Genomic DNA, 113893 nt, shown 5'->3' with positions numbered 1-113893 from the left:
ACCGCTTCGGCGAGTGCGGTCAGATCGTCGTCATCCGGTGTGCTGGACGAGAATCCGCCTTCGTGGCGGACCATTTCCCAGCCTTTCGGTGCGGTGATCCGGGAGCCGTGTGTTTCGCAGAGGTCCCAGGAGTGTGGTTCGGCGACGGTCGCGAGTGGTCCGACGACGGCGGTCGAGTCCGAGTACACATAGGTGAGCGTCGCGACGGCCGGATTCTTGCAACCTGGACGGCAGCAACGACGCATGGGGATCACGACGATGAGAGTAACCCCCCTGGCGGCCCGATGTGGATAGACACGCTCAGGAATCGGGCAATTACTCCCACCGTTGCGGGGTGCCGCACGTGGGTGGGAGGGTGCCGGGTGCCTCGTGCGGACCTGGTGCCCGCGGTACCGGGTCCGACCCGGTTGTGCTCCTCGGTTATCGCTGCTCGCAACAACATTCGTTACCGGCACCCGCGCGGCTTGGTGTGATTTCTACTCCGGTTCCGGATCGATGAGGTCCGGGTCGACGCCGAGGTAGGTGGCGATCTGCTGGACCAGGACCTCGCGCAGCAGCTCGACCAGATCGTCGGGATCGCTCGCGCGCAGCTCGAGTGGTTTGCGGAACAGCACCACCCTGGCTCGGGTGGCCGCGCCGTGCCGGTCGACGCCTGCCGGGATGAGCCGGGACAGCGGCACCGGACCGTCGGCGACGACCTCGTCCGGCCAGGTGACCGAATCAGGGTGCAGTGGACGGATTTTCGGCACATCGTCGACCGCGATGTCGAGTTTGGTCAGCCGGTCGTGCCAGCGGGTGTCCAGCGGTGCGAACGCCTCGAGCACCAGCCGATCGAATTTCTGCCCCCTGGTCCGCCAGGCGGGCACCGTCGGCGGCAACATCGGGCCTCGCACGCCGCGACCACGGCGGATCACCGACCGCGCGGTCGGTGGACGACGATTCCGGGAACGCACCATGGTTAAAACCTAGTCACGCCGTCTCGCGGACGCGCATCCAGTGGGTGCCACCTCGGTCACTATGCGGACCAGGTTCGGCGGGACGGCCCCGCGGCCGGGCAGGAGGGCCGGGACGCGGGCGGGGTGCTACCGGGGCGTTGAGGGCGAAGACGCCGACCCGGTCGCACCCCCCAAGTTATCCGGGTGTGCACGAGACTTGTTGTCGCCGTGGCGACTTGTCGCGTGTGCGGATAACTCGGGGGCCAACCCCAAGTTTCTAGCCGATACCGCGCTTCAGGCGGCGACGCTCCCGTTCGGAGAGGCCACCCCAGATACCGAAGCGTTCATCGTGTGCGAGTGCGTACTCCAGGCACTCGTCGCGTACCTCGCAGCCCATGCAGATCCGTTTCGCCTCGCGGGTCGAGCCGCCCTTCTCTGGGAAGAACGCCTCCGGATCGGTCTGCGCGCACAGGGCACGCTCTTGCCACTGCTCTTCGATGGATTCGAACATCTCGTCGAAGCCCGTGACGACCAGGCTGAGTCGGGGTGCCGAGATCCCGTCACCCGTGCTGTGCCCAGGCGTCAGGACTTCCTCACCCCCCTCGCGATCGATCCAGCCGTTGTCTGTGCAGACGCCACGTGCTGCGCCTGCTGTGGAATCGGTCGGCGAGACCATCTCGTTGGCCACCGCTCCGCCTCCTCACTGTGTGTTAGCGCAGAATGATTCGTTCCGTCGGACCAACACGCCTACCGACGGCCATACCCCGCGACGTTGTCCCGCGGACGTCCCCGAGCTCGTCATCCCGATGCGAACATCTGTTCGAAAAGCCGTTCGCGCCTTGCACTCTCGCGCGAACCCGAAATGACATGACTGTGATTAGACACGCCGGACGTGTCGATGGTCAAGCCGCCGTCGCTATTCCGTTACTATCCGCGAACGGCTTCCAAGATGATCTTGAGGCCGAGTAGGGCAAATGACCAGCAACTACATGCTGACGATCGCCTGCTCGAGCAACGCATAGGCTGTGCGGATGTGAGTGTTCATGAAGCGGATACCGAACCGACCACCGGGCCTCGGATCGCCGTTCTGGTCGGGGGTGTCGGCGGAGCGCGGTTCCTCCAGGGCGTAAGGGAACTGCTGCCCGATGCCGACGTCTCGGCGATCGTCAACGTCGGTGACGACGTCTGGATGCACGGCCTCCGGATCTGTCCTGACCTCGATACCTGCATGTACACCCTGGGTGGCGGCATCGACACCGACCGGGGCTGGGGCAGGCTCGGGGAAACCTGGCACGCGAAAGAAGAGCTGGCGAAGTATCACGCGCAGCCGGATTGGTTCGGCCTCGGCGATCGCGATATCGCCACACATTTGGTTCGCAGTGAGATGTTGCGCGCGGGGTACCCGCTTTCCGCGGTCACCGAAGCGCTCTGCAACCGGTGGCAACCGGGCGTGAAACTGATCCCGGCAACCGACGATCGGTGTGAAACGCATGTGGTTGTGAGCGACGCCGACAACCCTGGCGAACGCCGCGCGATCCATTTTCAGGAGTGGTGGGTTCGCTATCGCGCGAACATCGAGACCTACGGATTCGCCACAATTGGGGCAGAAGATGCCAAACCAGCGCCAAATGTGACAGAGATCATAGAGTCCGCCGATGTGGTCTTGCTCGCTCCGTCGAACCCGGTGGTCAGCATCGGCGCCATCCTCGCGGTGCCCGGCATCCGCGGCGCACTGCGCACCACGGCGGCCAAAGTGATCGGCATTTCGGGCGTGATCGACGGAAAACCGCTGCGCGGCATGGCCGATGAGTGCCTGTCGGTGATCGGTGTCGAGACGACCGCGGAGGCGATCGGTCGCTACTATGGCGCCCGCTCGGCCACCGGCATCCTCGATGGCTGGCTGATCCACACCACCGACACCGCCGATGTGCCCGGCGTCGAGGTACGCAGCGTGCCGCTGCTGATGACCGATCCGCCGACGACCGCCGAGATGGTGCGAGAGGCGCTCGACCTTGCCGGCGTGAAGGAGCGAAGCGAGTGAACGACGAACACATCACCGCCGATCACCTTGCCGCCGAGGCAATTGTCGATCACGGGGCGAGTGAGCTGCGCATCCTGCCGATCACCGGGCTGCCCGAGTTCCGTCCCGGCGACGATCTCGCCGAGCACATCGCCGCGGCCGCGCCCTGGCTGGCCGACGGGGACATCCTCGTGGTCACCAGCAAGATCGTCGCCAAGGTCGAGGGGCGCATCGTCGAGGCGCCGCTGGATCCGGAGGAGCGCGACGCCGCGCGTCGGGCGCTGGTCGAGCAGGAGGCGGTGCGTGTGCTCGCGCGCAAGGGCCGCACCTTGATCACCGAGAACAAGCTCGGCATCGTGCAGGCCGCATCCGGCATCGACGGCTCGAATGTCGAACAGGGCGAATTGGTGCTGCTGCCTGCCGATCCCGACGCCAGCGCCACGGCCTTGCGCACCGCGCTCGGCACGCGGCTCGGCGTGCGGGTCGCGGTGGTCGTCACCGACACCATGGGCCGGGCGTGGCGCAACGGCCAGACCGACGCCGCGATCGGCGCCTCGGGTCTGCGGGTGCTGCACGACTACGCGGGCGCGGTGGACGGGCAGGGCAACGAGCTGCATGTCACCCAGGTGGCGATCGCCGACGAGCTGGCCGCCGCGGCGGATCTGGTGAAGGGCAAGCTCGGCGGCGTTCCGGTGGCCGTCGTGCGCGGACTGCCGGTGGTCGACGACGGATCGAGCGCCGCCGATCTGCTGCGCGGCGGCACCGACGACCTGTTCTGGCTCGGCACCGCCGAGGCGATCGAACAGGGGCGCCGCGAGGCGGTGCTGCTGCGCCGGTCGATCCGCCAATTCGCGGACGCCCCTGTCGATCCCGAGCGGATCCGGGCCGCCGTCGCGGTGGCGTTGACGGCTCCAGCGCCGCACCACACCCGCCCGGTGCGGTTCGTCTGGCTGCGCAAGGCGGGACTGCGCACGCAGCTGCTGACCGCGATGGCCGAGAAGTGGCGCGCCGATCTGACCGCGGACGGCCTGCCGCCGGAACGGGTGGAACGCCGAATCGCCCGCGGCCGTATCCTTTTCGATGCTCCCGAGGTGATCATTCCGTTCTGTGTGCCGGACGGCGCGCACGACTATCCGGACGAGCGCAGGCGCACCGACGAACGCACCATGTTCACCGTCGCGGTCGGCGCCGCGGTGCAGGGCCTGCTCGTCGCGCTGGCCACCGAGGGTCTCGGCAGCTGCTGGATCGGCTCGACCATCTTCGCGCCGGAGATCACCCGGGATGTTCTCGGCCTCGACGATGACTGGAATCCGTTGGGCGCCATCGCCATCGGTCACCCGATCGAGGAGCTCACGCCCCGACCGGTGCGCACCACCGGCCTCGGGCTGGTGGAACTGTGAGTGCGGAATCGCTGCGCGCCTCGGCCACTGAATTGCTCGAATCCTGGTCGCCGCCCGCGGGTTCGGATCAATCACTGCGGCAGGCGATGCTCGCGTTTCTCGGCGCGGCGCCGCGGGGGTGTCTGCGGGAACACGCGCCGGGACACATCACCGCCTCGGCGGTGGTCTTCTCGCACGACGAGCGCGAGGTGCTGCTGACCCTGCACCCGCGGGTCGGCAGCTGGATCCAGCTCGGCGGCCACTGCGAGGAGAGCGACGACACGGTGGCGGGCGCCGCGCTGCGCGAGGCCGTCGAGGAGTCCGGCATCGACGGGCTGCGCATGGAGCCGGAACTGTATGGCGCCCAGGCGCATCCGATCACCTGCTCGCTCGGCGTGCCGACCAGGCATCTCGATCTGCTGTTCCGGATCACCGCGCCCGCGGGCGCGGTGCCGGTGCGCAGCGCCGAGTCGACCGACCTGCGCTGGTGGCCGGTCGACGCGCTGCCCGAGAACGCCGACGTGCTGCTGCGCTAACCCCGCTGGACAACCAACCCACCTGAACGCCCTGGTCGGATACCCCTCCGACCGGGGTGTTTGCGTCTGCACCGATCCAGTTGCTTTACAAATCAGCAGATTTGTCTAGACAGGAGACAAATCGATCTCTATCGTCCAAATCAGAGGTAATGCACATCACACGTGATGTGCCGCTTTTGGATTGGAGACAACGATGTCGACTGAAGCCGACACGTCCGCGCAGCAGGCAGCCACGCCGGCCTGGCGCGATCGCAAGCGTTATATGTGGCTCTGGGGCCTGTTCGCCCCGACCGGTCTGTTCACCATCGGGATCCCGGTGATCTGGGCACTCAACGAGCTCGGCTGGCATCGGCTGGCGCAGGTGCCGTTCTGGCTCGGGCCGATCCTGGTGTACATCCTGATTCCGTTGGCGGACATCTTCTTCGGGCCCGACGGCGACAACCCGCCGGACGAGGTGATGGAGTACCTGGAGCACGACAGGTACTACCGCTACCTGACCTACCTGTACCTGCCCTTCCAGTACGCGACGCTGATCATGGCCTGCTACCTGATCACCGCGGACAACGTCAGCTGGCTCGGCATCGACGGCGGCCTGCACCTGGTCGACAAGATCGGGCTGGCGATCACCGTCGGCATGATCGGCGGCATCGGCATCAACACCGCGCACGAACTCGGCCACAAGAAGGTGCAGTTGGAGCGCTGGCTGTCCAGGATCGCGCTGGCTCAGTCGTTCTATGGGCACTTCTACATCGAGCACAACCGCGGCCACCACGTCCGCGTCGCGACGCCGGAGGATCCGGCGAGTTCGCGTGTCGGCGAGAGCTTCTGGGCCTTCTGGCCGCGCACCGTCTGGGGCAGCCTGATCTCGTCGCTGCGGTTGGAGAAGGCCCGGCTCGAGCGCCTCGGCAAGAAGCCGTGGAGCTTGCAGAACGAGGTGCTGAGCGCCTGGCTGATGTCGGCAGGGCTGTATGCCGTGCTGCTCGCGGTGTTCGGCATCGGCCTGCTGCCGTATCTGATCCTGCAGGCGGTGGTCGGCTTCAGCCTGCTGGAGGCGGTCAATTATCTGGAGCACTACGGCCTGGTCCGTCAGCGCACTGCGTCCGGTCGCTACGAGCGGCCCGCGCCGGTGCACAGCTGGAACAGCGACCACATCGTCACCAACATCTTCCTGTACCACCTGCAGCGGCACAGCGATCACCACGCGTATCCAACCCGGCGCTATCAGACTCTGCGTAGTTGGGACGGCGCGCCGAATCTGCCTGCGGGATACGCGAGCATGATCCTGCTCGCCTACTTCCCGCCGGTGTGGCGTCGGGTGATGGACAAGCGGGTGCTGGCCCACTACGACGGCGACATCGCGCGGGCGAACATTCAACCCGGCAAAAGGGACAAAGTGATTGCGCGCTATCAGGGCGGTGCGACCGGGGAGGTGCGGGCATGAGTCGGTATCGCTGCCCCGTCTGCGACTACGTGTTCGACGAGGCGAAAGGCGAGCCGCACGAGGGGTTTCCCCCGGGCACCCGGTGGGAGAAAGTCCCGGACGACTGGTGTTGTCCGGACTGTGGGGTCAGGGAAAAGATCGACTTCGAACCGATGGGAGTTCCGAAATGACCGAATTCAAGCTTTTTCAGTGCATTCAATGTGGCTTCGAATATGACGAGGCCGAGGGCTGGCCGGAGGACGGGATCGCGCCGGGCACCCGCTGGGACGACATTCCCGACGACTGGAGCTGCCCGGACTGTGGCGCGGCGAAGGCCGACTTCTTCATGGTCGAAATCGAACGGTCGTGAGGCTTTGACTGCGGGAACCGCCCGTGACAGTGTCGCGGGTATGCCACGCAACGGAACTCGTGTCCCCTATCCGGAGGCGGCGCGGGAGCTGTTGCGCACCTCGGTCCTCGACGCGATGCGCGAGCTGCTCACCGAGCGTGACTGGTCCAAGATCACGCTCGGTGACGTGGCGGCCAGTGCCGGGGTCAGCAGGCAGACGCTCTACAACGAGTTCGGTTCCCGCAGTGGGCTTGCCCAGTCCTATGCGCTACGCCTGGCCGACGATCTGGTCGATCATGTGGACGCGGCCATCGCGGGCAATGTCGGCGATGTCCGCGCCGCGTTCCGCGAGGGCATGACGAATTTCTTCACCGACGCCGCCGGAGATCCGCTGGTGCAGTCGCTGCTCGCAGGCGAGGTGAAATTGGATCTGTTGCGGCTCATCACCCTTGACGCCGGACCGTTGCTCGACCGCGCCACTGCGCGGCTTTCGCTGGCTTTCCAGCACAGCTGGGTCGCGGCGACGGCCGCCGAGTCCGACGTCATCGCGCACTCGCTCGTCCGGATCGCGTTGAGCTACATCCCGACGCCGCCGCGCGCGGGACGGGACGCGCCCGCGGAGTTGAGCGCGTTGCTGAGCCCCTATGTCGAAGCGATTTTGGCCGCTCGGATCGATCACTGATCTCTATACCAAAAACAGCAGTCGGTTTGCGCTGAGTAAGCCCCAGCTTCACTCACATGTGCGTCCGCTTAAAAACCAACCGGCAAGATTGTAATCCTGATCACGTTTCAACTGTCAAAGTCTGCAAAATGGTCGTACAGTCTGGAACTATTCTCGTACGTCGGAGACAGGGATTCTATTTAGCGGGAGAAACGTGCAAACGGCTGGCAAACTGCGGGTAGCAACCGATCCCAAACGGCACCTGTGGGTTTTCGGGCTGATCGCTCCACTGAGCGCGCTGTTGCCCTCGCAGCTCGTGTTGCGCACGGGCGCAACGGTGTTCTGGTGGATCGGTCCCATCATCGTGTTGATCATCATCCCGGTCCTCGACTGGGTTGTCGGCGAGGACGGCACCAATCCGCGCGATGAAGATTACGAGTTGCTGTCCAATGACCGGTATTACCGGTGGTGCACTTATTTGTTCCTTCCTGTTCAACTAATTGGTCTGCTCATTGCCTGCGCAATGTGGTCGGGTGCCGAGTTGAGTCTGGTCGACAAACTCGGTCTCGCCACGACCTTGGGATTTGTCAGCGGCATCGGCATCAATGCAGCGCACGAGCTCGGACATCGGGTCGAACACATGGAGCGCTGGCTGGCCAAGATCGCGCTGGCGCAGTCCTGCTACGGCCACTTCTTCGTCGAGCACAACCGCGGCCACCACGTCCGGGTGGCGACGCCGGAGGACCCGGCCAGCGGCCGGCTCGGCGAGACGCTGTGGGAGTTCCTGCCGCGCAGCGTGTTCGGCAGCTTCCGCTCGGCCATCGAGCTGGAACGGGTCCGCCTGGAGCGCAAGAACATGCGCTGGTTCAGCGTGCACAACCACATCCTGCAGGCGTGGTCGATGAGCGTGGTGCTGTTCGGCACGCTGATCGCGATCTTCGGCATCGGTCTGCTGCCGTGGCTGCTCCTGCAGGCCGTGATCGGTGCCGGGCTGCTGGAGACGGTGAACTTCGTCGAGCATTACGGACTGCTGCGGGCCAAGCGCGCCAACGGGAAATACGCGCGCTGCTCGCCGCGCGACAGCTGGAACAGCGACCGGCTCGTCACCAACATCTTCCTGTTCCACCTGCAGCGGCACAGTGATCACCACGCGAATCCGGGCCGTCGGTACCAGACCCTGCGCAGTTCGATGCAGGCGCCGCAGCTGCCCGCAGGCTACGCGACGATGATCCTGTTCGCGTTCCTCCCGCCGCTGTGGCGCGCGGTGATGGACCACCGGGTGCTCGAGCACTACAACGGCGACGTCACCCGCGCCAACATTCACCCGCGCATGCGCAAGAAGCTGCTGGCGAAGTACGGGCAGCCGGTCGGTGCGCCGAGCGTGGTGGAGCCTGTCGTGCGTGAGCCGAGCGTGCCGGTGGCGGAAGTGGAGATGCGGGAGTCCGGCGCGGCCTAGTCGTGGCGCCGGCCCCCGGTTCAGCGGTGGTAGGCAGGAGGTACGGGGAAACCCTTCTCCTGCAACACCTCTCGCATCCGGTCGGGGTAGTCGGTGATTACCCCGTCCACACCGGTGTCGATCTGCGCGGCGATCGTCGCCTTGTCGTTCACCGTCCACGGGATCACCCGCAGGCCGAACCCGTGCGCGCGATCGACGTAGGTCTTGTCGGCCACCAGCGCGAAGCCGGGCTGGCCTGCCTTCTTGCCGTAGGGAGTCGAGTAGCCCGGCGATACGGCGTTGGCGCCGAGCGCTTTCACCGCGGTCAGCGGATCGCCCGCGTGATCTTCGAAGCGAATGGGCCCGAGCCACTTCGATCCCGCGACGAAGGTGGTGTCGTCGTAGAGCGCCACCAACGGGATCGTCGGATCCGCCTTGCGCACCAGCGGCAGCGAACGCCAATCGAAGCTCTGAATGTCGACATTGCCCGTTTCGCCCGCCGCGGTGACCGCGGCAAGAATGACATCCACGAATTCCTGCGGCGTCGCCGACTGCTCGGGATGCTCCGCCTCCACTTTGGTTTCGATGTTGTAGCGCAGCCGAGCGCCTGGGTAGGACTTCACCAGATCGAACAGCGCGGGCAGGGTCGCGATGCGGTTGCCCGGCAGGCCCTGCTGCCCGGGGTAATCGGCGAGAGTTCGGCCACAGTCCAGCGTCTGGATCTGCCGGTAATTCAGCTCGTGCACCAGCTTGCCCACGTAGGGGAACTGCGGATCGTCCGCGGTCGCCGGTGCGGTGTCCGCGCACTTGGTCGCGAGGATGGTGGGGTCGTGCCAGATCAGCGGCACCTTGTCGGCGGTGAGCACGATGTCGAGTTCCAGTGTGCTGACACCGAGTTCGATCGCCTTGGCGAAGCCGGGCAGCGATTCCTCGACGGTCAGGCCGCGGCCGCCGCGATGTGCCTGCAGCTCCACGGTTCGCGGTGGGGTAGCGGGTGCGGAGTTCGACGAGTCGTCGCAGGCGGTGCTCACGCCGACGGCTAGCAGGCCGACGACGGTGGTCGTGACAATGGCGCGGAGGTTCGGCATCGCGCCAAGCTAGCAAGGGTGAGTACGGTGTACCCACCCGCCGCGCCAGCGACTAGCCTTGCGTGTTGGTACCGACTTCCAGGAGAGGCAGATAGAGGCTATGACGACCTCAGAACTTCCCGCGCGAACTTCGCTCACCGCCGATGTCCGCAATGGCATCGACTACAAAGTGGCGGATCTGGCGCTGGCCGAGTTCGGCCGTAAAGAGATCCGGCTGGCCGAGCACGAGATGCCCGGTCTGATGGCGCTGCGTCGCGAATACGCGGATGTGCTTCCGCTGAAGGGCGCGCGGATCTCCGGCTCGCTGCACATGACCGTGCAGACCGCCGTGCTGATCGAGACCCTGGTCGCGCTCGGCGCACAGGTGCGCTGGGCCTCGTGCAACATCTTCTCCACCCAGGACCACGCCGCCGCCGCGGTCGTCATCGGCCCGCACGGCACGATCGACGAGCCCAAGGGCACCCCGGTCTTCGCCTGGAAGGGCGAGACTTTGGAGGAGTACTGGTGGGCGGCCGAGCAGATGCTCACCTGGCCGAACGAGCCTGCCAACATGATCCTCGACGACGGCGGCGACGCCACCATGCTCGTGCTGCGCGGCGCGCAGTTCGAGAAGGCGGGCGTGGTGCCGCCGGAGGACGACACCCACTCGGCCGAGTACAAGGTGTTCCTGAACCTGCTGCGCGAACGCTTCGAGTCCGACAAGGGCAAGTGGAGCGCGATTGCGGATTCGGTGCAGGGCGTCACCGAGGAGACCACCACCGGCGTGCTGCGGCTCTACCAGTTCGCCGCGGCGGGCGAGCTGGTGTTCCCGGCGATCAACGTCAACGACTCGGTCACCAAGAGCAAGTTCGACAACAAGTACGGCACCCGCCACTCGTTGATCGACGGCATCAACCGCGGCACCGATGTGCTCATCGGCGGCAAGAAGGTGCTGATCTGCGGCTACGGTGACGTCGGCAAGGGCTGTGCGGAATCGCTTGCGGGACAGGGCGCTCGGGTGCAGGTCACCGAGATCGACCCGATCAACGCGCTGCAGGCGCTGATGGACGGCTACGACGTCGTCACCGTCGAGCAGGCCATCGGCAACGCCGACATCGTGATCACCTCGACCGGCAACAAGGACATCATCACCCTCGACCACATGAAGGCGATGAAGGACCAGGCCATCCTCGGCAACATCGGTCACTTCGACAACGAGATCGACATGGCGGCGCTGGAGCGCTCCGGCGCGGACCGGCTGAACATCAAGCCGCAGGTCGACCTGTGGACGTTCAAGGAGTCGGGCAAGGCGATCATCGTGCTGTCCGAGGGCCGCCTGCTGAACCTGGGCAACGCCACCGGCCACCCGTCGTTCGTGATGTCCAACAGCTTCTCCAACCAGGTGATCGCGCAGATCGAACTGTGGACCAAGCCGGACGAATACGACAACGAGGTCTACCGCCTGCCCAAGCACCTCGACGAGAAGGTCGCGAAGATCCACGTCGAGGCGCTCGGCGGCACGCTGACCAAGCTGACCAAGGATCAGGCCGAGTACATCGGCGTCGATGTCGACGGTCCGTTCAAGCCGGAGCACTACCGCTACTGAGATCCACGCGGCGCGGGTCTCCACAGTGAGATCCACGCACTGAGATTTCACCAGCACACTCGGCCGCCGGGAACCGAAAGGTCCCGGCGGCCTTGGTGTCTCGGCACCCCGACTGCCAACCCGACTGCCACTGCCAACCCGGCTGCCATGGTGGCGTTTCCGGCGGCGATTCCATTGATCGGTCCGCGTGTCATTCGTACTGTTGCGCTACCGATGCGGTCCGGCGAAGGGCTCGCCGGCGACTTTGGGGGTGTGCCGCAATGAATGACAACCGATGGATTCTGGCGTTCGATTCTTCCTGCGCCAAGTGCAGGCGAATTTCCGACATCGTCACGGAGGTCGCGGGTGACCGGCTGGACACCCGCCCGCTGACGGATCCGGAGGTGGTGCGGTGGCGGCACGACAGTCTCGGCCCGACCGCCGCGTGGCAGCCGACGCTGCTCCGGGTGACCGATACCGGCGTGCGCGGGTGGACGGGCGCCGCGCTCACCGTCCCGCTGGTGCGTCGGCTCGGGCTGCGTGCCGGAGTCAGGGTGCTCCGCGGGCTCGGTGAGTTCGCGCGCAGCGAGGCCGCAGCCGAGCGACCCGTCGCCGTCGGTCACTCGCGGCGCGGCGCGTTGCTCGCGGGGACCGGCGCCGTCTTCTTCGGTGCGATGATGCTCAGCCGTGGTTCGGGGTCGGCCGAGGCGGCCACGATCGACCGCTGGCTGCAGGCCAACCTGGCTTCGCTGCCGCGCGACCTCGACGAAATCTCCAGGTACCCAGTGGAATACCGCAGGGCGATGGTGCTGCAGCTGCCCGCCGAGGTGCAGAGCAGGTTGTGGACACAACATCTGGCCATGGCGCGTGCGGCACACGATCGGCTCTCACCCGCGCAGGACGCCGCGCTGCGCGCGGTCGAGAATCTGGCCGCCGACCCGAACTCGTTCCGCCGCGATCAATCCGTGGAACTGTCCGTGCAACTCGACACCGCGAGCGACCGCATGCGTGCCGAATTCGGCGACTCGGCGGCACGAAGGATCGTCGGCGTGCTCGGCCCCGACACCGCGGCCAGTGGTCTCGCCGTGGTGGCCAAGGAGCCCAACTGCGATTGCAGCGTGTCCAGCAACTGGTGCAGCAACAACCGCGGCTGCATCGGCACGGTGCCGCGTTGCAACCTGGGCAATGGCTGCGGAATCATCTGGTCGCGCTCCTGCAACGGACGGTGCGCGTAGGGATTCTCGACCCGTCGGCCTGGATCAGGCCGACGGGCAGTGACCGCTAGTCTGCTCGCTATGGGCGTGTTGATTGCGGTGGAAGGCCTCGACGGTGCGGGGAAACGCACCTTGATCGATGGCGTCGGCGCACAACTACAGGCGCGCGGAATCCGGCTGGCGACGCTGGCCTTTCCGCGCTACGGCCGATCGGTGCACGCCGATCTGGCCGCCGAGGCGCTGCGCGGTGGCCACGGCGACCTCGCAGGCTCGGTCAACGGCATGGCGTTGATGTTCGCGCTGGACCGATCGGGCGCCCGCGACGAGCTGTCGAAGCTGTTGGCGGATAACGACATCGTGGTGCTCGATCGGTACGTCGCCTCCAATGCCGCGTATTCGGCGGCCCGCCTCAGCGAGTCGGCGGACGGCGAAATCGTGCGCTGGGTGGGGGAATTGGAGTTCGGGCGATTCGAGCTGCCGGTGCCCGCCCTGCAGATGTTGCTGGACGTGCCGACCGAGATCGCCGCCGAGCGGGCGCGCCGCCGCGGCGAACTCGACGACAGCCGCGCGCTCGACGCCTACGAACGCGACGGCGGGCTGCAGCACCGCACCGGCGAGGTGTACCGTGAGCTGGCTGATCGTGACTGGTACGGCCCCTGGTGGAGATACCGATCCGGTGACGATCCAGCTACGGTGACCGCGCGATTCGCTGAACTTATTGCTCGATAGGGTTGGATGTGCCGCAGGTTCGCACCAGTGTTGGCGTGGCGGCCCGATCCTGGCCTGGGAGATGACAACATAGTAATTATGAAGCCGAAGATTCTGGTCGTCGACGACGATATGGCGCTCGCTGAGATGCTCACGATCGTCTTGCGCGGGGAAGGGTTCGACCCGCATGTGGTCGGCGATGGCACACAGGCCCTAGCGGCGGTTCGCGAGATCCGCCCTGATCTGGTGTTGCTGGACCTGATGCTGCCCGGCATGAACGGCATCGATGTATGTCGTGTGCTGCGGGCCGATTCCGGCGTCCCGATTGTCATGCTGACGGCGAAGACCGACACAGTCGACGTCGTGCTCGGGTTGGAGTCCGGTGCCGACGATTACATCGTCAAGCCGTTCAAGCCGAAGGAACTCGTCGCCAGGGTGCGTGCGCGGTTGCGCCGCACCGAGGACGAGCCCGCCGAGCTGCTGTCCATCGCGGACATCGTGATCGATGTGCCCGCGCACAAGGTCACCCGTGGCGGCGCGCAGATCTCGCTGACCCCGCTCGAGTTCGATCTGCTTGTCGCACTGGCGCGTAAGCCGCGTCAGGTGTTCACCCGTGAGGTGCTGCTCGAACAGGTGTGGGGCTACCGGCATGCCGCCGATACCCGACTGGTGAACGTGCACGTGCAGCGACTGCGCGCGAAGGTCGAGAAGGATCCCGAGAACCCGGAGATCGTGTTGACCGTTCGTGGCGTCGGTTACAAGGCCGGACCGCCGTGAGCCAGCGCAGCGAGCGGACCGAGGACACAGCGTGCCGAACGGCGGCGAGCGCCAGTGAGTCGCGGCTGTGACCGCTGGCTCCAGAAGCCGCCTCGAACAATGGCTTGCGGCGGCGAGGGCCTGGTTCACCGAGGTGGGTGTTGCCCTCGGGCATCTGTGGCAGCGCTCGCTGCAGCTTCGGGTCGCGGTGTCCACCATCACGTTGTCCTTGATCGTGCTCACGATCCTGGGTCTGGTGCTGACCGACCAGATCACCAACCGGATGTTGGACACCAAGATCAACGCGGCCGTGGAGGAGATGGCGCGCGCCCGCAACGCGGTGCACAGTCAGCTGGTCGGCGTCGGCAACCACGACACGAGTAGTTCGCTGACCCAGGCGCGCAACGAACTCACCAGCGGTGGCAGTCCGCAGACCGGGGTCGCAGGCAGCTACGACGTCGCGTTGGCGATGGTGGACAGCGGACAGCGCGAGGTCTCCGCGGGCCCGATTCAGGACGTGCCGGACGAGCTGCGCAAGTTCGTGCGCCGCGGCCAGGTCAGCCGCCAGTTCGCCACGATCTCGGACTCGAACGGATATCACGGGCCCGCGCTGATCATCGGCAGCCCGAGCATCGAAATACCCACGCTGGAGACCTATCTCATCTTCCCGCTGGCCAGCGAGCAGCGCACGCTGTCGTTGATGCGCGGCACCATGCTGATCGGTGGCATCGTGCTGCTTGTGTTGCTCGCGGCGATCACCGCGCTGGTGACCAGGCAGGTGGTGTTGCCGATTCGGTCGGCCGCGCGGATCGCGGGCCGCTTCGCCGACGGCAGGCTCAAGGAACGCATGCTGGTCCGCGGCGAAGACGATATGGCGCGGCTGGCGCAGGCGTTCAACGAGATGGCCGAGAGCCTGTCCAACCAGATCACCCAGCTCGAGGAATTCGGAAACCTGCAGCGCCGCTTCACCTCCGACGTCAGCCACGAGCTACGCACCCCGTTGACCACCGTGCGCATGGCCGCCGACCTGATCCACGGCAGCAGCGACGATCTGGATCCCGCATTGGCGCGCAGCGCGGAACTGCTTGTCAACGAGCTGGATCGGTTCGAGGGACTGCTCAACGACCTGCTCGAGATCAGCCGCCACGACGCTGGCGTCGCCGAGCTGCAGGTCGAATCGCTGGATGTGCGGATGTGTGCGCGGGCGGCGATCTCGACGGTGCGGCACCTGGCGAAGGACGCGGGCGTCGAGGTCGTCATCGATCTGCCGGAGGATCCGCTGGTCGCCGAGGTGGACCCGCGCCGGGTCGAGCGGGTGCTGCGCAACCTGCTCGCCAACGCGATCGACCACAGCGAGGGCAAGCCGGTGCTGATCAGGATGCGCGGCGATCTCGACGCCAACGCCGTCTCGGTGGTGGTGCGCGACCAGGGCATCGGCCTGCGGCCCGGCGAGGAGAAGCTGGTCTTCAATCGGTTCTGGCGTTCGGATCCGTCGCGGATGCGCCGCTCCGGCGGTACCGGCCTGGGCCTGTCGATCAGCGTCGAGGACGCGAACCTGCACGAGGGCAGGCTGGAGGCGTGGGGCGAGGCCGGTGTCGGCGCGAGCTTCCGGCTGACGCTGCCGCTGGTGCGCGGCAAGAAGCTCGGCGCGAGCCCGCTGCCGCTGGAGCCCATGCGCAGGCAGGTGGTGCGCCAGGTCGAGCTCGAGGTCGTGCCGAATTCGACTGAGCCGGAGCCGGATAGCGCGCCGGGTACGGTCGCCACCGCGGCGGGGAACGGATCGTCGGGTGCCACCGCAGCGGCACCGACCGGCGCCGCGGCACAGGTCAACAATGCGACAACGCAAGCGGGTACCTCGGTGTCGAAGGCGGCCGCGTCGCCTGCCGGTGCCGAAGCCACATCGGCGGGTGCCGATGCGGCGAGTGAATCGGGGGACGTACCGTCATGAGAATGCGTGTCGGTTCTGCGAAGGTGCAGCTGCTGCTCGCGTTCCTCGCGACGCTGGCGCTGGTGCCCGGGTGTGCGAGCCTGCCCGAATCCTCGGCGCCCCAGGCGATCGGCACGATCAACCGGGAACCGACCTCGGAGGGCCCGCCCGCGCCGACCCAGGGCCGCGAGCCCGACCTGCTGCTGCGTGATTTCATGCAGGCCACCGCTGATCCCACCAACCGGCATCTCGCGGCGCGCCAGTACATGACCCCGGCGGCCGCGGCGCAATGGGACGACACCACGGGCACCACGATCGTGGAGAAGCCGGATACGTTGCGCGAGTCGCGAACCGGCGACAAGGCGACCTACCGGATCCGGGCGCGCCGGGTCGGCGAGCTGTCCCCGGACGGCGCCTACCAGGCCACCGTCGAGCCGCTCGAGAACAAGATCGAGATGACCAAGGTCAACGGCGAGTGGCGCATCGATGAGCTGCCCGACGGGGTGGTGATCGACAACACCGCGTTCGGCAAGTCCTACCGGCGCTACGTCCTGTACTTCGCCGATCCGACCGGCAGCACCGTGGTGCCCGACCTGCGCTGGATCTCGGTGCCCAAGGTGCAGCTGACCCAACGGCTGCTCAGCATGCTCGGCGCAGGCACCCAGCCCGCGCTCGCCCCGGTGCTGCGCAATGAGCTCGCCGCGCCGATCAGCTTGCGCAGCCCCGTCACCAAAGCCAACGGCGAAACGGACGAAGTCGGTGTCGGGCTCGGTGGGGTGAAGATCGACTTCGCAGGTGCGTCGGCGCTCACCCCGCACGAGCGCGAATTGCTTGCGGCGCAGGTTGTGCTCACGCTCGCAGGCGCCGATGTGCTCGGCCCCTACGTGCTGCTCGCCGATGGCAAACCGCTCGACGACCGGTTCGCCAACGGCTGGTCGGTTGCCGACGTGCAGCAGTACAGCCCGGCGACCTCCGGGCGCAACCAAGTCGGGCTGCACGCGCTGCGCGGCGGTGCGTTGGTGCGGGTGCCGGAGAACAACGGCGTGATCACGCCGGTTCCCGGCTACTTCGGCGCGGTGAACAACCTGTTGTCGGCCGCGATGTCGCCGGATGGTCAGCTGGTCGCCGGCGTCGCGGACGCCGGGCGGCCCGCGCCGGATCCGCCGCGGACGCTGATGATCGGCACCTACGGCGGCAACGCTTTTCCGGTCGCGGCAGGCGGGACCATCACCCGTCCGTCCTGGAATGTCGACGGCACCGCCGCCTGGGCGGTCATCGACGGCGACCGGGTGATCCGTGCCGTCAACGACCGCGCCACCGGCACCGTCTCGGTGCAGGACGTCGACATCTCGGCGCTCACCAGTTCGTCCTCGGCTCTTCGCACGCCCATCACCGAGTTGCGGGTCTCCCGATCCGGGGTGCGGGCCGCGCTGATCGCCGACGGCAAGGTCTACGTCGTCGTGGTCGCCCCGACGCCGGACGGCCGGTTCGCGCTGTCGTCGCCACTGCCGGTCGGGCTCGGCGCGACCTCGGCAGCGGTCTCGGTCTCCTGGTTCGGCAGCGACACCTTGCTCATCGCCCGCGAAGGCAACGTCGATCCGGTGAGCACCGTGTCGCTGGACGGCTCCGGATCGACCACCCAGACGAGCCGGAACCTGACCGTCCCGGTCCGCCAGGTGAGCGCCTCCCCGGAACACCAGTACGTCGCCGACTCCCGCGCGGTGCTCGAACTGACCAGCAATCCCGATGGCGGCGAGCCCTATTGGCGCGAGGTGCCCGGTCTCGGCGCGAATGCCGTTCCGGTGCTACCCGGCTGACGACAGCGCCGGCGTAATCGTCTGCGCCACATTGTGATCGGTGCGCGGCTTGCGCACTGCCAGGTGATGTGCGGATGCGATCGTTCGCGCTGTCGTGTTCGTGTTCGGTGGGTGGATGCCCTTCGCTTGTGCGCGCTGTGCGATCGGTGTGCGGTGCGTCGCCTTTGCATTTCGTGTCGGTGGGCAGGTGCACACTCTGGCGATGCGGACCCTGCTGGATCTGATGTTGCCCTTGTCGTGTGCGGGTTGTGGTGTGGCGGGTGCGGGATGGTGCGCGCGGTGTGCCGCGGTGCTCGCGTGCCCGCCGGTGCGGGTGCGGCCGCGCACCGATCCCGGGGTGCCGTGCTGGGCGCTCGGACCGTACACGGGGCCGGGGCGGCGGGCGGTGTTGGCGGCCAAGGAGAGTGGGCGCCGGGATCTGGCGGAGCCGCTCGGGCTGGCATTGGCGGGTGGGCTGTCCCGGTTGCGCTCGGCGGATCGGCCGCTGGTGCTCGTGCCCGCGCCGAGCCGGACGGCGGCCGCACGGCGTCGCGGCGGAGATCCCGTGTTGCGCATGGCGCAAGTAGCCGCGAGTTGGCTGACTGATAGCCGGATGGTATCCGTGTTGCGGGTGTGGTGGGGTGTGCGTGATTCGGTGGGCTTGACACCGGGTGAGCGGGCTCACAATCTGCGTGGTCGAGTGACGACGATACCCGGTTCCGTCGCACCGTGCACGACCCAGGAAAACGCCGAGGTAGTGCTGGTCGACGACGTCTTGACGACCGGTGCGACGGCCAGCGAGTCGGTGCGCGCGCTCGCCGAATCCGGCATACGGACACATGCAGTATTGGTTACCTGTGCTGCTTGACTCCGGGAAATTTGCGTGAACACTGGCGCACTCCCGAATGTCGTACTAGCGTCGCGATCACACACCCGAACCGGGAGTTTGGAGGTGGCGCCTCGGACATCATGTGCCGAGAGATTTCGTCGCTCGGCACGGCTCATCCCGCCGCACGCACTTGGTCTGTGCGGCCATATTCGGGAGGTACGCGTGACGACTTCTTCACGACCTTCAGTGCACGATGCTGATCCTTCGGTGCTGGCAGATCGCACCATGGACGTGACCGAGCAAGACATTGCGACCCCATCAAGGACGCCCCGCGCGGACGTCGTGGTGAAGGGGCGAAATGTCGAAGTGCCGGATCACTTCCGAATCTATGTCGCAGATAAACTCTCCCGGCTGGAACGCTTCGATCCGTCGATCTTCATCTTCGATGTGGAGCTGTTCCACGAGCGAAATCGTCGGCAGCGCAAGAGCTGCCAGCGCGTCGAGATCACCGCACGCGGCAAGGGCCCGATCGTCAGGGCCGAGGCGTGCGCCGACAGTTTCTACGCGGCCCTCGAGTCGGTGACCGCCAAGCTGGAGAGCAGGCTGCGCCGCACCAAGGATCGGCGCAAGGTGCACTACGGGGACAAGACTCCGGTGTCGGTCGCCCAGGCTACGGCAGACCTGGTTGACGATCAGCTGTTCGCACTGTCGAACGGGCACACCACCGCGCACGACCACCCCGACGGTGGCGGCCGAGGCCGCGCCGACGAGCTCGTGGAGACCCCGGATTATGCGGCCGGGCCAGGACATATCGTCCGCACCAAGGTGCACACCGCTACCCCGATGTCCGTCGACGACGCCCTCTATCAGATGGAACTCGTCGGCCATGACTTCTTCCTCTTCCAAGACCGAGAGACCGACCGACCGTCGGTTGTCTATCGTCGGCACGCCTTCGACTACGGCCTCATCCGGCTCGCATAGTTGGCTCCAGTTCGCCCGCCGCTCCGGGTATTCAGCGCGCTCGTTGAATGCCCGGAGGATGGCCAGGAAGCGAAATCACGTGCCGCGTACCGCATCCCATCTGCGGCCTCCCGCCTCGGCGCCGCGCGAGCGAGACAGCGGCCGATCGCGATTCCAGACGTGCGCGAGTTCGAGTAGCTGACGAACGTCGGAGTCGATGTCACCGGTATCCACCGTGCGGTGCCCCGGCTGCCGCGGACTCGGTTCGGATCCGTGGTCTTTCGCCTCGATGGCGCGTGCGATCAGTCGCGCGTAGCGCTCGGGGCGCCGCCGGGTGTCCTCGTCCGCGGGCAGGTAGCGGTGCAGGTGCATCAGGGCATCGCGGATTTCGACGGTCATCCGCAACAGTCGCGCGTCGGTGCCTGCTCGTACGTGTGGTGCGAGCACGATCTCCGGCACCGCGGCCGTCAGGTCGCGCCACAGCGGTTCGAGCTTGCGGCACGCGCGGCCCGAGCGATCCCAGCCTGCGCGGCTGCGCAGTGCTGCGACCAGCGGTACCGCCAAGATGGCGGCGGCGAGGAATATCGCGCTGTAGTTCGATGCCGCCCAACGCACGCCCATGGGATCGTCGACCGTCCGCCCACCCGCGAATTCCACCACGGTGATCAGCAGGCCGCCGCAGCCGACAAGCATTGCCGCGAGCAGTATCCCGTACACAACTCGCTCGTGCGTGGCGAGGCCGTCGGAGCGCAGCTCCCTGGTCGCCACCCGCCAGGCCAGCCGCCCGCACGCGATCAGCGGGACCCACATGAGCACAATGACGACGCCGGTTTCCCAGTTCGCGAGCGCGCCGATCAGCCTGCCGTCGTTGCGCGCCGCGGTCCCGGCGAGCAGGATGCCGACGACAGTGGCCGCCCCGACCAGGTCGTAGCGCCATTGCCTGGTGCGGGCGGTGTCCGGCTCGGCGCCTGCCCACAGTTTTGCGGTGCCATACAGATTCGCGTTCATCATCATGATCGCGCCCATGGAGAGCTGGTGCATCAGGCTGAAGTGCTGCGGCGCGATGCTGCGTTGCCACAGCACAAGGCAGAGCAGCGCCCACACCATCGCCCTGTTGAGCAGGCGATCGATCAGAGTGTCGTGCAGGACGATTCGACGGGCCAGCGTGACAAGTCCGACGAACGCGATCACCGGGACCGCAAGAGACAGCGGGATCGGCGAGGTCACCGTCGACGGTCGCGGAAGAATGTCCGGTGCAGCAACGAGTCTCGGCGCGGTGGCCGCATGGCGTGCAGCATGACCATGTCGGCGAAGGTTTCGGCGTCGCGTTCGCGGCTGGTGCCGTAGTCGGTGCGGCCGAGCACGTGCGCGATGGATTCCGGCGAGATCGAGGGCAGCAGCTCGGCGACCGCGGCCACGGTGGGTGTGGTGGTGGCCTGCTCGTCGGCGGGCTGCTCAGGGCCGTGGCCGAGCAGCATGTGCCCGAGCTCGTGCACGATGATGTGTTCGGCGTGCCACTCGGTGGTGTCCGCGCCGTAGACGATGACGTCGCTGTCCTGCTTGGCGATCCACAGGCCGCTGCCTGTGCCGCAGCCGCTGCCCGCGAGCAGCGCGGTATCGATCGGGAGCAGGCTGATGCTGCGGCCTCGATACTCCGCGACATCGTCCAGATAACTCGACAGATCCCACGGCTGCGGGATCGGAAGGTCGCGGGTCAGGTTCCGGAACCGGGCCTGCATGGCCATTCGTTGTATCTCCTACACCAAGCTCAGTTCCCCCGTGTAGGTGTCGATCTTACCGACTCGGCGGTTCGGATCGTTCAGTGCTCTCGATGATTTTCGCGAGGATTGATTGGTCGATGTTCGAACCACGCAGTGCGATGCTTGCGACGTTGGCGTCGCGCATGGTCGCGAGCAGCTCGAGTTCGCGGTCGATCGCGGCGGCGGCGGGGCCGGTGGTCGTGAGATAGTCCGCGGCGACGCCGAAGCTCTGCGCGATCGCCGCCAGGATGTCGAGTTCGACTGTCGCCGAGGCCTTTTCGCTGTCGAACTCGCCTCTGCGTAGTCGCTCCAGATAGCTGGACGGCAGCGGCCGGTGCAGGTATTCCGCGGCCTGTTCGGCCACCGTCGCGGTGCTGCGCTCCGGTGCGGAGCGCGGGTGCACGACCGCGAAGAGTCGATTGATCTTGTGGCTCAGCATGAGCGTTGCTTCCGCCGGGGCGCCGTTGGTCATCTCCGTCATCTCAGTACCCGCCGTTTCGACTCGCGGACGTGGCCATGTTGGCAGCCACCCACCGTGCCCGGAAGTGGGCTTCTGTCGCAGCATCTACGTCCTCCGATCGTCCGGCCAGCCAGCGCCGGTATCGCCGTTCCTGCAGTTCGGTGCTGTCGCTGGCTTCGGCGGGCACCTCGAGCAGGTGCGCGAACGCCATTTCGACGAGTGGGTGTAGCTGTCGGCCCGGACCGCCGTTGCGTTCCAGCATCGTGGTGGCATAGCGCGCGGACAGTTTGGAGACCACCCGGTTGAGTTCGGCGATCGCCGAGACGACCTGCGCGTCGGTGGTTCTGCCCTGTTCGACCGCGTCGTTGAGCCTGCCCGCGGTGGCGAGCAGTCCGGTGAGGTCGGCGATTTCGAAGCGGATCGAGTCGGGCCCGGCCACCACGGATTCGCCGGGCAGGCGGGGGTCCGCCATGGGCTCGTCGGCGGCCGGGGTGCCGCCCGCGTAGGTGCGCGCCGCACTGCCGGGCAGCCAACGCAGCGGCGCGTCGAGTTTGTTCAGCGTGTGCGTGCTGATCGCCGCGTCGCCGTCCTCGATCTTGCGAATCGTCGGTGCCGAAGGTCCCCCGAGGTCGCCGATCTGTAACTGCGTGAGTCCGAGCTCGTCCCGGCGTTCCTTGATGATTCGGCCGAATCGCTTCTGGCGTCGCGACAGCTCCGAAGGGCTATGCATAGTGCGTTTCAGGGTATGCGTGGCCAGGGCCGAAAGCAAATCAATAGAAAAAGTTTGAAAAATCAGTGGAAATATTGTTACGCTGCTGAGGCGCCGAGTTACACCGAGGTCGACCTTGCGGAGTGTTCCGGAACGAGCAGGGGCGTTCGCCGGAACGGGCGCCTCCGGTCTGTTGCGCAATGGCGCGTGGCAGGCCGGGTTAACAGCGGCGAGGGAGGGGATTGCCGCTGGCACGGGATCACCGTCGGCGAAGGGGGTCGACGGTGAACTTACTTTGGAGTAAGTTTGGTGGTCAGAGATCTTTCGAAAGGAAATCGCATGGCCACCAAGGCTGCTCGCCGTGCCGTGATTGTGTCCGGTGCGCGCACGCCGTTCGTGCGTGCGTTCACCGGATACACCCGCATGGATTCCATCGCCCTTGCCGACGCCGCGGTGCGCGGTCTGCTGGAGCGGACCGGGCTGCCCGGCGCGCAGGTACAGGCCATCGTGTGGGGCGGCGTCATTCTGCCGAGCGCGGCGCCGAACATCGCCAGAGAGATCGCACTGGATCTGCGGCTCGACCCCGGTTGTGAGGGGTACACCGTGACCAGGGCGTGCGCCTCCGGCCTGCAGGCGGTCACCGCCGCCGCGGCCGCGATCGAGCGCGGCGAATACGACATCATGATCGCCGGCGGCAGCGATTCCACCTCGAATGCCGAGGTCAAGCTGCCGCAGAAGGTCGTGCACGCCGCGGCGCCGCTGGCGCTCGGCAAGCCGAAGCCCAAGGACTACCTGTCCGCGGTGGCGCAGCTGGCGCCGTTCACCGACCTGCTGCCGAGCAGGCCGAAGATCGCCGAGCGCACCACCGGCGAGGTGATGGGGGAGTCGGCCGAGAAGATGGCCCGCATCCACGGCGTGAGCCGGGCCGACCAAGACGAGTTCGCCGCCCGCTCGCATCATCGCGCCGCGGCCGCCATCGATTCGGGCCGCTTCGACGACGAGGTGCTGCGGGTGCGTACCCCGGAGGACACCGAGATCGCCCGCGACGGACTGGTGCGCGGGGACACCAGCGTCGCGAAGCTGGCCAAGCTGAAGCCGGTGTTCGCCGAGAACGGCACCGTGACCGCGGGCAACGCCAGCCCGCTCACCGACGGCGCCTCGGCAGTGCTGCTGATGAGCGAGGAGAAGGCGCTGGCGCTCGGCTACCGGCCGCTCGCCGCGTTCCGCTCGTGGAGCTACGTCAGCGTCGATCCGACCGACCAGGTGCTGATCGGTCCCGCGATCTCGATGCCGCGCGCGCTGGACAAGGCCGGAATGTCGTTGCGCGACATCGACCTCGTCGACATCCACGAGGCGTTCGCCGCGCAGACCCTGTCCGTGCTCACCGCCCTGGCCAGCGACGAGTGGGCCAAGACGCGGCTGGATCGCGACACCGCCGTCGGCGAGGTCGACATCGACACCCTCAACGTGCACGGCGGCTCGGTCTCGCTCGGTCATCCGTTCGGCGCCACCGGTGCGCGCATGGTGACCACCATGGCCAACGAGCTGGCGCGGACCGGCAAGAACGCTGCCCTGCTCGGCATTTGCGCGGCGGGCGGCATCGGCGCCTCCGCGGTGCTCGAACGCGTCTGAGCTAGGACTGGACGGGCTTCCCACCGTGCGAGCGGTGGGAGGCCCGCCGAAAATCGGTTGAGCCGTCAAGCGGTGCGCAGTACGAATTGCGCATGATCGATTCGACCGTTTCCACCGCTCGCCGCGTCGAGCTCCGCCGGATCACCGGCGACACCGTCTATGAGGTGTGCAAGCTCAGCGACACGCTGTCGGCGGAGCAGCACGGTTTTGTGGCCGACAACGGTATTTCCATCGCCGAGGCGCACTTCTCGGACGTCGCGTGGTTCCGCGCCGTCTACGCCGATGACAAGCCGGTCGGCTTCCTGATGCTGCACCTCGGATTGGACGAGGACGAACCCGATTCCCAGGGTGTCTTCTTGTGGCGCTTCATGATCGCGGGTCCCGAGCAGGGGCGCGGGATCGGGCGCGAGGCAATTGCGGTGCTGGTGGCCTGGCTGAAAGCGCGTGGCACGAGCGAACTGTTCGTCAGCTACGGCAAGGGGCCCGGTAGCCCGGAGGGGTTCTATCGATCCCTCGGCTTCGTCCCGACCGGGCGGATGCACTCGGACTCGGAAGACGAGTACGAGGCCGTGCTGCGCTGGTAGCTAGCGAGTGCGGCGGGGGCGGTGCGGGGGGAAGGCCGGGAAGGTGCCGTCGGCGGTGGGTCGGGCACGCTGGGTGTCCGGCTCCCGCTTCGGGCGCGCCTCGTCGGCGATGATCCGCAGGCAGGTGTCGTGATTGGATTCGCCGGGGCGGCCCTCCCGGCGCAGGCGCAGCATCGCATGTGCCAGATCGATGCCAAGCTCGTTCGACAGCCGCACGGCGTCGACGTTGGCCATGGCAAACCTCCTGAGCCGATGAAACGCTGCCTTCGCGATGGATCCGTCCTTGACGTACCCAGTTGGTGGGCAGTCGAATCCCGGCGGCCCCGACCAATTTTCGGCCCGGTTGGTCTGATGTGGTCGGGATCCTGTGTCTACCACGCCGACCAGCGGCTACGGCAGCCGATATGGGCGAATCGGCGCCGCTGTGATCATTTCGGTACTCGCTCGGTATCGGGCCGAAGTGTTGCGGCCCGACGTGCGGCGCATCCGCGTGCGTGTCAGGCGCGGAAGGTCTCCTGGTGCACCGCATCGGTCAGCGGGCGACCGGTGCGCCAGCCGAACCGTTCCAGGTCGGGTATCTGCTGGAATTCGTGCACCGGCCCGACGCACAGCCACGCGACCGGCCGGATGCCATCGGGCAGGCCGACGAGCTCGGTGAGGAACTCGGGGTCGTAGAAGGAGACCCAGCCGACGCCGATGCCTTCGGAGGTCGCGGCAAGCCACAGATTCTGAATCGCGAGCACCGCGGAGTAGACGCCGGTTTCGGGGACGGTGGCCCGGCCGAGCACCTGTGGCCCGCCGCGTCCGTGGTCGTAGCTGACCACGATGCCGGTGCCGCTTTCGACAATGCCCTCGATCTTGATCGGCGCGAAGGTCGCGGCCCGCTCCCTCGGCAGCGCGTCGCGGAACTCGATCCGCTTGTCCGCCACATGCTCGGCGAACTTTCGTAGCGTGCTCGGAGCGCGCACCACCACGAAATCCCACGGCTGCGAGTTGCCGACGCTCGGCGCTCGATGCGCGGCCGCCAGGATCCGCCACAGTGTCGCATCGTCGACCACGTCGCCGGTGAACTCCGCCCGCACGTCGCGCCGCAGCCGAATCGCGTCGTACACACTCAGCCCGTCAGCATCCACCCGCCCAGTCAACCAGCCTGCGTGCCACGGACTCTGCATACCCTCCGCCACAGGTGGGCCGCTGTGCGATGTCTGTGGGCCCGGCTGGCGGGCGCGCGCTCTTCCGTGGTCACCGAGTACGCAAAACGCCGCGCAGCACGTGCTCGTGCTGCGCGGCGTACGGCGGATCTCCGGGTGACTACCTGGCGAATTCGGGTGTGCGCTCGACGGTTTCGGTGCGGCGGGCGAGGCGGCGCTTGCCCGCGGCGAGTGCGGTGCGCAGGCCGTGGCGCTTGCCGGTCACCGGGTCGATGACGGGGCTGGTGTTGCCGCCGAACTTGCGCTCCGAGGCGGTCTCCGGGGCGTCATCGGTCGTGTCGCGCAGGTACTTGTTCGGCAGCGACAGTTTTACGATGGTCCGCCATGCCTTGAAGTACTGCACCGGCAGTGAACCGGTGGTGTAGGGCAGGTCGTACTTCTCGGCCAGCGCCCTGACCTTGACCGCGATATCGGCGTACCGGTTGCTCGGCAGGTCGGGGAACAGGTGGTGCTCGATCTGGTGGCTGAGGTTGCCGGTCATGAAGTGGGTGAGCGGCCCGCCGGAGATGTTGGCGCTGCCCAGCATCTGGCGCAGGTACCACTGGCCCTTGGTCTCGCCATCGATGTCGGCCTTGGTGAACTTCTCGGCGCCATCGGGGAAGTGGCCGCAGAAGATCACCGCGTTGGACCAGACGTTGCGGATCGCGTTCGCGGCGAGGTTCGCGGTGAGCGTGCTGAGGAAGGCGGGCCCGGTGAGCGCAGGGAAGATCACGTAATCCTTGAGGATCTGCTTGCCCATCTTGGTCAGCGCCTCGTTGCGCTTGCGCTCGAACTCGGCGCGCTCCGTGCTGCCCGGCTTGAACCGGCCAGCGGCCAGCTTGCCGAGTTCCATGTGCTGAATGGAGACGCCGTACTCGAACAGCAACTGCAGCACCAGGTTGTAGACCGGGTTGCCCAGGTTGAACGGCTTCCAGCGCTGGTCGCGGGTCACCCGCAGCAGGCCGTAGCCGATGTCGTCGTCCATGCCGAGCACGTTCGTGTACTTGTGGTGCAGGTAGTTGTGCGTGTGCTTCCAGTGCTTGGCCGCGCCCGCGTTGTCCCATTCCCACGAGCTGGAGTGGATTTCCGGATCGTTCATCCAGTCCCACTGCCCGTGCATGGTGTTGTGCCCGATCTCCATGTTCTCGATGATCTTGGCGGTGCTGAGCAGGGCAACGCCCGCGAGCCAGGCCGGCGGCAGGAAGCTTGCGAAAAGGACACCGCGCCCGCTGATTTCGAGCGCGCGTTGTAACCGGATGACGTTGCGGATATACCTGGCATCGCGCTCACCGCGCGACGCCTCGATATCCCGCCGGATCGCATCGAATTCCGCGCCGAGTGCTTCCACGTCGGCCTCGGTGAGATGTGCGTATTCCTTGACATCCGAGATCGCCATGGCGGCTACAGTACCGTAACTTACGACACCGTAGGTTACGAGGACCTGAACGGCGATGTGGCAAATCCCCCATTGCCAAGGCGTCCCGGCGATGGTAAGTCGGCAAGTAACCAGCGCGTAGCCCGAACGTTCGTTCGTCGAATTTTTGCCTGAAGGACACGCGAAGTTTCGAATCTTCGCCTACCTTTCGCCTTCCCAACGAACGGAGTTTTGGATCATGCGATTATGCAAGACGATGCTCACCGCGCTGCTACTGGCGAGCATCGTCACTGTGGGGGGTGCGCCGGCGGCCCATGCCGACGACGACAAGCGCGTGCGCGTGCTGACCTGGAACATATTTCACGGCGGTCGCGAACCAACCCCTGCCAACCTCAACGACCTGATCGATCAGGTCATCGACATCAAACCGGATGTGTTCTTCGCCGTAGAGACCTACGGCTCCGGCGAAACGATCACCGACGCGTTGACCACACGCGCGCACAACGGCCGCTACACCGGCGTGAAAATCACCGACCGCCCCGCAGGCAGCGACAACCTCTGGATCTTCACCAAATACGACGTCGTCGCGACCTACCCGAAGCCGCAAGGCGGCCCGGCGAGCGACTTCAACCTCGGCGGCGTACGGGTGAAGGTGCCGCAGCGGGGTGAGCTGAATCTGTTTGCCACCTGGCTGACCTACACCGACCCGTGGGACGGCTACCTCATCGACGAGAACGCGATCGACCTGCGCGACGGGCGCACGCCACGCCACTCCGTCGACGATGTGGTGCGCGCCGAGCGGGCACAAACCCAGTACATCACCGACATCATCAACACCCAGCTGCCGAAGATGCTGGCAGGCAACACCGCGCCGGTCCTGCTCGGCGGCGACTTCAACACGCTGCCCGCCGCGGACTGGACACCGGATCAGGGCAAGTGCCCCAACCACTTCGGCGCGAGCTACCCGTTGCGCGCGACGAAGGTTGTCACCGACGCAGGCTTCGTGGACACTTTCCGCGCGGCGAATCCGGATGTCTGCTCGGCGCCGGGCCGCACCTGGAGCCCGCTACCCACCGAGAAGCTGATCACCCAGCAGCGGATCGACTTCGTCTTCGCGCGTGGCCCGGTCGAGGTGCGTGCGTCGCGCATCGTCGACAAGCGGATGCCCAAGCACGGTGCAGGTGAGTTCTACTCCGACCACGCCGCCGTCGTCAGCGACCTGAACGTGCGCTGGCAGTAGACCGTCATCGATGCACAAAGCCGGGAGCGGCAGGCTCCCGGCTTTGTGCTCGATTACTCAGCGGCGCTTGCGATTACGCCACATCGCCCGCTCGCGTACGGCCTTGCGGCGCAGCGAAGCCTGCTCCTGGCGGGCCCGATCCTGCAGCGCGAGGGTGGCCTCGCGCAGCACGACCTTCTCGTGCTCGGCCTTCTCGCGCAGCGCGCGTTTGGCCTCGCGGAGCATCTCCTTCTCCTGGCGTGCCTTCTCCTTGAGCACCACCTTGGCCTCGCGCATGGCCGAGCGCAGCCCGCGCCGCTGCCCGGTCTCCGGGTCGACGCCGAGCCAGTGCGCGGTGTCCGAACTCGGCAGCGACGGCAGCGTGATGCCTGCGAACTTGCGCTCCGAGGAGGTCTCCGGCGCGTTGTCGGAGGTGGCCTTGAGGAACCGATCCGGAAGGGCGAGCTTGTGGATGGTCCGGAAGGCGAGCAGGTACTGCTTGCCGAGCGAGCCGGTGGTGTAGGGCAGGTCGTACTTGTCGCAGAGTTCGCGCACCCGCACCGCGACCTCCGAGTACCGGTTGCTCGGCAGGTCGGGGAACAGGTGGTGCTCGATCTGGTAGCAGAGGTTGCCGCTCATGAAGGCCATCACCGGCCCCGCCTTGAAGTTGGCACTGCCGAGCATCTGCCGCAGGTACCACTCGCCGCTGGTCTCACCCTCGAGCTGTTCGATGGTGAATTTCTCTGCGCCGTCAGGGAAGTGGCCGCAGAAGATCACCGCGTACGCCCAGAGGTTGCGCACCAGGTTGGCGGTCGCGTTGGCTTTGAGCGTCTGCTTGAACGCCGGGCCGGTGAGGGCCGGGTAGAGCAGGTAGTCCTTGGTCACCTGGCGGGCGATCTTGCGGCCGAAGTCCACGTTCGGCTTCGACATGACCTCCCAGCGCGGGGTTTTGGACAGCTCCTTCTCGATGCTCCAGTCGTGCAGCGCGATGCCCCACTCGAAGGTGGCCGCGAGCACCAGGTTCGCCAGCGGCTGCACCAGGTGGATCGGCCTCCACGGCTCGTCGCGGGTCATCCGCAGGATGCCGAAGCCGAGGTCCTCGTCCTTGCCGAGCACATTGGTGTAGGTGTGATGGGAGTAGTTGTGCGCCCGCCGCCACTGCGACGAGGGGCCCGTCATATCCCATTCCCACGAGCTGGAGTGGATCTCCGGATCGTTCATCCAGTCCCACTGCCCGTGGCCGACATTGTGCCCGAGCTCCATGTTCTCGATGATCTTGGCGACGGACAGCAGCGCGGTACCGGTGAGCCAGGCCCAGCGGTTGCGGCTGCCGAACAGCACCGCGCGCCCGGCCACCTCGAGGCCACGCTGCGCGGCGATGGTGCGCCGGATGTACTTCGCGTCACGTTCGCCGCGAGATTGTTCCACCGAGCGCCGGATCGAATCGAGCTCCTGACCCAGTGTCTCGATGTCGGCCGCCGTGAGGTGGGCGAACGCCTGAATATCGGTGATGGCCACCGGGGTCCTTTCCCTCTCGATTTGATTCGAGGGTACCTAAGGCATGCCTGCCTCAGTGTTACCCAGGTCTCACACGTCGAGCGTGCAGTTGCCCGCCGCGGCCGAAATGCAGGTCTGCACCTTGTCGCCCTCGCGGTGCTCGTCGCCGTTGCGCAGATCACGCACATGCCCGGAACTCAGTGTGACGACACAGGTTTGGCAGATGCCCATGCGGCAGCCGAACGGCATCTGCACGCCTGCGGCCTCGCCCGCCTCGAGCAGGCTGGTCGCGCCGTCCACCTCGGCGGTCCGGCCGGTCTTGCCGAAGGTAACGGTGCCGCCCTCGCCGACCGCGCCTCGCTCGATCTCGAACCGCTCCACGTGCAGCTTGTCCGCGATACCCGCGTCGCGCCAATGATGTTCGATCTCGTCGAGCATCGCGGCAGGGCCACAGGCCCAGGTGTCGCGCTCACGCCAGTCCGGGAACTTCGTGTCGAGCTCGGCCAGCGCGAACTTGCCGTGGTCGCCGGTGAGATGCAAGTGCGAGGTGAATGTCGGGTGCCGGTCGTGCAGGTCGCGCAGCTCGGCGCCGAACATGACGTCCTCGGCGGTGCGCGCGGAGTGCTGGTGCACCACGTCGGTGACCATGCCGCGGCGGTCCATCGCGCGCAGCATCGACATCACCGGGGTGATGCCGCTGCCCGCGGTCAGGAACAGCACCTTCGGCGGCGGCGGGTAGGGCAGCACGAAGCCGCCCTGCGGCGCGGCGAGCCTGACCACGGCGCCCACCGGAACGCCGCTGACCAGATGGCTGGACAGGAAGCCCTCCGGCATCGCCTTGACGGCGATCGAGATGACTCGCTTGCCACCCGCGCCGGGATCCGACCAGTTCGGCGGACAGGTCAGCGAGTAGGAGCGCCAATGCCAGCGTCCGTCGATCAGCACGCCGATGCCGATGTACTGGCCCGGTTGGTATTTGAAGTCGAAGCCCCACCCCGGCTTGATCACCAGGGTCGCCGAATCGGCGGTCTCCTTGCGCACGTCGACGACGCGCCCGCGCAGCTCGCGTGCCGACCACAACGGGTTGGCCAGGTGCAGATAATCATCAGGCAGCAGCGGGGTGGTGACCCTCGCGACCGCGCCCCGCAGCACGTTCAATCTGCCGCCACGCTCGGCGACGCTCGCCGCGGGCGCCTCCAGCCATTCCCGGACGCCCCGCACGGAAAATCCCCCTCGTTTCGAGCTCATCGCTGCCGTTCGTCTTCCTGTCGTCGGATGCGCTGCCGCGCCGCCACCCAGCCAGGTTACGGCATCGTAGGTTAGCCGGGGCGGCGCGTGGCGGGTGCCACAGGTCTCAGCGCGGTGGTGTACTCAGAGCAGCTCGAGCAGGAACGGCAGCTCCTGCGCGGCGTACCAGGCGAGCTGGTGGTCCTCGGCATCGCCGAGCACGAACTCGGCGTCGGTGTCGCCGAGGTCGGCGGCGTCGACCACGTCGACCGCCTTGGCCACCTCGGGTTCGGCCTCGACCAGGTCGACGTGCACCGAGCCGATCTGGTCATAGGTCACCGGCCCGGTCAACCGCACGACGGCGTCGTCGAGGTCGGGGCGCAGCGTCACGCCGGTGACGTCGGCGGCGACCACCGCGCGCCGGTACACCGGCCTGCCGCTCGCCACCGGTTCGGCGTCGTCGGCCGGTTCGGCGTCGTCGATCTCGTCCCGCTCCGCGGCGAGCAGCCGCAGCGAGGCGCGGGCGGCCTCGCCCATTGCCACCTCGGCCAGCTCCTCGTCGTCGCCGGACGCGTACGCCTCGCGCAGCGCCGGTGTCACCGCGAAGGCGGTGCCGCCGACCGGGCGCAATTCCCGGTTCGCGACGAGCTCGCGCAGCATCGGCACCGTCGCGGGAATGTAGACCCGCACTTTCCCCTGATCAGACGCAGGCACCGAGCATCTCCTCCATGGAATCGCGCACCGACGCGGCCAGCACGCCGATGTCGGCCATCGCGTCGCGGTCGGCGTTGAGTCCATAGAACACGTGCCCGTCATAGGACGTGATCCCGATACTCGAGGCCTGGTTGCGCAGCAGTGGCGACACCGGATACATCTCCAGCATCCGCGCGCCGCCGATGAACATCGGCGTCTGCGGACCCGGCGCGTTGGTGATCACCAGATTGAATGTGTGTTCTGCGAACGTACTCGCCGCACGCACGCTCATCGCATGCAGGCTCGCCGGAGCGAACCCGGCAAGGTGCACCAGCGTGCGGGCCTTGACCCCGCGGTGCTGCCTGCCGTTGGCCTCGGTGGCGTGCGCGATGTGCGAGAGACGCATCACCGGGTTGGGTTCGCCGACCGGCAGGTCGATCAGGAACGAGGACACCTCGCTCGTCGGCTCCAGCCGATCACTCGCTGTCCCTTCGACATACACCGACATCGGCACCACGGCCCGCAGCGTTGTCGATTCGGTCAGCGCCTCGCCCCGCGACAGCAGCCAGTTGCGCAGCGCGCCGGTGACCACCGCGAGGATGACGTCGTTGATCGAGCAGTCGAAGCGCTTGCGAATCTTGCGGTAGTCCTCCAGATCGGTGCGCATCACATCGAAGCGCCGGTTGCGCGAGGTGCGCGCGTTCAGGGGGCTGTCCGGCGCGCCGGTCGTCGCGGCGCGCACCGCGCCGACGACCGAGTCCATCGCGCGGCCCGCCGCGCCGATCACGCCGAACGCACGCCCGCTGGCATTGCGGAACACATCGAGCGCTTCGCGCGGCTGCGCCGCCAGGTGGGTCAGCGCGCCGACCAGCAACTCCACCTCGTTGGGTTCGCGCGGCGCATGCCAGGCGTCATCGGCCAGCTCCCGCGGTGACGGGCCGGTGTCGAGGATGACGTGGCCGATCTCCAGCGCGGTGTTCCCGTCGACCAGTGCCGAATGCGTCTTGGTGAAGATCGCGCAGCGGCCCTCGGACAGGCCCTCGATCAGGTACATCTCCCACAGCGGCCTGCTCTGATCCAGCGGCCGCGAGGACAGCCTGGCCACCAGCTCGTGCAGCTGCTCGTCGGTGCCAGGGGTCGGCAGGGCGGAGCGCCGGATGTGATAGGTGATGTCGAACTGGCTGTCCTCCACCCACACCGGGCGGCCGAGAGCGAACGGAATCTCGCGCACTTTGCGGCGATAGCGGGGGACCAGCGAGAGCCTGGCCTCCACGAGATCGAGCAGCCGGTCGTAGTCGAGGACCGGTTCGGCCTCGGCGCCGGGCTCGGTGGTTCGGACGATCGCGAGGGAGCCGATATGGATCGGATTGCTGCTCGACTCGAGCCGATAGAACGACGCGTCCTGCGGCGTCAGTCTCGTGATCACGCTGCCAGGTGCTCCTTCTCCGCTGCCGTCCACGCCTATTGTGCTGGCGCCACAAGGATTCAGACCGTCCGTTGTGGCGTATTCGGTGAAATCGGCGTTCCCCTTGTCCCGGTGTCTGCTTGCGTGGCAAGCTGTCTGACTCGAGCTCGGGGCACTCGATTCGATCACAGGGGGACTACGGATGCACAGTCGACGGCCGTCGCTTTCACCTGCTCCGCACATCGAGCCGCCCCTGGACTGTGACCGAGGAACCCGGGGTCGGGATCAGCCGACCGGGCCGGGTGCTCAGGGAAACAGTGGGCGGCCGGAGATGCTGTCGCCGCGGGCGGCGTTGCCCTGCCGTCGTCGTCTACCGTCGCACAGCGGATCAGCTACCGGGGGCGCGGCCCGACGCGCCCGACACGACGGACGGTCTTCATCGTACGGGACCGACGGTGAGACCGGCTCGGCAGCAAGACGATTCGCGGAGAGTTCGCTGCGGCTGGTGCTCGAGGTGCTTGACGGCAAGCGCGGCGCGACGCAGCTGCGGCCGCTCGCCGCGCCGTCGGTGCTCGCCGCCATCGAAACACTCGCGCGGACCGGCCAGCACAGCCGCGCACTCGGTCCTGCCCTCTTGACCACCCTCGGGGTCGAACTGATCGCGCCGAACACCGCGGAGGTGTACGGCAGATACCAACGCGGACCTCGGTCGTTCGCGGTTGCTGCCCGCGTTGTTCTGCACCGGGCAGGCTGGCAGCTGACCGCGTTCCGCGTACTGTGAATACCAAGGCGGACGACACGGCATGGGCCGGTGCGGTGCGAACGTTGCTGCTCGGCGGCACCTACGATCGGCACCGCATTACCATGAAGCGTGCAGCGGATCCGCGCTCCCGCGCGAGCCCGCACGCCGAGGCCGTGTATCGCCAAGCGGCCCGGCGCCGACGACACGAATGACACACCGACCAGAGGACTGACGAGACCCGTGCCTGCGCTGACACTGACGAGGTTGCTACGGATTGGTGAGGGTCGCATGGTCAAGCGGCTCGCCAACTTCGCCGATCAGGTTCTCGACCTCGAGTCGGACTACGAGCAGCTGACCGATGCCGAGCTGCGCGGTAAGACCGACGAGTTCCGTGAGCGCTACTCGGAGCTGTACGAGGCGGGCGACGCCGATCCGCTCGGCCGCTTGATGGCCGAGGCGTTCGCGGTCGCGCGCGAAGCCTCGTGGCGCGTGCTGAACCAGAAGCACTACAAGGTGCAGATCATGGGCGGCGCCGCACTGCACACCGGCAACATCGCCGAGATGAAGACCGGTGAAGGTAAGACGCTCACCTCGGTGCTGCCCGCCTACCTCAACGCGCTCAGCGGCGACGGCGTGCACATCGTCACCACCAACGACTACCTCGCCAAGCGCGACTCCGAGTGGATGGGCCGCGTGCACCGCTACCTCGGCCTCGACGTCGGCGTGATCCTGTCCGGCATGACGCCTGCGCAGCGACGCGACTCGTACAACGCCGACATCACCTACGGCACCAACAACGAGTTCGGCTTCGACTACCTGCGCGACAACATGACGCACTCGCTGGACGATCTGGTGCAGCGCGGGCACAACTTCGCCGTGGTCGACGAGGTCGACTCCATCCTGATCGACGAGGCGCGCACGCCGCTGATCATCTCCGGCCCCGCCGACGCCTCCAGCAAGTGGTACGCCGAATTCGCGCGCATCGCACCGCTGTTGAAGAAGGACCTGCACTACGAGGTCGACATCAAGAAGCGCACCATCGGCGTGCACGAGGCGGGCGTCGAGTTCATCGAGGACCAGCTCGGCATCGACAACCTGTACGAGGCCGCGAACTCGCCGCTGGTCAGCTACGTGAACAACGCGATCAAGGCCAAGGAGCTCTACACCCGCGACAAGGACTACATCGTCCGCGACGGCGAGGTGATCATCGTCGACGAGTTCACCGGTCGCATCCTGGTCGGTCGCCGCTACAACGAGGGCATGCACCAGGCGATCGAGGCCAAAGAGGGCGTGGAGATCCAGCCCGAGAACCAGACGCTGGCCACCATCACCCTGCAGAACTACTTCCGCCTCTACGACAAGCTGTCCGGCATGACCGGTACCGCCGAGACCGAAGCGGCCGAGCTGCACCAGATCTACAGCCTCGGCGTCGTCCCGATCCCGACCAACCGGCCGATGGTCCGCCAGGACCAGTCCGACCTGATCTACAAGACCGAAGAGGCCAAGTTCGCGGCCGTCGTCGACGACGTCACCGAGCGGCATCAGCGGGACCAGCCGGTGCTGATCGGCACCACCAGCGTCGAGCGCTCGGAGTACCTGTCCAAGCAGTTCACCAAGCGCGGCATCGCGCACACCGTGCTCAACGCGAAGTTCCACGAGAACGAGGCCGCGATCATCGCCGAGGCCGGCCGGCCCGGCGCGGTCACCGTCGCGACCAACATGGCCGGTCGTGGTACCGACGTCGTGCTCGGCGGTAACCCCGACATCATCACCGACCTCATCCTGCGCAAGGAAGGCCTCGACCCGGTCGAGACGCCGGACGCCTACCAGCAGGCCTGGCTGCCGACACTGGAGCAGGTCAAGTCGCAGACCAAGGCGGACGCCGACATCGTGCGCGAGGCGGGCGGGCTCTACGTGCTCGGCACCGAGCGCCACGAATCGCGCCGTATCGACAACCAGCTGCGTGGTCGTGCCGGCCGTCAGGGTGACCCCGGCGAATCCCGGTTCTACCTGTCGCTGGGTGACGAGCTGATGCGCCGCTTCAACGGCGCCGCGCTCGAGGCGATCATGACCAGGCTCAACCTGCCCGACGATGTGCCGATCGAGGCCAAGATGGTCTCCAAGGCGATCAAGAGCGCGCAGACCCAGGTCGAGCAGCAGAACTTCGAGATCCGCAAGAACGTGCTCAAGTACGACGAGGTGATGAACCAGCAGCGCACCATCATCTACACCGAGCGCAACCGGATCCTGCGTGGCGAGGACATGGAGGGCCAGGTCCAGGAGATGATCACCGACGTGGTCACCGCCTATGTCAACGGCGCCACCGCGGAGGGCTACGTCGAGGACTGGGATCTGGACAAGCTGTGGACGGCGCTCAAGACGCTGTACCCGGTCCAACTCAGTTACCGGGACCTGACCGGCGATACCGCGGTCGGCGAGGCGGGCGACCTCACCCGCGAGGAGTTACTCGAGGCGCTGCTCGACGACGCGCACGACGCCTACGAACGGCGCGAGGCCGAGATCGACGGGCTGGCAGGCCAGGGCAGCATGCGCAATCTCGAACGCCAGGTGCTGCTTTCGGTGCTCGACCGCAAGTGGCGTGAGCACCTCTACGAGATGGACTACCTCAAGGAAGGCATCGGTCTGCGCGCCATGGCGCAGCGCGACCCGTTGGTCGAGTACCAGCGGGAGGGCTTCGACATGTTCTCGGCGATGCTCGAGGGCCTGAAGGAGGAGTCGGTCGGCTTCCTGTTCAACCTGCAGGTCGAGGTGCAGCAGCCGCAGCCGGAGGGTGTGTCGGTCGACGCGGGCCTGCGCTCGCCGGTCGGTGCGATGGCCGCGCCGCGTCCGCTGCCCACCGACGAGCAGCCGGTCGGCAACGGCAGTGCCGCCCCGGCGGCGTTGCGTGCCAAGGGCATCGACGAGCGCAGCCAGCGTGGCTTCAGCTACTCCGGTCCGGACGAGGGTGGCCACACCGCGGTGCACAGCGACCGGGAGGAATACGGCGACGCAGGCGAACCGAGCACCCGTCGCGAGCGCCGCGAGGCCGCCCGCGCGGAGGCGAAGGGCAAGCGGGCGCCGAAGCCGCGTCGTCGGCACTGAGAGCTGTTCGAAGGCGCCCACGGACTCGAAGTCCGTGGGCGCCTTCGTCGTTGGTCGGCGGGGTGCGTGACGTACTGAAATTCCTGGTCAGGCGACCTGGGCAGCGAAGATCTTATTTGCACTGAACAGGCACGGCGCTCAGCGAAGTGGCGTAGGTTCTTGCGGCGTGGACCGCAGCACAGTAGAGGCATGGGTCGGCGCTTACGAACGAGCTTGGCGATCGCCGGGCACGGACACTCTCGGCGACCTGTTCGCTCCCGACATCGGATACCTGGTCTCCCCGTGGGCGGAGCCGCTCACCGGCCTACCTGCTTTGGCCACGTTCTGGGAATCCGGCCGCGACGGCCCGGACGAAACCTTCACCATGGACCCCGAAGTGGTTGCGGTAGACGGCCTCACCGCTGTCGTCCGCGCGGAAGTCGACTACCCCGACCAGCCTGCCCGCTGGCGCGACCTCTGGATCCTGCGCTTCGCCCCGGACGGCCGCTGCACCTGGTTCGAAGAATGGCCCTTCGCCCCCAACCAACCCGACGGCCAGGACCACACCACCGCAGTGCGCGACTGACCCGCTACCAGTTTTCGTTGGTGTTGAGGGCGGTGAGCAGCAGGCGGATGGCGGCTACTCGGCGCTCTTTGCCCGGCAGCTGGTCCAGGGCGCACTCGGGGTCGGCGGGTGGGCCGAGGTGGGTGCAGCCGCGGGGACAGTCCTCGATGGCGACGGCGAGGTCGCTGAAGGCGGCGACCACGTCGTCGGGGGTGATGTGGGCCAGGCCGAAGGAGCGGACGCCGGGGGTGTCGATGACCCAGCCGCCGTCGGGGAGCGGCAGGGCCACCGACTGGGTGGAGGTGTGCTTGCCCTTGCCGACGCCGGAAACCTCGCCGACGGCTCGATAGGCGTCCGGCACAAGGCGATTCACCAGGGTCGACTTGCCGACGCCGGAATGGCCGATGAAGGCGGTGAGGCGGTCGTTCAGAAGTTCGAGGATCGGCTCCAGTGGATCCTCGATGCCGCCGTAGACGATGGTGAGGTCGAGATCGGCGAAGGCGGCGGCGAATTCGGATTCAGCGGCCAGGTCGCGCTTGGTCAGGCACAGCACCGGGCGCAGGCCGCCCGCGTAGGCGGCGACCATGCACCGCTCGACGAAACCGGTACGCGGCGGCGGGTCGGCGAGGGCGACGACGATGAACAGTTGCTCGGCATTGCCGACGACGATCCGTTCGAACGGATCGGTGTCATCTGCGGTGCGCCGCAACACCGTTCGGCGGTCGGTGACGCGGACGATGCGGGCGAGCGAGTCGGGTTTGCCGGACAGGTCGCCGACCACATCCACCTGATCGCCGACCACGATCGGGGTACGGCCGAGCTCCCTGGCGCGCATGGCGACGAGATGCCGGTTCGGGTCGCCGCCGAGCACGCAGCCCCAACGGCCGCGATCGACCGACACCACCATCGCGGATTCCGCATCACTGTGCTGCGGACGGGTTTTCGTGCGCGGACGCGAACTCTTGCCCGGGCGCACCCGGACGTCGGATTCGTCGTACTCGCGCTTCCTCAGCGCGCAGTCCCTTGTACGGCGCCGCTCGGATCGAGCATCTGCTCCCACAGCGCAACGAAATTCGGCAGGGTCTTGGCGGTGGTGCCGATGTCCTCGATCTCGATCCCAGGCACCCGCAGTCCGAGAATCGCTCCGGCCGTTGCCATTCGGTGGTCGGCATAGGAATGCCAACGGCCACCGTGCAATTCGGCGGGCACGATCTCCAGCCCGTCCTCGGTCTCGGTGACCTTGCCGCCGAGCCGGTTGATCTCGGTGGACAGTGCGGCGAGCCGATCGGTCTCGTGCCCGCGCAGATGCGCGATGCCGCGCAGCCAAGAGGGGGAGTCCGCCAGCGCGGCCAGCGCCGCGACCGTCGGGGTCAGCTCGCCGACATCGTGCAGGTCGATGTCGATGCCCGCCAAGCGATCCGGACCGCGCACCGTCAGCACGCCGTCGAAGATGCGCGCCTCGGCGCCCATCCGGACCAGGATCTCGCGAATCACGTCACCGGGCTGAGTGGTGAGCCGCGGCCAATGCGGGATCTTCACCTCGCCGCCGGTGACGGCAGCGGCCGCCAGGAACGGCGTCGCGTTGGACAGATCCGGCTCCACATCCCAGTCGACCGCGCGAATGGGACCGGGCGACACCGTCCAGGTCTGAGCTTTGCGGCTGTTCGCGGGCGCCTGCACCTGCACGTCGGCACGCCGCAGCATCTCGACCGTCATCTCGATGTGCGGCATCGACGGCAACGCCTTGCCGTCGTGATGCACGGTCAAACCCTCGTCGAAGCGGGCCGCCGACAGCAGCAGGCCCGACACGAACTGCGAGGAACCCGAGGCGTCGATGGTCACCGTTCCGCCGCGCAGCGCGCCCTTACCGTGCACCGTGAACGGCAGCGCGGCGCCGTCGATATCGGCGCCGAGACTGCGTAGCGCGTCCAGGATCGTGCTGAGCGGACGGACCCTGGCCTGCGCGTCGCCGTCGAACGCCACGTCACCCGCGGCCAGCGCCGCAACCGACGGCAGGAACCGCATCACCGTGCCTGCGAGCCCACAGTCGACCGCGCCGCCGGTCAGCGCGGCGGCCGGGGTGACGGTCACCGTGTCGGCATCACCCTCGATGGTGGTGCCGAGCGCCCGCAACGCGGCGATCATCAAATTGGTGTCTCGGCTGCGCAGCGCGCCGGTGAGGGTCGAAGGCCCATCGGCTAAGGCAGCCAGGATCAAGGCCCGGTTCGTGATCGACTTCGATCCAGGCAGGGTCACGGTCGCGTGCACAGGGACATCGACATAGGGCGCTGGCCAGAAACTCACCTGTCCATCTTCTCAGTTCCACGTAGCGGACACGCGGGCGGCGTCTGATTTGCAGCGCCTGCGGCGCTGCGTGTTCGCGGCCTCCTCGGTCCCGCGTCCGAGTGGTCGAGACTTGCGCCTGCGGCGCGTGCGCTTCGACCGCTCGAACGCGGGACGGGCCGCGAACGACGCTCGGAAGACTCGCGCTGTGGTGGTTGGTTGTGTTGTGGCCGTGCTGATCTCAGGTGGACGGTATCGTCGGTGCGCTTGGCGTCGGCGTGATGTCGTGGTGCTGCCGTGCGCAAATGTGGTTGGGCTGGGGTGATTTCGGTTCTGTGCTGGGATCCCATTGCGCGCAAGAGGTTTCGCGAACGCGGACGACCCCGCGCACGCGGGCGCGGGGTCGTCCGGGTGGAACCTCGTTTACTTGTGCCTGCCGTGCAGGAACGGCACCAGGCGGCGGAGCAGTTTCATCGTCGAGTCGGTGCGCGAGTAGCTGAGCAGCGCCATGCCGGGAATTGCGAAGCGCTGCACCGCGATCGAGTGCGGCCGGGTGAATTCGCGCAGGCCGGGCTCGCCGTGGATGCGGCCGATGCCGGAGTCACCGACGCCGCCGAACGGCAGGCCGGGGATGGCGGCGAAGGCGAGCACCGAGTTGACCGAGGTGGCGCCGACGCGCAGCCTGCGTGCGATGTCGAGGCCGTTCTTCTTCGAGAACACCGCCGAGGACAGCCCGTACTTGGAGTCGTTGGCCAGTTCGACCGCCTCGTCGACGCCGTTCACGGTGCGAATGGTGAGGGTCGGACCGAAGGTCTCCTCCTGTACCGCCTCGGAGCTCTCGTCGACGTCGACGAGCACGACCGGCTCGATGAACGGCGCCTTGACGGAGTCGACGCCGCCGAGCACGGCGGTGCCGCCCTTCTTCAGCGCGTCTTCGATGTGGCGGCGCACGATGTCGATCTGGCTCGGCATGGTCATCGGGCCGTAGGCGGCGTCGTCGCCGGAGCCGGGGCCGACCTTCTCCAGGATCTTCTTCACCTCGGCGACGAATTCGTCGCGCACCGACCGGTCGACGTACACCCGCTCGACGCCTGCGCAGGTCTGGCCGCTGTTGGCGGTGGCGCCCCAGGCGACCGCGTCGGCGGCGGCCTTCACGTCCGCGTCGCCAGCGACGATCACCGCGTCCTTGCCGCCGCATTCCAGCAGCACCGGGGTGAGGGTGTCGGCCGCGGCGGCCATGATCCGTTTGCCGGTCGCGGTGGAGCCGGTGAATGCGATCTTGTCGACACCGGCCTTGACGAGCGCAGCGCCGGTGGCGCCGTACCCGTTGATGGTGCTGAAGACGCCCTCGGGCAGTTCGGGGTTGGCCTTGGCGAACGCGGCGGCCAGGAAGTTGCCGATGCTGGTCGAGTACTCACTCGGCTTGAACACCACGGCGTTGCCCGCGGCCAGCGCGTAGGCGATGGACCCGTTGGGGGTGTAGACCGGGTAGTTCCACGGACCGATCACGCCGACGACGCCGAGCGGGCGCTGTTCGATCCGTGCCGCGAAGTTCGACATGAACGCGCCGGGCGAGACCTTCTTGGGCGAGAGGATCTTCTTGGCGTTCTTGGCCGCCCAGGCGATGTGCTCGAGCGCGAGCATGAGTTCGAGGAAGGAGTCGTCGAGCGGCTTGCCGTTCTCGGCGTGGATCAGCCTGCAGAACTCGTCGGAGTCCGCGACCAACCGGCTCGACCAGCGCAGCAGGTGCGTGCGCCGCTCGTCGTAGCTCAGCGCGCCCCAGGTGGCCGCGGCGGCGCGCGCCTTGGCGACGGCCGCGCGCACCGCGTCCTCGTCTGCGATCGGGTGGGTCCCGATGACCTCGCCCGTCGCGGGATTGACCGATGTGAGCGCCGTGTCGTGGTCGGCCGGTTTGATGTCGGTGGATGTCACGATGAGTCTCTCCTCTTGCCGGTGGGGTGCTCGGGATACCCGTCGATCCCTGGGCTCCTCGTGGTGGCCGGTCGGTGCGCAGCGTCGTCAGACGGGCACGATGATGACCCATCCTTGAGAGGATGTTAGGTCAAAACTCTCACACAGTCACCAGCTATGTATCAATTGTCCCCGAGACTGTCGGTGTCCGGTGGGAGTATCGAGATATGTGCGGACGATATGCGACCACGACAGACCCCGGCCGGCTCGCGGTCGAGCTGGATGCGATCGATGAGACCGAAAGCGCTGCGGGCAATTTCACCAACTACAACGTCGCGCCGACGACCCAGATTCTCACGGTCGTCGAACGGCACGAACACGGGCACAAGGACGACGAGCCCAAGTTGCGGCTGCGCCGGATGCGCTGGGGCTTGATTCCGGTGTGGACCAAAGCGGCCGAACCGGGTGTTCCGGTCAAGGGCAAGCCGCTGTTCAACGCCCGCGCGGACAAGGCGGCGACCACCAATTCGTTCCGTGACGCCGTGAAATACCGGCGCTGCCTGATCCCGATGGACGGCTGGTACGAATGGGTCGTCGAGCCGGACGCCGGGGCGAAGGGCAAGGTGGCCAAGCACCCGTTCTTCATGTCGCAGGCCGACGGTTCCCGGCTGTATATGGCCGGTTTGTGGTCGGTGTGGCGGGACCGCTCGCTTGCCGAGAGCGAGCCGCTGCTGTCCTGCACCATCCTGACCACCGACGCGATCGGCGACCTCACCCGCATTCACGACCGGATGCCGCTGCCGATGCCGAGGGAGCACTGGGACGCGTGGCTCGATCCGGATCATCCCGCGCCTGCCGGCCTGCTGGAGACGCCGAGCGAAGAGGTGATCGCCGGGATCACCGCGCGGCCGGTGCCGTCGCTGGTGAACAGCGTGAAGAACAACGGGCCGGAACTGCTGGCCGAGGTGTCCGAAGACGAGAAAGCCGGGCAGATCAGCTTGCTCTGATCGCCCGGCCTGGTCTCGCGGTCACTGCCTCAGATCGAACACTTCACTGCGTCGGTCGCGATGTTCAGCGCGCACTTGAAGGTATTGGTGACCAGATCGATGACATCGTTGGCAATGCCGCCGCCGAGCTTCTCGGCCTTCTCGGCTGACTTGTCCGGCTTGTTGGCGCCGCCCGGTGCGCCGGGCGCGCTCGGGGTGTCATCCTTGCTCAGCCCGTCGAAGGGGAGCGCGATCTGGGTCGCGGACGGTGGTGCGGCCGTCGCCGTCGGAGCTGTCAGCGCGAGCACACCCAGCGCTAGGCAGAGAGTTCCGAGCAGGGCGACGACCATGGTGCGCACACGCGGTGGCGTGGACATTTCGCATCACATCCTCGAGTCGGACGAATCTGGCCCCACCATTGACGCACAGGTTGTGCCGAATCAGCCGGATTGACCGGTTCTCACCGTGGCGGTCACCGCCGAGGTCAGCCGGATCAGGTCGGCCGGCGCCACCTCGATCTCCAAGCCGCGCCTCCCCGCACTGCACAGCACCCGATCCCAGGTCAGCGCCGAATCGTCGACGACGGTCGGCAACAGCTTGCGCTGACCGAGCGGCGAGATGCCGCCGAGCACGTATCCGGTCGTCCGCTCGGCCTTCGTCTTGTCGGCCATGCTCGCCTTCGCGACACCGAGTGCGGCCGCTGCGGCCTTGAGCGACAACGTGTTCGGCACCGGAAGCACTGCGACGGCGAGCGAGCCGTTCGCCAGTTCGAGCACCAGCGTCTTGAAGATCTGCGCCGCATCGAGCCCGAGTTCCGCCGCGAGTGCGTCGACCGCCTCGGTGCCGTAGGAATCCGCGCGCGGGTCGTGTTTATAGGCGTGCACCCGATGGGCCACTTTCGCCTGGGTCAGGGTCCGGATCGCCGGAGTCGAGGCAGCTGCCATGGCGGACACCTTAACGACGCGGTGCGCGGCGATGAACGGGCGCGGCCGGGGAATCGCCGCGGGAACAGAGGGCGTGGCACGCATGTTGCAAGCAAATACATAGCGCTCGAAGGGGCCTGATCGTCCCTTCACCGCCCGCGAATCGCCACCGTGAACGACGCAAAGGAGATGTCGGTGTCTGTCTTGCTCGACGAACGTCCGGTATGGACGCAAACGCCACCGACGGAAGCCGGGTTCCCTGTCGCATTGCCACTGCCGGTAGATTTGGCAGGTACGGCGATCGAAGGGACAGGTGTGACGAGCGACCATGCGGCGCGAGCGACGGGCCCGGAGGCGGCAGCGGAGCAGGACCACGGACAGGCCGGCGAGTTGGACAGTGATGTGGTGACCGGCGGCGCCGGCGCCGCGGTCGACGACACGGAGTTGGCTCAGCGGTTCGAGCGTGACGCGCTTCCCTTGCTCGACCAGCTCTACGGTGCCGCGTTGCGGATGACCAGGAACCCGGCCGACGCCGAGGACCTGGTGCAGGAGACCTACGTCAAGGCGTTCCAGGGCTTCAAGTCCTTCAAGGAGGGCACCAACCTCCGTGCCTGGCTGTATCGGATCCTGACCAACACCTACATCAACTCCTACCGCAAGAAGCAGCGTCAGCCCGCGCAGTATCCGACCGACGAGATCACCGACTGGCAGCTGGCGGCCACCGCCGAGCACACCTCGCAGGGTCTGCGCTCGGCCGAGGTCGAGGCGCTGGACGCGCTCCCCGACGACGACATCAAGGCCGCGTTGCAGGAGCTGCCGGAGGAATTCCGGATGGCCGTGTACTACGCCGATGTCGAAGGCTTTCCATATAAGGAAATCGCCGACATCATGGGCACCCCCATCGGTACGGTGATGTCCCGGCTGCACCGAGGCCGCAAGCAGCTCAAGGGTTTGCTCGCCGATGTGGCGCGCGAACGCGGATTCAACCGTTCGGGGGAACGCCAGGAGGTTAAGCAGTGAGCGAGCGTCAGCGAGCGAACCGACGCTACAGCGCGCCCGTGGGCGCGACGGAGCCGAGCGTCAGCGAGGCGGAGTCGTGAGCACGGAGCGGGACCCCGATATGGACCTCGACTGCACCGCCGTCCTCACGGATATCTGGCTGATGCTCGATGGTGAGTGCAACGACGAGACGCGCGCTCGGTTGCAGCATCACATGGATCACTGCTCGCCGTGCATCGAGGCGTACGGCGTCGAGGAGAAGATCAAGCGGATGCTGAGCCGCAAGTGCGGCGGCGACCGGGCTCCCGACGCGCTGCGCGAGCGGTTGACCATCGAGATCCGTCGCACGGTCACGGTCACCGAGATCGAGACATCCGAGTCCTGAGTAACGCCCGCGCGGCCACCTCGCCGACTCACGCACCCACGACGGAGCGAGTCTTACGAGCGACCGGTTCGCGGCCGTCTTGCGTCTCAGCTGTCGAAGCGCATGCGCCGCAGGCGCGAGTCTCGACAGCTGAGACGCAAGACTAAGGGGCCGCGAACAACGCCGCGGCCCCGCGGCCAAAAGCACAGCCGCTCTGCGTTTTTCGTCCGAGCCGTGGCTCAGGCGTTTGGCCGCTTGCCGTGGTTGGCCGCGCTGCCCTTACGACTACGCTTCTTACGTCCGCGCTTACCCATAGGTAGTCTCCCTTCTGATTGAAGGCCATTGTTTCATGTGTGGTTGGCTGTACCTGCAGCGGATGCGCGCCGTACGGCTGGGCTTGTCGAACCCACCCGAGCGTGCCGCCCGACCAACCGAGTGAATGGGGTGTCATGGCTGAGGAAGTGCTCGCCGAGCTGGTGTCGGTTGTGTATCAGGTCGTGGTCGCCGAGGGCGACGAGGTCGAAGAGGGCGACACGCTGGTCATACTCGAGTCGATGAAGATGGAGATTCCGGTGCTCGCCGAGGTCGGCGGCACGGTGACCTCGATCGGCGTCAAAGAGGGCGACGCGATCAAGGCCGGTCATCTAATCGCTGTCATCTCCTGATCGATTGCGGCGGTAGACCTACATGGCGACCCTGAGTGAACTGTTAGCCGAGCACACCGACCTACCCGGCGTCGCCGTGGATCATCTGCAGCGCGTGGTGGGTGATTGGCAGTTGCTCTCCGACCTGTCCTTTGCCGATCTGCTGCTGTGGGTCGGTGCCGGACCGATCGCGGAGGGCGCCGACATCGTCTGTGTCGCGCAATGCCGCCCGACCACCGCGCCGACCGTGCATCAGGAGGATCTGGTCGGCACCTTGGCCCTGCAGGCCGATCACCCACAAGTGTTCGACGCGTTGATGTCCGGCAAGATCGTCCGCGCCGACCGCGATGTCGAGACCTCCGGCGTCTATCACCCCACACCGGTGCACGCGGTGCGCGAGGCCATTCCGGTGCGCTGCGGCGACGACGTGATCGCGGTGCTCAGCAGGGACACCGATGTGCAGCGGTCTCGGGTGCGCAGCACCCTCGAGATCGCCTATGTCGCTTGTGCCGACGATCTGTGCCAGATGATCGCCGACGGCAGCTTCCCGACCACCGAGGACCGCGCGGCCACCCATTCCAGCCCGCGCGCCGGTGACGGCTTCATCCGCCTCGACACCGAGGGCATCGTCGTCTACGCCAGCCCGAATGCCCTGTCCGCCTATCACCGGATGGGCTTGCAGGCCGACCTCGCGGGCCAGGATCTCGCGGTGCTCACCCGCTCGCTGATCACCGACCCGTTCGACGCCCAAGAGGTGGTCGGCGACATCCAGGCCGCGCTTGCGGGCCGCACCGGCCGCAGGATGGAGGTCGAGGCGCGCGGGGCGACCGTGTTGCTGCGCACCCTGGTGCTGCGGCCGCACGGCGAATTGGCCGGTGCCGCAGTGCTGGTCCGCGATGTGACCGAGGTGAAGCGCCGCGATCGCGCGCTGCTCAGCAAGGACGCCACCATCCGCGAGATCCACCACCGGGTGAAGAACAACCTGCAGACCGTCGCCGCGCTGCTTCGCCTGCAGGCGCGGCGAACCGAGAACGAGGAGGCGCAGGTCGCGCTTACCGAGTCGGTGCGCAGGGTCACCTCGATCGCGTCGGTGCACGAGATGCTGTCGATGTCGGTGGACGAAGAGGTCGACCTGGACGAGGTGGTCGATCGGCTGCTGCCGATCATGGCCGATGTGGCGACCGTGCACACCGCGCGGATCAAGGTGCGCCGCGCCGGATCGCTCGGTGTCTTCTCTGCCGAACGCGCGACGCCGCTGGTGATGGTGCTGACCGAACTGGTGCAGAACGCGATCGAGCACGCCTTCGATTCCGGCGAGAACGGCACGGTGACAATCCGTTCCGAGCGGTCGGCGCGCTGGCTCGACGTGATCATCAGCGACGACGGCCGCGGCCTGCCGACCGGATTCAGCCTGGAATCCTCCGACCGGCTCGGATTGCAAATCGTGCGCACGCTGGTGACCGCCGAACTGGGCGGTTCTATCGGTCTGCACCCCGGCGCCGACATCGGAACCGATGCCGTGCTTCGTGTTCCGCTCGGCAGGCGTTCCGGTCGTTAGTCGCCTATCACAGACCGCTTAGTTGGTCGTTTCGTTATAGGCGTTGTGGCACAAGAGAGCCCGGCACCTCGAAGGTGCCGGGCTTAAATGCGTTTACCGGACGAGGGCTGAATGCCCGGTAAAACCGAACGTCTGCTAGACGACGGTGCGGGTGCGCGTGCGTGCGTTGCGACGCTTGAGCGCCCGGCGCTCGTCCTCACTCATACCGCCCCACACGCCGGCATCCTGTCCGGACTTCAGGGCCCAGGACAGGCAGTCAGCGGTAACGGGGCAGCGAGCGCAGACCAGCTTGGCATCGGCAATCTGCGCGAGCGCAGGACCACTGTTACCCACCGGGAAAAACAGCTCGGGGTCCTCGTCGCGACAGATGGCCTTGTGGCGCCAGTCCATTCCTCTGCTCCTTTGCTGGGCGCCGCAAAGGGCGCCGACGGTTTGTGGATCGTTCACTTGTGCGACTCGAATGTTTCCGCACGGTTGCTTGTGAATGCTTTCACGAACACCGTAGATGTCAATAGGTATCTGGTGCACCGTGGGGAAGCTCACGCTCTATCGGCCCCCACATGGGGAACCTGCCCGGTCCTTTGTACTCGCTCTACCCAGTTTTCGCAGCACAACCACGATGTTTTTCGTGCGATTCCTGCATCACTCCGGTCGCGGCGCCACGACATCCAGGACGGCGGGCACGGCCGTGAAATCCACCACGTTGCGCTTCCCGATAAAGTCGCCATCGATTTGCAGACCGACGGGTTCCTTCGTCTCGATGCGCACGGACGGAACGTTGTCTTCGCGAAACAAATTGCGAGACTTGGGATTTCCGTCGGCCGCCAACAGCTGCCTGGCGAGGAGCAGTGTAGGCAGCACTGCCATCGAACGCACGGCAAACACGCCGAGACCGGTTTCGAATCTTGTGCCGGGGTTCGTGTGGACCGGGGTGGTGTTGAGGTAGGTCCACGGTGTCGTGTTCGTTACGAAGGCGTAATGCACGCCACTCACTGGTTCGTAGCCAGGGATCTCGACTTCGACGGTCGGCGCGTTGCGCTTGGCCCGGAAGAATTGTCGCACTGTTGTTCGAAGATATCGGGCCGGGGTCGCCGTTTTACCGCGCGCGCGGCTGGCATCGATCGCCTCGCACACATCCGCGTCCAGGCCGACGCCCGCGCTGAAGGTGAACCAGCGATCATCGGCGAGGCCGAGCCCGATGCGGCGGTCCCGGTCCAGCGTGAGCAGGTCGATCAGCTGGTTGGTCGCGGTGACCGGATCCGGCGAGATGCCGAGTGCGCGCGCGAACACATTGGCCGAGCCGCCGGGGATCACGCCTAGGCGCGGCAGCCACGCCTGACCGTCGTTGAGTTCGGGTAGCGGCAGGAAGCCGTTGATGGTTTCGTTGACCGTCCCGTCGCCGCCGTGCACGACGATCAGGTCCATCTCGTTGGTTGCGGCCCACTGCGCCAATTCGGCCGCGTGGCCGCGATGCTGGGTGTGCGCGACGGTCAGCTGCGTGCGACTCTCCAGCGCGTGTGCCAACAGGTCACGAGTCGCCGGAGTGGTCGAGGTGGCATTCGGATTGACGATCAGCAGCGTCCGCACAATGCGCAGCCTAATCGCCAGCGTCGAAGGGTCCGAAAAGCCGCTGAACCGGACCCGCCAGCAGCCACCGTCACTACAGCGGGTCGTAGGCTTGCCGGGTGGCTGAACGAGGCAAGGATGGCGGTTCCGGTGGCGTGCCGACGACGGTCCGTGGCGCAGGCGGATTGGTGACACTGGAGGGTGCGGTCGCCGTCACCGTTGCGCTGGTGTTGATCATGCGCGGGCTGCTCGGTCACGATCAATCCGCGACGAGCGGGTACGGCACCGCAGCGTGGTTCGGCATCCTCGGCGGCGGCGTGCTCGCCGCGGGCATCGGCCTGTTGTTCGGAAAGCGTTGGGGCCGAGCGATCGCCGTCATCGCACAACTGCTGCTGCTTCCGGTGGCATGGTCGCTGCTCACCGACTCGCATCAGCCGGTGTTCGGCACGCTGCTCGCCGTCGTTGCCGTCGGCGCGCTGGTGCTGCTGTTCGCCCCGCCGTCCACCCGCTGGATGGCCGAGGACTACGGCGTCGATCCCGGCGCCACCCGCGAGTGACGCTGCGCTCAGGCGCCGTTGACCACGGCGCCGCCGGTGCGTAGCGCGGCGCGGCAGAGCGCGTCGGCCCGGCGCGTGGTCTCCGGGAGCCGGTAGCGCGGCGTCAGGGCGAGCACCTGAGCGCACGCGGTGTCCAGGTCGATGCGATGGCCGACCGAGACGAAGACCGGCTTCACGCCCGCCCTGGTGCGCAGCGCGCTGCCGACCACCTCGCCGTCGATGGTGACGTCGGTGCGTGCGCCGCGTTCCGGGCCGGGTTCGAGATAGTCGCCCCACACGGATTTGGCGACGCCGATCGTCGGAACGCCGGTCAGCACGCCGATGTGGCAGGCAAGGCCGAGGCGCCGTGGATGCGCCAAACCCTGTGCGTCACACACCAAGAGATCTGGTGCGGTGCGGAGTCGCTCCAGCACCTGCATGGTCGTCGGCAGCTCGCGGAACGCGAGCAGCCCTGGGTAGTACGGGAACTCCGAGAAGCCGTGGGCGACCGCCGAATCGACGGTTTCCAGCGTCTGCGCCCGCACGACGACGGCGGCCGCGGCGACCGCGCCGGTGTCGGCATAGGCGCAGTCGAGTCCGGCGATGGTCCTGAATTCCTGTGCCCGCGTGGTGGTTTCCACCTTGGGGCGCAGTTCGTCCTGGATCGCCATTGCCTCGTCCGGCGTGGTGGGCCAGGTGAGTTCGTCGATGTGTCCGAGCCAAGTCATTGTGGGTGAACTTACTACGCTTCCTTGGCGAGGGTGTCCAGGGCCGAGCCGGTGAGCCGATAGCCGACCCACTCGTCTTGCACTGCGGCGCCGAGGGATTCGTAGAAATCGATCGAGGGCTTGTTCCAGGTGAGCACGGCCCAGGAGAGCCTGCTGTAGCCGTTGTCGACCGCCTCCTTCGCCAGCGCGGCGAGCAGCGCCTTGCCGTAGCCCTTGCCGCGGGTCTCCGGCTTGACGTAGAGATCCTCCAGGTAGATGCCGTGCACGCCGTCCCAGGTGGAGAAGTTGAGGAACCAGATCGCGCAGCCGACCAGCGCGTCGCCCTCGGCCACCACGTGCGCGAAGACCTTTGCGGCCGGGCCGAACAGCGCGGTCTCCAATTGTGCGGCGGTGACCGTGCACTCGTCGCTCGCCTTCTCGTACTCGGCGAGATCGTGGATGAGGTCGACCAGGCCCGGCACGTCGGCGGGGACGGCGCGGCGTAGTTCTGCAGTCACGGGTAGCTCCATTGCGGTGGGTAACTCGAGCGGGAAATCAGCTGGTGGTGATGGGAACGAGGTTGTGCGCCAGGACGGTTCGCGTCTCGTGTTCGTAACCGAGCACGGTAAGCGCGCCGGTCGACATGGCGAATCGGCGGCCCTCCCTGATATCGAATTCGGCCCAGCGGGCGATCAACGCCCTGGAGAAGTGCCCGTGCCCGACGAGGACGATATCCCGTTGCGGCAGAACGGGTTCCACCGAATCGAGGACGCGATCCGCACGGGCCCGCACCGCATCGGCGGACTCGCCCCCAGGCACGGTACCGGTCCAAATGGTCCAGCCCGGCGCGGATTCGCGGATCTCGGGAGTGGTCAGGCCCTCGTAGTCGCCGTAGTCCCATTCCGCCAGGTCGGCATCGACCGTGGCGGCGGTGAGCCCGGCCAGCTCCGCGGTGCGCATGGCCCGGCTGCGCGGGCTGGTGAACACCAGCGGGTCGCGCAGCTTCAGCGCGGCGAGCAGCGGCCCCGCGGCACGCGCCTGATCCTCGCCGTGCTCGGTGAGGGGCAGATCGCTGCGGCCGGTGTGCTTGTGCTGAGTGGACCAGGTGGTTTCCCCGTGTCGAAGCAGCACCAGTCGGGCATCGTCGAGGGCGGACATGAATCCATCATGGTTCACCGGGGCCGAACTGTGCCGTCCGGCCCCGCGGCATCGCCGATCAGCTCGGCTGGTCCAGGGTCAGCACCACCAGCGGAATCGGGAGTTCGACCTTGGCCTGGAAGTCGGCGAGGAACGGGTTGTTCGTCAGCGCCCAGTTCGCGAATTCGTCGTACTCCGCGCCCGCGAGCACGTGCGCGGTGCCGCGATAGGTCGAGCCCGCCAGCTCGATGGTGACCTGCGGGTTCACCGTGACGTTGTGATACCAGGCCGGGTACTTGTTCTCGATGAACGAGCTCAGGTAGAGGGTGTCGTCGCGGCGAAGCACGCCGAGCGGAACCGTGCGCGGCTTGCCGCTCTTGGCCCCGGTGGTGGTCAACAGCAGCAGCTCGGCGCCCGCGTAGGAGCCGCCGACCTTGCCGTCGTTGCTGCGGAATTCCTCGATGACGCCGTCGTTCCAGTTCGCCAGGTCTGCCTCGGAGAAGTCCTGGTTCCACGGTGCGTCCGGGTCGTCATACGACGTGACGGTCGGCGTCGATTCCGCTGCCGAGGGCTCAGTTTCACTCATGCCCGCAGTGTGCCGCACGGCACCGACAAATCAAGCCGGTCTTCCCACGGGTGGGGTGCTCAGCCGAGCGCGTAGAGCTCGGTGCCGCGTTGCTCGAGAATCGTCGTGCCGAGCACCGCGAGCGAGATGGGCGCGCCGGTGTAATCGGTGCGGTTCACCGGGATGCGGGCGACCTCGCCACCGGATGCCGGATCGAGGACCGCGAGCGCACCCGGCGTCGGCATGAGCAGCTTGCCTGCCATCGCGGCGGGGGAGCCGAGCGCGCTGGCCGCGGTCCAGAGCGGATCGAAGGTGCTGCCGTTCAAAGCGATCAGGCTGTTGCCGGTGAAAACCAGGTAGGCCGAACCGATTCGGGTGGTCGTCGACTTGTCGCTCAGCGGTGCCGAAAGCTGGTGCACCACAATCGGATTGCCGGTGGCGTCGAAGACTGCCAGCCGCGGCGACGTCGCCTCGGCGCCTGCGGCGGCCGGTGTGCCGGGCAGGTAGACCACGATCCTGTTGTCCGACACCGCGAGCACCCGCGCATTGGTGGAATCCGTTCCAGGACCGGACAATACGTGCGAGCCGTACTCCTCGGGCACCGTGTTGTCCTTCGGTGCGGGATTCAGCACGGTGAGCCGGTCGGCCGTGTCCTCTGGGCAGCGTTCCAGCACTGCGAGCCGGGAGGGGCTCGAGCCCGACGACAGCAGCGCACAGCCTTTGCGCGGTTGGGTTTTCACGTTCACCGGCGCGTCGACGAACCCGTACTCGATGGTGCGCACCAGGTCCGAACGCCACATCTCCAGTCGCTTCGGCCCCTGCGCCAGCATGTAGGTGCCGTCGACCGACAACCGCACGGACGGGTCCATGTAGCTGGTGCGCGCGGTGCGCCTGGCTCCGCTGTCACCGGCCAGCAGCGTCGCCTGACTGCACCCGCGCTGATCGAGGTACACCGCGACCACGGTCGCCGCCTGGCTCTCGAGCCCGCAGAGCGGCAGGTCGCGCCGATAGCGCCACAGCTCGTTGCCGGTGCGCGGATCATGGCCGATCACCGTGCCTTCGGCGCCGGTGAGCACGACGCCCGCCGCGGTCAACGCTCTGGCGGCCGCCGGATCCGGCGCGTGCCACAGCTCGCGCAGTGCGGTCGGCAGCTGGTCGGCCGCGACCGGAGTCGGCACGGGCGCGGCCGCGGTGACGGATTCGGTGCTGTTGGCATCGCTACGCGCCCACACCACCACCGCCGCGATCACCACGAGTACGGCGATCGCGGCAGCGGAGACGACATCGGCGCGCGTTCGCCGCTCGGGTGCGAGCACGATTGCGAGAGTAACGGATCCGGTCGGTCAGACCGAAGCCGTGGCGGGCTCCACCGCGACGCTGCTGCTCTCGGCGACGCCGTCGCCTGCGGGCTTGCGGCGCCGCCGCCTGCGCCGGGCAGGCTGATCGGCCGCGTCGGCGGCCTCGGCGTCGCCGTCGTCGGAAGCGGTTTCCGCAGAATCGGATCCGTTGTCGGACTCGCCTGCGGGCTTGCGCCGCCTGCTCCGCCTGCGCCGAGCGGGCTTGTCCCCGTTCTCGTCCGCGTCGTCGGCGGGATGCGTGCCGTTGTGCTGCGCGTCGGCGCCGTTGGACCCGGCGTCGTCGGTGCCGTTGGACCCGGCGTCGGCGCCGTCCCCGTGCACCGCGGCCTCGTCGATCGGCCTGCCGCGCACGGTCCGCTTGCGGTTGCGCTTACGCGGTGCCCGCGCCGGACGTTCCACCACGACCGCGTCCTCGTCCCGCTCCGCGGGCTTGGCCTTGCGGACGGTGCCGGTGACACCCTCGGGAATGCCGAGTTCGGCGAACAGGTGCGGCGACCGCGAGTAGGTCTCCACCGGTTCCGGGATGCCGAGGTTGAGCGCCTTGTCGATGCCCGCCCAGCGGTTCAGCTCGTCCCAGTCGATCAGCGTCACCGCGATACCGGTGCGCCCGGCCCGGCCGGTGCGCCCGATCCGGTGCACGTAGGTCTTCTCGTCCTCGGGGCACTGGTAGTTGATGACGTGGGTGATGTCGTCGATGTCGATGCCACGCGCCGCGACGTCGGTCGCGACGAGCACATCGATGGCGCCCTTGCGGAACTTGGTGAGCGCCTTCTCGCGGGCGATCTGACCGAGGTCACCGTGCACGGCGCCGACCGAGAAGCCGCGCTCGGCCAGATCGTCGGCGACCTTCTGCGCGGTGCGCTTGGTCCTGGTGAAGATCATGGTGGCGCCGCGACCCTCGGCCTGCAAGATCTTGGCGATCAGCTCGCTCTTGTCCAGCGCGTGTGCGCGGTAGACGAACTGCGCGGTGCGGTCGTGCACGGCGGAATCGTGCGGTTCCTCGGCCCTGATGTGCGTCGGGCGGGTCAGGAACGTGCGGGCCAGCGTGATGATCGGGCCAGGCATGGTCGCGGAGAACAGCATGGTCTGGCGCTTGTCCGGGACCATGGTGAGGATGCGCTCGATATCGGGCAGGAAGCCGAGGTCGAGCATCTCGTCGGCCTCGTCGAGCACGAGCACGCCGATCTTGCCGAGGATCAGATGGTTCTGGTTCGCCAGATCGAGCAGGCGGCCCGGCGTGCCGACGACGACGTCGACGCCGGTGCGCAGCGCCGCGATCTGTGACTCGTAGGGGCGGCCACCGTAGATCGAGGCCACCTTCAGCGAGCCCTGGTGGTTGCTCAGGTACTTGCCCGCGTTCTCCAGGTCGCTGGTGACCTGGATGCACAGCTCGCGGGTCGGCACGATGACCAGTGCCCGCGGGGTGCCGTCCAGCGGCGTCGTCCCGGTGTCGGCGGTGGCGATGCGATGCAGCAGCGGCACGCCGAAGCCGAAGGTCTTGCCCATGCCGGTGCGTGCCTGGCCGATGAGATCCTCACCGGCGAGCGCGAGCGGCAGGGTGAGTTCCTGAATAGCGAAAGTACGTTCGATGCCGATCTCGTCGAGCGCGCGGACGATTTCGTCGCGAACTCCTAATTCGGCAAATGTGGGTGCGGTATGTGTTGCGTCCAGTTCGGCGGTCAACAGCGTCTCCGCCACCCCGGGTTCCTGTTCGACGGTGATCTTGCTCAGGTTCGTGCCTTCCTCGTAATCGCGTCCCGCGCGCACGAGGTGGGGCGGACCGGCCGGCCCGCGACGACCACGTCTCCGCCTGTGATACTCACCCGGCCACGCTCTGGATGTCGTCGGGTGCGGCGATCGGAGCGCAGCTACCTCGGGAGACATCGGCGCGGCGCACTGGTGATGCGGAGCTGGTGCGCGCACATTTTCCTGAACGACGAATCCGCTGCTCGAAAGGCCGATCTGTCGGTACCGCAGCGCGGTGCTCGCATAGATCTGGCAACTCGGTCGAGCGAAAATTTTCGTTGTCCGCTGCGATTGTAGCGTGATATTGTGCGCCACTCGAATTGCACCGCCGATTATTCGAAATCCCATCTCCGGTATCCGCGCGCCCGTTCATCGACGTACGCTGCGCGACATGGCAATTCATCCCGCGCGGCAAATCTGGACGACCCTGGAGCCACTACATGACGTGGTCTATTTCGGGACCGGTGTCAAGGAGGCGGGCGTCGCGATCGGGCTGCGCGGTTACTGGCAAACATACTTCGCATTTCGGGCCGCACCGCTCGGTCCGGTGACCCCTGCCACAGTGCTGGCGACCTTCGCCGGTTTTCACCAGGAAATGATCAACAAGGCGCTACCCGAGGCGTGGTCGCGCGCCACGCCGCAGCAGTGTCTGGATGTCCGGCTCGACCTGTCCACCGCGTTGCTCCGTGGCCTCGGGGCCGGCGACGCGGAATGTGCGCGCGCGGTCGAGTTGCTTGTTCCGGTGCAGGAGGCCGCGGATCCGACCGGACGGCCGCTCTTCGCGGCGAATGCGGCACTGCCGTTGTCCGCGGATCCGGTCGGCGCGTTGTGGCAGCTCTGCGCCTCGTTGCGCGAGCACCGCGGCGACGGGCACATCGCCGCGCTGGTGACGCACGGACTTACCGGCCGCCACGCGATGATCATGCAGGTCGCGGCGGGCAAGGTCGCGGAGTCGGTGATGCGGCGGGCGCGGGGGCTTTCCGAACAGGAGTGGTCCGACGCGTTCGACGACCTGCGGGCCAGGGGATTGGTGCGCGGCGAATCGACCAATCCGGCGCTGACCAACAGCGGCGGCGAATTGCTGGAGCGGGTGGAGGCGAGCACCGATGCGGCGGCCTGGAACGGCGGACTTGCCGTGCTGTCTGCCGATGCCGTCACCGAGCTGACGACCTCGCTCGAGCCGCTGGTCAAGCGGGTGTACGCCGAGGTCGTGCCGCCGATGAACCCGGTCGCGATGGGGAAGCGGTAGCGGCAAAGCGGGCCTTGCCTGTTACCGCCGGTACCGAGATGTGAGACATTCTCGGGGTGAACATCGCGGACACTGTCACGATCGCCGCCCGCAACGCGTGGGCGCTGACCTTCGGCCCCGGCGTCGAAGCTCCCGACCCGACCCCGTCGACGGTGCTGTGGGACGAACCGCACCGGCAACTGCGTCGCTTCGAGCAGCGCGCGGCAGGCCGCGGCGCCGGCCGGTCCGGATTCGACACCGCAACCGCCGCAACGGATTCCGCGGTGCTGCTGGTGCCGCCGCTCGCCGCGCCCGCCAGCTGCTTCGATCTGCGCCGCGACCAGAGCATGGCCGGGTTCCTGCTGGAGACGGGTCGCACGCCCTATGTCATCGACTACGGCGACATCACCTACGGCGATCGGGGCATGGGCTTCGAGGAGTGGATCGACGAGATCCTGCCCGAGGCGGTGCTGCGCAGCTCCGCCGATCAGGACGGCAAGCCGGTCGATCTGGTCGGCTGGTCGCTGGGCGGCACCCTCGCATTGCTCACCGCCGCCGCGCATCCCGAACTGCCGGTCCGCTCCATCACCGCCGTCGGCGCACCGCTGGACTACGACAAGCTCGCCGGGATCCCGCAATTGCGTGCGGCCGCGAAACTCACCGGCGGCCTCGGGATGTCGACGCTCATCCGGGCAACGGGCGGGGTGCCAGCGCCGCTGACCCGCTTCGCCTACAAGGTCACCGCCTGGGATCGCGAGCTCAAACGTCCGTGGTTCATCGCAAACAACATCACCAGCACCGAGACGCTGGCGCGGATGGAGTCGATCGATCGGTTCATGGCCGAGATGCCCGGCTACCCCGGTCGTTTCTACGATCAGCTGTGGCGTCGCATGATCCTGAACAACGACATCGGCAAGGGCGTCGTGCAGCTCGGCGACCGGCACATCGAGCTGGCCCAGGTGAGTGCCCCGGTGCTGCTGGTCGGCGGCCCCTCGGACGTGATCGCCCCGGCCGCCGCCGTCGAGGCGGGCACCCGCACCCTCACCGGCGCCGCGACGGTGCGGTACGAAACCGCGCCGGGCAGCCACCTCGGCATCCTCACCGGACCCGAGGCCCGCGCGACCACATGGGCATACCTGGACAAGTTCTTGGCGGAGGCGAATTCTCACACGGCTCTCTAGGCAGCAAGACCTGGTACTAGGGTGGAGGCATGGGAGCACAGTCACCTGCCGCGCTGGGTGTTTCGTCGACCGACTCCATCCCCGCCGACCATCCTGGGGTCATAGAACTGTTCGCGGTGCTCGCCTATGGCGAGATCTCGGCGTTCTATCGGCTGGCCGAGGAAGCGAAGCTGTCGCCGACCCTGCGGGGCAAGGTCGCGGTCGCCAAGATGGCCTCCGCTGAAATGGAACACTTCAAGGCGCTCGAGTCGGCACTGGCCGATCGCGGCGTCGACATCTTCGACGCGATGGCGCCGTTCGTGCGGGCGCTGGATGCTTACCACGCCTCCACCGATCCCTCGACCTGGCTCGAGTCGATGGTGAAGTTCTACGTCGGTGACGGCATCGCCGCTGACTTCTACACCGAGATCGCCGGCGCGCTTGCTCCCGAGGTCGCCGAGGTGGTCCGGGACGTGCTCGCCGAGACCAGCCACTCCGAGTTCGTGGTCGAAGAGGTGCGCCGCGCGGTCGAGGAGAGTCGCTCCGAGCGCGACCGGCTCACCCTGTGGGGTAGGCGGCTGCTCGGCGAGGCGATCACGCAGGCGCAGTACGTGATGGCGCAGCGCGACGAGCTGACCGAGCTGGTGCTCAGCGCCACCGGCGACCTGAACGGGATTGCCGCGCTGTTCGAGCGCATGCAGGCCAGCCACGCCGAGCGCATGGCCAAGCTGGGTATCTAGACCTGCTTGGACTCCAGCACTATTCGTTGACCGCGGTGGACCGGACCAGGCGCAGACCCTGCGTCTGGACCTGGGCCTGATCAACGAGCCAGACGACGATGCTCTGATCGCGGTCGGCTTCCAGTGTTTCGAACGGCACCGCGACTTGGCCGTGCTCCGGATGGTCGATATGCAGCATCCCCGAGGCGGGCGCGCCGACCTGATGGGGCTTCCAGCGCTCGGCGAAGGCGGGGTACTTGCGCAGCGCATCGATGGTTTCCAGCAGCGAATCATCGCCTGGCCACCGTGATTTGGCGCGCAAGAGCGCCGCGGCGAACAGATCCGCGGCCTCGGACCAGTTGCGCAGCATGGTGCGCGCCGTCGGATCGACGAAGGTGTACCAGGCCAGATTCGGCTGGCCCTCGGTGCCGAGCAGGCCGATGGGTGCGGCGAAGTCGGCCCATGCGGTGTTCCAGCCGAGCACGTTGAGTCGCCTGCCGACCACGAAGGCGGGGGTCGGCTGCAAGGCGTGCAGGATCGACTGGATCGTCTCTGCGATCTGCTCCTCGGCGGATTCACTACCGGGGCACTGGGATTCGTTGCCCGAGGCCAGGGCGAGCAGGCTGAAGTGGTGTCGCTGTTTGCCGCGAAGCAAGAGCGCGTCGGCGAGCGCGTCGACCACCGCCACCGAGGGATTGGTGTCGCGGCCCTGTTCCAGGCGCGCCAGGTAGTCGGCGCTGACGCCGGCTCGGACGGCGACCTCCTCGCGGCGCAGTCCGGGGGTCCGGCGACGCCTGCCTTCCGGCATGCCGACGTCGCCCGGCCGGAGTTCGGCCCTGCGCGCGATCAGGAACTCCGCGAATCCGTTGGTTGCCATGGGCTCCATCGTGCCGCTTCCTAGGAGGCTTAGCCTCGCCCTGTCAGGTCCAGGATAACGGCGGTCTGGTTAACGGACCACGGTCCGGTCATTGTGGTTGGCATGACAACTTCCTCCGAAACCACCACGTCGCTGAAGGCAGGCTCCTGGGCGCTCGACACCGCGCACTCCTCGGTCGCCTTCACCATTCGCCACCTCGGCATCTCCAAGGTGCGCGGCGGCTTCACCAAGTTCGAGACCGAATTCGTGGTCGACGAGTCCGGCGCCGCTCAGCTCGGCGCGACCATCTACCTCGACTCGTTCGACACCGGCAACGCCGACCGTGACGCGCACATCCGCACCGCGGACTTCCTCGACGTCGCCAACCGGCCGACGCTGACCTTCCGCGCCACCGAGCCGGTGCAGGTCGGCGAGAGCTTCGAGGTCGAGGGCGAGGCCACGCTCGGCGGCGTCACCAAGCCGGTCACCCTCGACGTCGAATGGGGCGGCGTGCAGGAGTTCGGCGCGACCGGCGACCGCCACGCCGGATTCTCCGCCACCGGCACCATCAAGCGCACCGACTTCGGCGTCGGCGGCCCGCTGCCCGGCATGCTGAGCGACAAGGTCAACATCGAGCTCGAGATCCAGCTGATCGAGCCCAAGTAAACGGTGCTCGCGCGACAGGCCTGCACAGCGGCGTGCGGGCCTTTCCTGTGTTCGCTGAGGGCGCAGGTAGCCGTCTGTCCGCTGTGTGTTTCCCTGCACTAGCCTTTATCGAGACAGCACAGGACTCTTACGTTCGGAGGTTGGCCGTGGAGGTCAAGATCGGTATTTCGGATAGCCCGCGCGAGCTCTTGATCAACAGCTCACAGACCCCGGATGAGGTCGAGGCGCTGGTGTCCGATGCGCTGAACGGCAGCGGCGGCGTCGTCTCCCTGACCGACGACAAGGGCCGCAAGTTCCTGATCCAGGCATCGAAGGTCGCCTACGTCGAGATCGGCACCGTAACCGCGGGCCGCGTCGGCTTCGCCACTGTTTAGACACACCCGGCCGAACAGCAACGAGCCCCTGCCTCCTCGGGAGGCAGGGGCTCGTTCGCGTTCTTGCGTCAGTCGATCGGGTGCAGCGGGACGTGCGACAGACCGCCCCAGGCAAGCGACACCGTCGTGTCGACGGCCTCTTCCTTCGGGATGGGCCGGTCCGCCTCGAGCCAGTAACGCGCGGTGAACTGGCTCGCACCGACCAGGCCGACCGCGAGGATGCGGGCCCGGTACGGGTCGAGGCCGGAGTCGTGGGCGACCAGATCGAAGACCGCGTCCACACAGGCCTCGGTGGCCTGCTCGACCCGGCGCTGCACCTGCGGCTCGCTGGTGAGGTCGGATTCGAAGACGAGCCGGAAGCCCTGCATCTCGTTGTCGACGAAATCGAAGTAGGCCTGCACGGCGGCCCGTACCCGCTGGCGGTTGTCGGTGGTCGACCGCAGCGCCTGCCGGACGCTGGAGACCAGCATGTCCACGTAGTTCTGCAGCACCGCCAGATACAGCTCCAGCTTGCTGGTGAAGTGTTGGTACAGCACCGGCTTGCTCACGCCTGCGCACTGTGAGATCTCGTCCATACCGGCGGCGTGATAGCCACGCTGCACGAATACTTCGCTGGCCGCCGCGAGTAGCTGCTGACGTCGCTCGTCACGCGGAAGCCGGGTGCCGCGTTTGGCGGGCTCGGACGACGATCTGCGGGACGCCATCCGGTCCACGAGGTCAGTCATTTCGGCTCTCCCAGTTGATTCCCCGGCAAGGGGTATGCACCGGGTATCCCAAGAACGATACTCGGTTGTTGCCGACCACTAGACCCGGGCGTGAGAAGTCATTCGGGGCGGTGAGAAATGTCGCACCTGAGGGCGGTGCGGGCGTGCCCGACAGCGCCGCTCGGCCGCTGTGAGAACCTGGTGTCCGTGAAGGACCGACGGGAAGGGCCGTCCGGCGGTGGGCGCGACTCGCGCCGCCGTGCTGGTCCCGGCGCGCCCGGTTCCGTAGTGTCAGACCCCGTGGCAAGGTCCGGCCCGGAGATACGTCGGGGCGCAGCCGCCCGTACCGGCGCTGCGTCGCGGTTCGATGCCGACGACCCGCTCCGATCCGACGACGGCTTCGACCCGGACGGCGAACTCGGTAGCGACAGCTATGCCGCCGCCGACGGATTCACCACCGAGGAGCGCCGCGCCCGCCCACGTCCCGGTGCTACTACCCGGCCGAGGCGCGGTGCGAATCACCATGACGGACAGCTTGATTCGGACGGGGTGCGGCGCGATCACAACGGCGTCGAGATCTATGACCCGCTCGGCCTCTACGGTCAGTCCGACCGCTCCCACCAACCGCTGCGCGCCAGTTGGGATCCCACCGCCGCAGCCGAGGGCAGAGACCGGGGCCGCCCCGACCGCAGCGTCAAAAAGCAAAGCGCCCTCGGCCGATTCGTCTCGACCTACGGCTGGCGGGCCTACGCGCTGCCTGTCCTGTTCGTCGTCACCGTGCTGGTGGTCATCGATGCGGTGCGCGGCAGCGATCCGTCGACCGCCGCCGGCACCGCGCCCGGCTTGGGACATTTGAGCCCGCGGGCCGCGAACTCGGGCATCATCGGCGCACCACCCGGCGACGGCCACTTTCCCACCGACCTGCCGACCGGCGCGCTGCCAGACGGCGGCCCCTACGCCGAAAGCGGCTCGGGCTCTTGGCATGTGGTGCCCGGCGGCACCGCGCAGGTCGGGACGGGCACCGACACCGTGTTCCGCTACACCGTGGAGATCGAGGACGGCGTCGACACGACCGCGTTCGGCGGCGATCAGTCGGTGGCGAAGCTGGTCGACTCCACCCTGGCCAACCCGAAGAGCTGGACCCAGGATCAGAAGTTCGCCTTCCGCCGAGTCGACCAGGGCGACACCGAGTTCCGCATCTCGCTCACTTCCCGCAAGACCGGCCGCGAGGCCTGCGGTTTCGAGATCCCGATCGACTCGTCCTGCTACAACGCCGATCTCGGCCGAGTGGTGCTCTCCGAGGTCCGCTGGGTCCGCGGCGCGATCGCGTTCGAGGGCGACATCGGCTCCTACCGGCAGTACCAGATCAACCACGAGGTCGGCCACGCCATCGGCTACCACCAGCACCAGCCGTGCGAGACCGACGGCGGCCTCGCCCCGGTGATGATGCAGCAGACCTTCGGCATCAAGAACAACGACATCGCCGCGCTCGAGCCGGGCGGTGCCGTGCCGATGGACGGCAAGCGATGTCGCTTCAACCCGTGGCCGTACCCCCGCGGCTGACGCGGCGACCGGTGCGCGACGATAGGTCGGGAAGAACGGTCTGGTCGCGGATGTTGCACAACGAGATCGACCCATTCGATGCGAGGAGTCCTGGACGTGTCATCACCTAAGTCCCTGCCGCCGCTGGTCGAGCCTGCCGCGGAGCTGACCAAGGACGAGGTGGCCCGCTACAGCCGCCACCTGATCATTCCCGATCTCGGCGTGGACGGACAGAAGCGGCTGAAGAACGCCAAGGTGCTGGTCATCGGTGCGGGTGGGCTCGGCTCTCCGGCGCTGCTCTACCTGGCCGCCGCGGGCGTCGGCACCCTCGGCATCGTCGAGTTCGACGAGGTCGATGCTTCGAATCTGCAGCGTCAGATCATCCACGGCGAGTCCGATATCGGGCGGCCGAAGGCCGACAGCGCGCGCGACTCGATCCTGGAGATCAACTCCGGCATCGACGTCCGGCTGCACAAGCTGCGCCTGGAGCCGGAGAACGCGGTCGAGCTGTTCGCCGAGTACGACCTGATCGTGGACGGCACCGACAACTTCGCCACCCGCTACCTCGTCAACGACGCGGCGGTGCTGGCGGGCAAGCCCTACGTGTGGGGCTCCATTTACCGCTTCGAGGGCCAGGTTTCGGTCTTCTGGGAGGACGCGCCGGACGGGCGCGGCATCAACTACCGCGACCTCTACCCGGAGGCGCCGCCGCCGGGCATGGTCCCGTCGTGCGCCGAGGGCGGCGTGCTCGGCGTGCTGTGCGCGTCCATCGGCTCGGTCATGGTGACCGAGGCGATCAAGCTGATCACCGGCATCGGCGAGCCGCTGCTCGGTCGGCTGATGGTGTACGACGCACTGGACATGAACTACCGGACCATCAAGCTGCGCCGCGACCCGGAACGGCAGCCGATCACCGAACTGATCGACTACGAAGCGTTCTGCGGTGTGGTGTCCGAGGAGGGCCAGGCCGCCGCGGCGGGCTCGACCGTGACCGCGCGCGAGCTGAAGGAGCTGCTCGACGCGGGCAAGGAGATCGAGCTGATCGACGTGCGTGAGCCCGTCGAGTGGGACATCGTGCACATCGATGGCGCCAAGCTGATCCCGAAGGACCGCATCCTGTCCGGCGAGGCGCTGGCCGAACTGCCGCAGAACCGTCCGATCGTGTTGCACTGCAAGACCGGTGTCCGTTCCGCCGAGGCCCTCGCCGCGCTGAAGCGCGCAGGCTTCGCCGATGCCACGCACCTGCAGGGCGGTGTGATCGCCTGGGCTCGCCAGGTCGACCCCTCGCTGCCGGTCTACTGACGGTCCGCGGCGGCTGACGGACGCTTGGTGACCCCAGCCTGACCGGCGGGGGTTGCGCATCGGCGCGGCGTCCTGTACAGCGTCCACCCCGGCGGTACGGTACGGCCGTGACTTCTGTGGAACCTCCCGAGCACGTGCGTGCCACGTTCGGTCTGCGCGAAGTGACACCGGTTACCTTGGGCGACTGGGAAGGTGGCTGGCGTTTCGGGGACGTGGTGCTCAGCCCGGTCGCCGATCATGCACGGGCCGCGTGGTCGGCCAAGGTGCGCGAGACGCTGAAGGTGGACGGGCTGCGCCTGGCCCGCCCGGTGCGCGCGACCGACGGCCGCTACGTGGTGTCCGGCTGGCGCGCCGACACCTATCTCGAGGGTGTCCCGGAACCGAGGCACGACGAAGTGGTTTCGGTGTCGCTGCGCCTGCATCAGGCCACGGCGCACCTCGAACGACCCCGATTCCTGGTGCAGCCGCCGGTCGCGCCGTGGGTCGATGTGGACGTGTTCGTCGCGGCGGACCGGGCCGCCTGGGAGGCGGTGCCGCTGCGCAGCCTGCGCGCGGGTGGGGCGGCTCAGCCGTCGCAGTCGCCGGACGGTCTGCGCAGCATGGAGCTCATCGGTCAGCTGGCCACGTTGCGCAAGCCGGTGCAGACGCCCGCCCAGCTGGTGCACGGCGATCTGTTCGGAACCGTGTTATTCGCAGGGGTTTTCACGCCGGGGCTCACCGACATCACGCCGTATTGGCGGCCTGCGCCGTGGGCGGCCGGAGTGATCGTGGTCGACGCGCTGGCGTGGGGCGGCGCCGACGACGGGCTGCTGGAGCGCTGGCGGGATCTGCCGGAGTGGCCGCAGATGTTGTTGCGCGCGGTCATGTTCCGGCTCGCGGTGCACGCGCTGCACCCGCGTTCGACACCGGAGGCGTTCCCCGGCTTGGCCCGCACGGCGGACATGGTCCGCCTGCTGCTGTAGGCCGGGGAACGCGCTGCGGCGGTTACACGTTCGCGTAGGCCAGGGACGGCGAGCGACCGATCGCGAACGAGGACCGCAGGTAGAACCACCAGGTTGCGGCACCCATGAGCAGGAACGCCACCGCGTAGGCCCAGAACGCGGGCGCCATCGAGTGGTAGTTGATGTTGGACAGCCGCAGCGCCTGCTGCAACAGCCACCCGCCCGCGGCGCCCACCGCACCGATCACACCGATCGCGGCGCCTGCCTGTCGCCGGGCCGAGGCGGCCGACTCACTCTGGCTCAGGCCGTGTTCCGCGGCGTACTTCTTGGTTTCGGCGCTGAAGATGGTCGGGATCATCCGATAGGTCGAGCCGTTGCCGATGCCGGCGAGCACGAACAGCAGCAGGAACGAGATCAGGTACAGCGGGAAGCTCTTCAGCTCCAGCCCGGCCATGATCAACGCGACCGACACGGCCATGCCGCCGAACACATAGAGGGTGATCTTGGCGCCACCGACCTTGTCCGACACCCAGCCGCCGAACGGACGGCTGACCGAGCCGACCAGCGCGCCGAGGAAGGCCAGGTTGCCGAGCGTGGTGATCCAGCCGATCTTGGTCAGCTCGGGGAAGTTGGCCTTGATCAACGTCGGGAAGGCGAAGGAGAACCCGATGAACGAGCCGAAGGTGCCGATGTAGAGCACGGCCATCACCCAGGTGTGCACGTTGGTCAGCGCCAGCTTGTAGGAACGACCGTCGGACTTGGCATTCGACACGCTGTCCATGTAGCGCAGCGCACCGAAGGCCGCGACGAGGATGAACGGCACCCAGACCAGGATGGCCAGCGTGAGCCCGAAGCGGTAGCCGGCGGGGTCCTTGGCGGTGAGATGCGTGCCGAAGGTGATCAACAGCGGCAGCACCAGTTGAGTCTGCGCGACACCGAGATTGCCGCCTGCCGCGTTGATGCCGAGCGCGGCGCCCTTCTTGCCGTCGGGGAAGAAGAAGTTGATGTTGGCCATCGAGGAGGAGAAGTTGCCGCCGCCGACACCGGCCAGCGCGGCCAGGATCATGAAGACCCACATCGGCGTGCCCGGCTGGTTGATGAAGTACGCCAGCCCGAGCGTCGGGATCAGCAGTAGCCCAGCGCTGAACGTGGTGAACGCCCGCCCGCCGAACTTGGGGATGGCGAAGGTGTACGGGATGCGCAGCGCGGCGCCGACCAGGGTCGGGGTCGACGACAGCAGCAGCGCGTTGCTCACCGCGGTCGGATCGCCCTTGCCGAGCCCGGCCAGGAAGCCGAAGCCCGCGGCGCCCATGCTGGTGACGACGGTGCCCCAGAGCACCCAGACGGCGAAGCCGAGGTTTTCCGCGAACACCGAGAAGATCAGGTTCTTGCGCGCGGTCTTGTCACCGCCCGCTGCCCAGAACGCCGGGTTGTCCGGCTCCCAGTGCTCGAGCCAGCGCCCCCGCAGCTGATGGACGAAAGTCGGTGATTGCGTTGATGCTTCGTTCGGTGGGTTCGACGGGGTGCCGGTGGCGATGGCAGTCATCGGCTTCCTCTCACTTCAGCTCGACTGCCCTCATCGCGGCACGGTGGCCACAGGCTCGGTCGAGTTGCCTGGTTATGGTCGATTCATAACCTAGGGAGGAGTTGTTGCCGCGCTATGGCTCTCGGTGAAGTTCCCGGCAATTCCGACTCACACGCTGGGCAGTCGACGTGTGACGACTTGGTTACCCTGCTGTTCGATGCCGCGAATGACGCCTATCGCTGGTCTGGGTATTCGGCGATCAGCGAGTTGAGGAAGCAGCTCGCCGCCGACGCGGCCCGCTCGGGGTCGCCGTCGATCACCGCGTGCACCAATTCGGCGTGCTCCTCGGGGTACGAGTCGTCGGACTTCAATGTCCGTGCCCGGATCACCTGTTCGATGATGGGCAGCAGCGAATCGTAGAACTCGAGGTAGACGGCGTTGTGGCTGGCGACAACGATGGCGCGATGCAGCTCGACGTCGGCCTCGATGGCGGCCGGGTTGTCGTCGTCGTAGGCCTTGTCCCGCTCGGCGAGCAGTTGCAGCAGGTTCGCGATATCGCCGTCGTCGCGGCGGCGCGCGGCCAGCGCGGCGGCCGTGGTGTCGAGGGCGAGCCGCAGTTCGAGGACGTCGCGCTCTTCGGCATCGGCGAAGTATTTACCGAGTGTGCCTCCCAGGTCGGAGGAGGCGATCACGTAGGTTCCCGAGCCTTGCCTTCGCTCGAGCATCCCCGCGTGCACGAGGGCTTGAACGGCCTCGCGCACGGTGTTTCGACCCGTCCCGGTCAGCTCGGTGAGCTCGGGTTCGGTGGGGATGCGAGAGCCGATCGGCCAACGGCTGGAACGTATTTCGGCACGCAGCTGCTCGGTGACCTGGGCAATGAGGCTGGTGCGCCGGACTGGTTGCACTGACCTAGAGTACCGCTCATCACAAATCGTTGCCTCCTATCATCCGGTCATCCTATGATTTCGCAGTGACTGCAACCCTCCAGGAAACTCAGCAACGGCCGGAATCCGCACTGGTCGAGCAGCGTCGACGCGCGCTGATCGAGGGTCGTCTGCTCGTGCTCGCAGCCATCCTGATGTCGGCACTCACCCTGCGTGTCGCGGTCACCGCATTCAGCCCGCTTGCCGAACGGATCGGCGCCGACGTCGGCTACGGCACGGCCGTTGTCGGTGTCTTCGGCATGATCCCGACCGCGATGTTCGCGCTGTCCGGCGTGCTGACCCCGCTGTTCGTCGGGCGGCTCGGCCTGGAACGCACCGCGCTGGCGGCCATGCTCATGGCAGGCACCGGCATGCTGGTCCGGGTGCTGCTGAACGGCACCGCCGAACTCCTCGTCTTCTCCGCCCTCGCCCTTGCCGGCATGGGCATCGGCAACGTGGTGATCCCGCCGCTGGTCAAGCGGTACTTCGCCGACCGGCTCGCGGTGGTCAGCTCGCTGTACATCGTGATGGTGCAGCTCGGCACGGTGGTGCCCGCGTTCGTCGCGGTGCCGGTCGCCGACGCGCACGGCTGGCGAATCTCCTTGGGGCTGTGGTCGATCCTCAGCTTCGCGGCCGTGCTGCCGTGGCTCGGGGTGCTGCGCGACCGGCGTGGTCGCGATCGCGAGGACACCACCGCGCTGCCTGCCGACAAGCCGCGGGACGGGCAGGTGTGGCGTTCGCCGCTCGCCTGGGGCATGGCAGGCATGTTCGGCATGACGTCGTTGATCACCTATGCCATGTTCACCTGGCTGCCCAAGATCCTCAGCGACGCCGGAGCAAGCGCGAGCTTCGGCGGCTCGATGACCGGTCTGTTCGCGGTCGTCGGCCTGGCCGCCGCGTTCATCGCACCCACCGTGGTCGCGCGATTCCGCAATCCCTTCTTCATCGTGGTCGGCTGCGCGGCGTTCTTCGTCGCTGCCTTCGTCGGGCTGCTCGTTGCCCCCATGAGCGCGCCCATTCTGTGGGTGGTGCTGCTCGGCATCGGTCCGAGCACCTTCCCGATGGGGCTGACGCTGATCAACCTGCGCACCAACACCTCGGGTGGTTCCGCGGCGCTGTCCGGGTTCACCCAGGGCGTCGGCTACGCGGTCGCCTGCGTCGGACCGCTGCTGTTCGGCGTGCTGCACTCGCTGACCGACGGCTGGCTCGCGCCGTTCGCGCTGCTCGGCGTCGCGGTGCTGGTGCTGCTCGCCGGCGCCTGGCAGGCATGCAAGCCGCGGATGCTGGAAGACACCTGGGGATAACCACGCTCGAGTTGCGGGCCGGTGGCGGTGTGGCCATGCTGTACGTCACACCTCACCGGCCGCTGCCATTCCGGCCAGGCACTCGGTGATCCGCGGAAACCGCTGTGTCACATGCCTGCAACATAAGCGCGTGCTCACCCTCGATCTCGGACACGCGTGAGCAACCGTTGATACGCCGGTCATTTCACGCAGCATTACCGCAATACCCGTTACCTACCGTTGGGCCAACCGGAATTTGGGAGGCCCTTCTTGAGCATGCGCACGCGCAATCGCGATATCGAGCACTGGGATGCCGAAGACGTCACTGCGTGGGAGGCAGGCGGTAAAGACGTCGCCAAGCGCAACCTGGTGTGGTCGGTGTTCGCCGAGCATGTCGGGTTCTCGGTGTGGTCCATCTGGTCGGTGATGGTGCTGTTCATGCCTACCGCCACGTTCGGCATCGACCCGGCGGGCAAGTTCTTTCTCGTCGCGGTGCCGACGTTGGTCGGCGCCATTCTGCGAATTCCGTACACCGTGGCGACCGCGAAATTCGGCGGGCGTAACTGGACCATCTTCAGCGCGCTGCTCCTGCTGATTCCTACGCTGCTCACGCTGTATTTCATCAATCAGCCTGGCACCTCGTACACCACGTTTCTGGTGGTCGCGGCGTTCGCCGGTTTCGGTGGCGGCAACTTCGCCTCCTCGATGACCAACATCAACGCCTTCTACCCGCAGCGGCTCAAGGGCTGGGCACTCGGACTGAACGCGGGCGGCGGCAATATCGGCGTTCCCGCCATCCAACTGGTCGGGCTGCTCGTCATCGCCACCCTCGGCAACGGCTACGCCTCGCTGATCTGCGCCATCTATCTGGTGCTCGTCGCGCTGGCAGGCGTCGGCGCCGCGCTGTACATGGACAACCTGCGCAACCAGAAGGCGGACCTGTCCTCGATGCTGACGGCGTTGAAGGTGCCGCAGTCGTGGGCGGTCGCGTTCCTCTACATCGGCACCTTCGGCTCGTTCATCGGGTACAGCTTCGCCTTCGGCCAGGTGCTGCAGATCAGCTTCAAGGCAGGCGGTGACAGCACGGCGCAGGCCGCGCTGCACGCCGCGCAGATCGCCTTCATCGGGCCGCTGCTCGGCTCGCTGGCCCGGCCCTACGGCGGCAAGTGGGCCGATCGGGTCGGCGGCAGCAGGGTCACCCTGTACATCTTCGCCGCGATGACGGTGGCCGCGGTCGTGGTTGCCGCCGCGAGCACCCTCGGCGACCGCAGCGGCGGCGTGCCGAGCGGGGCGGCCATGATCGCGCTGGTCGCCGGCTTCATCGCGCTGTTCGTGCTGTCCGGCATCGGCAACGGGTCGGTCACCACGATCATCCCTTCGGTCTTCGCCGCGAAGTCCAAGAGCCTCGACGCGAGCCAGGAAGCCAGGGCCGCGTGGGCACAGCACACCTCGGGTGCGCTGATCGGCTTCGTCGGCGCCATCGGCGCGCTCGGCGGGGTGGCCATCAACCTGGTGCTGCGCTCGTCCTACGCCTCGACCGCGTCCGCGACCACCGCGTTCTGGGTGTTCATGGCCTTCTACGTCGCCTGCACGCTGGTCACCTGGGCGGTCTTCCTGCGCAGGCCTGGTCGCCGGGCCGCGTCCGACGTCGTCGTCGCGGCGGAGTCCATGGTGCTGGCCGCTGAGGCCGCGCCACCAAGCCTTTCATCCGTATCCGCGCCCCGCGCCTGACGCCGGCACAGTCAAGGAGGAATGTCGATGAATCCCTCAGTCGATCCGACCGGGCGCAAGACCGCCGTTGTCGTCGGGCACGGCATGGTCGGGCACCGCTTCGTCGAGGCGCTGCGCGCGCGGGACGAGGCAGGTCAGTGGCAGATCGTCGTGCTCAGCGAGGAACTGCTGCCCGCCTATGACCGGGTCGGTCTGTCGTCCTACGTAGGCGCCTGGGACGCAAGCGCTTTGGCGCTGCCTGGCAACGAGTACGCCGACGACGCGCTGGTCGAGCTGCGGCTCGGGCAGCGTGCCGAGACCATCGACCGGGACGCACGCAAGGTGACCACCTCGGCGGGCGACACCCTCGGCTACGACGCGCTGGTGCTTGCCACCGGCTCGTATCCGTTCGTGCCCCCGGTGCCGGGCCACGACCTGCCGGAGTGCTTCGTCTACCGCACCCTCGACGATCTGGACGGGATCAGGGCGACCGCCGAGGCCGCAGGGCCCGGCGCGGTCGGTGTCGTCGTCGGCGGCGGGCTGCTCGGCCTGGAAGCCGCGAATGCCTTGCGGCAGCTCGGTCTTACGCCGCATGTGGTCGAGTACAACGATCGGCTGATGCCCGCGCAGGTGGACGAGGGCGGCGGCGCCATCCTGGAGCGCCTGGTCACCGACCTCGGCCTCACCGTGCACACCGGTGTCGGCACCTCCTCGATCGAGGCGACCGACAGTGGTGTGCGAGTAGGCCTTTCCGACGAATCGGTGATCGACGCGGCGCTGGTCGTGTTCTCCGCAGGCGTCCGGCCGCGTGACCAGATCGCCCGCGACAGCGGACTCGAGGTCGGGCCGCGCGGCGGCATCATCACCGATCTCGGGCTGCAGACCTCCGATCCGAACATCTGGGCCATCGGCGAATGCGCCGCGGTCGAGGGCACCTGCTACGGCCTGGTCGCACCCGGCTACACCACCGCCGAGATCGTCGCGGACCGATTGCTCGGCGGCACCGGCGAATTCCCCGGGGCGGACATGTCGACCAAGCTCAAGCTGCTCGGTGTCGACGTGGCCAGCTTCGGCGACGCGCACGCCACCACCGAGGGCGCGCTGTCGGTGGTGCTGCACGACGCCGCCAAGGGCACTTACGCGAAACTTGTTGTCTCCGATGACGCGCAGATCCTGCTCGGCGGCATCCTGGTCGGCGACGCCACCGCCTACGCCGCGCTGCGGCCGCTGGTCGGGCGGCCGCTGCCCGCCGAGCCCGCCGCGCTGATCTCGCCCGCCGGTGCGGAATTGGGCGCCGACGCACTGCCGGACGACGCGCAGATCTGCTCGTGCAACAACGTGTCGAAGGGCTCGATCTGCGGCGCCATCGCCGACGGCGCCTGCGATATCGCGGGCATCAAGAAGTGCACGTCCGCCGGAACCTCGTGCGGCGGTTGCGTTCCCATGCTCAAGAAGCTGCTGGAGCAGTCCGGTGTCGAGATGTCCAAGGCGCTGTGCGAGCACTTCGGTCAGTCGCGCGCCGAGCTGTTCCAGATCGTCCAGGTCACCGGCATCCGCACCTTCTCCGGCTTGATCGCCAAGTACGGCAAGGGCACTGGCTGCGATATCTGCAAGCCGACGGTCGCCTCGATTCTCGCGTCCACCTCGAGCGAGCACATCCTCGACGGCGAGCAGGCCGCGCTGCAGGACACCAACGACCACTTCCTGGCCAACATGCAGAAGAACGGCACCTATTCGGTGGTGCCGCGGATGCCGGGCGGCGAGGTGACACCCGATCAGCTCATCACCATCGGCCAGATCGCCAAGGACTTCGGCTTGTACGTGAAGGTCACCGGCGGTCAGCGGATCGACCTGTTCGGTGCGCGAGTCGAACAGCTGCCACAGATCTGGCAGCGCCTCGTCGATGTGGGCATGGAATCCGGTCATGCCTACGGCAAGTCGCTGCGCACGGTGAAGAGCTGCGTCGGCTCCACCTGGTGCCGCTACGGCCAGCAGGACTCGGTCGGCATGGCCGTGCTGCTCGAAAAGCGTTATCGCGGACTGCGTTCCCCGCACAAGCTGAAGCTGGCCGTGTCCGGCTGCGCGCGGGAATGCGCCGAGGCGCGCGGCAAGGATGTCGGTGTGATCGCCACCGAGCAAGGCTGGAACCTGTATGTCGGCGGCAATGGCGGACTCACCCCCAAGCATGCGGTGCTGCTCGCCGGCGAACTCGACGACGAGACGCTGATCAAGTACATCGACCGCTATCTGATGTTCTACGTGCGCACCGCAGACCGGCTGCAGCGCACCGCACCATGGCAGGAGGCGCTCGAGGGCGGCATCGACTACCTCAAGCAGGTTGTCTGCGAAGACAGCCTCGGCATCGCCGACGAGCTGGAGGCCGCGATGGCCAAGCATGTCGCCGGTTACCGCGACGAATGGGCGGCGGTGCTGGAGGACGAGGAGAAGCTGTCGCGCTTCGTGTCCTTCGTGAACGCGCCGGAGGAGGCTGACCCGACCATCTCGTTCGACGATTCCGGTGCACGGAAGGTGCCGGTGTTGCTCGGCATGCCGGAAGTTGTCGTCGGGGCCGGGACCAGCACCGCTACGCATGGGAAATGACGGCTTAACCGCACAGAAACAGGACGCCTGTACCAATGGGTAGGGCGTTTGGAGGATGACACCGATGACCGTGATCGATACCCCCGGCATTGCCGCGGCAACCAGCACCGGTTGGACGCAGGCCTGCAGGCTCGACTACCTGATCCCCGGCCGCGGCGTTGCGGTGTTGCTGAACTGTGGCCGTCAGGCCGCCCTATTCTTGCTGGCCGACGGCATGCTGTATGCCGTGGGCAACATCGATCCCTTCGGCCGTGCCGCGGTGATGTCACGCGGCATCGTCGGCGACCGCGGCGGCGTGCCTGTCGTGGCCTCGCCGCTGTTGAAGCAGGCGTTCTCCCTGATCGATGGGCGCTGCCTGGATGACGACTCGGCAGCCTTGCCGGTCTACGCGGTACGCGTCGTCGACGGCGTCGTCGCGGTCTCCAACGAGCCGGTGCCCTCCGCGCTCGCTTCTTCGGATGGGTGAGCGCATGACAACTCTCGACTCGGGCACGACACTGGCCGGGTTCACGGTCGGCATCACCGCGGCCAGGCGCGCCGACGAGCTCGCCACGCTGCTCGTGCGCCGCGGCGCCGACATCGTGTCCGCACCGGCGATCCGGATCATTCCGCTCGCCGACGACACCGAGCTGGAGCGGGTCACCCGCCAGCTGCTCGTCGACCCACCGCGAATCGTGGTGGCCACCACCGGCATCGGCTTCCGCGGCTGGATGGAGGCGGCCGAGGGCTGGGGCATCGCCGAGGAGCTGCGCGCCACCCTGGGCACCACCAGAATGCTGGCCCGCGGCCCGAAAGCCAAGGGCGCCATCCGCGCTGCCGAACTGCGCGAGGAATGGTCGCCCGCGTCGGAATCCTCCGCCGAGGTGCTCGACCATCTGCTCGCCGAGGGCGTGGAAGGTGTGCGGATCGCCGTGCAGCTGCACGGCGCCACCACCGAGTGGGAGCCGGTGCCCGACTTCTGTGAGGTATTGCGCTGTGCCGGTGCGGATGTCGTTCCGGTGCCGGTGTACCGGTGGGTGCCGCCGGAGGATCAGGGGCCGATGGACCAGCTGATCGAGGGCGTCGTCACCTCCAGCCTCGACTGCGTCACCTTCACCAGTGCGCCCGCCGTGGCGTCGATGTTGATCCGCGCCAAGGAAACCGGGCTGCTGGAGGCCGTGCTGCACGCGATGCGCGGGCGGGTGCTCGCCGCCTGTGTCGGGCCGATCACCGCCGCGCCGCTGGAGGAACTCGGGGTGGCCACGTCGATGCCCGGCCGGGCCAGGCTCGGCGCGCTGGCGCGCCACGTCGCCGAGGAATTGCCGCGCCGGGCCAACCGGATCTACGCCGCAGGGCACATCCTGAGCGTGCGCGGCGGCTGCGTGGTCGTCGACGACGAGGTGCGCAAGCTGGCGCCCGCGCCGATGGCGCTGATGCGCTCGCTGGCCAGGCAGCCTGGCCGGGTCGTCTCCAGGGAAGACCTGCTCGCCGCGCTGCCGGGCGGCGGTGACGACACGCATGCGGTGGAAACTGCGATCGCCAGGCTGCGCGCCGGGCTCGGTGCGCCCAAGGCCATCCAAACCGTCGTCAAGCGCGGCTATCGGCTCGCCCTCGACGCCGCGGAATGCATCGACAACAACCCGCGTCCCGAACTGTCCGGCCCGCAAGCCCCCGGTAGGCCGACCCGTTACGTGCAGTCCGTGGAGGCCTGGTGAGTGCTCCCGCCCTGGTGCTGGTGGCGCATGGCACCAGGAGCACCAGGGGCGTCCAAATGATCGCCGCGCTCGCCGAGGCGGTGCACAGGGAGCTCGGCGTCGCGATTTCGGGGCGCGACGCCGAGTCACCTGAATTACCGGCCGTCCGAACCGCTTTCGTCGACGTGCTGGGTCCTTCCCCGGCCGAGGTGCTGCGCGACCTGACCGATGCGGCCGGGAATGCCGTTCCCGCCGTGGTGGTTCCGGCCTTCTTGGCGTCGGGTTATCACGTTTACCAGGACGTGCCGCGTGAAGTGGCGGAGAGCGCTCACCCCACCGTTGCGGTCACGCCCGCGATGGGGCCGGACCCCGCGCTGGCGCGCATCATGACCATGCGCCTGCGTGCCGCAGGCTGGCGTCCCGGCGACACCGTCGTCCTCGCTGCCGCGGGCTCCTCGGATGCCCGTGCGCGCCAGGACGTCCGCCGCGCCGCCGCCATGCTCACCGAGCACCTGAGGGCAACGGTGCACCTAGCCTACATCGCCACCGGCGCCCCTCGAGTGCCCGAAGTCGTTGCTGCCCTTCGGCATTCCGGCTCGGAGCGGATCTTCATCGCCTCCTATCTGTTGGCGCACGGTCTGTTCCACCAACGCCTGCACGAAGCAGGCGCCGACGGCGTCGCCGAACCCATCGGCGTCCACCCTGCGGTGGTTCGGCTCATCGTCGATCGCTATCGCACCGCGGCGCGGGAACTGGTGCAGCTCCGCGCCCGCTGAGCCGTCCCGACCATGAAAATGGTCGATTTCACACCGGGGTTGGGCTTGCCTGGCGGTGGTCTCCGCCGATACGAGCGGCCGCACGCGCCGATCATGCTGGAATAACGGCTGGTCGAGGCGTGGATGCCGTAAGTTTGCTCGAGGACGAATCAGCGGTGGCTTTCCGAATTCGAGGGAGGCGTGTTGACCGGAGCCGACGCCGCAGTGCCGGGGACGCATCCCCTGTCGACGGCGCAGCTGCGCTGGTGGGTGGCGCAGCAGTTGCAGCCTGCGGTGCCGATCACGGTGGCGATGTACCTGGATCTGGTCGGGCCGCTCGACACCGGGTTGATGTCGCGCTCCGCCCGGTGCGCGGCGCGTGAGCTGGAGTCGCCGCTGGTGCGTTTTCGGGTGGTCGACGGGTGTCCGCGCCAGTATGTCGATGCCGCAGCGGAACTGCCGATCCACTTCGCCGATCTGACCGGGGAGCCGGACCCGATCGCCGCGTCGTTGGCGCGGATGGAACGCGACTACGGGTCGCCGTTGGATCCGCGTACCGATCAGCTCACGGTGGCGACAGTGTTCCAGGTCGCGCCGGATCGGCATCTGCTCTATCTGCGCAGTCATCACATCGTGCTCGACGGCATGGGCGCGGCGGCGTTGTTGCGCCGCACGGGGGAGCTGTACCGGTCCGAAGTTGCTGCGGTGCAGGGGATTGATGGTGCAGGCAGTCGTTCATCGCCGGGGGAGCGATTGCTGGTCGATCGTGGTTCCCGGCGGACGGGCGGGCAGAACGCACGCGTGCTGGCACGCTCGGCCCCTGTCCTCGGCAACGAATCATCGCGGGCGTCAGCGGGTTCGGTCAGCACCATCACCGACGACAGCGCGATGGTGAACAGCGTTGCAGTAAAACGTGGTTCGGTCAGCCGGGTGCTCTCGGTGCCGGAGCTGCTCGAAGACGAACGCAATTACCAGGATTCGGCCCGTGCCGCGGTCGATCGTGACTACTGGCGCGACCAACTCGCCACGTTCGAGGAGCCGGTCGCGCTGGCCGGTCGGCCGGTCGCACCGGAACCGCGACCGCACCGGGTGACCGCAACGCTGGACGCCGCGACGGCGGAGCTGCTCGCAGGCGCCCGCACCAGGCACGGCGCGACCTTCCCCGAGCTGGCGGTGGCGGCCTTCGCCTGCTACCTGGCCAGGATGACGGGTAGTGCCGAGGTCACCCTGACCCTGCCGGTCACCGCGCGGCCGACCGCTGCGCTGCGCCGGTCGGCCGGGTCGATGTCGAATGTGGTGCCGCTGCGGCTGACCGGTCTCGACACCGGCACCGTCGGTGCGGCCATCGCGCAGGTGCGCTCGGCGGTGATCGGCGCGCTGCGGCATCAGCGCTACCGGTCCGAGGACATGCAGCGCGATCGCGGCCAACAGCACGTGGTGCGTGGCGGATTCGGGCCGGTGGTCAACGTGCTCGGGTTCACCGAGCCGTTCCGGCTCGGTGCGCTGACCGGGCAGGTGCGGCTGCTTTCGCTCGGTCCGGTGGAGGACCTGCTGGTGAACGGCTACCAGGCGGGCCCGGACGAGCGGTCGATCAGCATCGACTTCCACGCCAATCCGGCGCGCTATCGCGGCGACCTGGTCGCCTGGCATCACCGGATGTTCCTCGACTATCTCGGTGGCTTCCTCGCGGTCGAATCCGACTGTCCGATACCGGCTCTGCACCTCACACCGCCCGCTCCGGTGGTCGACGAGCCTGCGGGCCCCATCCGGGTGCTGCCCGACCTGCTCCGGTCCGGACTGCGCCCCGACGCGGTCGCGGTCCGCGACGGCCACCGCACCATGACGTATCGCGAGCTGGACGCGGCATCGTCGCGGTGGGCCCGTGAACTGATGGCAGGTGGTGCGCGGCCCGGCGAATTCGTCGTTGTCGCGGTGCCGCGGTCGGTGGAGTCGGTGCTCGCCCTGTGGGCGGTCGCGAAGACGGGGGCCTGCTTCGCGCCGGTCGATCCGGCCGATCCGGCCGAGCGGATCGCGACGGTGATCGCGGATACCGCGGCACGGCAAGGACTTACGGTCACCGCGGTCCGTGACGCCCTACCCTGCGGCACCACCTGGCTCGCACTCGACGACGCGCGGGTCCGTGCGGAGGCCGAGCGCCGAGCGAGCACTGCGATCGATGACGAGGAGCGGCCGCGCGCGCTGCGGCCGGGGCACGCCGCGTATCTGATCTACACCTCGGGCACCACCGGCGTCCCGAAGGGCGTGCTCGTCACGCATCGCGGACTCGGGTCACTGACCGACTACATCACCGAACACTATGGGGTAGGCCAGGATTCGGTCGTCTTGCATGCGCACGCACCGTCGTTCGACGCGCACCTGCTCGAGCTGCTCGCCTGCTTCGCGGCGGGCGCCTGCCTGGTCGTCGAACCGCCGTCGGTGGTCGCGGGCGGCGCGCTGGCGCGGCTCATCGCGGACAGCGGCAGCACCCATTTCCTCACCACGCCTGCGGTGCTCGCGACACTGTCGCCCGCGGAGGTGCCCGCGCTCCGGGTGGTCGTCGTCGGCGGGGAGGCCTGCCCCGCGGAGCTGGTGCGGGCGTGGGCACCGCACCTGCGACTGTTCAACGGGTACGGGCCGACCGAAACCACCGTGATGGCAACACAAACCGCGGCGATGGTGTCCGGTGAGCCGGTCACCATCGGTGCCGCGTTGCCAGGAGTGCGTGCGGTGGTGTTCGATTCGCGCCTGACGCGGATCCCGCCCGGTGCCAGGGGTGAGCTCTACCTCGGCGGGCTCGGTGTGGCCGACGGCTATCTGCGGAATCCGGTCGGCACCGCCGTGCGGTTCATCGCCGACCCGTTCGGCATCGGCCGGCGGTTGTATCGCACCGGCGATCTGGTCAGCGCGAGTCCGGACGGTGCGTTCGAATTCCTCGGCCGCGCCGACGATCAGGTCGAGCTGCGCGGACGGCGGATCGAACCGGCCGAGATCGAGTCGGCACTGCGTGCGGGGCCGGAAGTCGAGCACGCGGTGGTCACCGTCGCCGATCAGGGACGGCCGGAGGCCAGGTTGGTCGGCTATGTGGTTGCGGCGCGGGGTGTTCGGTTCGAGCCCGCAGCGACGCTGCGCCGCCTGCGCACCGTCCTCCCTGCGGCGTTGGTGCCTGCGGCGCTGATCGAGCTGGACCGATTGCCGGTGTCCGGCAACGGGAAAGTCGACCGTGCCGCGCTGCCGCCGCCGGTGGCGCCGCGGCGCTCCTACCGTGCGCCGACGACCCCGATAGAGCAGTCGGTTGCCGAGTGCTTCGAGAAGGCAACCGGGCGAACCACTGTCGGCCTGGACGATGACTTCTTCGAGCTCGGCGGGAATTCCCTGCTCGGCGTGACGGTCTCGGGCGAGTTGGCCGCCGCGACCGACGTTCCGGTGACGGTGCGCTGGCTCTACACGGCGCCGACAGTCGAGGCGCTGGCCGATCGCATCGCCGGATACGACGGCGCGGAGACCACCGATGACGCGCTTGGGGTACTGCTCACGTTGCGCGCCAAGGGAACTCGCCCACCGCTGTTCTGCGTTCATTCCGCGGTGCCGCTGGCCTGGTGCTATGCGGGGTTGGCCAGGTACGTCACCGACCGCCCGGTCTACGGCCTGCAGGCGCCGTCGCTGACCGGCGCCGTCGATGCGATCGGCACCATCGACGAACTCGCCGACAGCTACGTGGACGCGATGGTCCGTGTGCAGCCCGAGGGGCCGTATCACCTGCTCGGCTGGTCGCTCGGCGGACAGATCGCGCACGCGATAGCGGTGCGGCTGCGGGCCCACGGTGCTGCCGTCGCCGCGCTGACCATGCTGGACAGCGTGGTCATCCCCGAGGATGCGGCCCCGCCGCCGGTGCCGAGGATGCGAGACCTGTTGACCCACTTGCTCGGTGACGAACCGGACGACGCCGACGCGGCTCCCGAGGTGACCGCCGCCGAGGCCGCCGCCGAACTGGCCACTGCCGGTGCGTCATTCGGCACCGGGCTCTCGATCGTGCAACTCGAGCGGCTGCACCGCGGCTACGTCGACGGGGTCGCGCTCTCGCACGGCTACCGCCCCGGCGTCTTCGACGGTGACCTGCTGTACTTTTCGGCGACCCGCGGCGTCACCGAACTGCTCGGCGCCGACATCTGGCGGCCGTTCATCACCGGCGATCTCATCGAACATCAGGTGGTGGCGACGCACGCCCAGCTCACCAATGCCGCTGTAGTCGAGGTGATCGGCCCGATTCTGGCCAGGCATCTCGAACGGATCGCCGTCGGCGCAGAGCGTGCGGTGTGCGCGGAGGTGCCGCGCGGGCCTGCGTGGAGCGAGCCCTGAGCGGCTCAGGGATGCGCACCCACGTCGGCGCGCGCACCGGCTTCGAGTGGGGCAATATCTACGACGACCCGGAGGCGTGGGTGCGGCGAAATCCGGACGCCGCCACGCTGATTCACTACTTCGGTGACCAGCTGGTGCGACCCGATCCGCAGCTGGGTCGCGACGGACCGGTGTGTCCCTTCGTCCGCCGTGCGATTTCGCGGCACACCCTGTGGGTCGCCGTGGTGCCTGGCGACGACATCACCGTCGACACCATGACGGCGGCGGTGGACGACGCCTTCGAGCTCCACCGCACCATGTCCACGGGCCAGGATGCCCGAATCGTGGCGGCAGTCACCGTCTTTCCCGGCCTCACCCGCTACGAGCGGGTCGACACCGCACACCTGAACCGCAAGTCGGCCGTCGTCGCGCAGGGACGTATGCTCGGCCAGTTCTATCCGGGCTGCGGCATCTCCGGCTTGTGGAACAAGGACTTTCGTCCCCTGGACGCCCCGCTGCCGATGCTGGTGATCCGCCCGATGACGACCACCGACTTCCCCTTCCTGGTCGAGCGCGCGGAGTGGCTCTACGCCTATCTGACGCAGGTCGCGCCCGATCTGCCGGTGCGGCTGCGCTGGCTGATTGCTGAGCGACTGCAACTGGCCGACGTGCCCGGCGATGCCATTACCGACCTGCGCATTCATTCGGTGGGCGAACACGCCCGATGAATGCGGGGCGCCGCCGTGGCCCTGATAGATACTCGATTCCATGCGGCGGCTGAAGCGATGCCTGGTCCCTGTTCTCGCGGTGGTCGCCGCGCTCGTTCCGGCCCCGACGGCCGCCGCGGACCCCGAGTCCCGCATCCTCGATGTGCGGCCGCTCGGCGGGCGGCAGCTGGAGGTCGTCGTGCACTCGGCGGCGATGAACAAGCCCATCACCCTGTGGATGTCGCATCCCGGCGCCGGTGCGCCGACGCTGTATCTGCTCAACGCGGTCGACGGCGGCGAGGACGGCGGGCCGTGGCCGCGCCGCACCGATGTCGCGGAGTTCTTCGCGGACAAGCACGTCAACGTGATCGTCCCGATGGGCGGGCGGGCAAGCTACTACACCGACTGGCTGCACGACGACGCCGCACTCGGCCGCAACCAGTGGACGACGTTCCTGACCAGGGAGCTGCCGCCGCTGCTCGCGGACAGGTTCGCCAGCACCGGACGCAATGCTGTTGCGGGACTGTCGATGTCGGCGACCTCCGCGTTGAACCTGGCGATCGGCGCGCCCGGCCTGTACCAGGCGGTCGGCGCCTTCAGCGGCTGCCCGCGCACCAGTGACGCGGTCGCTCAGGCGATGGTCACCTCGCAGCTGGCCGTGTTCGGTGCGAATGTGGCGAACATGTGGGGCGCGCCGGACAACCCGGCCTGGATCGAACACGACCCGATGGTGCAGGCGGAGCGCCTGCGTGGGCTAGCGCTCTACGTGTCGGCGGGCACTGGCGCCCCCGGTGAACACGACGACATCAGCGACCCCGGCGTCGACGGCAACCCCGCGCGGCTGGTCGACCGGGTGGTGGTCGGCGGCGCCATGGAGACGTTTGTCAGCGGCTGCACCCGGCCGTTCATCGATCGCCTGCGCGCGCTCGGCATCCCGGTGACCGCGAACCTGCGCCCGGCAGGCACCCACGCCTGGACCTACTGGCAGGACGACGTGCACAATTCCTGGCCGGTGTTCGCAGGCGCGATCGGGGCGTGAGCGCGTTCGGCTGAATGTGTCGGTGTCTGGGACGACAATGCCGCTATGGCATATGACGAGGAACTGGCCGATCGCATTCGGCTGATGATCACCCCGGGCCCCGAGTTGAGCGAGCGGAAGATGTTCGGCGGCCTCGCCTTCCTGATCAACGGCAACATGGCGGTCGCGGCGAGCAGGAACGGCGGCATGCTGGTCCGGGTCGATCCGAAGGAGAACAGCAAGCTGCTCGAGCTCGATGTGGTGGAGCCGATGGTGATGGGCGGCAAGGAGATGGTCGGCTGGCTGTATCTCGCGGCCGACGCGGCCGACGACGACACGGTGCTGCGGGAGTGGATCGAGCGCGGGGTCGGGTACGCCAGGTCACTGCCGCCGAAGCGGAAGTAACCGGCGACATTCGAGCTTCGCTCAGGCGCGGACCTGACGGCGATAGGTGACCCGGTCGAATTCCCGGCCGTACTCGTCGACCGCGATCACGTCCATTTCGCTGGCGAAGATTCCGGGGCGGACATCGACGCGCAGGAACGAATAGTTGCGGAACCGCACCCGCGACCACGGCGCGGCCTCGCCCTGCTTGCCGCCGCCGGACTCCCACACATAGCTGTTGGGCACCGTGGTGTCCGGAAGTTCGTTGCCGCGGTACGACTCCCGCGATCCGGGCTGGAAATCGTAGCGCGGGCGACCGCCGCCGCCGACGGTGTAGTAGACGGTGCCGTCGGTCTCCGGGTAGACGATCGAGTTGTCGCCCGCGACCTTTGTTGCGGCATTGCCGCGGATCGGGTCGGTGCGCTCGAACACGTGATTGTGCCCCTGCAACACCAGATCCACCTGGTAGCGGTCGAACAGCGCCACCCACGCGTCGCGCACCCCGCCATCGCTGGCGTGCGCCTCGGTCGTGGAGTAGGCGCAGTGGTGGAAGAAGCAGACCAGGAAGTCGATGTTCGGGTTCGTGCGGTAGGCGGCAAGCGTGCGTTCCACCCAACTTGTTTGGGCGCCACCGGAATACCCGGTGTTGGCGCCGATCTCATACGAGACGTCGTTGGCATCCAGCGACAGCACCGCGACATTGCCGTAGGTGAACGAATATGCCGACGGACAGCCGGTCGGCCCGTTGCCGGGAAAGTCGAGCCGCGCCACGTGCCCGCCGTAGCCCTGCGCCCCGTAGGTCGCCTCCATGTCGTGGTTGCCCGTCGCGAACATCCACGGCGTCTCGGCGGCGCTCGCCTCGATCGCGCCGAAGTAGACATCCCAGACGTACGGGTTGTATTTGTCGAAGCCGCTCGTGAGTTTGCCCTCGTGCGAGACAAATTGGGCAGGCTTGCCCGCGCCGGACGGATCCGCGTAGGCGATGTCGCCGGCCAGGACGTGGAAATCCGGCTTGGCCGCGGCGATCTGGCGCAGCACGTTGGTGGCGTGCGGTGCGTTCGGATCGTTGTCCGCTTTGTAGTACTTGTCGTCGTAGTCTCCGGGCACCAGACCCGCTGGCAGCCGCGGTGTTTCATCGGTGCCCTGATCGCCCATCATGGTGAACCGGAACGGTACGACCGCGGGCCGCGCGGTCGGCATCGCGGTGGACGCGGATCGGATATCGCCGGTGAATCCGTCGGCGGTGCGCCAGCGGTAGAAGTGCGGCATCCGTCCCGGCAGTCCGTCCACCGGCGCGTGCGCGTAGAACTGTTCGGCCGCGAGCACACCGCCGTCGCTGCTCGGCAGTTGCGTGAGCAGGTTTCGTACCTCGGCCTCCACTGTCGCGCCGAGTGCAGGTGTCGGACCATGGTCGAGAAAGACCTTCGTGCCCGCGGGCTGCCTGGACAATTGGGCCGCGAACCGCAGCTGACTCGTCGCGTCCTGGCCGAACCCGACATGCCGCCCGCCGACCGCGAGCTGCGCGTCCTGCGCGTATGCCCGGCGCCCGAACGGCGACGTGCCCACCGCGGCGACGGCCGCGGCCGCCGCAGCCCCACGCAGAATGTTGCGTCGGGACACCGGGTGCCTGCGCAGATAGTTTCGATGCCAGTCATGCTGCTCGGCCATCGTCATCTCGGCCGAGAGTGCACTGGGAATTCCGGTATCCGGTACATCGCCTGCGGGGTTCAGCGGATTCGACGCCATACCGACCGATGCTGGTCCTGCGCGGTCACCCCTGCAACTCGACACCTGCGGCCGTATGCGAACAAGAGATGAACTCTCGTGAAGCACGGCTAATCGATCCGGGCAATTACGGCAAAACTGCCGAATTGGACCTGACCTGGGTGAACCCAACTCTTCCCCAGACGCCGCATCGGTGGATAGGCTCCCGCGATGACGCCCTTCACCCGCGGATCCGCCGTGGCGCTCCTGCTCGGCGCCGCGCTCTTCGGCACCGCTACTGCCAACGCCACCCCTGGCACCGGCATCACCGCGGTCACTCTCGCTCAGGCGCAAATACCCGCCGACCTCATCCCGTTCGTCGCAGGCACCGACTACGTGGTCCGCGAAATCACCATCGCCCCAGGCGGTTCCACCGGCTGGCACACCCACGACGGCCCGGTCTTCGGCATCATCCGCGCAGGCACCCTCACCCACCCCGGCCCCGACTGCGCGGCTCCCGTCTACCGCACCGGCGACTTCATCTACGAACCCGAAGGCGCCTGGAACGTCCACATCGGCCGCAACCTCGGCCCCGACCCCCTCATCCTCGACGTCGTCTACGCCCCACCCACCGGCAAACCCCTCTTCAACGACGCCCCCGCCCCACCCTGCGCCTGACCGGCAGGATGGGGGGATGAGTCTTTTGCCGACTGGGGTTGCCGGGGACGAGTTGTTGGTGGGGCGGGTGGTGGAGTGGGCTCGGGGGCAGGCGGACGTGGCTGTGGTGTTGCGGACGGGGTCGCGGGCGCGGGGGGACGGCGCGGTGGATGCGCTGTCGGATCATGACATCGAGGTGTATACGACTGAGCCCGAGAAGTATTCGGGGGACGGTGCGTGGGTGCGGGTGTTCGGGACGGTGGGGGTGCGCATCGAATTGGAAGGGCCGTATGACAATCCGGCGCATCTGGTGTTTTTCGAGGGTGGGGTGAAGGCGGATTTTCAGGTGCTGCCTGTCGATCTGCTGGCGGAGATGATCGACGACGGGCTCGACGAGCTGCATGAGCGTGGATATCAGGTGCTGTTCGAACGCGACGGTGCGGCCGCTGGGCTGCCTGCGGCGAGCGGGGCAGGCCCGGTCGGCGAGCTGCCGGACCAGGAGGAATTCGGGGCGCTGTGCGCGGAGTTCTGGTTCGAGATCGCGCATCTGCCACGGTATTTGGCGCGGGGTGACCTGTGGGTCGTCAAGTCTCGGGCCTGGGAGACCAAGGAGTTCCTGCGCACGATGATCGAATGGCATGCGCAGGCCCGCTTCGGCGTCGACCACGACGTGTGGCACGGGGGCACGAAGATGCGGGACTGGGCGGCGCCCGGAGTGTGGCCGCGTGTCGAGCAGATGTTCGCGATCGGTGATCCGTTGCGGCAAGCGCAGGCGACGGCCGATCTGTTCGGGGAACTGGCCAGGGAAGTCGCGGCGGCGCTCGGGGTCGACTATCCGTACGAGGCGGAGCAGGCCATCCGGCCCTCTCTCGAGCAGCTGCCTGCCAGGTGATCCTGGCCTGCCAGAAAAATTTCTCGAGAAAGTGTGCGAGATACGTCGTGCGGGCGGTGCCGGCTCCGACCAGAGGGTGACAGCAAGTCACCGATCCCAAGGAGCACATCATGTCCGTCAACACTTTCTTCTGGTTCGACAGCGCGGCCGAGGAAGCCGCCACCTTCTACGCCTCGGTGGTGCCGAATTCGCGGGTCGTCGACGTCGCTCGGCAGTCGGACGGCTCGGCGTTCATCGTGTCGATCGAACTCGACGGGCAGGCGGTGACGTTGATGAACGGCGGACCGGGCCATCCGCTCAGCGATGCGGCCTCGTTGCAGGTGGTCGTCGAGACGCAGGACGAGGTGGATCGGTTGTGGGACGCGCTGACCGAGGGCGGTGCGCCCGGGCCTTGCGGCTGGCTGACTGATCGCTACGGCTTGTCCTGGCAGGTCGTTCCGACCGCTTTGCTGACGTTGATGGGCGGCGCGGACCCAGCCAAGACCATCGCCGTCGGCACCGCCCTGCAGAGCATGTCCAAGCTCGACATCAAGACCCTGCAAGACGCCTACGACAACGCGTGAAGCCTGCGGCCGCTGGATCCGCACCCCTTCTGCGGATCCGCACCCACTCTGGGCTGCTAGAACCAGTGCGAATCCACAGAAGGGGTGCGGATCCAAGGGCAACCGGTTGGTAGCAGCGGGAATTGGACGTTTTTGATCTTTGAACCTCCGCCCGACCGTCTGAGTGCGTGGCGTTGAGCTAACCGTGTGCCGGGTGGATGTCGGCGAATGTGTCCACCCAACGGTGCGGTGGGCGTGGGGGATTGGGCTCGCCGGGGCGCGCGAGCCCGATGGCGTGCCAGCCCGCCGCGACGGCCGCGTCGAGTTCGTCCGGATGGTCGGACAGGAACAGGATGCGTTCGGCGGGTGTGCCGATCGCACCCGCGATCTTCTCGTACGACGCCTGCTCGCGTTTGCCGCCTGCGGTGGTCAGATCGAAGTAGCCACTGATCAGCGAGGCCAGTTCGCCGTCGCGTGCGAAGGTGAACCAATCCTGTTGATTGCGAACGGATCCCGACGAGTACACATACAGCGCAAGCCCGTCCGCATGCCAGGCCCGCAGTGCGGCAGGCACATCGGCGAAGAACTCGCCGTGCAGCGCCCCGTTGCGGAAGCCCTCGGCGCAGATCAGTCCTTGCGCCGCCTTGAGCGGCTCGGCCTTGACATCGGAGTCGAGCCAGCCACGCAGAATGGTCGCGACCTCATCGGTGTCGGCCCTCGGCCGCGCCGCCAGTTCCCTGGTCGTTGCGAGAATGGAAACCGCCGCACCCGTGCGGTTCTCGGCCAGCCAGGCCGGAAGACGTGCGCGGGTATAGCCGTACAGATCCTCGCGCACCGAACTGGTTGGGCTGGTTGTCCCTTCGATGTCGACGACCACCGCCGCGATCATGAGGCGGTGAGCAGCTCGTCGAGCGTCGGGAACGCTTCGCTGATCCGGTCGCCGGTGAAGTCGCCGACCCAGCCGTCCTCCTCCTCGAAGAAGCGGATGGCGATGAAGTCGGGCCTGGTTCCCATGTCGAACCAGTGCAGCGTGCCCGCGGGCACCGAGAGCAGGTCACCGCCCTCGCAGACGACGGCCAGCACTTCGTGCCCGAGGTGCAGGTAGAAGCAGCCGCGGCCGGCCGCGAAGAAGCGGACCTCGTCCTCGGCGTGCCGGTGTTCGTTGAGGAACTTGGCCCTGGCGCCCGCGGCGACCTCCGGCCATTCCGGGTTGGTGTCGTCCGGGTGGATGCGCGCGATGTCGATGTGCTTGTAGCGCCCGGACGCGTTCAGCTCGGCGACGTTGTCGGCGTACTGCGCGAGCAGCGTGTCCGAGTCGACCGCCGCGGCGTCGTCCACCACCGGCCAGCGGCCGAAAGTGATGCCGTGCTCGGCCAATTCGGCGCTGATCACCGCGTCGTCGGTGGTCCGCACCCGCACGTCTGCCGCGTTGTCGGCGGCCATCACCTGGAGCAGGGTCATGTCAATCCAATCTCGAGGGTGTCGTCGCGCGAGCGAAGGGCTGTCGGCGCCCGGTGCGGGCGATCAACTCGCACAGGGCCTCCAGGCATTCCGCGCGATCGCGTGCCTGGGAGAGATTCTCCCCCCATGTGGTGATCCCGTGGCCTGCGATGCACAGGACCGGGGGCGCGTCGGGGTGTTCGAGGAGATAGTGCTCGATATCGGCGCCGATGCGCGGCACCTCGGGCCAGTTGGGGAAGACCGGGATGTCGATGGCCGAGGGATCGTTGCTGCCAAGCCCTTTGATGAGCTCGTAGTCGGTGATGCGCAGCATTGTCAGCTCGCCGGGCGCGCCTGCTCGGGTCGCCAGCGCGGTGGCGTACGGCGGATGGATGTGCACGACCGCCTGTGCGCTGGTGGCCCGGTAGGCGGCGGTGTGAATCGTGGTCTCCGCCGAAGGTTTCCGGCGCTGCGTCGCGATCGGCGCCGAATCAGCCACCCGCACGGCCACCATGTCGTGCTCGGTGAGTTCACCCTTGGACAGGCCGCTTCCGGTGATCACGGCGGTGTCGCCGGTCCGCACCGAGATGTTGCCTGCCGTGCCCGGCATCCAGCCACGCTGGTAGAGCTCGCGCGAAAGGTCGGCGATTGCCTTGCCAGGCAACGGGTCTGCCGCGTCATGGTCAGACGTTGCGAGCTCGGTGCCGTGCACGACACCCAACTCGGTGACGACCGCCGTCACCACATCGCTTGGCGTCACATCGAACGCGGGGTTGAAGGCCTCGGTCCCCGCCGGAGCCGTTGCGACACCGCCGAATCCGGTGACTTCGGCCGCCGCCCGTTCCTCGACGACGATGTCGCGCCCGGTCGCCGTGTTCGGATCGCGGGTCGATTCCGGCGCGACCACGATGAACGGGATGCCGTGATGCTTGGCCGCGAGCGCGACGGCGTAGGTGCCGATCTTGTTCGCCACATCGCCGTTGGCCGTGACCCGGTCGGCGCCGACCAGCACGCAATCGACCTGCCCGGTCGCCATCGCCCATGCCGCCGCGGAGTCGATGGTCAGCCGGTGCGGGATGCCCGCCTCAGCCAGCTCCCATGCGGTCAGCCGCGCGCCCTGCAGCAGCGGCCTGGTCTCGTCGACCAGCACGTTCTCGATCGCGCCGCGCTCGGCAAGCACCCGCATCGCGCCGATCGCGGTGCCGAACGCGCTCGTCGCGAGCCGTCCGGTGTTGCAGTGGGTGAGCACGCGCAGCGGCCGGTCCGGGCACAGTCGCTGCACCAGGTCGGCCGCGTGGGTGGCGGCGGCCCGGTTGACCCGGCCGTCCTCGGCCAGCATGTCGAGGGTTTCGGCGAGCACGGCGTCGGCGCCTTGCGTGATCTTGCCGCGCACCCGCCGCACCGCCCACGCCAGGTTCACCGCGGTCGGCCTGGCGGCGGCGATGCGATCCGCGTCGGCCAGCGCGCCCGCCTCGTCGACGATTCCGCCGGCGGTGTGCGCGGCGGTCGCGATGACCACGCCGAACGCGCCAGCGATGCCGATGGCAGGCGCGCCGCGGATGGCGAGCGTCTGGATGGCCTCGATGACCTCGTCCACCGTGCCGAGCCGCAATTCGCGCACCTCGTGCGGCAGTCCGCGCTGGTCGATGGTGACCAGCGCACCGTCGTCCCAGATCAGAGAACTGTCGTCCATCAGGCAAATCCTTCGTCGCATACCGCTGTGTTGTGCCTGGTCAACGGTATCGGACGGAGACTGCCCGCGGAAAATCGGTCAAGGGTGCAGGACAGGCGGGTTACCCGGTCTGGGCGCGCAGCTTCGCGGCCCGTTCGCGCGGGTCGTAGTTCGGCCCGACACCCTCGATCAACAGCAGATCGCCGTCGATGTGATCGGTGCGCAGGTGCATGATCTCCTGATAGTCGGCGCTGTGGTACCACGCACGCGCCGTGTCCAGATCGGGGAACTCGAGCAGCACCATGGATCCGGGCCAGCTGCCCTCGATCACCTCGATCGGCGGACCGTGAATCACGAAGCGCCCGTGGAACGGATCCAGGGTGTCCTGGATGCGCTCCAGGTACTCGAGGATGTCGGCGTGCGGTGTGCGGACGCGCAGATGCGCGAAACCATAGGCGGGCATGGGCGATTCCCTTGTTCGGCGACGTCGCCGAACCGCGACGTCGTTCCGAACGTAGGCCGCGTGCACGGGCCGGACAATTACCTCCGAGGTAAGCGCGGCCTCGACTACTCCGCAACGAATTCCGCTTCGCGCTCCACCGCTTCGATGGTGCCTGTCGGAACGCGGATCGGGCCGGGGACGTAGGTCACCGCGCGCAGGGCACCGGTGTAGCGGAAGGCGCCGCGGCGTGCGCGGAGCTCCCACGACACCGGCCCGCGGGCGTCGACCCCGACGGAGATGCCGGTCCACGGCGACATGCCGACCAGTTGCACCTGGTCCCGGAGTTCGGCCACCCGGGTGCCGTCGATATCGATCCCGAAATCCCAGCGCAGCCGCGGGCGCACCGTCGCAGACACGGTGATGCGGCGGATGCCGGGCTCGAGCGGTCCGGTCGACACCGCGGCGTAGTTGCCGTAGCTGTTCACCCCGAAGGTCAGCCAGCCGTCCTCGAGGTAGAGCAGGTAGCCGCCGAGCGGATCACCGTGTGCGACAAGGACTCCCTCGTCGCCGGGACGGTAGTCGGCCAGGTCGGCGGTGATCGTGAAGTCCCGGTAGGCGATCAGCCGCTGGGACCGATACCGCTCCAAGGTCGGCGTGCCCGGCAGCAGCCGAACCGGGTCGCTGAACCTGGTTTCCTCTGGCCGCCTGCGCGTCAGATCCTGTCGGGTGAGCAGCGGGAAAACGGTGTTGGCCCATGCGGATTCGTCCCAGGCGGCGGCCAGTTCGGCGGCCTTGTCCGGGAATTGTGCCGAAAGGTCGTGCAGCTCGGTCGGATCGGCGCGGACGTCGAACAGCTGCCAGTTCGGGGCGTCGACATCGGCGCCACGCTCGTGCAGGGACAGCAGCTTCCAGCCGTCGCGATAGAAGCCGCGATGCCCGGTCATCTCGGAGTACTGCTCGGTGTGCTTGGTCGCGGCCCGCGGGTCGCGCAGCAGCTCGGCGGCGGAGACGCCGTCGAAGTCCTTGGCGGGCAGTCCGTTACGGACGCTGGGCCGGCGCAGGCCGGCCAACTCGAGCAGGGTCGGCGCCAGGTCGGTGACGTAGGCGTATTCGTGCCGGATGCCGTTGTCGTCGGCGCGGCGCGGCAACCCCTTCGGCCAGGACACCAGCAGCGGCACCCGCACGCCGCCCGCGAACGTCTGGCCCTTGTAGAAGCGGAACGGCGTGTTCGACGCCTGCCCCCAGCCGCGCGGGTAGTGCACGCCGAGCCGCGCGGTGCCGATCAGCTGCTCGTCGTGCGGGACGTCGCCGATCCAGTCCGGGTCGTCGATGTGCGCGAATTCGGCGAAGTACGAGCGGGTTCCCTCCGGGCCGCCCTCGGCGGTGCCGCCGTTGTCGGAGGTGAACACCACGATGGTGTTGTCGAGTTCGCCGAATTCTTCGAGGGTGTCGAGGATGCGGCCGAGGCTCTGGTCGATGCTGTCGACCATGGCCGCATACACCTCCATGTACCTCGCGAAGCGCCGCTGCTCTGCCTCGGTCAGCGAATCCCATTCCGCCGCTTCGTAGCCCGGCTCGGTGTTGCGCGGCTTCTGTTCGGTGCCCGCCGGGAACAGGCCGTGCGCAAGCTGTGTGGCGAACCTGCGCTGCCGCAGCGCGTCCCAGCCCTCGGCGTAGCGGCCGCGGTACTTGGCCAGGTCGGCGGGCTTGGCCTGCAACGGGCCGTGCATGGCGACGTGTGCGAAGTACAGGAAGAACGGTTTGGCCGCGTCGTGTGCGCGCAGATCCTTGAGGTAGGAGATCGCCTTGTCGGTCAGATCATCGGTCAGGTAATAGTCCGGCGGATACTCTTCGATGTCGACGACGGAACTGTCCGACACCAGCTGGTTCGGGTAGTAGAAGGAATTCAGGCCCTCCAGCGAGCCGTAGTAGCGGTCGAAGCCGCGTTGCGTCGGCCACGAATCCCGATGCGCCGCCGGGTTCATCGTCGCGTCGCGCACCAGATGCCACTTGCCGACCGCGTAGGTCGCGTATCCGTTGTCGCGCAGGATCTCCGGCAACGTCAGCACATCGTCGGCGAGTTCGAGGCGCAGGCCGGGATAGCCGGGGTCGGCGTTGGCGACGAAGCCGAAACCTGCACGATGCGAGTTGATTCCGGTCAGCAGCGCGGCGCGCGACGGCGAGCACAGCGGGGTGGTGTGATAGTTCGTCAGCCGGACACCGCGCGCGGCAAGCCGATCCAGGGTCGGCGTGTCGATCTCGGAGCCGAACGGGCCGATATCGCTGTATCCCATGTCGTCGACCAGCACCACGATGATGTTCGGTGCGTCGGGGGGCGCCGTCGGCGGATAGGTCCACTCGGGGGTGGAATCCGGGGCTGTGCGTCCGATGGTTCCGGCGAAGGATTCGTAGCCGCGCGCATGCGAGGGGACAGGCATCGTCCCAGTAATCCGCAGCGCGGGCCTGATGACCAGCCTTTCACGCACGCTGCGCGGAACATGCCGCGACGGGGACACCCGCGCGGCCGCCGGTTCGTCGTTGAACCGGCGGCCGCACGTGTAGATCAGTTAGTTGTGGCCCATCCTGCGCTGGTCGTCACTGCGCCGATCGTTCGAATCGGTCTGGCGCTGGCCCATGCGCTGGCCTTCTGAATTCGCGCCGCTGCGGTTCATTCCCTGATTCTGGTTCTGACCCTGCCCTTGGCGCTGTTGCTGCTGCTGCCGATCCATCTGCCTCGGCGATTTCTTAGGCGCGTTCTTCGACTTTTCAGCCATCTCCACTCGGTCCTTTCCGGGGATTTGATATTCGCCTAACCATCCCCACACTAGCGAGGTCACACCAATTCCGGAAGGGAAAGTGAAAAATGCGGGTCACACCGGCGATCCTGGATATTTATGCAGGTAGAGACGTTGATGACGTGTCAATTTTTGCGAGCTTCGATTAGGAACCTGGTCGAGTGGGCGACGAATGGGCCATTCGCTTCGATCTCGTCATGCAGCGTCCGCAGCCGGTCCAGGTATCGGTCAACGGTGAAGTCGGGAACCATCCACGGCACCTTCCTGAGGAAGTAGGTGACCGCGCCGATATCGCCGAACTCGACGCGCAATCGTTCGTAGCGAAGGTCGACGACATCGAGGCCTGCCTGCGTTGCGGCCGCGCGATCATCCGCCGGATTGCGCCGCCGCCGAATTTCTTCGGGCTGTGCGCCGATAAAGTATTCGACCAGCTCGAAAACGCTTGCATCGCCGACATGTTGCGCCACATATGTGCCACCGGGGCGCAATACCCTGGCGATTTCCGCCCACCAGACGGTCACCGGATGGCGGCTGGTGACCAAGTCGAACGCGTTGTCGCCGAACGGCAATGGCGGTTCATCCGGGTCCGCGACCACCACGGCGCCGAGCGGATGCAGCAACTGCGTCGCCTTCGCGACGTTGGGTGGCCACGATTCGGTGGCCACCATGGTCGGCGGCAGCGGCCCGGCTCCGGCGAGCACCTCGCCGCCGCCGGTCTGAATATCCAGCGCCGCACCGACTTTCCGCAGGCGTGCACCGATCAGCCGCTGATACCCCCAGGACGGCCGCTGCTCGCTCGCCCGCCCGTCGAGCCAGCCGAAGTCCCAGCCTGCCACCGATACGGCAGCGGCTTCTGTCACCAGATCCTCGAAGCTCCGTCCCATGCGCCGATTGTTGCCGAGAGATTGCCGAAGCGGCAACAGGTTTCCCACCGGGGGCGATAGCGCTGGTCTATCGCGACGTCGATCTGCCGTCCCTGTTCAGCGCGGCAGCGGCAGGAATTCGACCGTCGCGCCGTCGACGGCGTCGGCGGGGACGATGACCAGACCGTCGCGGTCGATGAGTCCGCCGAGGTGGGCGGTGCGGATGTTCGGGTCGCCGAGCCAGCCGCCCTGCGGCGCGAAGGACGCGGGGACGATCCTGGCGACCGTTCCCGAGATCTCGGCGGCGTTGTGCAGGGGGCCGAGGAGCGGTCGCCCCGGTGCGCCACCGGTGCGTCCGGCCACCACGGCGGGCGCCAGTGCCATGAGGGTCGCGATCGCGGCGAACGGATTGCCCGGGAGGCCGAGAACTGTGGTGCCCGTGGTCAACTCGGCGACAATGGTCGAGCCACCAGGCCGCAGCAGCAGCCGCTGCACCAGGACGCGGGCCTGCGTGCGCGCCACCGCGGCGCGGAGCTGGTCGGCCGCACCGCCGCCGGTCGCGCCGACGATGACAAGCAGGTCGCATTCCGGTGCGGCGCCGAGCACTTCGTCGAACCCGTTCGGGGTGTCGCGCAGATGCACCCGATCGGTGGTGCGAATCCCGTACCAGGACAGCAGATCCGGCAGGATCGGCCCGATCGAGTCGCGGGTCTGGCCCGCGTGCAGCGGGCCATCGCTGCGGATCTCGTCCCCGGTCATCACGATGCGGGCCCGGACCGGCCCGCGGACCGGCGCCGCCGTCACCTCGACACTGGCCGCCGCCGAGATCAGCGCGGCGGTCACCCTGGCGCCCCGCGGCGCGACCAGATCGCCGGGCGCGCGATCCTCGCCGCGGCGGCGCACATCGTCGCGGATCGGAGTGTCCGGTAGTCGGTGCAGGCTGTCATCGCTTGCCACCCTGACGAATTCGTCGCGGACCACACTGGTGGTGCCGTCCGGCACGTGCGCGCCGGTTGCGATGCGCACCGCTTCGCCGGGCAGCAGCCCGACCGGGCGTTGCCCGCCCGCGAACCCGATGTCGCGGCGTAACCGCCACGGCCCGTCGCCCGCCACCGCATAGCCGTCCATCGCGGAGACGTCGAAGCGCGGCAGCGGCCCTGCCGCGGTCACCGAGGCCGCGAGCGCGGCGCCATGGACCGAGCGCAGCTCGGCGATGTAACTGGTGAGCCGGGAAAGGTTGTCGCGCAGGATGGTTCGTGCCGCGTCCAGCGCGAGCGGGCGAGCAGGCGCGGCCGCGAGCGCGCGGGCCTGCCGCACCGCCTCATCGGTATCGCAGTCCGCGACGCCAGGCAGCGCGATGATCGCCGAATCGGCGGGAATCAGCGCCTTCATCGGCTGATTGATCGGCGAACCAAGCCGGTCGAGTGCGGCGCTCAACGCGCTGCGCCGCCACACCCCGATCAGATATTGCGGCCTGCCGGACTCGTCCGCCGCGAACACCGCGTCGGCGCCGGATTCCGTGGCGTGCCTGATCAATTCGGCGATCGACCAGGCGGACAGGAACGGCAGATCGGCCGCGAGCACCACCACCAGCGACGCCGAGCCGATCGCGCGCAGACCCGCACCGATCGCCGCCACCGGACCCGAACCCGGTGGCACCTCGCGGACCTGCCTGATCTCCGGCGCCAGCTCGGCTCGATGCGGTCCGACCACGACGATGTGCGTGCACGAGGCGACGGCCGCCAATGCCGCGTCGAGCATGGTGCGGCCCCCGATGACGATCGCGGGTTTGTCGACACCGCCCATGCGGCTGGCCCGTCCACCGGCGAGCACGATCGCGTCGACGGGGATCACCCAGCACAACCTCGAGCAAGGTACAACATGGCGGACATGCTAATTCGTCGCCGCCGCGAACCGGGGAGGCGGACCTGGTTGCCCGTCCAGGAGTACGGCCTCGCTAGACGGTCGAGCAGTCGTGCGCGGCGCGCAGCACGCAGAACTCGTTGGTTTCCGGATCGGCGAGGCTGAGTCCCTGCTCGGGATTGCGGACGTCCCGCTCGCTCGGCACGGCGCCTGCGGCGCGCAGTCTGGCGACCTCGGCGGCGTGGTCGTCGAACGACGTCAGATCCAGATGGAGCAGGTTGGGCCCCGACTTCTGCTCGGGGGTGCGCACGAACTCCAGCCAGGAGCCGAGCCCGGTCGCCGACCGCAGGCCCGCCCACCGCTCGCCGCCGTGCGCGACCGGCCAGCCGGAGGCGGCCGACCAGAATTCGGCGAGCCGCACCGGATCACGGGTGTCCACCACGATGGCGGCGACGGCGCCGGTGTCCACATATTCCTCGCGCGGCTCCAGCACGCAGAACTCGTTGCCCTCGGGATCGGCGAGCACGACCCACGGCACCGCGCCCTGCCCGATGTCGATCCGGCGCGCGCCGAGTGCCAGCGCGCGGTCGACCTGCACGCGTTGATGGTCGAACGAGCGACTGGCCAGGTCGAGGTGAATCCGGTTCTTGCCCTGCTTGGCTCGGGCCGCAGGCAGGAAGGTGAGGGCCAGATCGGCGCCGTCGGGGTCGGGTGCGGCCACGTCCACTTCATCCGAGCGGTCGATGGTCACGGCCCAGCCCAACAGCTCGGCCCAGAAGTCCGCGACGAACCGCGGCCGGTCTGCATCGAACACGACACACGCCAGGCGGGTGGACATGAGTCAACGGTAACCGGCGGGCGGCTCGCCGCGGGTGCGTTTACCGATTCGGGCCGGGGCGCTAGGGCAGCGGAAAGCGTGCCGCGCGGATGTTCACCCGTCCGTCCTGGATCGGCACTCCTTCGAGGGCGAGCAGGCTCAGCTGGCGGTGGGCCAGGTGTGCGGCGGGCTTGCCGCTCGCGCCGATCACCCGGTGCCACGGCAGATCGGCGGAGTCGGTGCGCATGATCCAGCCGACCGTACGTGGCGTGGACAGCCCGGCGGCCGCGGCGATGTCGCCGTAGGTGACCACCCGGCCTGGCGGGATGGACGCGACGAGCGCGCGCACCCGCTCGACCTCGGCGTCGGTGGTGGCCATCGATTCAGAGCACCGCTCGGATCAGTGCGGCGGTCTCGGCCGGAAGTGCTTGGGCGATCATGTGATCGCAGTCCCAATCGTGCACGGTGAGATTCGCACCGAGGTGCTCGCTGAGCGCGGCACGGAACGCGGGCGTGACATAGGGCGGCTGCACCTTCGTCGCCTGCACCAGCACCGTAGGCAGGTCGGCGGGCGGCAGCACGAACGGGCGCGCGAGCTGTCCCCAGTACGAGGTGACGGCGGCCAGGTTCATCCGCCAGCCGAGCCGGTCGCCCGTCGTCGGCACCAGATGTTCGGCGAGTTCGGCGTCGAGCAGCTCCGGTGCGACGTCGCCCCACGCGCTGGCCAGCTTGTCTTCGCGAGCCCGCGCGATCGTCGGATAGTCGGGCGAGGCCAGCATCGCGTCGGCGATGGGGCCGAGCCGATCCGGTTCCACCGCGATGGCCGGGTCCAACAGCACCAACTGCCGGACCAGGTCCGGTCGCCGATGCGCGAGATGCAGCGCACTCGCACCGCCGAACGAGTGCCCGACCACGGTCACCGGATCGGTGGTATGCGCCGCGAGCACCTCGACGAGATCGTCGACGATCGTCTCGAAGGTCCACGGCGGCAAGCTGCTCGACCGGCCGTGTCCACGCAGGTCAGGTGCGATGACCTGGACATCGGGGAGGTGCTTGGTGGCCAGGGCTTCCCAGCGTTTGCCGTGACCGGTGACACCGTGCAAGGCCAGCACCGTCGGTCCGGAAGCCGGGCCGAATCGATAGACATGAAGAGCAGACACGGGGTCCAGTTTGCCCTGCGTCCGCAACACCCGTTGGGCGAGTCGCCGGAGGCGTGCGTCGGCGTGTCGGTCGTGTCTGTTGCAATAGCCCGCGTGGTGCGATCGGATAGCGCGGTGCGACTTGTTCGCCGGAACGTGGCGGCACCCAGGCCGCGCGCCTGGGGAGCCGACGTTCGCGCGCTGTTCGAAGCCGCTGCCATGGCAGGGCCGACCCGTCCCGGGTGGCGACCCTGGCAGGTGCTCGGCGGACCAGGCACGGGCAAGACGGCCCTGCTCGTCGATCTCGCGGCCGACCGCATCGCGGCAGGCGCCGATCCCGAATCGGTGCTGGTGCTTGCCCATTCGAAGCAGGCGGCCAGCACCGCGCGCGATGCCATCACCGCGCGCCTTGCCGGTCCCGACGCCGAGGGCGGCGTGCCCGGCGCCACCAGGGAGCCGCTGGCGCGCACCCTGCACTCCTATGCCTTCTCGGTGCTGCGCAGACATGCCATCGCACATGGCAATCCGCCGCCGCGTTTGCTGACCGGTGCCGAGCAGGATGCCGTGCTGCGTGAAATGCTGCGCGGTGACCTGATCGATATCGCTGCAGGCGCGGACGGCTTGTGGCCGGAACGCCTGCAGCCCGCGCTCCCGCTCGGCGGGTTCGCCGAACAGTTGCGCGATCTGATGCTTCGCGCCACCGAACGCGGGCTCGGGCCAGAGGATTTGGTGCACCTCGGCCGCGAGCACGGTAAACCGGAATGGGTGGCGGCGGGTAAATTCGCGGTGCGCTACGAGCAGACGATGCTGTTGCGCTGGTCGGTGGGCGTTGAGGCGCCGGAGGCGACCGCGCCCGCGCTGGACGCCGCCGAATTGGTCGGCGCCGCATTGGATGCGCTGGCCGGCGACGCGAAACTGCTTGCCGCGGAACGGGCGCGGATCCGCTACCTGCTGGTCGACGACGCCCAGCATCTCGATCCGCAGGCCGCGATGCTGGTCAGGGCGATCGGGCACAGCGCGCACACGACGGTGGTCGCGGGCGACCCCGACCAGGCGATCTTCGCCTTCCGCGGCGCGGACGCGCGTTTCGTCGGCGACCTGGACGTGCCGGACGGGCAGCGCATCGTGTTGTCCGACAGCCATCGTGCGGGCGGTGCGGTGCACGTGGCGGTCGCCAGGGTCGCGGCCAGGTTGCCGGGCAGTGCGCCGCAACGCTTTTCGCCGCCGAAGCGGGCCGACCATCCGGAGGACGACGGCACCGAGGTGCGCGTGCGGGTGCTCGCCACCCCGGCGAAGGAGGCCGCCCTCATTGCCGATCACTTGCGGCGCGCGCATCTCACCGGCGGGGTGCCGTGGTCGCGGATGGCGGTGATCGTCCGGTCGGTGCCGTTGTCGTTGCCGCCGTTGCGGCGCGCACTACTTGCGGCGGGGGTGCCGGTGCAGCAACCCGCGCTCGATACGCCGCTGGCGCGGCGGCGTGGTGCGGCCTGGATGCTGCTGTCGTTGCGGGCGGTGCTCGCGGGCGAGACACCGCGGCGCGGCGGACAGCGGGCAGCGGAACCGGCCTTCACCCCGGACGATGCGCTCGATCTGCTCGCCGGTCCGTTGGGCGGCGCCGATCAGATCACGCTGCGGCGGTTGCGGCGCGGCGTGCGGCGCAGCGTGCTGGAGTCCGAACGGAACCGACGGTCGGTGCAAGGCTCTGCAGCGGCGGAGCGCAACGCCGAAGACGCCGCAGGAGATTGGCCAGAGCCGCCACCCGAGGACGAATATTCGGAGCCCCCGCCGGACGAGGCCGATCAGGTGGTCGAAAGCTCGGAACGGAATTCGGGGCTGCCGGAACCGACGCCGGGAAATCTGGAGCGAGCCGCCGACGACGCCGATTGGTATGGCGTAGAACCGGACTGGGTGCCCGAAGGACCCGAATGGCGTGGTGGCGAGCCGGAAGAAACTGGCGAGCCCGCCGACAGTGCCGAAGCGCCCCCGGTGCCTCGCGCTGATGTCGAAAGCTCGGACGGGGAAGGTGACGCGGCTGCCGATAGCGCTTCGCCGATCATCCTGCGGCACGGCATCGATCAGTCGTCCGCGGAGGTGCTGCGGGATCTGCTGATCGGCGCCGGCGACCCGGCCATCCTGGAGCGGCTGACCGATGTCGAGTCGGCACCGCTGCGACGTGTGCTCGACGCCTTGGCGCGAGCGCGCAAGGCGCGCAAGCGCGGTGCGGGCCTGGAGGACGTGCTGTGGGCGCTGTGGACCGGCGCGCGACTCGAGCGGCGCTGGGTCGCGCAATCCGAACGCGGCGGCGCCGTCGGCATGCAGGCCGACCGTGACCTCGACGCCGCCGTCGGACTGTTCGATGCCGCGGCAAGCTATGTGGACCGGCTGCCGCGTGCGAGCATCGAGGGCTTCGTGGAATACCTGACGCAACAGGAGATTCCGAACGACTCGGCGCCGCGCACCGCGCCGAAGGAGGCCGTCGCTCTGCTCAGTGCGCACGCCGCAGCGGGCCGGGAATGGGACGTCGTCGCGGTCGCCGCTGTGCAGGAAGGGATTTGGCCGAATCCCCGACCACGCGGCACGCTGCTGAACACCGAAGACCTGGTCGACCTCACGGCGGGCATCATCGATGCCGGTGAACAGGTGAGCCGTGCGGCGCCGATCCTCGCCGAGGAGCGCAGGCTGTTGCTGGTCGCGTGCAGCAGGGCGCGGCGTTCGCTGCTGGTCACCGCCGTCGAATCGGTCTCGGGGGAGCGGGATCTGGTGCCGTCGCGGTTCCTCGCCGAATTGCTCGGCCACGACGAGGACGGTGAACCCGGCGCGCTACCGATCGCCGACCCGGGTCGCGCGCTGGTCATGCATTCCTTGGTCGCCGAATTGCGCGGTGCGGTGTGCGATCCCGAATCCGACTCGGATCGCAGGCAGCGGGCGGCGCATCAGCTGGCCAGGCTGGCCAGTGCCGGCGTGCCTGGCACGCATCCCGACGACTGGTACGGCACCGCCGAATTGAGTTCCGCGCGTTCGCTCTGGGACGAGGACGAGACCGCGGTCGGCCTGTCGCCGTCCACCGTTGAGCTGTTGCGCACCTGCCCGCTGCGCTGGGCGCTGGAACGCCACGGCGGCACCGACGGCGACAACCCGCACGCGGTCAAGGGCAACCTGGTGCACACGCTGGTGCAGGCGCTGGCGGGTCGGGTGCCGGAGGCGCAGGTGCGTGCCGCGCTCGACAAGGCGTGGCAGTCGGTCGATCCCGGCTCCGGCTGGCATTCCCGGCAGGAGCTGCGCCGCACCGAAACCATGCTGGAGACCTTCATGGCGTGGGTGCGCAACACCCGCGGCGAACTCACCCAGGCCGGTGTCGAGGTGCCGGTCGACTGCGTGCTGCCCGCGCGGACCGAAGCCGAGCGGGACGTGCGCATCCGCGGCCGGGTGGACCGCTTGGAGCGGGATGCGCTCGGCCGCTTCGTGATCGTCGATGTGAAGACCGGCAAGTCGCCGGTCACCAAGCAGGCGGCGGTCGATCACGCACAGCTGGCGACGTATCAGGTGGCCGCCGCGCTGGGGGCACTCGACGCGGCCGCGGCGGAGGCGCGCTCGGACGATGAAACCGATCCGGCGGCAGCCGATTCCGGCGAGCCGACCCCGGACACCGCCGAATCAGCTTCGGATACAGCGGAATCCGGTGCCCTCGGCGAACCCGGAGGTGCCCGCCTTGTCTACGTCGCCAAGCCGAGCAACAAGGAGGGCGCCACCCAGCGCATGCAGCCGCCGCTGGACGCCGAAGCGCTCGAGACCTGGCGCGAGACCATCCACGATGCAGCCGCCGCCACGGAAGGCCCGAGCTACCTCGCCATGCGCAACGACGGCTGCCGCCACTGCTCGGTCGCGGGCAGCTGCCCGGTCCAGGACACCGGCAGGCAGGTGACCGACGAGTGATCATCGCCCGAGCCGACGGCCGCAGGCTTTTCGATGCCGCACCCGCCATGTGGGGTGCGGGAGATCGATCGCGCTGCCGCTGTGGGCAGGGGGTGACTTCTTGACTGGCGAACGGGTTTCCCCGCATCAGCTGGCCGAGGCGCTCGGGCTGCCGCCGCCGACCGATGAGCAGGCCGCGGTGATCGCCGCACCGCCGGGCCCGACGCTTGTCGTCGCTGGGGCCGGGGCAGGCAAGACCGAGACGATGGCCGCGCGCGTGGTGTGGATGGTGGCCAATCGGCTCGTGCTGCCCGACGCCGTGCTCGGCCTGACGTTCACCCGAAAAGCCGCGCAGCAGTTGACCGCTCGCATCCGGACCAGGTTGGCCCGGCTGGCAGGCGCGCCGCTGCTGCGTGAGCTCGATCCGTCCGGGCAGCTGCGGGCCCAGCTGTCGGGCGCCGAGCCGGAGATCAGCACCTACCACTCGTACGCGGGCAGGCTGCTCACCGAGCACGGGCTGCTGCTTCCGGTGGAGCCGTCGGCGACGCTGCTCACCCAGACCCAACTCTGGCAGCTCGCGCACCAGGTCGTGCGCACCTGGGACGGTGATCTGGACACCGACCGCACGCCGGTCTCGGTCACCGAGGCGATCCTGGCCCTGTCCGGGCAGCTCGCCGAGCACCTGATCGAGCCCGAGCAGCTGGCCGAGGCGCACACCGAGCTGGAGAAGCTGGTGCACACCTTGCCCGCGGGCCCGCGCCAGCGCGGCGGACCGAGCCAGGCCCTGCTCGGCATTCTTCAAGTGCAGCGCGAACGGGTCGCTCTGCTCCCGCTGGTGCAGCAGCTTGCGGACGCGTTGCGTCGCCGCGGCGCATTGGATTTCGGCGCCCAGATGTCGCTGGCCGCCCGGCTCGCCGCCGAACACCCCGAGGTCGCCGCCGCCGAACGCGCTCGCTTCGGCCTTGTCCTGCTCGACGAGTATCAGGACACCGGCCATGCCCAGCGAGTCCTGTTGGCCGCCTTGTTCGGTGGTGTAGGGCCTGCGACGGGCACCGGCCGACGGTTGCCTGCGGGCGAGCAGTCGAACGCTGGGGGCCAAGGGCGCGAGACCGGCACTGGAGGCTCAGCCGAGGGTGGTCGGCAGCCCCGCACTGCGGGTTCATCGGAGAGTGCGCAGTCAGACTCCCCGCGCCGGGCTGGGCGTGGGGAAGGGTCCGGCGAGCGGCACAGTGCCAGGAAGCCGATCGATGCCGACGCGCAAGGTGGAGTCAGGCAGCGGTTGGCGGTGACCGCGGTCGGCGATCCGATGCAGTCGATCTACGGGTGGCGCGGGGCGTCCGCCGCGAACCTGCCCCGGTTCGCGACCGACTTTCCCAGCGCGCCAGGTGTTCCCGCGCCGACGCTGCCGTTGCTGACCAGCTGGCGCAATCCACCGGAGGCGTTGGCGCTCGCCAACCTGGTCGCGGAACCGTTGCGGCGCAGAGCCCTCGACGGCGGCGGCGTGACTGTCGATGCACTGCGGGCGAAACCCGATGCGGGTCAAGGGATTGTCGCACTGGCGTTGACCGAAACCGTCGCCGACGAGCGGGAATGGCTGGCCGCCCGGATCGCCGAGGAGTGGGCGGTGCGACGTGCTGCGGGGGAGCCGCCGCCGACCTCCGCGGTGCTGGTCCGGCGCAACGCCGATGCGTCGCCGCTCGCGGAAGCCCTACGCGCCCAAGGCTTGCCGGTCGAGATCGTCGGGCTCGGCGGCCTGCTCGCCACCCCCGAGGTGGCCGATATCGTCGCCACATTGCGCTTGATCGCGGAACCGGGCGCGGGCAGCGCCGCGATGCGCGTGCTCACCGGCGCGCGCTGGCGCATCGGTGTCGCCGATATCGCCGCGCTCGCGCGTCGGGCGCGCACCCTGTCGATCAGTCGCTTCACCAGCGGTGACGCGCCGGAGATCACCGACTCCAGCACGCTGGCCGAGGCCTTGCGCGAGGTGGCGCCCGAGCCCGCCGAGCAAGCGGGGCTCGCCGACGCGATCGCCGATCCCGGTCCGCGCGACCAGTATTCGGAGGCGGGCTTTGCCAGGATCGAGGCACTGAGCCGGGAGCTGGCCGCCCTCCGTGAGCGCAGCGGGCAGTCGCTGACGGAGCTGGTCGCCGATGTGGAGCGCACCATCGGCGTCGGCGTGGAGACACAGGCCCGCCGGGCGATGGCAGGCACGGGCGCAGGCCGCGAACACCTGGACGCGTTCGCCGAGGTGGTGGCCGGGTACGCCGCCGATTCCGGTGCGGCGCTGAGCGGGCTGCTTTCGTTCCTCGCCGCCGCCGAATCGGTCGAAAACGGTTTGGAGCCAGGCGAAGTCGAGGTCGCCAAGGATCGAGTGCAGGTGCTGACGGTGCACGCGGCGAAGGGGCTGGAGTGGGAGATCGTCGCGGTCCCGCACGTGGTGCGCGGCGTGTTCCCGTCGGGCACCGCATCGGGCACCTGGCTCGGCGCCCTCGCCGAACTCCCGACCACCCTGCGTGGCGACCGCAAACAGGACGACGCGGGGGAGGGTGTCCCGGTCCTCGACCTGGCCGACCTGTACGACCGCGCCGACCTGGAGGGCGCGATCAAGTCGCACAAGGAATCCCTCGAACGCCGCCGCATCGACGAGGAACGCAGGCTCTTCTACGTCGCACTCACCAGAACCGAACGGGTGCTGCTCGTTTCGTCGCACTACTGGGCCGAAACCGGCACCTCGCCGAAGGGCCCCTCCGACTTTCTGCTCGAACTGAAGCACGCCAGCGAAGCCGAGGGCAGCCCCGCCAACGGCGCCATCGACATCGCCCGCTGGGACGACCCGCCCGCCCACGACGCGGTGAACCCCTTCACCGACAACCCCGCCACCGCAGAATGGCCCCGCGATCCCCTCGGCAACCGCCGCGACCCGATCGAGCAGGGCGCGGCGTTGGTTCGTGCCGCACTGACCGAGCTGCGCTCCCGGCCCGCGACCCCGCGTGCCGATACAGGACACAGTGTTTCGTCGGCGCGTGCTGACCTGGCCCCGGAAGACGTTGCGGCCGTGCAGGACACCCGAGGCGCTGGGCTCGAGGCCGCGTTCCCCGAGCCGGACATGCTGCCTGAGCCGCCAGAATATTTGCCGCCCGATCCGATGGACGACGCACCATACGTCGACCACGCGGAAGCCGCATCGCCCGCAGCGGACGAGCCGCTCGCCTACCTGCCACCGGACCCGCTCGACGACGCCGTCTCCGAGGACGACATCGCCTTCGCCGCAGCGGAGTTCGGCTACTGGCCGGACCCCGTCAACGCCCCGCCGGATCCGGACGACCCCGACGGCTGGGCCGCCGACGTCGACGCGCTCCTTGCCGAATTCGAGTCCGAGCAGGCCGCCGCCGAGGAGGTCGAGCTGCCCGGCCAGATCGCGGCCACGGCGCTGGTCGAGATGCGGGCCGATCCCACGAAACTCGCCGCGCGCCTGCGTCGCCCGCTACCGTTCCCGCCGAGCCCGCTTGCCCGCCGCGGCACCGCCTTCCATGCCTGGGTGCAGCGCTGGTTCGGCGCGACCCGCCTGCTCGGCCTCGACGAACTGCCCGGCGCGGCCGACAGCACCGCCGCCGACGCGCACATCGATGACGAGCTGACCGCGATGCAGGATGCGTTCCTGAGCTCCTCGTGGGCCAACCGCAGCCCGATCGATGTGGAGGTCCCGTTCGAAACATCGTTGGCGGGCACCGTGATTCGCGGCCGGATGGACGCGGTGTTCGCCGAGCCCGGCGGCGGCTGGATCGTGGTCGACTGGAAGACCGGCGCCGAACCGACGCCCGCCGAGGAGCCAGCGGTCGCCATGCAGCTCGCGGTCTATCGCCTGGCCTGGGCCAGGCTGATGGCGGCCAGGGAGGGCAAGCCGGAACAGGAGATGCTCGAACGCATCAGCGCCGCTTTCCATTACGTGCGCACCGGGCGCACCATCGCGCCGACGCGCCTGGCCGGTCCTGCCGAACTGGCCGACCTGATCAGGAGTTCCGCGCCGAGCGGCTCACCTTCAGCGCCTGCGTGATCAGCGGGATCTGCAACGGCAACCGGAGGATCGACCCGATCTTGATCACCCGCGGCACCTTCTTGTTGTCCAGCAGGTCGACCGTCATCTGCACGTTCGCCGGGAAGACGGCGATGAACAGCAGCGCGGCCAGCCGCCCGCCGAGCCCGCGGGTGCGCGGGAGGGTCAGCGCCGCGGCGACGCCGAGCTCGGCGACACCGGAGGCATAGGTGTAGGTCCTCGGCTCGCCAGGCAGGTATTTCGGCACGATCGAATCGAAGGGCTTGGGCGCGACGAAATGCAGTACGCCCATCGGAAACAACAGCGCGGCCAGGAACAGTGCGGGCCGCCGCCCGGCGACGCGCACGGGAGCGAGTGCTTTTTCTGCCATGAGGAACCCTTACATTTCTCGGGTGTTCGCGTCGAGACCGGGTCTGGTCGTGGCCAGCGGGTAGGCTCCGGTGCTGTGCCGGAGGGACAAGCGAAGCCGGGGGCTGCCGACTCGACGATGACCAGGGTGGGAGAGTTCGGTGTTCGGTGAGCGCGCACGGTCCCTCGGGCTGTCGAATCGCCCGCATTTCGCGCTGGTCGGTGTGCTCCGCATCCCGGAAGTTCAGACCAGCCCATGGATTTCACTCACGCGCCGGGTGTTGTTCGCGATCGGCTTGCTGTTCGGCGCTGCCCTCGTCGTCTATATCGGCAGGGACGGCTACCGGGACAATTCGGGCGACCCGCTCTCGTTCCTCGACGCGTTCTACTACGCGACGGTGTCGCTGTCGACCACCGGCTACGGCGACATCGCCCCGATAACGCCCGAGGCGCGGCTGGCCAACATCATCATCATCACCCCGCTGCGCGTCCTCTTCCTCATCGTTCTCGTCGGCACCACCCTCGGCGTGCTGACGGAACGGTCTCGGCAGGCTTTCAAGATTCAGCGATGGAGGCACAGCGTGCGCAATCACACCGTGGTCGTCGGATACGGCACCAAGGGTCGTACCGCGATCGACGCCATGCTCGGCGACGGCATCCAGCCCGCCGACATCGTGGTGGTGGACACCGAGGTGGTCGCGCTGGAGGCGGCCGCGAACTCGGGCCTGGTGACGGTGCACGGTTCGGCGACCCAGTCGGACGTGCAGCGACTGGCCGGTGTGCAGAACGCGTCCTCGGTGATCGTCGCGACGAACCGGGACGACACCGCGGTGCTGGTCACCCTCACCGCCCGCGAGCTGACCAAGAGCGCCAAGATCGTGGTCGCGATCCGCGAGGCCGAGAACACCCACCTGGTCCGGCAGTCCGGCGCCGACTCGGTGGTGGTGTCCTCGGAGACCGCGGGCAGGCTGCTCGGCATCGCGACCACCACGCCCTCGGTGGTCGAGATGATGGAAGACCTGCTGACCCCCGAGGAAGGCTTCGCGATCGCCGAACGCGAGGTGGAGACGTCGGAAATCGGCGGCTCGCCGCGGCATCTGAGCGACATCGTGCTCGGCGTGGTGCGCGCGGGTGTGCTTGCTCGGGTCGGCGAGCCGGAGGTCGACTCGCTGGAGGCGGGCGACAAGCTGCTCTATATCCGCCGTACCACCAAGTAACCCACGCCGGGGCGTTGCGCGGTCGGCGCGATAGTCTCGACGCGTGCCGGCCTTTGAGCTCAATAGTGTTCCGCTGCTGTCCCGTTCCGCGCTCGATCGTGCCGAGGAGACGCGGGCCGACGCGAAGGCCCTGCAGGAGGGCTGGCGCGACGCCAAACTGCTGCGGGTGAACTCCCGCGGTCAGGTGCGGTTCGAGAACGGCGCGCTCATCCTGGACAAGGCGATCGAGCTGTCCGCCGAGCCGAGCCCCGCCGCGGTGTTCCTCGGTGTCGACCGCGGCACCCATCTGTGGGCCGTGCGCGATCAGCAGCTGCAAGGCTCGCTGACCGATCTGCGCGGCATGACGAACTCGGTCGACGACCTCACCACCAGCCTGCTCTCCACCGCCGTCGCCCTGCTGAACTGGCACGACAAGGCAGGCTTCAACGGCGCCGACGGCACGGTGACCACCTCGACCAAGGGTGGCTGGTCGCGGGTCACCGAGAGCGGTTACGAGGAGTTCCCCCGGATCGATCCCGCGGTGATCTGCTTGATTCACGACGGCGGCGAGCGGGTGTTGCTCGCGCGCCAGCACAGCTGGCCGCAGTCGCTGTTCTCGCTGCTCGCCGGGTTCGTCGAGGCGGGTGAATCGCTGGAGCGCTGCGTCGAGCGTGAGGTGAAGGAGGAGGTCGGCGTCGATGTCCGCGACATTCACTACCTCGGCAGCCAGCCGTGGCCGTTCCCGCGATCGCTGATGCTCGGCTTCGCCGCGATCGGCGATCCGGCGCAGCCGCTGGTCTTTTCCGACGGCGAGATCGCCGAGGCGCACTGGTTCACCCGCGCGGAGGTGCGCGAGGCGTTGGCCGTCGGCGACTGGTCGGCGCAGGGGTCGGGCGCGCGGTTGCTGCTGCCTGGCTCGATCTCGATCGCCCGCACGATCATGGAGTCCTGGGCCGCGCTCGACTGAGCGATCGCCGACCGGAGCAGTTCGCGCTCGAGGCACCGCACAACCCGCGGCGGGCCCGAGGACCCGCGCGGTGGCGGTGGTCAGGACAGTGTGGTGATCAGGCCAGGGCGGCGAGCGCCTGCTTGACGGCGACCAGCGACGGATTCGTCGCGGTGGAGCCGTCGGCGAACTTCACCGTCGGCACCACATGGTTGCCGCCGTTGACGCTCCCCACGAATTCGGCCGATGCCGGATCTTGTTCGATGTCGATCTCGACGTAGCTGATACCGGCCTCGTCCAGCTGCTTCTTCAGCCTGCGGCAGTAGCCGCACCAGGTGGTCGAGTACATCGTCAGGTCGGGCGTCGCGTCAGTCACGGACCATTCAACGCCGTCCGGCCCGTCCCTGTTCCGCTCGCGCTATCGCACCTCGCCGAGGCTGTGGTCGGGCGTGCCGCGTCGTGCCGCACGGAGCCGGTCGCGCAGCTGCTGGGGTACCCGGGTCTGCCACACCACCGCCCACAGGAACAGGACGACAACGCCGTACACCAGCCCGAGCGCACCGATGTGCGGACCGAGCGCGCCGAGCACCACCGCGAGCACCGCGCACGGCAAGGGCCAGGTCCACAGCCAGCGCCACCCCGCGTCGCTGCGCGCACCGCCGATCCCGGTGATCACGAAGTAGGCCGCCGCGCCGCCGGCCAGCGACCAGCCGATGCCGGTGGACAGGTGGCCGTGCGCGTGCGAGACGGCGAGACCGAGACCCGCCGCGACGGTGGCGATCGCGCCGGTGATCCAGCAATGCATCGCCATCACGTGCTGCCTCGGCGTCGCATCGTTCGGGTCCTCGCCCGCCATCAGCCGCGGCACGAAGCCGAACATCAGGGTCAGTGCCCACATGCTCGCCAACACCACGAACGCGCCGAAGCCGAGCGCGAGCACTCGCCAGTTCCACTGCACCGCACCCACCGCGCCGATCACCGCGATGAAGCCCTCGCCGAGCACGATGATCACGTAGAGGCCGAGGCGTTCGCCGAGATGCGCCGAATGGGTGTGCACCGCCTTCATCTTGGGCGGCTCGATGTTCGCGAAGCGGCGCGAGTTCTTGACGCGCTTGTCCAACTCCTCCTGCGCGTGCGCCATCATCTCGTCGCCGGTGACGGCGAACATCATCCACAGATCCAAGGCGAGCCCGACCGCCCACAGTCCGTACTTCCATGGTTCGGGCACCCACAGCGAGACGATCCACGGCAACACGCCGATGGACAGCTGCGCGATCGGCCAGTCGACCACCAGCACACCGCGGCCCCAGAGCCGGGCGGAGCCGAGCCGCACGATCACATAGACCGCTGCGAAGGCGGTCGCGTGCCGATCCGGGATGCCTGCGACCGCGGCGGCCATCAGGCCGAGGCCGAGCATCGCGGCGAGCATCAGCAGGATTCTGGTGTGATCGCGGGCGATATTGCCGTACAGCATGATGCAGGCCCAAATCGTCCAAAAGGCCAGGTAGAGCAGTACATACAGGGCGAAGTCGCCGAGCGAGGGCCCGCGATGCAACAGATGGGTCAGCTGGCCGATGCCCGCGACCGCGACGAGATCGAAGAACAGTTCCATCCAGGTCGCATGCCGGTCGGTCGGATGTGCGTCGGTCGACGGCGTGTCTTGTGCCACGAGGGGACAGTATTGTGCCGGGCGGCAAGAGTTGTCGGCGGGCACTGCCATGATGGGTGCCGTGGCGCCAACCAGCACGCACCAACCGACCGGCCTCGAGCTGGATTCGCTCGACCCCGAACAGGCCGCCGCCGTGCGTGCGCCACGGGGTCCGGTGTGTGTTCTCGCGGGGGCGGGCACCGGCAAGACCAGGACCATCACCCATCGGATCGCGCACATGGTGTCGGCGGGACACGTGAAAGCCGATCAGGTGCTCGCGGTGACCTTCACCGCGCGGGCGGCCGGGGAGATGCGCAACCGGCTGCGCGCGCTCGGCCTCGGCGGCGAGGCGAGCCAGGTGCAGGCGCGCACCTTCCACGCGGCGGCGCTGCGTCAGCTCAAATACTTCTGGCCGCAGATCGTCGGCGACGTGCCGTGGCGGCTGATCGACGGCAAGTTCCCGCTCGTCGCCCAGGCGGCGCAGCGCGCAGGCCTGTCCTCGGCCACCGACAGCGTGCGCGACCTGCTGAGCGAAATCGAGTGGGCGAAGGCCTCGCTCATCGCGCCGGAGGACTATCCGGGGCAGGTGGCCAAGCAGCGCCGCGAGACGCCGTACGACGCGCTGCGGGTGGCCGAGGTCTACGCGGGCTACGAAAAACTCAAGGCCACCCCGGACGGCCTGCTGCTCGATTTCGACGATCTGCTGTTGCACACCGCAGCGGCCTTGGAGGACTACCCGGCCGTCGCCGACGAATTCCGCGGCCGCTACCGCAGTTTCGTGGTCGACGAGTACCAGGACGTCACCCCGTTGCAGCAGCGGGTGCTCGACGCCTGGCTCGGCGACCGCGACGACCTCACCGTGGTCGGTGACGCGAACCAGACGATCTACTCGTTCACCGGGGCCACCCCTGGCTACCTGCTCGACTTCTCGCGGCGCTTCCCGGATGCCACCGTGGTCCGCCTGGAACGCGACTATCGCTCGACACCGCAGGTGGTGTCGCTGGCCAACCGGGTGATCGGGGTGGCGCGCGGCCGCATCGCGGGCACCAGGTTGCAGTTGATCGGCCAGCGTCCTGATGGTCCGGAACCGGCCTTCGCCGAATACGACGACGGCCCTGCGGAGGCCACCGCGGTCGCCAGGTCGATCAAGAAGCTGATCGACGGGGGCACCCCTGCCGCCGAGATCGCCGTGCTCTACCGGATCAACGCCCAGTCCGAGAGCTACGAGCAGGCGCTCACCGAGCGTGGCATTCCCTATCAGGTGCGCGGTGGTGAGGGCTTCTTCTCGCGTCCGGAGGTCAGGCAGGCCGTCTCGGTGCTGCGCCAGGCCGCGTCCCGCGAGGACCTGCCCGTCGAATCACGCAGCGGCACTGCCCTGGTCACCCTGGTTCGGGCGGTGCTCGCCCCGGTCGGGCTGACCGCGCAGGAACCCGCGGGCGCCCAGGCGCGGGAAAAGTGGTCGTCGCTGGTCGCATTGGTCCGCCTGACCGAGGAACTGCTCGATCATGACGCGGACCTGGATCTGGCAGGCCTGCTGCGCGAGCTGGCCGCACGCGCGGAGGCCAGGCACCCACCGACGGTGCAGGGCGTCACGCTGGCCTCGCTGCACGCGGCGAAGGGGCTGGAATGGGACGCGGTCTTCCTGGTCGGTCTGTCCGACGGCACGCTGCCGATCGCGCACGTGCTCGCCGACGACGGTTCGGTCGGCGACGAGGCGGCGCTCGAGGAGGAACGCAGGCTGCTCTATGTCGGCGTGACCAGGGCACGCGAACATCTGCAGCTGTCGTGGGCGCTGGCCCGCGGCGAGGGCAAGCGCCGCACCCGGCGCCGCTCGCGCTTCCTCAACGGCCTGGTTCCCGACGATTCACCGGCCTCACGGATCGCGGCGCCGCTCGCCGATGCCGCGCCGAAGGGCATTCGCCCGTCCTGTCGAGTGTGTGCGAAACCACTCATCGGGACCTATGCGACAATGCTCGGGCGCTGTCGGCGCTGCCCGGCGGAGCTCGATGCCGAGTTGCTTGTGGCATTGCAGGAGTGGCGTTCGGAGAAGGCACAGGCGCTGCAGGTGCGGGAGTTCGTGATTTTCACCGACACCACGCTCACCGCGATCGCCGAACAACTCCCTGGTGACGACGCCGCGCTGGCCGCGATCGCGGGGATCGGCGCGAAGAAGCTCGACCAGTACGGCGCGGACGTGCTTGCGATCATCGCGTCACGGCTGCGCGCAAGACCCCAAAACCGCAGGTAGAAAATAGGTTGTCCACACCGGCGAACTTGCCTAAGGTGGGTTTTACGCACTGGGAGGTCATCCCGGCGCGCACAGTCACCAAGACACTACGAGATATGGAGGGAGGCAGACGTGAACACTAATTACGACTTCAACGCCATCGACGTTGCGGTGAATTCACCCATGTCGGCCTCCCGGGGGATCCTCGCTTTGCAGGGGATCGGTCTGTCCGGAATCGGTGCCTTCGGCACGCAAGCGAAACTCACGCTGATGCATGCCCCCGTCTGCACCGTCATTACGGACAAGCCAAGCGCCGAAGGCTGGCACCCGTCTGTCTCCAAGCAGGCAGATGACGTCATGGCAGTGCACGCCGGTTATGAGCCGGCGGTACAGCAGGCAGCACGCCTCCGCACCGCAGACCCAGCGATCGTGATCAGGACTCGACAGAGATGTCGAATACCTAGGTAGGGAATCTCCCTCCCAGACCTCCTGGCCACGGATCGCACACCGCGAAACCGTGGCCAATTTGTTTCGGCCCTTCAGCCACCGGCACCGGTTTCGCGGACAACACAACGAACCGCTGCAAACGAGCTGAAGGAGAACGACGTGTTCACCGCCCAGGAATGGCCACAAGCCACTGCTGACGTGACATGCCGAACCGTGGCGCCGACTACCCGGGCCAGGGAGGTCAACAAGGTTCTGCCTTGCCGAGCCGGAGATCCCGATCTCTGGTTCGCCGAGAGCCCCAACCAGTTGGAGCAGGCCAAGGCGCTCTGCGCGAGCTGCCCCATCCGCAGGGGCTGCTTGAGCGCGGCCATCGATCGGCGTGAGCCGTGGGGTGTCTGGGGTGGCGAGATCTTCGAACAAGGTGTCGTCATTGCCCGCAAGCGCCCGCGCGGACGCCCGCGCAAGGTCGCGGTCCCGGCATGAAACCGGGAGTGACTTCCCTCCCTCCGGTCGATGTGCTCGATTCGGTTGGTCCTGACACGGGCCGAGCCAACGAACGAGAAAGCAGACGAACCGCTCACCGTAGCCCGGTGGGCGGCTCGTTTGCGTTGTGCTGCAGTGGTTTCGGGGATGAGTATGGGGATCAGGTTCGCGGTGGCCGGTGGGGTGCCCTGCGAACCGTCAGCCCGTCGGCGACGGCGAGCAGCAGTGTTGTGGTGTCGTCGGCGTGCGCCCACCAGCGGTGGCGCACGCCCGCGGCGCAGTAGTAGGAGTCTCCGGTGGACAGGGTCACCTCGGTGCCGTCGGCGGCCACGGTGATCGTCCCGGAGATCACGTAGATCAATTCGTCGTTCTGATGGGTGAATTCGCGGGCGCCCCGCTCGGTTCCGCCGGTGAACTCGAGCGCGCGCAGGTCTCTTCTGCCGTGCACCAGCGAGCGCACCGAGCCGTCCTGACCGGGATCGTCCTGGTGGAGCCTGCCTTCGCCGGCCCGGACGAGCACCGATTCCGGCGCCGTGTCGGCGGTCGCGAGCAGTTCGGTCGCGGTGGTGTCGAGCGCGTCGGCGATGCGTTGTAGTGAGCGCAGGCTCGAATTGGTTCGCCCGTTTTCCAGCTGGCTCAGGAAGGACTGGGACAGTTCGGTCTTCGCCGCCAGCGCGGCCAGCGTCAGCCGCGCCGCCCTTCTGCGGTCGTGCACTACCCGGCCGAGCCCCGGCCAGCGCCCGGGGTCACCGCTTTGGTTACCCACACTCACCCAACTTCTTGTTCGCTCTGCCCATTGTCGGCCGCCATGCGCCTGGTCACGGCATTAGCCTCACGGTAATCAGAGCGCTGACAATCCATCAACGCTTGTGATCCGTAAATCCGAAATCCGCACCCTTCAATAATCCGCACCCCCTTCTAGCTGCGCTGAAGCGGTGCAGGTGCGGAATGGTGCGGATTGCGGAAGCGATCAGTTCCGCGGTTGCTGTTGGGTGGCAGAGGCCTCAGAAGTCGAAGACCGCAACGGTGGTCGCGCGCAGCACGCATTCGTTGGAGAACACTCCGCCGTCGGCGATCGGTTCGCCTTGCCAGGTACCCGAGATGGTGGCCACGTATGGCACAAAGTCCTGGGGGCACAGCGGCGGCTCGGCGAACTCGGCGAGCGAGCGAATGCTGCCTCGGGAGGAGGTCAGGCTGCGGCACGCCGCCTGCGCGTGCGGATGCGTGCCGCCGATCTCCGGCCCGCATGTCAGCGTGACCGTGCGTTTCCCGAAGACCAGGCTGAGGGATGCGCCGCGTCCCAGCGTGAGCTCCATCGACGAACTTGCGCCGGCAGCCGCCGGTGCCGTAGCCACCGTCAACGGTGACATCAGCACCACAACGGTCGCGATCGACACACCAACGACGCGTGCGGTGTACGAAATGATGATCACCCCTTGCCGATGTCGTCATCATCCGGACACCAGTGACGGTAATCGACTCGCCGCGGCAAAGCAGTCAGTTCAACCGGTGAGTCCGGCGCGGATCCGGCCGCCATGCCCATGGATGGCCGCCGGTGGCATCACGCCGGGACCGGGTGGGGTCAGCTTGCGGTGCGCTCTTCGCGGAATCCAGGCATCCAGGTGCGGACCAGTTGCATGAAGGGGAGTTCGGCGTCGAGCTGGGCGAGGATGCCGACGGAGCCGCCGAGCACCCGGAAGATCATCACGTATTCGGCCGGGAGTTGCAGGGCCCGTGCGGTTTTCATCTCCTGGCTGGTGATGTCGGACGCCTTGCCCGCGACCCGCTGCATCCAGCGGCGGGTGAAGTGGAACGAGTCGGACTTGATCGGGTCGGTGAACGGACGCAGATAGTCCGCGATCTCCTTGTGCGTGACGACGCGGCCGGGGATGACCCAGCCGTTGTCGTACATCAGCTCGGTGAGTTCCTCGAACTGCTCCTCGACCGCGAGCGCGAGCATCCGGCCGAGCACCGGCGGGAAGCCGTTCGGCATCGGTGCGCAGGCGCCGAAGTCGATGACGGCGAGCTTGCCGTCGGCCAGCATCATGAAGTTGCCGGGGTGCGGGTCGGCATGCAGCAGGCCGACGGTTTCGGGGGAGGAGAAATGGAAGCGGCCCATCAGGCCTGCGACGCGGTTGCGCAGCGCGCGGGTGCCCTCCGGATCGTCGGCGCCCGACTTGATGATCGAGGAGACCGGGGTGCCGTCGAGCCATTCGGTGACGATCACCTTCGGCGCGCTGGCGACCACCTTGGGCACCACGATCTCGGCGTGCCCGTCGAACGCCTTCGCGAACGCGCGCTGGTTGCTCGCCTCGTTGCGGTAGTCGAGTTCTTCCTCGGTGCGCTCGGTGATCTCGGCGAGGATCGGTTTGACGTCGGCGCCGGGGATGACCGTCGCGAG

The 113893-nt window shown here is 67.9% G+C and carries 107 protein-coding genes (2 of these 107 cut by a window edge); 56 read left to right on the top strand and 51 right to left on the bottom strand.

What is annotated here, in order from left to right; translation table 11 throughout:
- The 3 genes from ACGFNJ_RS08410 to ACGFNJ_RS08400 all read right to left on the bottom strand — a co-directional run.
- Window positions 1-245, bottom strand: partial view of a DUF3499 domain-containing protein gene (locus ACGFNJ_RS08410; protein WP_069163976.1) — the 5' portion only. It extends 136 nt beyond the left edge of the window; 245 of the gene's 381 nt are visible here — the first part of the coding sequence; it begins with the start codon at window positions 243-245; the stop codon falls past the left edge of the window.
- Window positions 246-476: 231 nt separating this feature from the next.
- Window positions 477-956 carry a metallopeptidase family protein gene (locus ACGFNJ_RS08405; protein WP_167837707.1) on the bottom strand — a complete coding sequence of 160 codons (480 nt, stop codon included), beginning with the start codon at window positions 954-956 and terminating at the stop codon, window positions 477-479.
- 256 nt (window positions 957-1212) lie between these two features.
- Window positions 1213-1446, bottom strand: coding sequence for a WhiB family transcriptional regulator (locus ACGFNJ_RS08400; protein ID WP_029901515.1), 234 nt, complete (start codon window positions 1444-1446; stop codon window positions 1213-1215).
- A gap of 381 nt (window positions 1447-1827) precedes the next feature.
- Here ACGFNJ_RS08400 and cofD point away from each other — a divergent pair, with 381 nt between their 5' ends.
- The 8 genes from cofD (at window position 1828) to ACGFNJ_RS08360 (ending at window position 8756) form a co-directional block, all read left to right on the top strand.
- Window positions 1828-2976: a 2-phospho-L-lactate transferase gene (gene cofD / locus ACGFNJ_RS08395; RefSeq protein ID WP_393444881.1), complete on the top strand. Its 1149-nt coding sequence runs from the start codon at window positions 1828-1830 to the stop codon at window positions 2974-2976.
- Window positions 2977-2987: 11 nt separating this feature from the next.
- Window positions 2988-4355, top strand: a complete 1368-nt coding sequence (locus tag ACGFNJ_RS08390) for a coenzyme F420-0:L-glutamate ligase (protein ID WP_393445904.1) — start codon at window positions 2988-2990, stop codon at window positions 4353-4355.
- Window positions 4352-4870, top strand: a complete 519-nt coding sequence (locus ACGFNJ_RS08385) for an NUDIX hydrolase (protein WP_393444879.1) — start codon at window positions 4352-4354, stop codon at window positions 4868-4870. Before ACGFNJ_RS08390 ends, ACGFNJ_RS08385 begins: the two co-directional genes overlap by 4 nt.
- A 193-nt stretch (window positions 4871-5063) precedes the next feature.
- Complete coding sequence (locus ACGFNJ_RS08380; protein WP_393444877.1) at window positions 5064-6311, top strand: alkane 1-monooxygenase; 1248 nt, start codon at window positions 5064-5066, stop codon at window positions 6309-6311.
- Window positions 6308-6481 carry a rubredoxin gene (locus ACGFNJ_RS08375; RefSeq protein WP_393444875.1) on the top strand — a complete coding sequence of 58 codons (174 nt, stop codon included), beginning with the start codon at window positions 6308-6310 and terminating at the stop codon, window positions 6479-6481. Before ACGFNJ_RS08380 ends, ACGFNJ_RS08375 begins: the two co-directional genes overlap by 4 nt.
- Window positions 6478-6660 (top strand): rubredoxin, encoded by a 183-nt coding sequence (locus tag ACGFNJ_RS08370; RefSeq protein ID WP_069163970.1) that lies wholly within the window; start codon window positions 6478-6480, stop codon window positions 6658-6660. Before ACGFNJ_RS08375 ends, ACGFNJ_RS08370 begins: the two co-directional genes overlap by 4 nt.
- 40 nt (window positions 6661-6700) lie before the next feature.
- Entirely contained in the window at window positions 6701-7321 is a 621-nt protein-coding gene (locus tag ACGFNJ_RS08365) for a TetR/AcrR family transcriptional regulator (RefSeq protein WP_393444873.1), read from the top strand.
- A gap of 193 nt (window positions 7322-7514) precedes the next feature.
- The gene (locus ACGFNJ_RS08360; protein ID WP_393444871.1) at window positions 7515-8756 is read left to right on the top strand and encodes an alkane 1-monooxygenase; all 1242 of its coding nucleotides are present in this window, start codon (window positions 7515-7517) and stop codon (window positions 8754-8756) included.
- Between the two features lie 20 nt (window positions 8757-8776).
- Here ACGFNJ_RS08360 and ACGFNJ_RS08355 read toward each other — a convergent pair whose 3' ends face one another.
- Entirely contained in the window at window positions 8777-9823 is a 1047-nt protein-coding gene (locus ACGFNJ_RS08355) for a glycerophosphodiester phosphodiesterase (RefSeq protein WP_393444869.1), read from the bottom strand.
- Between the two features lie 100 nt (window positions 9824-9923).
- Here ACGFNJ_RS08355 and ahcY point away from each other — a divergent pair, with 100 nt between their 5' ends.
- The 8 genes from ahcY (at window position 9924) to hpf (ending at window position 19598) form a co-directional block, all read left to right on the top strand.
- Entirely contained in the window at window positions 9924-11408 is a 1485-nt protein-coding gene (ahcY, locus tag ACGFNJ_RS08350) for an adenosylhomocysteinase (RefSeq protein WP_393444867.1), read from the top strand.
- 260 nt (window positions 11409-11668) lie between these two features.
- Window positions 11669-12622, top strand: a complete 954-nt coding sequence (locus tag ACGFNJ_RS08345) for a bacteriocin fulvocin C-related protein (RefSeq protein ID WP_393444864.1) — start codon at window positions 11669-11671, stop codon at window positions 12620-12622.
- A gap of 60 nt (window positions 12623-12682) precedes the next feature.
- Window positions 12683-13330, top strand: a complete 648-nt coding sequence (locus tag ACGFNJ_RS08340) for a dTMP kinase (RefSeq protein ID WP_393444862.1) — start codon at window positions 12683-12685, stop codon at window positions 13328-13330.
- A 78-nt stretch (window positions 13331-13408) separates the two neighbouring features.
- Window positions 13409-14086 (top strand): MtrAB system response regulator MtrA, encoded by a 678-nt coding sequence (gene mtrA / locus ACGFNJ_RS08335; protein WP_069163595.1) that lies wholly within the window; start codon window positions 13409-13411, stop codon window positions 14084-14086.
- 67 nt (window positions 14087-14153) lie between these two features.
- Window positions 14154-16013, top strand: a complete 1860-nt coding sequence (mtrB, locus tag ACGFNJ_RS08330; protein WP_393444859.1) for an MtrAB system histidine kinase MtrB — start codon at window positions 14154-14156, stop codon at window positions 16011-16013.
- A complete protein-coding gene (gene lpqB / locus ACGFNJ_RS08325; RefSeq protein WP_393444857.1) occupies window positions 16010-17809 on the top strand; it encodes an MtrAB system accessory lipoprotein LpqB in 1800 nt (599 codons plus the stop codon). The genes mtrB and lpqB overlap by 4 nt, the downstream gene beginning before the upstream one ends.
- A 202-nt stretch (window positions 17810-18011) precedes the next feature.
- Entirely contained in the window at window positions 18012-18656 is a 645-nt protein-coding gene (locus tag ACGFNJ_RS08320) for a ComF family protein (RefSeq protein WP_393444855.1), read from the top strand.
- 183 nt (window positions 18657-18839) lie between these two features.
- Window positions 18840-19598 carry a ribosome hibernation-promoting factor, HPF/YfiA family gene (hpf, locus tag ACGFNJ_RS08315; RefSeq protein WP_393444852.1) on the top strand — a complete coding sequence of 253 codons (759 nt, stop codon included), beginning with the start codon at window positions 18840-18842 and terminating at the stop codon, window positions 19596-19598.
- 75 nt (window positions 19599-19673) lie between these two features.
- On the opposite strand, the gene ACGFNJ_RS08310 is transcribed toward hpf, so the two are convergent.
- From ACGFNJ_RS08310 to ACGFNJ_RS08295, 4 genes are read right to left on the bottom strand one after another with little or no spacing between them, the layout of a single operon-like run.
- A complete protein-coding gene (locus ACGFNJ_RS08310) occupies window positions 19674-20804 on the bottom strand; it encodes an MAB_1171c family putative transporter (protein ID WP_393444848.1) in 1131 nt (376 codons plus the stop codon).
- Window positions 20801-21322 (bottom strand): hypothetical protein, encoded by a 522-nt coding sequence (locus ACGFNJ_RS08305; protein ID WP_393444846.1) that lies wholly within the window; start codon window positions 21320-21322, stop codon window positions 20801-20803. Before ACGFNJ_RS08305 ends, ACGFNJ_RS08310 begins: the two co-directional genes overlap by 4 nt.
- Window positions 21323-21371: 49 nt before the next feature.
- Window positions 21372-21818, bottom strand: coding sequence for a hypothetical protein (locus tag ACGFNJ_RS08300; protein ID WP_393444844.1), 447 nt, complete (start codon window positions 21816-21818; stop codon window positions 21372-21374).
- A gap of 1 nt (window position 21819) precedes the next feature.
- On the bottom strand, window positions 21820-22527 hold the full coding sequence (locus ACGFNJ_RS08295; protein ID WP_393444842.1) for a helix-turn-helix domain-containing protein: 708 nt from the start codon (window positions 22525-22527) through the stop codon (window positions 21820-21822).
- Window positions 22528-22845: 318 nt separating this feature from the next.
- Between ACGFNJ_RS08295 and ACGFNJ_RS08290 the strand changes: the two genes are divergently transcribed.
- The gene (locus ACGFNJ_RS08290) at window positions 22846-24138 is read left to right on the top strand and encodes an acetyl-CoA C-acyltransferase (protein ID WP_393444840.1); all 1293 of its coding nucleotides are present in this window, start codon (window positions 22846-22848) and stop codon (window positions 24136-24138) included.
- 92 nt (window positions 24139-24230) lie between these two features.
- The gene (locus ACGFNJ_RS08285) at window positions 24231-24722 is read left to right on the top strand and encodes a GNAT family N-acetyltransferase (RefSeq protein ID WP_393444838.1); all 492 of its coding nucleotides are present in this window, start codon (window positions 24231-24233) and stop codon (window positions 24720-24722) included.
- Here ACGFNJ_RS08285 and ACGFNJ_RS08280 read toward each other — a convergent pair whose 3' ends face one another.
- From ACGFNJ_RS08280 to ACGFNJ_RS08270, 3 genes are all read right to left on the bottom strand, one after another.
- Window positions 24723-24956 (bottom strand): hypothetical protein, encoded by a 234-nt coding sequence (locus ACGFNJ_RS08280; protein WP_393444836.1) that lies wholly within the window; start codon window positions 24954-24956, stop codon window positions 24723-24725.
- A gap of 263 nt (window positions 24957-25219) precedes the next feature.
- Window positions 25220-25840, bottom strand: coding sequence for a 5,6-dimethylbenzimidazole synthase (gene bluB / locus ACGFNJ_RS08275; RefSeq protein WP_393445902.1), 621 nt, complete (start codon window positions 25838-25840; stop codon window positions 25220-25222).
- Between the two features lie 193 nt (window positions 25841-26033).
- Entirely contained in the window at window positions 26034-27308 is a 1275-nt protein-coding gene (locus ACGFNJ_RS08270) for a fatty acid desaturase family protein (protein WP_393444834.1), read from the bottom strand.
- A gap of 217 nt (window positions 27309-27525) precedes the next feature.
- Here ACGFNJ_RS08270 and ACGFNJ_RS08265 point away from each other — a divergent pair, with 217 nt between their 5' ends.
- Window positions 27526-28527 (top strand): endonuclease/exonuclease/phosphatase family protein, encoded by a 1002-nt coding sequence (locus tag ACGFNJ_RS08265; RefSeq protein ID WP_393444832.1) that lies wholly within the window; start codon window positions 27526-27528, stop codon window positions 28525-28527.
- Window positions 28528-28584: 57 nt separating this feature from the next.
- Here ACGFNJ_RS08265 and ACGFNJ_RS08260 read toward each other — a convergent pair whose 3' ends face one another.
- The 4 genes from ACGFNJ_RS08260 to ACGFNJ_RS08245 form a co-directional block, all read right to left on the bottom strand.
- On the bottom strand, window positions 28585-30024 hold the full coding sequence (locus ACGFNJ_RS08260) for a fatty acid desaturase (protein ID WP_393444829.1): 1440 nt from the start codon (window positions 30022-30024) through the stop codon (window positions 28585-28587).
- Between the two features lie 69 nt (window positions 30025-30093).
- Window positions 30094-31251, bottom strand: a complete 1158-nt coding sequence (locus tag ACGFNJ_RS08255) for a ferredoxin reductase (RefSeq protein WP_393444827.1) — start codon at window positions 31249-31251, stop codon at window positions 30094-30096.
- 123 nt (window positions 31252-31374) lie between these two features.
- Complete coding sequence (locus ACGFNJ_RS08250) at window positions 31375-31890, bottom strand: DUF6912 family protein (protein ID WP_174567704.1); 516 nt, start codon at window positions 31888-31890, stop codon at window positions 31375-31377.
- Window positions 31891-31930: 40 nt separating this feature from the next.
- On the bottom strand, window positions 31931-33349 hold the full coding sequence (locus ACGFNJ_RS08245) for a wax ester/triacylglycerol synthase family O-acyltransferase (protein WP_393444824.1): 1419 nt from the start codon (window positions 33347-33349) through the stop codon (window positions 31931-31933).
- Between the two features lie 181 nt (window positions 33350-33530).
- Here ACGFNJ_RS08245 and ACGFNJ_RS08240 point away from each other — a divergent pair, with 181 nt between their 5' ends.
- The 3 genes from ACGFNJ_RS08240 to ACGFNJ_RS08230 all read left to right on the top strand — a co-directional run bounded on the left by ACGFNJ_RS08240 (window position 33531) and on the right by ACGFNJ_RS08230 (window position 37737).
- A complete protein-coding gene (locus tag ACGFNJ_RS08240) occupies window positions 33531-34109 on the top strand; it encodes an Rv3235 family protein (RefSeq protein WP_393444821.1) in 579 nt (192 codons plus the stop codon).
- A 201-nt stretch (window positions 34110-34310) separates the two neighbouring features.
- Complete coding sequence (gene secA, locus ACGFNJ_RS08235; protein ID WP_393444819.1) at window positions 34311-37172, top strand: preprotein translocase subunit SecA; 2862 nt, start codon at window positions 34311-34313, stop codon at window positions 37170-37172.
- 166 nt (window positions 37173-37338) lie between these two features.
- The gene (locus tag ACGFNJ_RS08230; RefSeq protein WP_393444817.1) at window positions 37339-37737 is read left to right on the top strand and encodes a YybH family protein; all 399 of its coding nucleotides are present in this window, start codon (window positions 37339-37341) and stop codon (window positions 37735-37737) included.
- A gap of 4 nt (window positions 37738-37741) precedes the next feature.
- Here ACGFNJ_RS08230 and rsgA read toward each other — a convergent pair whose 3' ends face one another.
- From rsgA to ACGFNJ_RS08215, 3 genes are all read right to left on the bottom strand, one after another.
- Window positions 37742-38728, bottom strand: coding sequence for a ribosome small subunit-dependent GTPase A (gene rsgA, locus ACGFNJ_RS08225; RefSeq protein WP_393445900.1), 987 nt, complete (start codon window positions 38726-38728; stop codon window positions 37742-37744).
- Window positions 38725-40020 (bottom strand): 3-phosphoshikimate 1-carboxyvinyltransferase, encoded by a 1296-nt coding sequence (gene aroA, locus ACGFNJ_RS08220; RefSeq protein ID WP_393444815.1) that lies wholly within the window; start codon window positions 40018-40020, stop codon window positions 38725-38727. The genes rsgA and aroA overlap by 4 nt, the downstream gene beginning before the upstream one ends.
- Before the next feature lie 402 nt (window positions 40021-40422).
- Window positions 40423-41931, bottom strand: coding sequence for an aldehyde dehydrogenase family protein (locus ACGFNJ_RS08215; protein ID WP_393444813.1), 1509 nt, complete (start codon window positions 41929-41931; stop codon window positions 40423-40425).
- 206 nt (window positions 41932-42137) lie between these two features.
- Between ACGFNJ_RS08215 and ACGFNJ_RS08210 the strand changes: the two genes are divergently transcribed.
- Window positions 42138-42917 (top strand): SOS response-associated peptidase, encoded by a 780-nt coding sequence (locus ACGFNJ_RS08210; RefSeq protein WP_393444811.1) that lies wholly within the window; start codon window positions 42138-42140, stop codon window positions 42915-42917.
- Between the two features lie 29 nt (window positions 42918-42946).
- Here the strand turns inward: ACGFNJ_RS08210 and ACGFNJ_RS08205 are convergent, their stop codons facing one another.
- Both ACGFNJ_RS08205 and ybaK read right to left on the bottom strand, forming a co-directional pair.
- On the bottom strand, window positions 42947-43273 hold the full coding sequence (locus ACGFNJ_RS08205) for a hypothetical protein (RefSeq protein WP_393444809.1): 327 nt from the start codon (window positions 43271-43273) through the stop codon (window positions 42947-42949).
- A 63-nt stretch (window positions 43274-43336) separates the two neighbouring features.
- Window positions 43337-43840 carry a Cys-tRNA(Pro) deacylase gene (gene ybaK, locus ACGFNJ_RS08200; RefSeq protein ID WP_393444807.1) on the bottom strand — a complete coding sequence of 168 codons (504 nt, stop codon included), beginning with the start codon at window positions 43838-43840 and terminating at the stop codon, window positions 43337-43339.
- 168 nt (window positions 43841-44008) lie between these two features.
- On the opposite strand from ybaK, the gene ACGFNJ_RS08195 reads away from it, so the two are divergent.
- Together ACGFNJ_RS08195 and rsrA are read left to right on the top strand one after the other, a co-directional pair.
- A complete protein-coding gene (locus tag ACGFNJ_RS08195; protein WP_393444805.1) occupies window positions 44009-44839 on the top strand; it encodes a sigma-70 family RNA polymerase sigma factor in 831 nt (276 codons plus the stop codon).
- A 100-nt stretch (window positions 44840-44939) separates the two neighbouring features.
- A complete protein-coding gene (rsrA, locus tag ACGFNJ_RS08190) occupies window positions 44940-45203 on the top strand; it encodes a mycothiol system anti-sigma-R factor (protein WP_069163572.1) in 264 nt (87 codons plus the stop codon).
- Between the two features lie 218 nt (window positions 45204-45421).
- Here rsrA and ACGFNJ_RS08185 read toward each other — a convergent pair whose 3' ends face one another.
- A complete protein-coding gene (locus tag ACGFNJ_RS08185; RefSeq protein ID WP_095887907.1) occupies window positions 45422-45496 on the bottom strand; it encodes a 50S ribosomal protein bL37 in 75 nt (24 codons plus the stop codon).
- Between the two features lie 135 nt (window positions 45497-45631).
- Here ACGFNJ_RS08185 and ACGFNJ_RS08180 point away from each other — a divergent pair, with 135 nt between their 5' ends.
- Window positions 45632-45847 carry a biotin/lipoyl-binding carrier protein gene (locus ACGFNJ_RS08180; RefSeq protein ID WP_393444803.1) on the top strand — a complete coding sequence of 72 codons (216 nt, stop codon included), beginning with the start codon at window positions 45632-45634 and terminating at the stop codon, window positions 45845-45847.
- Window positions 45848-45869: 22 nt separating this feature from the next.
- Entirely contained in the window at window positions 45870-47384 is a 1515-nt protein-coding gene (locus tag ACGFNJ_RS08175) for a sensor histidine kinase (RefSeq protein WP_393444801.1), read from the top strand.
- 135 nt (window positions 47385-47519) lie between these two features.
- Here the strand turns inward: ACGFNJ_RS08175 and ACGFNJ_RS08170 are convergent, their stop codons facing one another.
- Entirely contained in the window at window positions 47520-47774 is a 255-nt protein-coding gene (locus tag ACGFNJ_RS08170; protein WP_011211115.1) for a WhiB family transcriptional regulator, read from the bottom strand.
- Between the two features lie 252 nt (window positions 47775-48026).
- On the bottom strand, window positions 48027-48971 hold the full coding sequence (locus ACGFNJ_RS08165; protein ID WP_393444798.1) for a diacylglycerol/lipid kinase family protein: 945 nt from the start codon (window positions 48969-48971) through the stop codon (window positions 48027-48029).
- A gap of 98 nt (window positions 48972-49069) precedes the next feature.
- Here ACGFNJ_RS08165 and ACGFNJ_RS08160 point away from each other — a divergent pair, with 98 nt between their 5' ends.
- Window positions 49070-49507 (top strand): hypothetical protein, encoded by a 438-nt coding sequence (locus ACGFNJ_RS08160; protein ID WP_393444796.1) that lies wholly within the window; start codon window positions 49070-49072, stop codon window positions 49505-49507.
- Window positions 49508-49515: 8 nt separating this feature from the next.
- Here the strand turns inward: ACGFNJ_RS08160 and ACGFNJ_RS08155 are convergent, their stop codons facing one another.
- From ACGFNJ_RS08155 to ACGFNJ_RS08130, 6 genes are read right to left on the bottom strand one after another with little or no spacing between them, the layout of a single operon-like run.
- On the bottom strand, window positions 49516-50214 hold the full coding sequence (locus tag ACGFNJ_RS08155) for an endonuclease V (RefSeq protein ID WP_393444794.1): 699 nt from the start codon (window positions 50212-50214) through the stop codon (window positions 49516-49518).
- A 14-nt stretch (window positions 50215-50228) separates the two neighbouring features.
- Complete coding sequence (locus tag ACGFNJ_RS08150) at window positions 50229-50711, bottom strand: GNAT family N-acetyltransferase (RefSeq protein WP_393444792.1); 483 nt, start codon at window positions 50709-50711, stop codon at window positions 50229-50231.
- Between the two features lie 37 nt (window positions 50712-50748).
- Window positions 50749-51351, bottom strand: coding sequence for an acid phosphatase (locus ACGFNJ_RS08145; protein WP_393444790.1), 603 nt, complete (start codon window positions 51349-51351; stop codon window positions 50749-50751).
- A 58-nt stretch (window positions 51352-51409) separates the two neighbouring features.
- Window positions 51410-51916 carry a nitroreductase/quinone reductase family protein gene (locus ACGFNJ_RS08140; protein WP_393444788.1) on the bottom strand — a complete coding sequence of 169 codons (507 nt, stop codon included), beginning with the start codon at window positions 51914-51916 and terminating at the stop codon, window positions 51410-51412.
- Between the two features lie 59 nt (window positions 51917-51975).
- Window positions 51976-53211, bottom strand: coding sequence for a PQQ-binding-like beta-propeller repeat protein (locus ACGFNJ_RS08135; RefSeq protein WP_393444786.1), 1236 nt, complete (start codon window positions 53209-53211; stop codon window positions 51976-51978).
- A 27-nt stretch (window positions 53212-53238) separates the two neighbouring features.
- The gene (locus ACGFNJ_RS08130) at window positions 53239-55020 is read right to left on the bottom strand and encodes a DEAD/DEAH box helicase (protein WP_393444784.1); all 1782 of its coding nucleotides are present in this window, start codon (window positions 55018-55020) and stop codon (window positions 53239-53241) included.
- Window positions 55021-55390: 370 nt separating this feature from the next.
- On the opposite strand from ACGFNJ_RS08130, the gene ACGFNJ_RS08125 reads away from it, so the two are divergent.
- From ACGFNJ_RS08125 to ACGFNJ_RS08115, 3 genes are read left to right on the top strand one after another with little or no spacing between them, the layout of a single operon-like run.
- A complete protein-coding gene (locus tag ACGFNJ_RS08125; protein WP_393444782.1) occupies window positions 55391-56248 on the top strand; it encodes a hypothetical protein in 858 nt (285 codons plus the stop codon).
- Window positions 56249-56304: 56 nt separating this feature from the next.
- Window positions 56305-57408, top strand: a complete 1104-nt coding sequence (locus tag ACGFNJ_RS08120; protein WP_393444780.1) for an alpha/beta fold hydrolase — start codon at window positions 56305-56307, stop codon at window positions 57406-57408.
- A 29-nt stretch (window positions 57409-57437) separates the two neighbouring features.
- Window positions 57438-58127 carry a ferritin-like fold-containing protein gene (locus ACGFNJ_RS08115; RefSeq protein ID WP_069163560.1) on the top strand — a complete coding sequence of 230 codons (690 nt, stop codon included), beginning with the start codon at window positions 57438-57440 and terminating at the stop codon, window positions 58125-58127.
- 19 nt (window positions 58128-58146) lie between these two features.
- On the opposite strand, the gene ACGFNJ_RS08110 is transcribed toward ACGFNJ_RS08115, so the two are convergent.
- Window positions 58147-58983, bottom strand: a complete 837-nt coding sequence (locus tag ACGFNJ_RS08110) for a helix-turn-helix transcriptional regulator (protein ID WP_393444777.1) — start codon at window positions 58981-58983, stop codon at window positions 58147-58149.
- A gap of 102 nt (window positions 58984-59085) precedes the next feature.
- Here ACGFNJ_RS08110 and ACGFNJ_RS08105 point away from each other — a divergent pair, with 102 nt between their 5' ends.
- Both ACGFNJ_RS08105 and ACGFNJ_RS08100 read left to right on the top strand, forming a co-directional pair.
- Window positions 59086-59628: a YceI family protein gene (locus ACGFNJ_RS08105; protein ID WP_393444775.1), complete on the top strand. Its 543-nt coding sequence runs from the start codon at window positions 59086-59088 to the stop codon at window positions 59626-59628.
- A gap of 146 nt (window positions 59629-59774) precedes the next feature.
- Entirely contained in the window at window positions 59775-60002 is a 228-nt protein-coding gene (locus ACGFNJ_RS08100) for a DUF3107 domain-containing protein (protein ID WP_393444773.1), read from the top strand.
- A gap of 68 nt (window positions 60003-60070) precedes the next feature.
- Here the strand turns inward: ACGFNJ_RS08100 and ACGFNJ_RS08095 are convergent, their stop codons facing one another.
- Window positions 60071-60727: a TetR/AcrR family transcriptional regulator gene (locus ACGFNJ_RS08095; RefSeq protein WP_069163556.1), complete on the bottom strand. Its 657-nt coding sequence runs from the start codon at window positions 60725-60727 to the stop codon at window positions 60071-60073.
- A gap of 555 nt (window positions 60728-61282) precedes the next feature.
- Here ACGFNJ_RS08095 and ACGFNJ_RS08090 point away from each other — a divergent pair.
- The 3 genes from ACGFNJ_RS08090 (at window position 61283) to ACGFNJ_RS08080 (ending at window position 64512) form a co-directional block, all read left to right on the top strand.
- Entirely contained in the window at window positions 61283-62269 is a 987-nt protein-coding gene (locus tag ACGFNJ_RS08090; protein ID WP_393445897.1) for a DUF3152 domain-containing protein, read from the top strand.
- A gap of 96 nt (window positions 62270-62365) precedes the next feature.
- Window positions 62366-63550: an adenylyltransferase/sulfurtransferase MoeZ gene (gene moeZ / locus ACGFNJ_RS08085; RefSeq protein WP_069163555.1), complete on the top strand. Its 1185-nt coding sequence runs from the start codon at window positions 62366-62368 to the stop codon at window positions 63548-63550.
- A gap of 107 nt (window positions 63551-63657) precedes the next feature.
- Window positions 63658-64512 (top strand): TIGR02569 family protein, encoded by an 855-nt coding sequence (locus tag ACGFNJ_RS08080; protein WP_393444769.1) that lies wholly within the window; start codon window positions 63658-63660, stop codon window positions 64510-64512.
- Between the two features lie 22 nt (window positions 64513-64534).
- Here the strand turns inward: ACGFNJ_RS08080 and ACGFNJ_RS08075 are convergent, their stop codons facing one another.
- Both ACGFNJ_RS08075 and ACGFNJ_RS08070 read right to left on the bottom strand, forming a co-directional pair.
- The gene (locus ACGFNJ_RS08075) at window positions 64535-66037 is read right to left on the bottom strand and encodes an MFS transporter (RefSeq protein WP_393444767.1); all 1503 of its coding nucleotides are present in this window, start codon (window positions 66035-66037) and stop codon (window positions 64535-64537) included.
- Window positions 66038-66249: 212 nt separating this feature from the next.
- Window positions 66250-66921: a FadR/GntR family transcriptional regulator gene (locus ACGFNJ_RS08070; protein ID WP_069163552.1), complete on the bottom strand. Its 672-nt coding sequence runs from the start codon at window positions 66919-66921 to the stop codon at window positions 66250-66252.
- 65 nt (window positions 66922-66986) lie between these two features.
- Here ACGFNJ_RS08070 and ACGFNJ_RS08065 point away from each other — a divergent pair, with 65 nt between their 5' ends.
- From ACGFNJ_RS08065 to ACGFNJ_RS08020, 10 genes are all read left to right on the top strand, one after another.
- Window positions 66987-68243 (top strand): MFS transporter, encoded by a 1257-nt coding sequence (locus ACGFNJ_RS08065; RefSeq protein ID WP_393444764.1) that lies wholly within the window; start codon window positions 66987-66989, stop codon window positions 68241-68243.
- Between the two features lie 255 nt (window positions 68244-68498).
- Window positions 68499-69953: a nitrate/nitrite transporter gene (locus tag ACGFNJ_RS08060; RefSeq protein WP_393445895.1), complete on the top strand. Its 1455-nt coding sequence runs from the start codon at window positions 68499-68501 to the stop codon at window positions 69951-69953.
- Window positions 69954-69980: 27 nt separating this feature from the next.
- Window positions 69981-72533, top strand: a complete 2553-nt coding sequence (nirB, locus tag ACGFNJ_RS08055) for a nitrite reductase large subunit NirB (RefSeq protein ID WP_393444762.1) — start codon at window positions 69981-69983, stop codon at window positions 72531-72533.
- 64 nt (window positions 72534-72597) lie between these two features.
- Window positions 72598-72999, top strand: coding sequence for a nitrite reductase small subunit NirD (gene nirD, locus ACGFNJ_RS08050; RefSeq protein WP_393444759.1), 402 nt, complete (start codon window positions 72598-72600; stop codon window positions 72997-72999).
- Window positions 73000-73003: 4 nt separating this feature from the next.
- Window positions 73004-74227 (top strand): uroporphyrinogen-III synthase, encoded by a 1224-nt coding sequence (locus ACGFNJ_RS08045; protein WP_393444757.1) that lies wholly within the window; start codon window positions 73004-73006, stop codon window positions 74225-74227.
- Window positions 74224-74982, top strand: coding sequence for a sirohydrochlorin chelatase (locus ACGFNJ_RS08040; RefSeq protein WP_393444755.1), 759 nt, complete (start codon window positions 74224-74226; stop codon window positions 74980-74982). The genes ACGFNJ_RS08045 and ACGFNJ_RS08040 overlap by 4 nt, the downstream gene beginning before the upstream one ends.
- 180 nt (window positions 74983-75162) lie before the next feature.
- Window positions 75163-79317, top strand: a complete 4155-nt coding sequence (locus ACGFNJ_RS08035; RefSeq protein WP_393444753.1) for an amino acid adenylation domain-containing protein — start codon at window positions 75163-75165, stop codon at window positions 79315-79317.
- The gene (locus ACGFNJ_RS08030) at window positions 79302-80024 is read left to right on the top strand and encodes a DUF6875 domain-containing protein (protein ID WP_393444750.1); all 723 of its coding nucleotides are present in this window, start codon (window positions 79302-79304) and stop codon (window positions 80022-80024) included. The genes ACGFNJ_RS08035 and ACGFNJ_RS08030 overlap by 16 nt, the downstream gene beginning before the upstream one ends.
- A gap of 40 nt (window positions 80025-80064) precedes the next feature.
- Window positions 80065-81042, top strand: a complete 978-nt coding sequence (locus ACGFNJ_RS08025; RefSeq protein WP_393444748.1) for an alpha/beta hydrolase — start codon at window positions 80065-80067, stop codon at window positions 81040-81042.
- A gap of 45 nt (window positions 81043-81087) precedes the next feature.
- Window positions 81088-81426, top strand: a complete 339-nt coding sequence (locus ACGFNJ_RS08020; protein WP_393444745.1) for a TfoX/Sxy family protein — start codon at window positions 81088-81090, stop codon at window positions 81424-81426.
- Between the two features lie 21 nt (window positions 81427-81447).
- On the opposite strand, the gene ACGFNJ_RS08015 is transcribed toward ACGFNJ_RS08020, so the two are convergent.
- Complete coding sequence (locus ACGFNJ_RS08015; RefSeq protein ID WP_393444742.1) at window positions 81448-83151, bottom strand: metallophosphoesterase; 1704 nt, start codon at window positions 83149-83151, stop codon at window positions 81448-81450.
- Between the two features lie 189 nt (window positions 83152-83340).
- Between ACGFNJ_RS08015 and ACGFNJ_RS08010 the strand changes: the two genes are divergently transcribed.
- From ACGFNJ_RS08010 to ACGFNJ_RS08000, 3 genes are all read left to right on the top strand, one after another.
- On the top strand, window positions 83341-83787 hold the full coding sequence (locus tag ACGFNJ_RS08010; protein WP_393444740.1) for a cupin domain-containing protein: 447 nt from the start codon (window positions 83341-83343) through the stop codon (window positions 83785-83787).
- 16 nt (window positions 83788-83803) lie between these two features.
- Window positions 83804-84658, top strand: a complete 855-nt coding sequence (locus tag ACGFNJ_RS08005; RefSeq protein ID WP_393444737.1) for an aminoglycoside 6-adenylyltransferase — start codon at window positions 83804-83806, stop codon at window positions 84656-84658.
- A gap of 110 nt (window positions 84659-84768) precedes the next feature.
- Window positions 84769-85221: a VOC family protein gene (locus tag ACGFNJ_RS08000; RefSeq protein ID WP_393444734.1), complete on the top strand. Its 453-nt coding sequence runs from the start codon at window positions 84769-84771 to the stop codon at window positions 85219-85221.
- 178 nt (window positions 85222-85399) lie between these two features.
- On the opposite strand, the gene mtnC is transcribed toward ACGFNJ_RS08000, so the two are convergent.
- The 11 genes from mtnC to ACGFNJ_RS07945 form a co-directional block, all read right to left on the bottom strand.
- Complete coding sequence (gene mtnC, locus ACGFNJ_RS07995) at window positions 85400-86089, bottom strand: acireductone synthase (protein WP_393444731.1); 690 nt, start codon at window positions 86087-86089, stop codon at window positions 85400-85402.
- Entirely contained in the window at window positions 86086-86661 is a 576-nt protein-coding gene (locus ACGFNJ_RS07990; protein ID WP_393444728.1) for an acireductone dioxygenase, read from the bottom strand. The genes mtnC and ACGFNJ_RS07990 overlap by 4 nt, the downstream gene beginning before the upstream one ends.
- Window position 86662: 1 nt before the next feature.
- Window positions 86663-88333, bottom strand: coding sequence for an S-methyl-5-thioribose-1-phosphate isomerase (gene mtnA / locus ACGFNJ_RS07985; protein WP_393444725.1), 1671 nt, complete (start codon window positions 88331-88333; stop codon window positions 86663-86665).
- A 100-nt stretch (window positions 88334-88433) separates the two neighbouring features.
- Complete coding sequence (locus ACGFNJ_RS07980) at window positions 88434-88775, bottom strand: DUF1330 domain-containing protein (protein WP_393444722.1); 342 nt, start codon at window positions 88773-88775, stop codon at window positions 88434-88436.
- 104 nt (window positions 88776-88879) lie between these two features.
- Window positions 88880-91192 carry an arylsulfatase gene (locus ACGFNJ_RS07975; RefSeq protein WP_393444719.1) on the bottom strand — a complete coding sequence of 771 codons (2313 nt, stop codon included), beginning with the start codon at window positions 91190-91192 and terminating at the stop codon, window positions 88880-88882.
- 129 nt (window positions 91193-91321) lie between these two features.
- Window positions 91322-91528: a hypothetical protein gene (locus ACGFNJ_RS07970; protein WP_393444717.1), complete on the bottom strand. Its 207-nt coding sequence runs from the start codon at window positions 91526-91528 to the stop codon at window positions 91322-91324.
- 146 nt (window positions 91529-91674) lie between these two features.
- Entirely contained in the window at window positions 91675-92433 is a 759-nt protein-coding gene (locus tag ACGFNJ_RS07965; RefSeq protein WP_393444715.1) for a class I SAM-dependent methyltransferase, read from the bottom strand.
- Window positions 92434-92529: 96 nt separating this feature from the next.
- Window positions 92530-94266, bottom strand: a complete 1737-nt coding sequence (locus ACGFNJ_RS07960; protein ID WP_393444713.1) for an NTP transferase domain-containing protein — start codon at window positions 94264-94266, stop codon at window positions 92530-92532.
- Window positions 94267-94369: 103 nt separating this feature from the next.
- Window positions 94370-95113 carry a VOC family protein gene (locus ACGFNJ_RS07955; protein WP_393444710.1) on the bottom strand — a complete coding sequence of 248 codons (744 nt, stop codon included), beginning with the start codon at window positions 95111-95113 and terminating at the stop codon, window positions 94370-94372.
- Window positions 95114-95174: 61 nt separating this feature from the next.
- Window positions 95175-95471 (bottom strand): MGMT family protein, encoded by a 297-nt coding sequence (locus ACGFNJ_RS07950; protein WP_393444707.1) that lies wholly within the window; start codon window positions 95469-95471, stop codon window positions 95175-95177.
- 4 nt (window positions 95472-95475) lie between these two features.
- Window positions 95476-96261 carry an alpha/beta fold hydrolase gene (locus tag ACGFNJ_RS07945; RefSeq protein ID WP_393445892.1) on the bottom strand — a complete coding sequence of 262 codons (786 nt, stop codon included), beginning with the start codon at window positions 96259-96261 and terminating at the stop codon, window positions 95476-95478.
- 63 nt (window positions 96262-96324) lie between these two features.
- Between ACGFNJ_RS07945 and ACGFNJ_RS07940 the strand changes: the two genes are divergently transcribed.
- Together ACGFNJ_RS07940 and ACGFNJ_RS07935 are read left to right on the top strand one after the other, a co-directional pair.
- Entirely contained in the window at window positions 96325-100164 is a 3840-nt protein-coding gene (locus ACGFNJ_RS07940; RefSeq protein WP_393444705.1) for an ATP-dependent helicase, read from the top strand.
- 100 nt (window positions 100165-100264) lie between these two features.
- A complete protein-coding gene (locus ACGFNJ_RS07935; RefSeq protein WP_393444703.1) occupies window positions 100265-104197 on the top strand; it encodes an ATP-dependent helicase in 3933 nt (1310 codons plus the stop codon).
- Here the strand turns inward: ACGFNJ_RS07935 and ACGFNJ_RS07930 are convergent.
- On the bottom strand, window positions 104154-104567 hold the full coding sequence (locus ACGFNJ_RS07930) for a hypothetical protein (RefSeq protein WP_393444701.1): 414 nt from the start codon (window positions 104565-104567) through the stop codon (window positions 104154-104156). The genes ACGFNJ_RS07935 and ACGFNJ_RS07930 overlap by 44 nt on opposite strands.
- Before the next feature lie 139 nt (window positions 104568-104706).
- On the opposite strand from ACGFNJ_RS07930, the gene ACGFNJ_RS07925 reads away from it, so the two are divergent.
- On the top strand, window positions 104707-105762 hold the full coding sequence (locus ACGFNJ_RS07925) for a TrkA family potassium uptake protein (RefSeq protein WP_069163533.1): 1056 nt from the start codon (window positions 104707-104709) through the stop codon (window positions 105760-105762).
- Between the two features lie 43 nt (window positions 105763-105805).
- On the top strand, window positions 105806-106708 hold the full coding sequence (gene nudC, locus ACGFNJ_RS07920; RefSeq protein ID WP_393444699.1) for an NAD(+) diphosphatase: 903 nt from the start codon (window positions 105806-105808) through the stop codon (window positions 106706-106708).
- Window positions 106709-106805: 97 nt separating this feature from the next.
- Here nudC and ACGFNJ_RS07915 read toward each other — a convergent pair whose 3' ends face one another.
- Window positions 106806-107036 carry a mycoredoxin gene (locus ACGFNJ_RS07915; RefSeq protein WP_141717732.1) on the bottom strand — a complete coding sequence of 77 codons (231 nt, stop codon included), beginning with the start codon at window positions 107034-107036 and terminating at the stop codon, window positions 106806-106808.
- A gap of 69 nt (window positions 107037-107105) precedes the next feature.
- On the bottom strand, window positions 107106-108356 hold the full coding sequence (locus tag ACGFNJ_RS07910) for a low temperature requirement protein A (protein ID WP_393444697.1): 1251 nt from the start codon (window positions 108354-108356) through the stop codon (window positions 107106-107108).
- A 52-nt stretch (window positions 108357-108408) separates the two neighbouring features.
- Here ACGFNJ_RS07910 and ACGFNJ_RS07905 point away from each other — a divergent pair, with 52 nt between their 5' ends.
- From ACGFNJ_RS07905 to ACGFNJ_RS07895, 3 genes are all read left to right on the top strand, one after another.
- Window positions 108409-110583: an ATP-dependent DNA helicase UvrD2 gene (locus tag ACGFNJ_RS07905; protein WP_393445890.1), complete on the top strand. Its 2175-nt coding sequence runs from the start codon at window positions 108409-108411 to the stop codon at window positions 110581-110583.
- A gap of 111 nt (window positions 110584-110694) precedes the next feature.
- Window positions 110695-111030, top strand: coding sequence for a hypothetical protein (locus ACGFNJ_RS07900; RefSeq protein WP_393444695.1), 336 nt, complete (start codon window positions 110695-110697; stop codon window positions 111028-111030).
- A gap of 138 nt (window positions 111031-111168) precedes the next feature.
- On the top strand, window positions 111169-111492 hold the full coding sequence (locus tag ACGFNJ_RS07895; RefSeq protein ID WP_393444693.1) for a WhiB family transcriptional regulator: 324 nt from the start codon (window positions 111169-111171) through the stop codon (window positions 111490-111492).
- 160 nt (window positions 111493-111652) lie between these two features.
- Here the strand turns inward: ACGFNJ_RS07895 and ACGFNJ_RS07890 are convergent, their stop codons facing one another.
- The 3 genes from ACGFNJ_RS07890 to ACGFNJ_RS07880 all read right to left on the bottom strand — a co-directional run.
- Window positions 111653-112264 carry a helix-turn-helix domain-containing protein gene (locus tag ACGFNJ_RS07890; RefSeq protein WP_393444691.1) on the bottom strand — a complete coding sequence of 204 codons (612 nt, stop codon included), beginning with the start codon at window positions 112262-112264 and terminating at the stop codon, window positions 111653-111655.
- A gap of 232 nt (window positions 112265-112496) precedes the next feature.
- On the bottom strand, window positions 112497-112925 hold the full coding sequence (locus ACGFNJ_RS07885; protein ID WP_393444688.1) for an SSI family serine proteinase inhibitor: 429 nt from the start codon (window positions 112923-112925) through the stop codon (window positions 112497-112499).
- Window positions 112926-113074: 149 nt separating this feature from the next.
- On the bottom strand, window positions 113075-113893 hold the 3' portion of the coding sequence (locus ACGFNJ_RS07880; protein ID WP_393444686.1) for an ABC1 kinase family protein. 525 nt of this gene lie beyond the right edge of the window; the window shows 819 of its 1344 coding nt (coding positions 526-1344); the start codon falls outside the window, past its right edge; its stop codon occupies window positions 113075-113077.

Source organism: Nocardia sp. NPDC049149, assembly GCF_043197455.1.
Taxonomy (GTDB): domain Bacteria; phylum Actinomycetota; class Actinomycetes; order Mycobacteriales; family Mycobacteriaceae; genus Nocardia.
The sequence above is the reverse complement of the archived record's forward strand: the minus strand, read 5'-3'. Positions and strand labels throughout refer to the sequence as shown.

Bases quoted from the DNA above. Each gene is read 5' to 3' on its own strand.
- ACGFNJ_RS08405 (WP_167837707.1), bottom strand. From the start codon at position 956: ATGGTGCGTTCCCGGAATCGTCGTCCACCGACCGCGCGGTCGGTGATC.
- ACGFNJ_RS08400 (WP_029901515.1), bottom strand. From the start codon at position 1,446: ATGTTCGAATCCATCGAAGAGCAGTGGCAAGAGCGTGCCCTGTGCGCG.
- ACGFNJ_RS08380 (WP_393444877.1), top strand. From the start codon at position 5,064: ATGTCGACTGAAGCCGACACGTCCGCGCAGCAGGCAGCCACGCCGGCC.
- ACGFNJ_RS08375 (WP_393444875.1), top strand. From the start codon at position 6,308: ATGAGTCGGTATCGCTGCCCCGTCTGCGACTACGTGTTCGACGAGGCG.
- ACGFNJ_RS08370 (WP_069163970.1), top strand. From the start codon at position 6,478: ATGACCGAATTCAAGCTTTTTCAGTGCATTCAATGTGGCTTCGAATAT.
- ACGFNJ_RS08365 (WP_393444873.1), top strand. From the start codon at position 6,701: ATGCCACGCAACGGAACTCGTGTCCCCTATCCGGAGGCGGCGCGGGAG.
- ACGFNJ_RS08355 (WP_393444869.1), bottom strand. From the start codon at position 9,823: ATGCCGAACCTCCGCGCCATTGTCACGACCACCGTCGTCGGCCTGCTA.
- ahcY (WP_393444867.1), top strand. From the start codon at position 9,924: ATGACGACCTCAGAACTTCCCGCGCGAACTTCGCTCACCGCCGATGTC.
- ACGFNJ_RS08345 (WP_393444864.1), top strand. From the start codon at position 11,669: ATGAATGACAACCGATGGATTCTGGCGTTCGATTCTTCCTGCGCCAAG.
- ACGFNJ_RS08340 (WP_393444862.1), top strand. From the start codon at position 12,683: ATGGGCGTGTTGATTGCGGTGGAAGGCCTCGACGGTGCGGGGAAACGC.
- mtrA (WP_069163595.1), top strand. From the start codon at position 13,409: ATGAAGCCGAAGATTCTGGTCGTCGACGACGATATGGCGCTCGCTGAG.
- lpqB (WP_393444857.1), top strand. From the start codon at position 16,010: ATGAGAATGCGTGTCGGTTCTGCGAAGGTGCAGCTGCTGCTCGCGTTC.
- ACGFNJ_RS08320 (WP_393444855.1), top strand. From the start codon at position 18,012: ATGCGGACCCTGCTGGATCTGATGTTGCCCTTGTCGTGTGCGGGTTGT.
- ACGFNJ_RS08305 (WP_393444846.1), bottom strand. From the start codon at position 21,322: ATGGCCATGCAGGCCCGGTTCCGGAACCTGACCCGCGACCTTCCGATC.
- ACGFNJ_RS08300 (WP_393444844.1), bottom strand. From the start codon at position 21,818: ATGACGGAGATGACCAACGGCGCCCCGGCGGAAGCAACGCTCATGCTG.
- ACGFNJ_RS08295 (WP_393444842.1), bottom strand. From the start codon at position 22,527: ATGCATAGCCCTTCGGAGCTGTCGCGACGCCAGAAGCGATTCGGCCGA.
- ACGFNJ_RS08290 (WP_393444840.1), top strand. From the start codon at position 22,846: ATGGCCACCAAGGCTGCTCGCCGTGCCGTGATTGTGTCCGGTGCGCGC.
- ACGFNJ_RS08285 (WP_393444838.1), top strand. From the start codon at position 24,231: ATGATCGATTCGACCGTTTCCACCGCTCGCCGCGTCGAGCTCCGCCGG.
- ACGFNJ_RS08280 (WP_393444836.1), bottom strand. From the start codon at position 24,956: ATGGCCAACGTCGACGCCGTGCGGCTGTCGAACGAGCTTGGCATCGAT.
- ACGFNJ_RS08270 (WP_393444834.1), bottom strand. From the start codon at position 27,308: ATGGCGATCTCGGATGTCAAGGAATACGCACATCTCACCGAGGCCGAC.
- ACGFNJ_RS08265 (WP_393444832.1), top strand. From the start codon at position 27,526: ATGCGATTATGCAAGACGATGCTCACCGCGCTGCTACTGGCGAGCATC.
- ACGFNJ_RS08255 (WP_393444827.1), bottom strand. From the start codon at position 31,251: ATGAGCTCGAAACGAGGGGGATTTTCCGTGCGGGGCGTCCGGGAATGG.
- ACGFNJ_RS08250 (WP_174567704.1), bottom strand. From the start codon at position 31,890: ATGCTGCGCGAGCTCGTCGCGAACCGGGAATTGCGCCCGGTCGGCGGC.
- ACGFNJ_RS08240 (WP_393444821.1), top strand. From the start codon at position 33,531: ATGCACAGTCGACGGCCGTCGCTTTCACCTGCTCCGCACATCGAGCCG.
- ACGFNJ_RS08210 (WP_393444811.1), top strand. From the start codon at position 42,138: ATGTGCGGACGATATGCGACCACGACAGACCCCGGCCGGCTCGCGGTC.
- ACGFNJ_RS08205 (WP_393444809.1), bottom strand. From the start codon at position 43,273: ATGTCCACGCCACCGCGTGTGCGCACCATGGTCGTCGCCCTGCTCGGA.
- ybaK (WP_393444807.1), bottom strand. From the start codon at position 43,840: ATGGCAGCTGCCTCGACTCCGGCGATCCGGACCCTGACCCAGGCGAAA.
- ACGFNJ_RS08195 (WP_393444805.1), top strand. From the start codon at position 44,009: ATGTCGGTGTCTGTCTTGCTCGACGAACGTCCGGTATGGACGCAAACG.
- rsrA (WP_069163572.1), top strand. From the start codon at position 44,940: ATGGACCTCGACTGCACCGCCGTCCTCACGGATATCTGGCTGATGCTC.
- ACGFNJ_RS08180 (WP_393444803.1), top strand. From the start codon at position 45,632: ATGGCTGAGGAAGTGCTCGCCGAGCTGGTGTCGGTTGTGTATCAGGTC.
- ACGFNJ_RS08175 (WP_393444801.1), top strand. From the start codon at position 45,870: ATGGCGACCCTGAGTGAACTGTTAGCCGAGCACACCGACCTACCCGGC.
- ACGFNJ_RS08170 (WP_011211115.1), bottom strand. From the start codon at position 47,774: ATGGACTGGCGCCACAAGGCCATCTGTCGCGACGAGGACCCCGAGCTG.
- ACGFNJ_RS08155 (WP_393444794.1), bottom strand. From the start codon at position 50,214: ATGACTTGGCTCGGACACATCGACGAACTCACCTGGCCCACCACGCCG.
- ACGFNJ_RS08145 (WP_393444790.1), bottom strand. From the start codon at position 51,351: ATGTCCGCCCTCGACGATGCCCGACTGGTGCTGCTTCGACACGGGGAA.
- ACGFNJ_RS08140 (WP_393444788.1), bottom strand. From the start codon at position 51,916: ATGAGTGAAACTGAGCCCTCGGCAGCGGAATCGACGCCGACCGTCACG.
- ACGFNJ_RS08125 (WP_393444782.1), top strand. From the start codon at position 55,391: ATGGCAATTCATCCCGCGCGGCAAATCTGGACGACCCTGGAGCCACTA.
- ACGFNJ_RS08115 (WP_069163560.1), top strand. From the start codon at position 57,438: ATGGGAGCACAGTCACCTGCCGCGCTGGGTGTTTCGTCGACCGACTCC.
- ACGFNJ_RS08110 (WP_393444777.1), bottom strand. From the start codon at position 58,983: ATGGCAACCAACGGATTCGCGGAGTTCCTGATCGCGCGCAGGGCCGAA.
- ACGFNJ_RS08105 (WP_393444775.1), top strand. From the start codon at position 59,086: ATGACAACTTCCTCCGAAACCACCACGTCGCTGAAGGCAGGCTCCTGG.
- ACGFNJ_RS08095 (WP_069163556.1), bottom strand. From the start codon at position 60,727: ATGACTGACCTCGTGGACCGGATGGCGTCCCGCAGATCGTCGTCCGAG.
- ACGFNJ_RS08075 (WP_393444767.1), bottom strand. From the start codon at position 66,037: ATGACTGCCATCGCCACCGGCACCCCGTCGAACCCACCGAACGAAGCA.
- ACGFNJ_RS08060 (WP_393445895.1), top strand. From the start codon at position 68,499: ATGCGCACGCGCAATCGCGATATCGAGCACTGGGATGCCGAAGACGTC.
- nirB (WP_393444762.1), top strand. From the start codon at position 69,981: ATGAATCCCTCAGTCGATCCGACCGGGCGCAAGACCGCCGTTGTCGTC.
- nirD (WP_393444759.1), top strand. From the start codon at position 72,598: ATGACCGTGATCGATACCCCCGGCATTGCCGCGGCAACCAGCACCGGT.
- ACGFNJ_RS08045 (WP_393444757.1), top strand. From the start codon at position 73,004: ATGACAACTCTCGACTCGGGCACGACACTGGCCGGGTTCACGGTCGGC.
- ACGFNJ_RS08025 (WP_393444748.1), top strand. From the start codon at position 80,065: ATGCGGCGGCTGAAGCGATGCCTGGTCCCTGTTCTCGCGGTGGTCGCC.
- ACGFNJ_RS08020 (WP_393444745.1), top strand. From the start codon at position 81,088: ATGGCATATGACGAGGAACTGGCCGATCGCATTCGGCTGATGATCACC.
- ACGFNJ_RS08015 (WP_393444742.1), bottom strand. From the start codon at position 83,151: ATGGCGTCGAATCCGCTGAACCCCGCAGGCGATGTACCGGATACCGGA.
- ACGFNJ_RS08010 (WP_393444740.1), top strand. From the start codon at position 83,341: ATGACGCCCTTCACCCGCGGATCCGCCGTGGCGCTCCTGCTCGGCGCC.
- ACGFNJ_RS08005 (WP_393444737.1), top strand. From the start codon at position 83,804: ATGAGTCTTTTGCCGACTGGGGTTGCCGGGGACGAGTTGTTGGTGGGG.
- ACGFNJ_RS08000 (WP_393444734.1), top strand. From the start codon at position 84,769: ATGTCCGTCAACACTTTCTTCTGGTTCGACAGCGCGGCCGAGGAAGCC.
- mtnC (WP_393444731.1), bottom strand. From the start codon at position 86,089: ATGATCGCGGCGGTGGTCGTCGACATCGAAGGGACAACCAGCCCAACC.
- ACGFNJ_RS07990 (WP_393444728.1), bottom strand. From the start codon at position 86,661: ATGACCCTGCTCCAGGTGATGGCCGCCGACAACGCGGCAGACGTGCGG.
- mtnA (WP_393444725.1), bottom strand. From the start codon at position 88,333: ATGGACGACAGTTCTCTGATCTGGGACGACGGTGCGCTGGTCACCATC.
- ACGFNJ_RS07980 (WP_393444722.1), bottom strand. From the start codon at position 88,775: ATGCCCGCCTATGGTTTCGCGCATCTGCGCGTCCGCACACCGCACGCC.
- ACGFNJ_RS07975 (WP_393444719.1), bottom strand. From the start codon at position 91,192: ATGCCTGTCCCCTCGCATGCGCGCGGCTACGAATCCTTCGCCGGAACC.
- ACGFNJ_RS07970 (WP_393444717.1), bottom strand. From the start codon at position 91,528: ATGGCTGAAAAGTCGAAGAACGCGCCTAAGAAATCGCCGAGGCAGATG.
- ACGFNJ_RS07965 (WP_393444715.1), bottom strand. From the start codon at position 92,433: ATGGGACGGAGCTTCGAGGATCTGGTGACAGAAGCCGCTGCCGTATCG.
- ACGFNJ_RS07955 (WP_393444710.1), bottom strand. From the start codon at position 95,113: ATGTCCACCCGCCTGGCGTGTGTCGTGTTCGATGCAGACCGGCCGCGG.
- ACGFNJ_RS07950 (WP_393444707.1), bottom strand. From the start codon at position 95,471: ATGGCCACCACCGACGCCGAGGTCGAGCGGGTGCGCGCGCTCGTCGCG.
- ACGFNJ_RS07930 (WP_393444701.1), bottom strand. From the start codon at position 104,567: ATGGCAGAAAAAGCACTCGCTCCCGTGCGCGTCGCCGGGCGGCGGCCC.
- ACGFNJ_RS07915 (WP_141717732.1), bottom strand. From the start codon at position 107,036: ATGTACTCGACCACCTGGTGCGGCTACTGCCGCAGGCTGAAGAAGCAG.
- ACGFNJ_RS07905 (WP_393445890.1), top strand. From the start codon at position 108,409: ATGGGTGCCGTGGCGCCAACCAGCACGCACCAACCGACCGGCCTCGAG.